At 68.9% G+C, this 113,561-nt stretch carries 105 protein-coding genes and 2 pseudogenes (1 of these 107 running past the window's edge); 60 read left to right on the forward strand and 47 right to left on the reverse strand.

Annotation, left to right across the window (positions count from 1 at the left end; translation table 11 throughout):
- Nucleotides 1–110 precede the first annotated feature (110 nt).
- The 5 genes from ABZV44_RS21970 to ABZV44_RS21990 all read right to left on the reverse strand — a co-directional run bounded on the left by ABZV44_RS21970 (nt 111) and on the right by ABZV44_RS21990 (nt 4,372).
- Nucleotides 111–1,022, reverse strand: coding sequence for a helix-turn-helix transcriptional regulator (locus tag ABZV44_RS21970; RefSeq protein WP_354839127.1), 912 nt, complete (start codon nt 1,020–1,022; stop codon nt 111–113).
- Nucleotides 1,023–1,142: 120 nt separating this feature from the next.
- A complete protein-coding gene (coaD, locus tag ABZV44_RS21975; protein ID WP_354839705.1) occupies nt 1,143–1,637 on the reverse strand; it encodes a pantetheine-phosphate adenylyltransferase in 495 nt (164 codons plus the stop codon).
- A 256-nt stretch (nt 1,638–1,893) separates the two neighbouring features.
- Nucleotides 1,894–2,508, reverse strand: a complete 615-nt coding sequence (locus ABZV44_RS21980) for an NAD(P)H-binding protein (protein WP_354839130.1) — start codon at nt 2,506–2,508, stop codon at nt 1,894–1,896.
- A gap of 26 nt (nt 2,509–2,534) precedes the next feature.
- Entirely contained in the window at nt 2,535–3,215 is a 681-nt protein-coding gene (locus tag ABZV44_RS21985) for an SDR family oxidoreductase (RefSeq protein WP_354839133.1), read from the reverse strand.
- A 425-nt stretch (nt 3,216–3,640) separates the two neighbouring features.
- The gene (locus ABZV44_RS21990) at nt 3,641–4,372 is read right to left on the reverse strand and encodes an MBL fold metallo-hydrolase (protein ID WP_354839136.1); all 732 of its coding nucleotides are present in this window, start codon (nt 4,370–4,372) and stop codon (nt 3,641–3,643) included.
- Nucleotides 4,373–4,471: 99 nt separating this feature from the next.
- On the opposite strand from ABZV44_RS21990, the gene ABZV44_RS21995 reads away from it, so the two are divergent.
- Together ABZV44_RS21995 and ABZV44_RS22000 are read left to right on the forward strand one after the other, a co-directional pair.
- Entirely contained in the window at nt 4,472–5,179 is a 708-nt protein-coding gene (locus tag ABZV44_RS21995; RefSeq protein ID WP_354839139.1) for an XRE family transcriptional regulator, read from the forward strand.
- A 341-nt stretch (nt 5,180–5,520) separates the two neighbouring features.
- A complete protein-coding gene (locus ABZV44_RS22000) occupies nt 5,521–6,591 on the forward strand; it encodes an amidohydrolase family protein (protein ID WP_354839142.1) in 1,071 nt (356 codons plus the stop codon).
- Between the two features lie 133 nt (nt 6,592–6,724).
- On the opposite strand, the gene ABZV44_RS22005 is transcribed toward ABZV44_RS22000, so the two are convergent.
- A complete protein-coding gene (locus ABZV44_RS22005; protein WP_354839145.1) occupies nt 6,725–7,237 on the reverse strand; it encodes a class I SAM-dependent methyltransferase in 513 nt (170 codons plus the stop codon).
- A 341-nt stretch (nt 7,238–7,578) separates the two neighbouring features.
- Complete coding sequence (locus ABZV44_RS22010; protein ID WP_354839148.1) at nt 7,579–9,081, reverse strand: MFS transporter; 1,503 nt, start codon at nt 9,079–9,081, stop codon at nt 7,579–7,581.
- 90 nt (nt 9,082–9,171) lie between these two features.
- Between ABZV44_RS22010 and ABZV44_RS22015 the strand changes: the two genes are divergently transcribed.
- Nucleotides 9,172–9,828 carry a TetR/AcrR family transcriptional regulator gene (locus ABZV44_RS22015; RefSeq protein WP_354839151.1) on the forward strand — a complete coding sequence of 219 codons (657 nt, stop codon included), beginning with the start codon at nt 9,172–9,174 and terminating at the stop codon, nt 9,826–9,828.
- A 128-nt stretch (nt 9,829–9,956) separates the two neighbouring features.
- Here ABZV44_RS22015 and ABZV44_RS22020 read toward each other — a convergent pair whose 3' ends face one another.
- The 4 genes from ABZV44_RS22020 to ABZV44_RS22035 all read right to left on the reverse strand — a co-directional run bounded on the left by ABZV44_RS22020 (nt 9,957) and on the right by ABZV44_RS22035 (nt 13,338).
- Nucleotides 9,957–11,387 carry a three-helix bundle dimerization domain-containing protein gene (locus ABZV44_RS22020; protein WP_354839154.1) on the reverse strand — a complete coding sequence of 477 codons (1,431 nt, stop codon included), beginning with the start codon at nt 11,385–11,387 and terminating at the stop codon, nt 9,957–9,959.
- A 427-nt stretch (nt 11,388–11,814) separates the two neighbouring features.
- Nucleotides 11,815–12,192, reverse strand: a complete 378-nt coding sequence (locus ABZV44_RS22025; protein ID WP_354839157.1) for a hypothetical protein — start codon at nt 12,190–12,192, stop codon at nt 11,815–11,817.
- Between the two features lie 130 nt (nt 12,193–12,322).
- Nucleotides 12,323–12,757 carry a ferritin-like domain-containing protein gene (locus ABZV44_RS22030; RefSeq protein WP_354839160.1) on the reverse strand — a complete coding sequence of 145 codons (435 nt, stop codon included), beginning with the start codon at nt 12,755–12,757 and terminating at the stop codon, nt 12,323–12,325.
- Nucleotides 12,754–13,338, reverse strand: coding sequence for a hypothetical protein (locus tag ABZV44_RS22035; RefSeq protein WP_354839163.1), 585 nt, complete (start codon nt 13,336–13,338; stop codon nt 12,754–12,756). The genes ABZV44_RS22030 and ABZV44_RS22035 overlap by 4 nt, the downstream gene beginning before the upstream one ends.
- Before the next feature lie 312 nt (nt 13,339–13,650).
- On the opposite strand from ABZV44_RS22035, the gene rimP reads away from it, so the two are divergent.
- The 7 genes from rimP to ABZV44_RS22070 all read left to right on the forward strand — a co-directional run bounded on the left by rimP (nt 13,651) and on the right by ABZV44_RS22070 (nt 20,874).
- Nucleotides 13,651–14,271 carry a ribosome maturation factor RimP gene (gene rimP / locus ABZV44_RS22040; protein ID WP_354839166.1) on the forward strand — a complete coding sequence of 207 codons (621 nt, stop codon included), beginning with the start codon at nt 13,651–13,653 and terminating at the stop codon, nt 14,269–14,271.
- On the forward strand, nt 14,268–15,317 hold the full coding sequence (gene nusA / locus ABZV44_RS22045; RefSeq protein ID WP_354839169.1) for a transcription termination factor NusA: 1,050 nt from the start codon (nt 14,268–14,270) through the stop codon (nt 15,315–15,317). Before rimP ends, nusA begins: the two co-directional genes overlap by 4 nt.
- A 152-nt stretch (nt 15,318–15,469) precedes the next feature.
- Nucleotides 15,470–15,775 carry a YlxR family protein gene (locus tag ABZV44_RS22050; RefSeq protein WP_354839708.1) on the forward strand — a complete coding sequence of 102 codons (306 nt, stop codon included), beginning with the start codon at nt 15,470–15,472 and terminating at the stop codon, nt 15,773–15,775.
- Between the two features lie 108 nt (nt 15,776–15,883).
- Entirely contained in the window at nt 15,884–19,006 is a 3,123-nt protein-coding gene (infB, locus tag ABZV44_RS22055; protein ID WP_354839172.1) for a translation initiation factor IF-2, read from the forward strand.
- Nucleotides 19,007–19,116: 110 nt separating this feature from the next.
- Nucleotides 19,117–19,407: a DUF503 domain-containing protein gene (locus ABZV44_RS22060; protein ID WP_040859602.1), complete on the forward strand. Its 291-nt coding sequence runs from the start codon at nt 19,117–19,119 to the stop codon at nt 19,405–19,407.
- Nucleotides 19,408–19,427: 20 nt separating this feature from the next.
- Nucleotides 19,428–19,880: a 30S ribosome-binding factor RbfA gene (gene rbfA / locus ABZV44_RS22065; protein ID WP_354839175.1), complete on the forward strand. Its 453-nt coding sequence runs from the start codon at nt 19,428–19,430 to the stop codon at nt 19,878–19,880.
- 7 nt (nt 19,881–19,887) lie between these two features.
- Complete coding sequence (locus ABZV44_RS22070) at nt 19,888–20,874, forward strand: bifunctional oligoribonuclease/PAP phosphatase NrnA (protein WP_354839178.1); 987 nt, start codon at nt 19,888–19,890, stop codon at nt 20,872–20,874.
- A gap of 89 nt (nt 20,875–20,963) precedes the next feature.
- On the opposite strand, the pseudogene ABZV44_RS22075 reads toward ABZV44_RS22070, so the two are convergent.
- Nucleotides 20,964–21,112, reverse strand: a pseudogene (locus ABZV44_RS22075) (MFS transporter); the annotation flags it as partial.
- Nucleotides 21,113–21,222: 110 nt separating this feature from the next.
- Here ABZV44_RS22075 and ABZV44_RS22080 point away from each other — a divergent pair.
- Nucleotides 21,223–21,381, forward strand: coding sequence for a hypothetical protein (locus tag ABZV44_RS22080; RefSeq protein WP_354839181.1), 159 nt, complete (start codon nt 21,223–21,225; stop codon nt 21,379–21,381).
- Nucleotides 21,382–21,390: 9 nt separating this feature from the next.
- Here ABZV44_RS22080 and ABZV44_RS22085 read toward each other — a convergent pair whose 3' ends face one another.
- Complete coding sequence (locus tag ABZV44_RS22085; protein WP_354839184.1) at nt 21,391–22,962, reverse strand: DUF4139 domain-containing protein; 1,572 nt, start codon at nt 22,960–22,962, stop codon at nt 21,391–21,393.
- A 405-nt stretch (nt 22,963–23,367) separates the two neighbouring features.
- Here ABZV44_RS22085 and ABZV44_RS22090 point away from each other — a divergent pair, with 405 nt between their 5' ends.
- Nucleotides 23,368–24,786 carry an MATE family efflux transporter gene (locus ABZV44_RS22090; RefSeq protein WP_354839187.1) on the forward strand — a complete coding sequence of 473 codons (1,419 nt, stop codon included), beginning with the start codon at nt 23,368–23,370 and terminating at the stop codon, nt 24,784–24,786.
- A gap of 66 nt (nt 24,787–24,852) precedes the next feature.
- Here ABZV44_RS22090 and ABZV44_RS22095 read toward each other — a convergent pair whose 3' ends face one another.
- The 3 genes from ABZV44_RS22095 to grpE all read right to left on the reverse strand — a co-directional run bounded on the left by ABZV44_RS22095 (nt 24,853) and on the right by grpE (nt 27,394).
- Nucleotides 24,853–25,998 (reverse strand): Rieske 2Fe-2S domain-containing protein, encoded by a 1,146-nt coding sequence (locus ABZV44_RS22095; protein WP_354839190.1) that lies wholly within the window; start codon nt 25,996–25,998, stop codon nt 24,853–24,855.
- Between the two features lie 19 nt (nt 25,999–26,017).
- Complete coding sequence (locus tag ABZV44_RS22100; protein ID WP_354839193.1) at nt 26,018–26,806, reverse strand: SDR family oxidoreductase; 789 nt, start codon at nt 26,804–26,806, stop codon at nt 26,018–26,020.
- Between the two features lie 63 nt (nt 26,807–26,869).
- Nucleotides 26,870–27,394, reverse strand: coding sequence for a nucleotide exchange factor GrpE (grpE, locus tag ABZV44_RS22105; RefSeq protein WP_354839196.1), 525 nt, complete (start codon nt 27,392–27,394; stop codon nt 26,870–26,872).
- Nucleotides 27,395–27,443: 49 nt separating this feature from the next.
- On the opposite strand from grpE, the gene ABZV44_RS22110 reads away from it, so the two are divergent.
- The 3 genes from ABZV44_RS22110 to ABZV44_RS22120 all read left to right on the forward strand — a co-directional run bounded on the left by ABZV44_RS22110 (nt 27,444) and on the right by ABZV44_RS22120 (nt 32,652).
- Complete coding sequence (locus ABZV44_RS22110; protein WP_354839199.1) at nt 27,444–29,126, forward strand: Hsp70 family protein; 1,683 nt, start codon at nt 27,444–27,446, stop codon at nt 29,124–29,126.
- Between the two features lie 27 nt (nt 29,127–29,153).
- Nucleotides 29,154–31,610 (forward strand): Ig-like domain repeat protein, encoded by a 2,457-nt coding sequence (locus ABZV44_RS22115; protein ID WP_354839202.1) that lies wholly within the window; start codon nt 29,154–29,156, stop codon nt 31,608–31,610.
- Nucleotides 31,611–31,695: 85 nt separating this feature from the next.
- Nucleotides 31,696–32,652, forward strand: a complete 957-nt coding sequence (locus ABZV44_RS22120; RefSeq protein ID WP_354839205.1) for a metallophosphoesterase — start codon at nt 31,696–31,698, stop codon at nt 32,650–32,652.
- A gap of 67 nt (nt 32,653–32,719) precedes the next feature.
- On the opposite strand, the gene ABZV44_RS22125 is transcribed toward ABZV44_RS22120, so the two are convergent.
- From ABZV44_RS22125 to ABZV44_RS22135, 3 genes are read right to left on the reverse strand one after another with little or no spacing between them, the layout of a single operon-like run.
- Nucleotides 32,720–34,966 carry a xanthine dehydrogenase family protein molybdopterin-binding subunit gene (locus ABZV44_RS22125; RefSeq protein ID WP_354839208.1) on the reverse strand — a complete coding sequence of 749 codons (2,247 nt, stop codon included), beginning with the start codon at nt 34,964–34,966 and terminating at the stop codon, nt 32,720–32,722.
- A complete protein-coding gene (locus ABZV44_RS22130) occupies nt 34,963–35,970 on the reverse strand; it encodes a xanthine dehydrogenase family protein subunit M (protein WP_354839211.1) in 1,008 nt (335 codons plus the stop codon). Before ABZV44_RS22130 ends, ABZV44_RS22125 begins: the two co-directional genes overlap by 4 nt.
- Nucleotides 35,967–36,446, reverse strand: coding sequence for a (2Fe-2S)-binding protein (locus tag ABZV44_RS22135; protein ID WP_354839710.1), 480 nt, complete (start codon nt 36,444–36,446; stop codon nt 35,967–35,969). Before ABZV44_RS22135 ends, ABZV44_RS22130 begins: the two co-directional genes overlap by 4 nt.
- 303 nt (nt 36,447–36,749) lie before the next feature.
- Here ABZV44_RS22135 and npt point away from each other — a divergent pair, with 303 nt between their 5' ends.
- The 9 genes from npt (at nt 36,750) to ABZV44_RS22180 (ending at nt 43,532) form a co-directional block, all read left to right on the forward strand.
- Complete coding sequence (gene npt, locus ABZV44_RS22140; RefSeq protein ID WP_354839713.1) at nt 36,750–37,424, forward strand: 4'-phosphopantetheinyl transferase Npt; 675 nt, start codon at nt 36,750–36,752, stop codon at nt 37,422–37,424.
- Complete coding sequence (gene truB / locus ABZV44_RS22145) at nt 37,424–38,377, forward strand: tRNA pseudouridine(55) synthase TruB (protein ID WP_354839214.1); 954 nt, start codon at nt 37,424–37,426, stop codon at nt 38,375–38,377. Before npt ends, truB begins: the two co-directional genes overlap by 1 nt.
- A 148-nt stretch (nt 38,378–38,525) precedes the next feature.
- The gene (locus ABZV44_RS22150) at nt 38,526–38,921 is read left to right on the forward strand and encodes a nuclear transport factor 2 family protein (protein WP_354839217.1); all 396 of its coding nucleotides are present in this window, start codon (nt 38,526–38,528) and stop codon (nt 38,919–38,921) included.
- Between the two features lie 75 nt (nt 38,922–38,996).
- Nucleotides 38,997–39,890 carry a LysR substrate-binding domain-containing protein gene (locus ABZV44_RS22155; RefSeq protein WP_354839220.1) on the forward strand — a complete coding sequence of 298 codons (894 nt, stop codon included), beginning with the start codon at nt 38,997–38,999 and terminating at the stop codon, nt 39,888–39,890.
- Between the two features lie 3 nt (nt 39,891–39,893).
- Entirely contained in the window at nt 39,894–40,139 is a 246-nt protein-coding gene (locus ABZV44_RS22160) for a hypothetical protein (protein WP_354839223.1), read from the forward strand.
- Between the two features lie 69 nt (nt 40,140–40,208).
- The gene (locus tag ABZV44_RS22165; RefSeq protein ID WP_354839226.1) at nt 40,209–40,943 is read left to right on the forward strand and encodes an SDR family oxidoreductase; all 735 of its coding nucleotides are present in this window, start codon (nt 40,209–40,211) and stop codon (nt 40,941–40,943) included.
- Nucleotides 40,944–41,192: 249 nt separating this feature from the next.
- Entirely contained in the window at nt 41,193–42,140 is a 948-nt protein-coding gene (locus ABZV44_RS22170; RefSeq protein ID WP_354839229.1) for a hypothetical protein, read from the forward strand.
- A 20-nt stretch (nt 42,141–42,160) separates the two neighbouring features.
- Nucleotides 42,161–43,207, forward strand: a complete 1,047-nt coding sequence (locus ABZV44_RS22175) for a M4 family metallopeptidase (protein WP_354839232.1) — start codon at nt 42,161–42,163, stop codon at nt 43,205–43,207.
- Between the two features lie 25 nt (nt 43,208–43,232).
- Nucleotides 43,233–43,532: a protealysin inhibitor emfourin gene (locus tag ABZV44_RS22180; RefSeq protein WP_354839235.1), complete on the forward strand. Its 300-nt coding sequence runs from the start codon at nt 43,233–43,235 to the stop codon at nt 43,530–43,532.
- A 26-nt stretch (nt 43,533–43,558) separates the two neighbouring features.
- Here the strand turns inward: ABZV44_RS22180 and ABZV44_RS22185 are convergent, their stop codons facing one another.
- From ABZV44_RS22185 to ABZV44_RS22200, 4 genes are all read right to left on the reverse strand, one after another.
- Nucleotides 43,559–44,350 carry a metal-dependent transcriptional regulator gene (locus ABZV44_RS22185; protein ID WP_354839238.1) on the reverse strand — a complete coding sequence of 264 codons (792 nt, stop codon included), beginning with the start codon at nt 44,348–44,350 and terminating at the stop codon, nt 43,559–43,561.
- A 44-nt stretch (nt 44,351–44,394) separates the two neighbouring features.
- Nucleotides 44,395–45,501, reverse strand: coding sequence for a sulfite oxidase (locus ABZV44_RS22190; RefSeq protein ID WP_354839241.1), 1,107 nt, complete (start codon nt 45,499–45,501; stop codon nt 44,395–44,397).
- A gap of 116 nt (nt 45,502–45,617) precedes the next feature.
- Nucleotides 45,618–46,355 carry a hypothetical protein gene (locus ABZV44_RS22195; RefSeq protein WP_354839244.1) on the reverse strand — a complete coding sequence of 246 codons (738 nt, stop codon included), beginning with the start codon at nt 46,353–46,355 and terminating at the stop codon, nt 45,618–45,620.
- A gap of 59 nt (nt 46,356–46,414) precedes the next feature.
- Nucleotides 46,415–47,962 (reverse strand): HD domain-containing phosphohydrolase, encoded by a 1,548-nt coding sequence (locus ABZV44_RS22200; protein WP_354839716.1) that lies wholly within the window; start codon nt 47,960–47,962, stop codon nt 46,415–46,417.
- Between the two features lie 207 nt (nt 47,963–48,169).
- Here ABZV44_RS22200 and ABZV44_RS22205 point away from each other — a divergent pair, with 207 nt between their 5' ends.
- The 7 genes from ABZV44_RS22205 (at nt 48,170) to ABZV44_RS22235 (ending at nt 57,038) form a co-directional block, all read left to right on the forward strand.
- Nucleotides 48,170–48,763 (forward strand): cysteine dioxygenase family protein, encoded by a 594-nt coding sequence (locus ABZV44_RS22205; protein ID WP_354839247.1) that lies wholly within the window; start codon nt 48,170–48,172, stop codon nt 48,761–48,763.
- An 84-nt stretch (nt 48,764–48,847) separates the two neighbouring features.
- Nucleotides 48,848–49,807, forward strand: a complete 960-nt coding sequence (locus ABZV44_RS22210; RefSeq protein WP_354839250.1) for a bifunctional riboflavin kinase/FAD synthetase — start codon at nt 48,848–48,850, stop codon at nt 49,805–49,807.
- Nucleotides 49,808–49,941: 134 nt separating this feature from the next.
- Complete coding sequence (rpsO, locus tag ABZV44_RS22215) at nt 49,942–50,211, forward strand: 30S ribosomal protein S15 (protein ID WP_040859570.1); 270 nt, start codon at nt 49,942–49,944, stop codon at nt 50,209–50,211.
- Nucleotides 50,212–50,630: 419 nt separating this feature from the next.
- On the forward strand, nt 50,631–52,892 hold the full coding sequence (locus ABZV44_RS22220; protein ID WP_354839254.1) for a polyribonucleotide nucleotidyltransferase: 2,262 nt from the start codon (nt 50,631–50,633) through the stop codon (nt 52,890–52,892).
- 106 nt (nt 52,893–52,998) lie between these two features.
- Nucleotides 52,999–54,318 (forward strand): pitrilysin family protein, encoded by a 1,320-nt coding sequence (locus ABZV44_RS22225; protein ID WP_354839719.1) that lies wholly within the window; start codon nt 52,999–53,001, stop codon nt 54,316–54,318.
- Nucleotides 54,319–54,402: 84 nt separating this feature from the next.
- Nucleotides 54,403–56,151 carry a serine/threonine-protein kinase gene (locus ABZV44_RS22230; protein ID WP_354839257.1) on the forward strand — a complete coding sequence of 583 codons (1,749 nt, stop codon included), beginning with the start codon at nt 54,403–54,405 and terminating at the stop codon, nt 56,149–56,151.
- Between the two features lie 89 nt (nt 56,152–56,240).
- A complete protein-coding gene (locus tag ABZV44_RS22235; RefSeq protein ID WP_354839260.1) occupies nt 56,241–57,038 on the forward strand; it encodes a pyridoxamine 5'-phosphate oxidase family protein in 798 nt (265 codons plus the stop codon).
- A gap of 23 nt (nt 57,039–57,061) precedes the next feature.
- Here the strand turns inward: ABZV44_RS22235 and ABZV44_RS22240 are convergent, their stop codons facing one another.
- Nucleotides 57,062–57,424: an ArsR family transcriptional regulator gene (locus ABZV44_RS22240; protein ID WP_354839263.1), complete on the reverse strand. Its 363-nt coding sequence runs from the start codon at nt 57,422–57,424 to the stop codon at nt 57,062–57,064.
- A 93-nt stretch (nt 57,425–57,517) separates the two neighbouring features.
- Between ABZV44_RS22240 and ABZV44_RS22245 the strand changes: the two genes are divergently transcribed.
- The 3 genes from ABZV44_RS22245 (at nt 57,518) to ABZV44_RS22255 (ending at nt 61,294) form a co-directional block, all read left to right on the forward strand.
- On the forward strand, nt 57,518–58,762 hold the full coding sequence (locus tag ABZV44_RS22245; RefSeq protein ID WP_354839265.1) for an MFS transporter: 1,245 nt from the start codon (nt 57,518–57,520) through the stop codon (nt 58,760–58,762).
- Nucleotides 58,763–59,019: 257 nt separating this feature from the next.
- A complete protein-coding gene (locus ABZV44_RS22250; RefSeq protein WP_354839267.1) occupies nt 59,020–60,456 on the forward strand; it encodes a pentapeptide repeat-containing protein in 1,437 nt (478 codons plus the stop codon).
- Between the two features lie 88 nt (nt 60,457–60,544).
- Nucleotides 60,545–61,294 carry a hypothetical protein gene (locus ABZV44_RS22255; RefSeq protein WP_354839269.1) on the forward strand — a complete coding sequence of 250 codons (750 nt, stop codon included), beginning with the start codon at nt 60,545–60,547 and terminating at the stop codon, nt 61,292–61,294.
- A gap of 6 nt (nt 61,295–61,300) precedes the next feature.
- Here the strand turns inward: ABZV44_RS22255 and ABZV44_RS22260 are convergent, their stop codons facing one another.
- On the reverse strand, nt 61,301–61,957 hold the full coding sequence (locus ABZV44_RS22260) for a methyltransferase domain-containing protein (protein ID WP_354839272.1): 657 nt from the start codon (nt 61,955–61,957) through the stop codon (nt 61,301–61,303).
- Between the two features lie 75 nt (nt 61,958–62,032).
- Here ABZV44_RS22260 and ABZV44_RS22265 point away from each other — a divergent pair, with 75 nt between their 5' ends.
- Entirely contained in the window at nt 62,033–63,148 is a 1,116-nt protein-coding gene (locus ABZV44_RS22265; RefSeq protein WP_354839275.1) for an alcohol dehydrogenase catalytic domain-containing protein, read from the forward strand.
- Between the two features lie 23 nt (nt 63,149–63,171).
- Here the strand turns inward: ABZV44_RS22265 and ABZV44_RS22270 are convergent, their stop codons facing one another.
- The gene (locus ABZV44_RS22270; protein WP_354839278.1) at nt 63,172–66,411 is read right to left on the reverse strand and encodes a protein kinase; all 3,240 of its coding nucleotides are present in this window, start codon (nt 66,409–66,411) and stop codon (nt 63,172–63,174) included.
- Nucleotides 66,412–66,556: 145 nt separating this feature from the next.
- On the opposite strand from ABZV44_RS22270, the pseudogene ABZV44_RS22275 reads away from it, so the two are divergent.
- The 5 genes and pseudogenes from ABZV44_RS22275 to ABZV44_RS22295 all read left to right on the forward strand — a co-directional run.
- Nucleotides 66,557–67,159: pseudogene (locus tag ABZV44_RS22275) on the forward strand (glycosyltransferase family 39 protein); the annotation flags it as partial.
- A gap of 8 nt (nt 67,160–67,167) precedes the next feature.
- Nucleotides 67,168–67,293: a hypothetical protein gene (locus ABZV44_RS22280; protein ID WP_354839280.1), complete on the forward strand. Its 126-nt coding sequence runs from the start codon at nt 67,168–67,170 to the stop codon at nt 67,291–67,293.
- Nucleotides 67,294–67,617: 324 nt separating this feature from the next.
- Entirely contained in the window at nt 67,618–68,358 is a 741-nt protein-coding gene (dapB, locus tag ABZV44_RS22285) for a 4-hydroxy-tetrahydrodipicolinate reductase (RefSeq protein WP_354839722.1), read from the forward strand.
- 62 nt (nt 68,359–68,420) lie between these two features.
- Nucleotides 68,421–68,861 carry a hypothetical protein gene (locus ABZV44_RS22290; protein WP_354839725.1) on the forward strand — a complete coding sequence of 147 codons (441 nt, stop codon included), beginning with the start codon at nt 68,421–68,423 and terminating at the stop codon, nt 68,859–68,861.
- Nucleotides 68,862–68,916: 55 nt separating this feature from the next.
- Nucleotides 68,917–69,564 (forward strand): hypothetical protein, encoded by a 648-nt coding sequence (locus tag ABZV44_RS22295; protein ID WP_354839283.1) that lies wholly within the window; start codon nt 68,917–68,919, stop codon nt 69,562–69,564.
- Between the two features lie 260 nt (nt 69,565–69,824).
- Here the strand turns inward: ABZV44_RS22295 and puuE are convergent, their stop codons facing one another.
- The 6 genes from puuE to ABZV44_RS22325 form a co-directional block, all read right to left on the reverse strand.
- A complete protein-coding gene (gene puuE, locus ABZV44_RS22300) occupies nt 69,825–70,742 on the reverse strand; it encodes an allantoinase PuuE (protein WP_354839286.1) in 918 nt (305 codons plus the stop codon).
- Nucleotides 70,743–70,815: 73 nt separating this feature from the next.
- Nucleotides 70,816–71,847: an allantoicase gene (alc, locus tag ABZV44_RS22305; protein WP_354839289.1), complete on the reverse strand. Its 1,032-nt coding sequence runs from the start codon at nt 71,845–71,847 to the stop codon at nt 70,816–70,818.
- Nucleotides 71,844–73,058, reverse strand: a complete 1,215-nt coding sequence (locus ABZV44_RS22310) for an aldolase (RefSeq protein WP_354839292.1) — start codon at nt 73,056–73,058, stop codon at nt 71,844–71,846. The genes alc and ABZV44_RS22310 overlap by 4 nt, the downstream gene beginning before the upstream one ends.
- A complete protein-coding gene (locus ABZV44_RS22315; protein ID WP_354839294.1) occupies nt 73,055–73,801 on the reverse strand; it encodes an aspartate/glutamate racemase family protein in 747 nt (248 codons plus the stop codon). The genes ABZV44_RS22310 and ABZV44_RS22315 overlap by 4 nt, the downstream gene beginning before the upstream one ends.
- A 75-nt stretch (nt 73,802–73,876) precedes the next feature.
- The gene (locus tag ABZV44_RS22320; RefSeq protein ID WP_354839728.1) at nt 73,877–74,584 is read right to left on the reverse strand and encodes a GntR family transcriptional regulator; all 708 of its coding nucleotides are present in this window, start codon (nt 74,582–74,584) and stop codon (nt 73,877–73,879) included.
- A 115-nt stretch (nt 74,585–74,699) separates the two neighbouring features.
- A complete protein-coding gene (locus tag ABZV44_RS22325; protein WP_354839296.1) occupies nt 74,700–75,146 on the reverse strand; it encodes a MarR family transcriptional regulator in 447 nt (148 codons plus the stop codon).
- An 86-nt stretch (nt 75,147–75,232) separates the two neighbouring features.
- On the opposite strand from ABZV44_RS22325, the gene ABZV44_RS22330 reads away from it, so the two are divergent.
- The 3 genes from ABZV44_RS22330 to ABZV44_RS22340 are packed head-to-tail and all read left to right on the forward strand — an operon-like array spanning nt 75,233 to nt 78,515.
- Nucleotides 75,233–76,717: a DHA2 family efflux MFS transporter permease subunit gene (locus ABZV44_RS22330; protein ID WP_354839299.1), complete on the forward strand. Its 1,485-nt coding sequence runs from the start codon at nt 75,233–75,235 to the stop codon at nt 76,715–76,717.
- A gap of 4 nt (nt 76,718–76,721) precedes the next feature.
- Entirely contained in the window at nt 76,722–77,306 is a 585-nt protein-coding gene (locus ABZV44_RS22335) for a DUF6817 domain-containing protein (protein WP_354839302.1), read from the forward strand.
- Between the two features lie 51 nt (nt 77,307–77,357).
- Nucleotides 77,358–78,515, forward strand: a complete 1,158-nt coding sequence (locus ABZV44_RS22340) for a lipase family protein (RefSeq protein WP_354839304.1) — start codon at nt 77,358–77,360, stop codon at nt 78,513–78,515.
- Nucleotides 78,516–78,551: 36 nt separating this feature from the next.
- Here ABZV44_RS22340 and ABZV44_RS22345 read toward each other — a convergent pair whose 3' ends face one another.
- Genes ABZV44_RS22345 through ABZV44_RS22355 form a run of 3 tightly spaced genes read right to left on the reverse strand, consistent with a single transcriptional unit; the run spans nt 78,552 to nt 80,583 of the window.
- Nucleotides 78,552–79,556 carry a PHP domain-containing protein gene (locus ABZV44_RS22345; RefSeq protein ID WP_354839307.1) on the reverse strand — a complete coding sequence of 335 codons (1,005 nt, stop codon included), beginning with the start codon at nt 79,554–79,556 and terminating at the stop codon, nt 78,552–78,554.
- Between the two features lie 40 nt (nt 79,557–79,596).
- Complete coding sequence (locus tag ABZV44_RS22350; protein WP_354839309.1) at nt 79,597–79,884, reverse strand: hypothetical protein; 288 nt, start codon at nt 79,882–79,884, stop codon at nt 79,597–79,599.
- 42 nt (nt 79,885–79,926) lie between these two features.
- The gene (locus ABZV44_RS22355) at nt 79,927–80,583 is read right to left on the reverse strand and encodes a helix-turn-helix domain-containing protein (RefSeq protein WP_354839311.1); all 657 of its coding nucleotides are present in this window, start codon (nt 80,581–80,583) and stop codon (nt 79,927–79,929) included.
- 70 nt (nt 80,584–80,653) lie between these two features.
- Here ABZV44_RS22355 and ABZV44_RS22360 point away from each other — a divergent pair, with 70 nt between their 5' ends.
- Entirely contained in the window at nt 80,654–81,124 is a 471-nt protein-coding gene (locus ABZV44_RS22360) for a VOC family protein (protein WP_354839314.1), read from the forward strand.
- A 10-nt stretch (nt 81,125–81,134) separates the two neighbouring features.
- Here the strand turns inward: ABZV44_RS22360 and ABZV44_RS22365 are convergent, their stop codons facing one another.
- Nucleotides 81,135–82,076: an alpha/beta fold hydrolase gene (locus ABZV44_RS22365; RefSeq protein ID WP_354839317.1), complete on the reverse strand. Its 942-nt coding sequence runs from the start codon at nt 82,074–82,076 to the stop codon at nt 81,135–81,137.
- A complete protein-coding gene (locus tag ABZV44_RS22370; RefSeq protein ID WP_354839320.1) occupies nt 82,076–83,488 on the reverse strand; it encodes an NAD(P)-binding domain-containing protein in 1,413 nt (470 codons plus the stop codon). Before ABZV44_RS22370 ends, ABZV44_RS22365 begins: the two co-directional genes overlap by 1 nt.
- A 99-nt stretch (nt 83,489–83,587) precedes the next feature.
- Between ABZV44_RS22370 and ABZV44_RS22375 the strand changes: the two genes are divergently transcribed.
- The 3 genes from ABZV44_RS22375 (at nt 83,588) to ABZV44_RS22385 (ending at nt 85,101) form a co-directional block, all read left to right on the forward strand.
- Nucleotides 83,588–84,235, forward strand: a complete 648-nt coding sequence (locus tag ABZV44_RS22375) for a TetR/AcrR family transcriptional regulator (protein WP_354839323.1) — start codon at nt 83,588–83,590, stop codon at nt 84,233–84,235.
- Between the two features lie 69 nt (nt 84,236–84,304).
- Nucleotides 84,305–84,784, forward strand: a complete 480-nt coding sequence (locus ABZV44_RS22380) for a DUF1992 domain-containing protein (RefSeq protein ID WP_354839325.1) — start codon at nt 84,305–84,307, stop codon at nt 84,782–84,784.
- Complete coding sequence (locus ABZV44_RS22385; RefSeq protein WP_354839328.1) at nt 84,757–85,101, forward strand: hypothetical protein; 345 nt, start codon at nt 84,757–84,759, stop codon at nt 85,099–85,101. The genes ABZV44_RS22380 and ABZV44_RS22385 overlap by 28 nt, the downstream gene beginning before the upstream one ends.
- Before the next feature lie 328 nt (nt 85,102–85,429).
- Here the strand turns inward: ABZV44_RS22385 and ABZV44_RS22390 are convergent, their stop codons facing one another.
- Nucleotides 85,430–85,909, reverse strand: a complete 480-nt coding sequence (locus tag ABZV44_RS22390; RefSeq protein WP_354839331.1) for a MarR family transcriptional regulator — start codon at nt 85,907–85,909, stop codon at nt 85,430–85,432.
- Between the two features lie 178 nt (nt 85,910–86,087).
- Between ABZV44_RS22390 and ABZV44_RS22395 the strand changes: the two genes are divergently transcribed.
- Both ABZV44_RS22395 and ABZV44_RS22400 read left to right on the forward strand, forming a co-directional pair.
- Entirely contained in the window at nt 86,088–86,930 is an 843-nt protein-coding gene (locus ABZV44_RS22395) for an NAD(P)H-binding protein (RefSeq protein ID WP_354839334.1), read from the forward strand.
- 12 nt (nt 86,931–86,942) lie between these two features.
- The gene (locus ABZV44_RS22400; protein WP_354839337.1) at nt 86,943–87,575 is read left to right on the forward strand and encodes a hemerythrin domain-containing protein; all 633 of its coding nucleotides are present in this window, start codon (nt 86,943–86,945) and stop codon (nt 87,573–87,575) included.
- Nucleotides 87,576–87,581: 6 nt separating this feature from the next.
- Here the strand turns inward: ABZV44_RS22400 and ABZV44_RS22405 are convergent, their stop codons facing one another.
- Nucleotides 87,582–88,769 (reverse strand): cytochrome P450, encoded by a 1,188-nt coding sequence (locus ABZV44_RS22405; protein WP_354839340.1) that lies wholly within the window; start codon nt 88,767–88,769, stop codon nt 87,582–87,584.
- Between the two features lie 568 nt (nt 88,770–89,337).
- Here ABZV44_RS22405 and ABZV44_RS22410 point away from each other — a divergent pair.
- The 4 genes from ABZV44_RS22410 to ABZV44_RS22425 all read left to right on the forward strand — a co-directional run bounded on the left by ABZV44_RS22410 (nt 89,338) and on the right by ABZV44_RS22425 (nt 92,884).
- Nucleotides 89,338–89,790: a flavodoxin family protein gene (locus tag ABZV44_RS22410; protein ID WP_354839343.1), complete on the forward strand. Its 453-nt coding sequence runs from the start codon at nt 89,338–89,340 to the stop codon at nt 89,788–89,790.
- 76 nt (nt 89,791–89,866) lie between these two features.
- Nucleotides 89,867–90,565 (forward strand): response regulator transcription factor, encoded by a 699-nt coding sequence (locus ABZV44_RS22415; protein WP_354839345.1) that lies wholly within the window; start codon nt 89,867–89,869, stop codon nt 90,563–90,565.
- Nucleotides 90,529–91,851 (forward strand): ATP-binding protein, encoded by a 1,323-nt coding sequence (locus tag ABZV44_RS22420; protein WP_354839348.1) that lies wholly within the window; start codon nt 90,529–90,531, stop codon nt 91,849–91,851. Before ABZV44_RS22415 ends, ABZV44_RS22420 begins: the two co-directional genes overlap by 37 nt.
- Complete coding sequence (locus ABZV44_RS22425) at nt 91,838–92,884, forward strand: hypothetical protein (protein WP_354839350.1); 1,047 nt, start codon at nt 91,838–91,840, stop codon at nt 92,882–92,884. Before ABZV44_RS22420 ends, ABZV44_RS22425 begins: the two co-directional genes overlap by 14 nt.
- A gap of 29 nt (nt 92,885–92,913) precedes the next feature.
- Here the strand turns inward: ABZV44_RS22425 and ABZV44_RS22430 are convergent, their stop codons facing one another.
- Nucleotides 92,914–93,363, reverse strand: a complete 450-nt coding sequence (locus ABZV44_RS22430) for a hypothetical protein (RefSeq protein ID WP_354839353.1) — start codon at nt 93,361–93,363, stop codon at nt 92,914–92,916.
- 146 nt (nt 93,364–93,509) lie between these two features.
- On the opposite strand from ABZV44_RS22430, the gene dapA reads away from it, so the two are divergent.
- Entirely contained in the window at nt 93,510–94,418 is a 909-nt protein-coding gene (dapA, locus tag ABZV44_RS22435; RefSeq protein ID WP_354839356.1) for a 4-hydroxy-tetrahydrodipicolinate synthase, read from the forward strand.
- Nucleotides 94,415–96,400 carry a ribonuclease J gene (locus ABZV44_RS22440; protein ID WP_354839358.1) on the forward strand — a complete coding sequence of 662 codons (1,986 nt, stop codon included), beginning with the start codon at nt 94,415–94,417 and terminating at the stop codon, nt 96,398–96,400. Before dapA ends, ABZV44_RS22440 begins: the two co-directional genes overlap by 4 nt.
- Nucleotides 96,401–96,589: 189 nt before the next feature.
- On the opposite strand, the gene ABZV44_RS22445 is transcribed toward ABZV44_RS22440, so the two are convergent.
- Together ABZV44_RS22445 and ABZV44_RS22450 are read right to left on the reverse strand one after the other, a co-directional pair.
- Entirely contained in the window at nt 96,590–97,150 is a 561-nt protein-coding gene (locus ABZV44_RS22445; RefSeq protein ID WP_354839361.1) for a hypothetical protein, read from the reverse strand.
- Between the two features lie 38 nt (nt 97,151–97,188).
- On the reverse strand, nt 97,189–97,578 hold the full coding sequence (locus tag ABZV44_RS22450; RefSeq protein ID WP_354839364.1) for a DUF4189 domain-containing protein: 390 nt from the start codon (nt 97,576–97,578) through the stop codon (nt 97,189–97,191).
- A 247-nt stretch (nt 97,579–97,825) separates the two neighbouring features.
- On the opposite strand from ABZV44_RS22450, the gene ABZV44_RS22455 reads away from it, so the two are divergent.
- From ABZV44_RS22455 to ABZV44_RS22475, 5 genes are all read left to right on the forward strand, one after another.
- A complete protein-coding gene (locus ABZV44_RS22455; RefSeq protein WP_354839366.1) occupies nt 97,826–98,443 on the forward strand; it encodes a TIGR03085 family metal-binding protein in 618 nt (205 codons plus the stop codon).
- Nucleotides 98,444–98,569: 126 nt separating this feature from the next.
- Complete coding sequence (locus tag ABZV44_RS22460; protein ID WP_354839369.1) at nt 98,570–101,494, forward strand: BTAD domain-containing putative transcriptional regulator; 2,925 nt, start codon at nt 98,570–98,572, stop codon at nt 101,492–101,494.
- 145 nt (nt 101,495–101,639) lie between these two features.
- Nucleotides 101,640–104,240 carry a DNA translocase FtsK gene (locus ABZV44_RS22465; RefSeq protein ID WP_354839372.1) on the forward strand — a complete coding sequence of 867 codons (2,601 nt, stop codon included), beginning with the start codon at nt 101,640–101,642 and terminating at the stop codon, nt 104,238–104,240.
- Between the two features lie 226 nt (nt 104,241–104,466).
- A complete protein-coding gene (locus ABZV44_RS22470) occupies nt 104,467–105,273 on the forward strand; it encodes a class I SAM-dependent methyltransferase (protein WP_354839375.1) in 807 nt (268 codons plus the stop codon).
- 95 nt (nt 105,274–105,368) lie between these two features.
- Nucleotides 105,369–106,598 (forward strand): acyl-CoA dehydrogenase family protein, encoded by a 1,230-nt coding sequence (locus ABZV44_RS22475; protein ID WP_354839378.1) that lies wholly within the window; start codon nt 105,369–105,371, stop codon nt 106,596–106,598.
- Nucleotides 106,599–106,606: 8 nt separating this feature from the next.
- Here the strand turns inward: ABZV44_RS22475 and hutH are convergent, their stop codons facing one another.
- The 5 genes from hutH to hutU all read right to left on the reverse strand — a co-directional run.
- The gene (gene hutH, locus ABZV44_RS22480) at nt 106,607–108,196 is read right to left on the reverse strand and encodes a histidine ammonia-lyase (RefSeq protein ID WP_354839381.1); all 1,590 of its coding nucleotides are present in this window, start codon (nt 108,194–108,196) and stop codon (nt 106,607–106,609) included.
- A 64-nt stretch (nt 108,197–108,260) separates the two neighbouring features.
- Nucleotides 108,261–109,670, reverse strand: coding sequence for an amino acid permease (locus ABZV44_RS22485; RefSeq protein ID WP_354839383.1), 1,410 nt, complete (start codon nt 109,668–109,670; stop codon nt 108,261–108,263).
- 117 nt (nt 109,671–109,787) lie between these two features.
- The gene (gene hutG, locus ABZV44_RS22490; protein ID WP_354839386.1) at nt 109,788–110,747 is read right to left on the reverse strand and encodes a formimidoylglutamase; all 960 of its coding nucleotides are present in this window, start codon (nt 110,745–110,747) and stop codon (nt 109,788–109,790) included.
- Nucleotides 110,744–111,931, reverse strand: a complete 1,188-nt coding sequence (gene hutI / locus ABZV44_RS22495) for an imidazolonepropionase (RefSeq protein ID WP_354839388.1) — start codon at nt 111,929–111,931, stop codon at nt 110,744–110,746. Before hutI ends, hutG begins: the two co-directional genes overlap by 4 nt.
- A gap of 6 nt (nt 111,932–111,937) precedes the next feature.
- Nucleotides 111,938–113,561, reverse strand: the 3' portion of a protein-coding gene (hutU, locus tag ABZV44_RS22500; RefSeq protein ID WP_354839391.1) for a urocanate hydratase. 47 nt of this gene lie beyond the right edge of the window; the window shows 1,624 of its 1,671 coding nt (coding positions 48–1,671); its start codon lies off the right edge, out of view; the stop codon is at nt 111,938–111,940.

Raw genomic sequence — 113,561 nt, forward strand, 5'->3', positions numbered from 1 at the left:
CCGTCCTTTTTTTCTTCGCTCTCCGTGCCACGGGAGGGCGCCCGCCCGCCCCCCCCCCCCCCCCACCACCCCCACGTGCGGCCGACCCCTCGACGGCCGCTGGAAACAGGTCAATTGGTTACGATTCCGTGGATTTCGTCCCGGAGTTCGGCGAGGAATACGCGGGCATCGGTGTCGAACAAAGCCATTCGAGTCAAAGCAGCCCAGCGGCGGCGATGGGCGTCGACAAGTTCGGGGCCGCGAGTGACCATGCTTCCCGGAATCGGTTCCGCGGAGGCGAGTGCGTGGTCCTCGTTCTCGTAGATGACGAAACCGTGCGGGATCGTGGTACTCGCCTCGATATCCTGCGGAATCACCCCGATGGTGACCGTATCGAGGGTCTCGATCGAGATGATCCGGTCCAGTTGGGCGAGGAGCACGCGATGCGGGCCGGGCCGAAAGCGCAGGGCCGCTTCGGTAATCAGGAATTCGAAGCGCTTCGCGGGGTCGTACAGCACACGCTGGCGATCCAGGCGCGCGGCGAGCGCGGCCGCCAGAGCGTCGGGCGCATACGGCGGATCGAAAGTGGCGAACACCCGGCGGGCGTAGTCGGCGGTCTGGAGCAGACCCGGCACCAGTGCGGGCTGGAAGTTCCGCACCACGTGCGCGTCCTCCTCGAATGCCCGTACGTCGTCCTGCAAATGCGGGCGCTCTGCGAGTGAGGCCGCCCAGTCCTGCACCTCGGGCGAGTGCGCCGCTGCGGTGAGAGTCCGCAAAGACTCCTGAGAATTCGCTTCTGCCCCAACCGCATTGGCCCAGTCCAGCACCTGCGGTAGTGGGGGAACCACGTGGCCGGCTTCGATCCGAGACAACGTCGACTGGCTGATTCCGACTCGTTTGGCCAACTCCCGCCCGGAGATTCCGGCCATGTCCCGCAACCGACGCAGCTCCGCGGCCAACTGCTGGCGCGGGTGCGACTGGCGCGCAACGGAATTCGCGGCGGTCACCGCCGCCGCCGTCGCGCCCTCTGTCGGTTGATTCACTGGAACCATGATGATTCAGATCGAATCATCTTGATTCATGCGAGTCAAGACTCGGCCGGTCGCAACGTGAATCAGGGCGTGTGGGATCGGACACATGACACCGATGCGGCCCGTAAGTGGTCAGTCGGATGCCGCGTTCCGCTCAGCCAGTCGCGTCGTGAGCTGGGCGAGCACATGATCGGGAACCAGCCCGGAGACGTCGCCGCCGAGCCCCGCGACCTCTTTGATCAGCGACGAGGACAGGTGGCTGTACTCCGGATCGGAGGCCACGAACAGCGTCTCCACGGTGGACAGCCGGCGGTTCATCTGCGACATCGTGAGTTCGTACTCGTAGTCGCTCACCGCGCGCAGGCCCTTCACCATGGCGCGCACGCCGTGCTGCACGCAGAAGTCGACGAGCAGCCCGTCGATGGCCTCGACGCGGACGTTCGGGTATTCGCCGGTGACGTTGCGGATCATGGCGATCCGCTCCTCGGCGGTGAACAGCGCGCGTTTGCCGGCGTTCTGGCCGACGCCGATGATCACCTCGTCGAACAGCGTCGCGGCGCGGCCGATGATGTCGAGGTGGCCGTTGGTCACCGGGTCGAAGGAGCCCGGGCAGACCGCGCGCCGGATGACCGATTCAGCCATGATCACTTCGCTGTCTTCGCCGTCGTCACTGTCCGGGTGAGGGCCCGGGAGGATCAGCCGTCCCACTGCCCGTGATCCCAAACGGCCGCGACCGGGTGCCTCCGGAGGCGCGGCTCTCAACGCACTATTTTGTCTGACCGTGCTGACCGAACCGGCCAGCACGGGGGACGGAAAATCAACTGGCCGTTACCATCCGGGGTTGGCCGAAGGCGCCGCAGTGCCGGATGGCGGCCAATTCGGGTCAATCGGCGGTCAGGGCGGTGAACGCCGTGGCCCAGTTCACAGGGGTAGGACCGTCATACAGTTCGAAAGTCTTGCCTTGGGATTCGGGATGGAGCAGGGCTGCGACGGCTGCCTGGGCGACGGTCGCGCGGCTGACGCGACCGTCGCCGCGATCGCCCTGTTCGAGATGCACACCGGTGGCGGGTGAATTCGTGAGCCAGCTGGGGCGGACGATCGCATAGGGTGCGCCGCTGTTCCGCAGTGCCTGTTCACCGGCTCCGCGCGCGCGGATGATGCCTGCCATGTCGGGATGTTCGGCGGCGCGGGTGATGTAGATCTGGGAGATCAGAACAATGGGGATCTTCTGTGCGGCGGCCAGTTCGGCGAGCTGTCCGACTCCGGTGTGCATCACCGCGTCGGCGGCTGCGTCATCCACGGGCGGCTCGACCGAGACGATGATGCCGTCGACGCCGGCCAGCATCCGGGGATCGGGCGGGTTCGCCAGGTCGACCGCGATGCTCTGCTCGTCCCGAGGACGCCGGGTGCCGACGACCACCTCGTGACCGAGGTTGCGGAGCAGGTCGACGGCTTGCCGGCCGGTGCGGCCCGTGCCTCCGATGACCAGGTATCTCATGAAACTCCTCAGTTGGGGAAAACCTGTCACCAGGGCAGGGGGTGGCCGTCGCGGAAGAAGCCCCCGGTGGGGCCGGAGCCGGGCAGGGTTGCGGCCCAGACGATTCCGGCCGCACCCTCGGCGACGGGACGGCCGCCGGGGCCGCCCATATCGGTGGCCACCCAGCCCGGGCAGACGGAGTTGACCAGGATGTGGTCGGAGCGCAGCTCGGCGGCCAGCATGCGGGTGAGAGCGTTGAGGGCCACCTTGGTTGTGTTGTAGGCGGGGGTGCCGCCGCCCATGCCGGTGAGGGAGGCGGCTTCGCTGGAGACGTTCACGATGCGGGGGTGGGAACTCTTGCGCAGCAACGGCAAGAAGGCATGGACCATACGCCAGGGCCCGTAGAGGTTGGTCTCCGCGGCCTCATGCACGACCGCCAGGTCCGCGGTCGCCGCGCGCTGCCAGGTGTCGTAGGTGATTGCGGCATTGTTGATCAGGACATCCAGTCGACCGTGCACGCCTTCCACTTCCCGGGCCGCCGCCACGACACTGGCGTTGTCGGTGACATCCAGCAGCAACGGGAGCGCCCCCACCTCTACGGCCGCGGTCTTCCCGGCTTCCTCCGACCGCGCACCCAGCAGCACAGTGAACCCGAGTTCGGCCAGCTGCCTGCAGACTTCCCGGCCGATCCCGCGGTTGCCGCCGGTAACCAGCGCGATATCGCTCATAATTGTCGATCTTGCCGCCGAATCGCCAAGCCGTCGAGTCGCTTTCGCTCAACGGGGCCAGCAAGGCCCTCGAAGCTGTATGGGTTCGGCGACAAGCGCTGGAGTTTCGTGCTCAGCGTCCGTTGAGTGATAGTGCCTCGTGCACGGCGATGCCGAGCGCGCGAGGTAGCGCCGTTATCGGCCACGAGCGCATCGGCTTCGGAGGCATTCAGTGTGCCGTAGCGTTCTATGACATCTCAACCATCCGCACATGCTGATGAGCGATCGGAGTGTAGGCCCGCCTTGGACCGCGGCGGCGGTAGTGACTGAGGCGGGCTTGGTGCTGGCGGCGTCGCCGGCGTCTTCAGCGTGGTCGCCGGATTTCCTTTGCGGCAAATGTTTTCGATGCCGCCATCGCGAGCGCTCCCCGGAGCTGGCAGGCTCGGTCAGCCGATCGCTGGTGCGAGGTATTCCAGCGCATAACCATTGCCGGAGGGGGTCACGCGGGCGATGCCGGGTGAGTCGAGGTGGGCGCCGGCTACGAAGTGGTGTGGCTGGGTCAGTTGTTCGAGGAGGGCGGCTCGTGCGGCGCGGGCCTGGGACTGGTTGCCATCGAGCTCCCAGGACACGTTCGGCTGATCGAATTGGAGTGTGGGAACGTGAACGGTGTCGCCCCACACGAGAAGGTGGCCGGTGCCGCTCCTGACGTCGTAGACGGTGTGACCGGGTGTGTGGCCCGGCGTCGGGATCGCGGTGATCCAGTCGTTGATCGCGACCTTCTCCGACACCGGTACGACCCGGTCGCGGATCGGCTCGAGCCGCCCCGTGAACACCGAGGTGTCGCCCGCGCCGATCCACACGCGCTCGAGTTCGGTGAACGCCTCTGCACCGTCCGGCGCGATCAGGCCGCTCACGTGGTCTTCGTGCCTGTGTGTGATGGCCACGTCGGTGACTTGCGCGCGGTCGATTCCCGCTTCGTCGAGCGCGTCGTAGATCAATCCCATGGTGGGGTCATGCCAGACGTTGGATGCGCCGGTGTCGATGAGAACCGACCGCGTGCCGTCGGTGACGAAGAAGGCGTTGACCGACAGCCGCAAGTTGTCGCCGGCCAGCGGCACGGCGGCCGGAAGCTCAATGAGCTCGCGCCCATCCTCGTCGCGGAGCCGGGTCGGCGGCATGTCGATGTATCCGTCTCGCAACGAGATCACCTGCAGATCGCCGAATTCGAACGTGGCATGGTGCCGGCCACTCGAGATCAAACGCATGGAACCTCCGTCGTGTTGGGCGCATATCGCGTGTCTTCGATAGAAGACTACATCTTCTTTAGGAGAAATCTAGACTGTGGACAGCAAGGTACCCATCGATCGAGGAGCATGGTGGTCGAGCAAGACGGAAACGCGGCCGAACCGCAGCGCGGTGACGACCTGGCCGGCGCGTTCGGCGCCAACGTGCGGCGACGTCGCGAGGAGGCGGGCCTGACGCTGGAGCAGCTGTCCATACAGTCGTCGGTCAGCAGGGCGATGCTGTCCAAGGTCGAACGCGGTGAGAAGAGCCCGACGATCGGCGTGGCGTCCAGGATCGCCCACGCGCTCGACGCATCGCTCTCGGACCTGATCGGTGGGGCGACTGCTGCCGCGTCCGGTGTGGCCGTAGTCCTGCGCAAGAACGATCGCCCCGTTTTCCGTGACCCTGAAACCGGCTTCGAACGGCACATGGTGTCAGCGGCCCCGGGCGCGGGAGGAGCCGAGATGGTCGCCCACTACCTCCCCGCACAGGTCTCTACCGGGCTGCTGCCCGCGTATCCGCCGGGTACGGAGAAACAACTCGTGGTGCTCGAAGGCACCCTCACCGTCGCGATCGGCGGGATCAGCGAGACCCTGAACACAGGCGACTCCCTGTTCTTCCAGGCCGACGCGGACCACGGCTTCGCCAACCGAACGAACGCTCCCTGCGAATACATCATGTTCATCTCACGCAGAACCTGAACGGTCCAGATCCGAATAGCCGACCACTGTGTCGAATTGGGGTGAGCACGGTGCCCGGCGAGGCATGGCCGCTGCCATCCGGGCTTCAGCAGGATCGACGAAAACGCCCTATGCCGCTACCCGCGCTGACCGAACCGGCCATCGCACCAACGTTGGAAATCAACTGGGACTACTGGTCTGAGCCACGCACCACATTGCCGATTGGCGTGCATCACCAGGCAGCGGCGCGACCAGGCGGTAGCGCGACGTGTGTGGCTGGTACGTGGTTGTGTACGAACTTGTTCTGTCCTGGAACGTGTTCTGGCCTGCGAGGTATGTGGGGGACTCTGGGTGGAAAGCTCGTGCTGAAGAACATTCGTGTCTTCAACGGTCGTGCGATCGGCGAGCCGACGTCAGTCGTAATCGACGGCTCGGTGATCGGTACCGATGCCGGAGACGCCCAGGCGGTCGACGGCGGGGGTGGCGTTCTCGTACCGGGGTTCATCGACGCGCATGTACACCTCGATGGCCCCGAGACGCTGGACCTCCTTGCCGCACATGGTGTTACCACGGCACTCGACATGGGGATGCTGCAGTCGGAATTGATCGCGTCTGTGCGAGAACGTTCGGGTACGACGAGCATCTATAGCGCGGGGGTGCCAATTATCGGCTCGGCTGGTGTCCACTCGCGGGTTCCGGGAATTGCGACCATCGCGGTCATCAGCAGCCCCGAAGAAGCTGAACCGTTGGTCGCGCAGCGTATCGCCGACGGCTCCGACTACATCAAACTGATCCTGGAGGCGCCGGGGGACGGCGGACCCGACGCACCGACAGCGAAAGCTGTTGTCGCCGCGGCACATGAGCGAAATGTACAGGTGGTCGCGCACGTTACTACGCCCGGCGCATACGCGATGGCCATCGATGCGGGGGTCGATATCCTCACCCACGTTCCGCTGGGTGCCCGATTGCCCGCCTCCGATGTCGAGCGGATGGCGATCGGTCGGCATGCCGTTGTTCCGACCTTGACCATGATGGAGGGATCTGCCGATACATACGGTGTCGGCGCCCTGTTCGACGACGCACTGGCCAACATGGCAGCGCTGCGGAAGGCAGGCGTCGCGGTGCTGGCAGGCACCGATGCCAATGCGACACCGGGTCTTCCCTTCCACCCGCCGTTCGGCGCCGGCTTGCATCATGAGCTGGAATTGCTTGTACGCGCAGGTTTGTCGACCGTAGAAGCTCTGAACGCGGCAACCGTACTGCCCGCACGTCACTTCGGGCTCGCGGATCGGGGCGTGATCGCACCGGGCATGCGCGCAGACCTCATTTTGCTCGACGGCGACCCGATCGCCGATATCCGTGCGGCCCGAACGATACGCAGAATCTGGTGCGGCGGCACCGAACACACGCCGGCCGAGCCCCTTGACTCCTGAAGAGCGGAACGCACGGTATTGCCGCGACCAGCGCGGTCGGTCCCAAGCGACCGACGCGGGCATAGGCAAGATGTGAGAGCGGCCTCGACGCTCATTGCATCCGTAGCTCAGAGCGGCGTGATCACCTGTCGGATCAGCAAACCTGGCGGCGCGCGAGAATGATCCCCCCGAGCTTGCTCTCGGCTGAGATGAGAGTTCTGGATGCCTCGACGACGAAACCGGCATCCTCTAGCCACGTACGCATTTGGCTGTGCTGGCGACGATGGACACGGAGGTTCATTTGGTGTCCGCCGTAGCCATGGGTCATCAACTGCGACTCGTCTCCGACGTGGAAACCGAGTAGCAGTGGTCCGCCGGGCCGAAGCACCCGCTGGAAATGCGCTAAGACCGAACCGATCTCATCGTCGGGGATGTGGATCAGCGAGTACCACGCGACCAGGCCGGCCATCGAGTCGTCTGCCAGAGCGAGGTTCGTCATTGAGCCAAGATCGAACCGGAGGTCGGGGTGATCACGCCGAGCCATCCCGATCATTCCGGGCGACAAGTCGATTCCGAACACGTCCGTGCCCAGTTGACGCAGGTGAGCCGTGATCCTCCCTGTCCCGCATCCCACATCCGCGACCGGTCCCCCGCCCTGGGCCTGCACCAGGTCGGCGAAGAACGCCAGGACAGCGCGCGCTCTTCGGGTGTTTCATCGAGAAGGTGACGTGTCAGGTCTGCATAACTGGCAGCGACGGTGTCGTACGACGCCCGCGTGTCCTCCAGCCAGCCATCAGTGTTCGGTCCCATTCCCACGACCGCAGGTTACCCACTAGCCCGAGCAGGACGACGCTTTAGTTCAGCGAAGTCGAGATCTACTGCACCACAGTCGATCCTGTCCAACTCGGGCGTCGGAAGAGAAACGGACTGAGGTCTTCTCGGGCTGCTGACTCCACCGAACGTCCTGCGGTGCCGAGTTGCGCCCGGATTGGACCTCAGGTCCGATCGTCAGAGGCTGGTCGACGCCGTGGCGAACTCACCGGCGCTCGCCAGGGCGATGTCCTCGTCGACCTCGTGCTGGGTCAGGCGCCGGCCGCTGGGGCCGAGGCCGAATCCGGCCAGTAGTGCTGCCACCGCGAAGAAGGCCGCGCCGGTGAGGAAGGCGATGCGGTAGGCGTCTTCGGCGGGCAGGGCCACGACGGCACCGTTGGGCAGGGCGTGGCGCAGGGTGTCGCTGGTGAGGATCGTGACGACCAGCGCGCTGCCGATGGCGCCGCCGACGGTGCGCATGATGGAGTTGATCGAGTTGGCGATTCCGGTCTCGTGCGGTGCGACATTGGCGACCAGCAGGGCGGGCATGGCGGCGTAGGCGATCGCGATCGCGGCATTCGCGACGACCAGTGCGACAACGACTTCCGCGCTCGTCGTATGGAGCAACGCCAGGGCGGTGAGAGCGCACAGGCCGATGACGCTGGCGAGCAGCAGAACAAAGCGCGGGCCGATCCGCCCGACCAGACGCCCGGCGAGCGGACCCATCACCACCGACACCACGGCGCCCGGCAGCATGAAGGCCACACTCGTGCGCAGCACCGAGGCGTCGAAACCGAATCCCGCCAGCGCCCGCGGCGTCGCCACGAAATAGGTCGCCCCCAGGAACACGCTGAACATCGCGAAACCGACGCAGAAACTGGCCAGGTTGGTCACCGCGACCGGCCGACGCGCCAGCAGCGAGGTCGCCACCAGCGGCTCACGCAGCTTGGACTGCAGCAGCAGGAACCCGGCCAGCACGATCGCCGCGGCCACGAACAGCCCGATCACTCGCGCGCTGCCCCAACCCCATTCGTGTCCTTGCGAGATCGGCAGCAGCAGGCAGACCAGACCGGTGCCGAGAACCGCGGCACCCACATAATCGACGCGGCCACCCTGCCCCGGGCGGCGCGGCAGCGTCACGAACGCCAGCACCAGCACCAGCGCCGTCAGCACGACGCACAGCCAGAAGATGCGGCGGTAGTCCGCACCGCCCTGTGTCAGCAGACCCGTCGCCACCAGCGCAACACCGCTACCCACGCCCAGGGTCGATGCGGTGACGGCCAACGCCCCGGTCAGGCGCTCGGCGGGAAGTTCGTGACGCAGCACGCTGATCGCCAGCGGGAACAGGCCGAAACTGGCTCCCTGCAGGGCCCGTCCGACGATCAGCAGATCGATGCTGTGCGCCGACGCGGCGAGCAGGCTGCCGGCCAGCGTGACCACGAGCGTCGACAGCACGACCGGTTTGTGCCCGTAGACATCGCCCAGTCGCCCGAGCAGCGGCGTCAGCGCCGAGGCGGCCAGCATCGTCGCCGTCGTCACCCATCCGACGGTCGTCGCCGAGACGCCGAGCTGCAGACCGATCTGCGGCAGCGCGGGCACGGGCAGCGTCTGAGCCATGGCCAGCAGAAACACGGTGCTGGCCATGGTCAGCACGATCGCGGTCGGCGACGAAGCGCGCCGGAGCTCGAGCGTTGAGGTCATTGCTGGCACGCTACGCTGGAATCGACACAGTGTCGATTATGATAGACGCCACGTCGATTACCGGAATGTAAATCGCTCTAGGGTGGGGTCATGGCGCAAAAGGGCGGACACGGAGTGAACCGGACCCCAGGCACGACCGAAGGTCTCCGCCGCCGCGGCACCATGTCCAAAGGTGATCAGCGCGAGGCCCAGATCCTGCACGCGACCCGCCACCTGCTGACGAAGAAGCCGATGGCCAACCTGACCGTCGACGACATCACCAACGCGACCGGCATCTCACGCACCAGCTTCTACTTCTACTTCCCCTCCAAGCAGGCGGTCTTCGCCCGCCTCATGGAGGACGTGAGCGACCGCTACGCGCAAACCCACGTCTGGCTGCCGTCCACCGGCCCGCAGCGAGAGCTCCTGCGCACCCAGCTCAGCGGAGCGGCCGAGATCTGGCACGACAACAGCGCGATCCTCGTCTGCTCGCTCGAGGGCTACGACAGCAGCTACCCCCCGCTGACCGAGTTCATCGCCGGCATCCAGGCACGATTCACCACTGGGCTCGCGGCCAAGATCGACCGCGACCGCGCGGCCGGGCTCGCTCCCGAGGGGATCGACTCGGCAACGCTCGCGGGCCTGGTCGCGCTCATGCGCGACGGGCGGCTCTCCCAGCTGGCCGCGGCACCCCCGGATGACATGCCCAGCAGCATCGACGACCTCGCCGAGGCGATTCTGCGCCTGATCTACGGCCGACTCGATTGACCTCGCCGTGCGGTGCCCGGGGCGCGGCCAGGATCGGCGGCCGATTCGCGAATCTGTCAGGCTATGAACGCAATCCGGGCCGGACGCCACAAGGTGTCCGGCCCGGATCGGTTATGTCGTGCTGGGGCTCAGTTGTAGGACTTGGCGACGCCGTCGAGGAGGTGTTCGAGGGTGTCGTAGTCGGGTGGGCTGACCTGGTTGACCAGGTTCACGTCGACCGGGACCTGGTGGGCGGCAGTGGTATTCGTGAACAGGGTCACGTCGGTGGGGCGGAAGCCGTGTTCGGCGGCCAGGCGCTGCAGGTCGGGGTCGGTGGTGAGGAGCTTGCCGATCTGGTCGCCCTTGTCGTCGAGGGGAACCACCGTGTGCTGCGACATGACCGTCGGTTTGGGGTACATCAGGACCATGTCGGGCTTGAGCTGGTTGTGCACGGCCGCGTCGACATACTGGGCCTCGTAGATCCAGGCCATGGGGACGGTGCCCATGCCGTTGGACAGGTAGTCCTTGAAGGGGCCGTCGCTGCTGGACTCGGTGAAGCCCTGCCGGGTGAACAGGCGCGAAACACGGGACACCGCAAAGTCTTCCGCCTTGGCACCGCGCACGATGGTGTTGTCATTGGCGACGTAGGCGGTCACCGCCAGGTACATGGCCGCCGAGTTGGAGGTGCGTGGATCGGTCGTGGAGACCAGCACGTTCTTCGGCACCGAATAGGTCGAATTGCCCTCCAGCTGGTTCCACTGGATGCCCTTCTCGGCCAGCGCCAGATACTTCTCGACGTCGAAAGTCGTTGTCGCGCCAGGCTGCACGATCCCGGCCTGGGTCAGCAGGTCGGCGATCGGCTTGAAGGTGGCGATCACCATGGGGGAGGAGAACGGCACGTACTTGCCGGTCACTCCGCTCTTGCGCTGAACCAGCTCCGCGGCGGCCGAGCTGGACGGGAAGGCGAAGTCGTACTTGCCCAGATCGACCGAGGTGGCGATCTGCCGGGACCCCGCGGGCTCCACGTCCACCTTGAACCCGTGCTTGGCCAATGCGCCGGCCACCTTGGGATCGTCGAAGAACGCCGACTTCTCCGAGCCGGCCACACCGTGCACGGTGGTCAGGGCCGGCGCGGCGGTGGTTCCCGACGGCGAATCCGGTTGCCGCACAGCCATGATCACCGCGAACGCCAGCACCACCACGACACCCGCCGCGACCACGCTCAGTGCCCGCTTGTTCTCGACCAGCCGAGCCGGAACGAATCGCCCTGCGACAGCGGCGAATACGCTCGTGGTCTCCGCCGGATGCCCATCCGGCGAACCCTGCTCGCCGACCGCCGCCTTGGTCAGATCCACCTCCGTGGCAGCATTCATGGACCGTTTCGGATCCAATTCCCGCCGCGCAATCCGCTCGACGAGAATCGGTACGAACTCGCGCACCGAATGCCCCTCGAACCGCTTGCGCACCGCCCCCACCACGGCCTCGACCCGCTCTGCCGGATGCGCCTCGCCATAGTCCTCGACCAGGCGATTCGTCACCTCCCGCAGTGCCTTCTCTTCCCGCGCAGCATCGACCGCCACAGCATCTCCTCGACCTCACACCGAATTCCGTTGCACGGCAAGAAAAATGCGAAGGAGCCGCGCCGACCGGACCCTATGCCGCCAGAGTGCCCACATGTGATCGCCAATGCAAACGCCAAGTGCGCCTTCGGCGAATTCCTGGTGACCGCTCGGTCAGAACTCGAGTTCAGCCCAAGGGATGCGGATGGGGAAAGGATGATCGGAGAGGATCTCGGTCGACGTGTCCGGTCCCCACTCGCCCGCCAGGATGTAGTTCGAGGGATGGAGCGGGGCCACCCCGGACGGAATTTTGCCGTGACTCAACGCGAGAACGCAGGCACGAACGCTCTCGGTGCCGCTCAGGTCCTGCTCCAGGGAAACCTCCCGGTACCAGGGGATACCCGCACCCGCGTAGCGGGCTTCTGCGCCTCGATAACGCGTGGGGTGTTCACGGTGACAGTACTTCGCCGGCGATCAGCACGTCTGCCGCGCGGATATCTCGATTGTGCTGCGCGAGACAGCGGTAGACGAGAAAGTCAGGTGTGACGAAATCGGACTTTCCGGTTTTGCCGAGGAAGACGTTGCATTCGACCGAAACACGCCAGCAGCGGTCGGGCTGCTTCGACATCTCCTCACGTGCGCACCGACGCAGCGCATTGCGAAACTCCACCGAGCAGTCCTGATGGTCAGCGGGGCCACGCCGCCTCCATGCGACCCGGCCGTCCCACAGCTCGATTTCTCCGGCGATCTCATCCGGTAACCGCTCGAGGTCCTCCCAGATCATGAAATCCGGGAGGTTCGGACGATCGACATCCGAGGTCGGCATACCCGACACGCTACCGAGACCGACCGCAGGATCGATCCGCCGCTCGCCACCTCTCATTGATCCCCCTGCCGGTCTTGTCCCGAGGAGGATTCGATGCCGTTTACCGCGGCGGATTGCTGTGGATGGCGGTTCAGGCCTGACCGGGAAACGCGACCGTTGTGGGATTAGTGCCCAAGATCGACTGCCAAGTGGCAAGGCGGACAGCGCATTCGGTGAGAGCCTCGATGCCGGTGCGGCGGACATCCGGGTTGTCGGCTCGTTCGACCACCGCGCGCCAGGCCGCCGCCGCGTCGGATTCGACGGTCACCGCCAGCTTGGCGGCCGGGATAGGGTCGTTCACCGGGATGGGGGAGGTGTAGGCGGCGGCGGGCTCGGGAACCGTTGCGCCGGAAGCCTTCAGCGTGTCGATGGTGGCGTCGCGGCGGGCGCGGTGGGATGCCGTGTACTCGGCGACGAGTTTGTCGCGGTCGTGGTTGGCGTAGGCCGCGATCACGCCGTAGGCGTAGACAGCGGCGTATTCGGCGCTCAACGCATCGATGAGTGCCTGCTGGTCGGTTGTGGTCATGCCAGGAGAACCCCCGCGTGGGTAGCGCACGACGCGCTGATCGAAGAGAGGAGACCGGCGCGGTAGCCGGAGAGCTGGGCCGACAGATCGGCCGCCGAGCGCTGGGACTGCTGGAGCTGGGTGCGCAGGACGGCGACGCCCGGGGGCGGGACGGGCGCGGTCGGGGTGACCGGTGGGGTGCGCCGGCTGGGGGTACTGCCGTCGCCGTAAACGCCTATGGCGCGGTCGATTTCGGTGCGCAGGGCGTCGGCGTGGGCGGTGCGCTGGGTGGCGATGGTCTGCAGCGCACCGGCCTTGTCGGGAGAGGTCGCGATGGCGGCGGTCGCGGCGGCCGCGTCGGTACGGGCCGAGGTCTCCTGCGCGATCAGCGGATCCGGAGCCGCGGGGGTGTCGTTCCCGGTGCAGGCGGCCAGCGCGCTCACCGCCGCCACCGCCAGCGCGCCGCCACCGGCCAGCCGCAGCGCGCTGCGGCGGTTCACGGCGCGGAGGGGAGGTTCGGGGGTGGGGGAGGACCCGGTTCGGTCCGGCGGGACCGTGAGACCGACGACATCGGCCGGAAGGCCGCTCTGACTGCTGGGCACGGCATACATGGTGCCAGCCGTCGCGGACAGCTTGCTGCGTGAGGGCCGTCGGATAGGCTGTGATCTGGAACGACGGGGAACCGTCATGGGCGCGTCGTGCTGGACACGCCGTCAGCACCACAGCGCCGACCATGCCGAAATCGAGCGAGTTGGCTGGTCCTTTACACTCTTTCCGCGCGTTACGCTAGACCTTCGGCACGGCATTTCGCCGAATCCTCCCTCCTGAGGGTGGAGACGGGTCTGCCGACCGTGCCCGACCAGTATCGATACCGACAACTCAACCCGTGACAACTGAACCAGGAGCCGCCCCACATGCCGATGCCGACCGAGGAAAGGGTGAGCCAGCTAGTTGCTGAGCTCGTCGAACGCCGAGGATTCGACCTCGAAGGCGTCGCGATTTCGGCTGCCGGTACAGCGCAGGCCAAGCTCAAGGTCACCGTCGACAGCGACGATTCTCCCGACCTGGACGCTGTCGCGGAACTCAGCTCGGAGATCTCGCAGGCCCTCGACGACGCCGATGACTTCGGCGAGACCGCCTACCTGCTCGAGATCACCACCCCCGGCATCGACCGGCCCCTCGCCTCCCCGCGCCACTGGCGGCGCGCCCAGGGTCGCAAGGTGAAGATCGTGCTGCGCCCCGGCGCCGAATCACCGGAGGAGAAGGGCAAGACCACGTTCGAGGCCCGCGTCGGCGTCCTCACCGAGACCGACGTCGCCCTGGTCCTCGGCGGCAAGCGGAAGCCACACCGGGTGACGGTGCCGCTCGCCGATATCCAATCCGCCGTCGTGCAGGTGGAATTCGCTCCACCCGGCGCGGCCGAACTGGAACTCGCAGGGGGAGTAGCGCCGGGCCGTCCCCAGCCCGGTGCGCAGGAGGGATCCGAAAACGAAGCAGCAGAGTCCGATTCACTGACCGAAGGGATCGTGGAATGAACATCGAAATCGAAGCCCTGCGCGCGATTGTCGCCGACAAGGGGATCTCGATGGAGACGGTGATCTCCGCGATCGAGTCCGCCTTGCTCACCGCCTACCGGCACACCGAGGGTCACCAGCCCAACGCCCGCATCGACATCAACCAGAAGACCGGTGTCGTGCGCGTGATGGCCCGCGAGCTCGACACCGACGGCAACGTCATCTCCGAATGGGACGACACCCCCGAAGGTTTCGGCCGCATCGCCGCCACCACCGCCCGCCAGGTCGTGCTGCAGCGGCTGCGCGACGCCGAGAACGAGAAGTCCTTCGGCGAGTTCTCCACCCACGAGGGCGACATCGTCGGCGGTGTGGTGCAGCGCGACGCCCGCATGAACGCCCGCGGCACCGTCGTGGTCCGCATCGGCTCGGAAGCCCATGGCGCGGAAGGCGTCGTCCCGCCCGCGGAGCAGGTGCCGGGCGAGACCTACGAGCACGGTGACCGCATCAAGTGCTACGTGGTCGGCGTCTCCCGCGGCCCGCGCGGCCCGCAGATCACCCTCTCGCGCACCCACCCCAACCTGGTGCGCCGCCTGTTCGCCCTGGAGGTCCCCGAGATCGCCGACGGCTCGGTGGAGATCGTGGCCGTGGCCCGCGAGGCCGGGCACCGCTCCAAGATCGCCGTGCGTTCGACGGTCCCCGGCGTCAACGCCAAGGGCGCCTGCATCGGCCCGATGGGCCAGCGCGTGCGCAACGTGATGAGCGAGCTGGCCGGCGAGAAGATCGACATCATCGACTACGCGGAGGACCCGGCCACCTTCGTCGGGAATGCGCTGTCGCCGTCGAAAGTTGTATCCGTCACCATCGTGGACCCCGAGGCCCGCGCCGCGCGGGTGGTGGTTCCGGACTTCCAGCTTTCCCTCGCCATCGGCAAGGAGGGCCAGAACGCCCGCCTGGCGGCCCGGCTCACCGGCTGGCGCATCGACATTCGTTCCGATGCGGCGCCCGAGGTCCAGGGTGGTGTGCGTCCCGCGGCGGCGGCCGGCGGTGGCGAGGCCCACCGGGGTTGATCTTGCCGGATCCATCCGGCCCGGTCCGTCCCGAGATTTGTGAAACAGACCCCTGGGATGACAGGTTGGTAACTTCCAAGGGGTACGGATGCGGAGATCGGGACGTGACAGCGGTAGAGTGGACGCAGGCTCAGCGCGAGTCTTCGGCTTCTCTGCGCGCCGAGCGGGTGTCAGCAAGATCGGCACCCGTCCGGACCTGCATCGGATGTCGCAGACGCGAGCTGGCCGCCGATCTGATGCGGGTCGTGGCGCAAGGGTCTGCCTCCGGGCAGGACGTTGTGGTCATTCCGGATCCGCGGCACAGACTTCCCGGAAGGGGTGCCTGGTTGCACCCCTCTTCGGCTTGTCTGAGCCAAGCAGTTCGGCGCCGAGCATTCGGCAGAGCACTACGAGTGTCCGGACATCTGGATATCTCAGCCCTGGAGCATTACGTAGAGAACAGGCACGAGCACTCATGAGCAAACCGTGAAGTCCCAGAAATGATCGGCCTTCGAAATTAGTCGAGGTCGTGCGCGCGTCCCGTCGTGAAACGGGCTGCTGCGCTCGACCTCTGAGTGAGGAGAGCAGTGGCAGGCAAGGCCCGCGTGCACGAGTTGGCTAAAGAACTCGGTGTCACGAGCAAAGAACTACTCGCGCGGCTCAAGGAGCAGGGCGAGTTCGTGAAGTCGGCGAGCTCGACGGTGGAAGCACCCGTCGCGCGCCGGCTGCGGGAGTCGCTCGCACCCAAGAGCGCCCCGTCCAATGGGACCGCCAAATCGGCGACCCCCAAGCCCAGTGGTGACGGCGCCCCGCGTCCGGCCGCCAAGCCGGCCGCCCCCGGTGCCGGTCCCCGTCCGGGCCCCCGCCCGACGCCGCAGGCTCCGGCCCCCGCGCCGCAGGCTCCGGCCCCCGCGCCGCAGGCTCCGGCCCCGGCTCCGCAGGTGGCTCCGGCTGCCCGCGCCGAGTCGGTCGAGGCTCCGGCTGCCCGTCCGGCGGCCCCGGGACCCAAGCCCGCCGCTCGCGAAAGCATTGCTCCCGCAGCGGCTTCCGCGTCGGCAACCCCGTCCGCTCCGGCCCCGCAGGCCCCGCGTCCGAACGCGCCGCGTCCGGGTGCTCCGGCCCCGCGTCCCGCGCAGCAAGGCAGCGCCCCGGCGGCTCAGCAGGGCGCCCCGCGTCCGGCCGGACCCAAGCCGGGTCCGAAGGCGCCGCGGGTCGGTAACAACCCGTTCTCCTCGGCTCCGGAGCGTCCGGCGCCGCGTCCGGCTCCCCGTCCGGGCCAGCAGCAGGGCGGTCCCCGTCCGGGTCAGCATCAGGGCGGTCCCCGTCCGGGTCCGGCCCAGGGTGGTCCGCGTCCCGGTCCGCAGGGCGGTCCTCGTCCGGGTCCGGGCCAGGGTGGCCCGCGTCCGGGTCCCGGTCAGGGCGGTCCGCGTCCCGGTCCGGGTCAGGGTGGTCAGCGTCCGGCCGCGGCCGGTCAGGGCGGTCCCCGTCCGGGTGGCCCGCGTCCCAGCCCCGGCTCGATGCCGCCTCGGCCCAACCCGGGTGCCATGCCCGCGCGCGCTCAGCGCCCGGCCGGTCCGGGTGGCGCAGGCCGTCCGGCGCGTCCGGGTGGTCCGGGCGGCGCCGGTGGCGGTCGTCCCGGTGGCGGCGGCGGTGGCTACCGCGGCGGCGGCGCTCCCGGTGGCGGTCAGGGTGCCGGCGCCGGTGCCGGTACCGGCGGTGCTCCCGGTGGTTTCCGCGGTCGTCCCGGTGGTGGTGGCGGCGGTGGCCGTCCCGGTTCCGGTGGTGGTCGCGGCGGTGCCGCGGGTGCCTTCGGACGTCCGGGTGGCGCTCCCCGCAAGGGCCGCAAGTCGAAGCGGGCGAAGCGCGCCGAGTACGAGAACCAGCAGGCGCCCATCGCCGGTGGCGTGCGGCTGCCGCGCGGCAACGGTGAGATCGTTCGCCTCGCTCGTGGCGCGTCGCTGTCCGACTTCGCCGAGAAGATCGGCGCCAACCCGGCCTCGCTGGTGCAGGCGTTGTTCAACCTCGGTGAGATGGTCACCGCTACCCAGTCGGTGAACGAGGAGACCCTCGAACTGCTGGGTTCGGAGATGAACTACGTCGTGCACGTGGTCTCTCCGGAGGACGAGGACCGTGAGCTGCTCGCCAACTTCGACCTCACCTACGGCGAGGACGACGGCGACGAGGAAGACCTGCAGGTCCGTCCGCCGGTCGTGACCGTCATGGGTCACGTCGATCACGGTAAGACCCGACTGCTGGACACCATCCGTAAGGCCAACGTCCGTGAGGGCGAGGCCGGCGGCATCACCCAGCACATCGGCGCCTACCAGGTGCTGGCCGAGGTCAACAACGACGACCGTCTCATCACCTTCATCGACACCCCCGGTCACGAGGCGTTCACCGCCATGCGTGCCCGTGGTGCGAAGGCCACCGACATCGCGATCCTCGTGGTCGCGGCCGACGACGGCGTCATGCCGCAGACGGTGGAGGCCATCAACCACGCGCAGGCCGCGGACGTGCCGATCGTGGTGGCGGTCAACAAGATCGACAAGGAAGGCGCGAACCCGCAGAAGATTCGCCAGCAGCTGACCGAATACGGTCTGGTCGCCGAGGAATACGGTGGCGAGACCATGTTCGTGGACATCTCGGCGAAGCAGGGCACCAACATCGAGTCGCTGCTCGAGGCCGTGGTCCTGACCGCGGACGCCGCCCTGGACCTGCGGGCCAACCCGAACATGGACGCGCAGGGTGTGGCCATCGAGGCCCACCTCGACCGCGGCCGTGGCCCGGTGGCGACCGTGCTCATCCAGCGCGGCACGCTGCGCGTCGGCGACTCGATCGTGGCGGGCGACGCCTACGGTCGCGTGCGCCGCATGGTCGACGAGCACGGCGACGACGTCGAGGCGGCGCTGCCGTCGCGGCCCGTCCAGGTCATCGGTTTCACCTCGGTGCCGGGCGCGGGTGACAACCTGCTCGTCGTCGAGGAAGACCGCATCGCGCGTCAGATCGCCGACCGCCGCAACGCTCGCAAGCGCAACGCCCTGGCCGCGCGCAGCCGCAAGCGGATCTCCCTGGAAGATCTGGATGCCGCTCTGAAGGAGACCTCGGAGCTGAACCTGATCCTCAAGGGCGACAACTCCGGTACCGTCGAGGCCCTCGAAGAGGCGCTGCTCGGTATCGATGTGGGCGACGAGGTGCGGCTGCGCGTCATCGACCGCGGTGTCGGTGGCGTCACCGAGACCAACGTCAACCTGGCGTCGGCGTCGAACGCGATCATCATCGGGTTCAACGTCCGGGCCGAGGGCAAGGCGACCGAGCTGGCGAACCGCGAAGGCGTGGACATTCGCTACTACTCGGTCATCTACCAGGCGATCGACGAGATCGAGAAGGCCCTCAAGGGTCTGCTCAAGCCGATCTACGAGGAGCACGAGCTGGGTCGGGCGGAGATCCGCCAGATCTTCCGGTCCTCCAAGTTCGGCAATATCGCGGGTTGCTGGGTGCTCTCGGGCTCGGTCAAGCGCAACGCCAAGGCGCGCCTGATCCGCGACAACGTGGTGGTCGCCGAGACCACCATCCAGTCGCTGCGTCGCGAGAAGGACGACGTCACCGAGGTCCGCGAAGGCTACGAGTGCGGTATGACCGTGGGCTTCAACGACATCAAGGACGGCGACATCATCGAGGCCTACGAGCTGCGGGAGAAGCCGCGCGACTAGGAAGCAGTACACGATCCCGCCGGGCCTCCGGGTCCGGCGGGGTTGTGCCCCCTTCCCTTTCCGGGTAACCGTGCGCGCATTCCCCGGGGCGCGTTCATATGACTGAAAAGATGTTCTTCGGAGCGCTCGAGTTCGATATCTTGCTCGGTGATGTGCATTCACTGAAAGAGAAGCGCTCTGTCATCCGCCCCATCCTCGCCGACCTGAAACGGTTCGAGGTGAGTGTCACCGAGGGCGGAGATCATGACCGGTATCGCCGGGCATTGCTCGGTGTGGCAATGGTCAGCTACGGCATGAATCACCTGACCGAGGTGCTGGACAAATGTGAACGGCACGTCGCCAATCGTCCGGAGTTACAGTTGCTGGCGGTACGCCGTCGCGTCTTCGGACCCGAAGACTGAAGAAGTGAGGAGGGCTCGGCATGGCTGATCAGGCTCGAGCACGCCGACTCGCGAAGCGCATCTCGTCCATCGTCGCCACGGCGATCGAATACGAGATCAAGGATCCGCGACTGCGGTTCGTCACCGTTACCGACGCCAAGGTGACCGGTGACCTGCGCGAGGCGACCATTTACTACACCGTCATGGGCGAAACCATCGACGCCGAACCCGATTACGCGGAAGCCGCCGCCGGCCTGTCGAAGGCCGCGGGGATTCTGCGGTCCAAGGTCGGCGCGGGCACCGGGGTGAAGTTCACCCCGACGCTGGCGTTCAAGCTCGACACCGTGCCCGACGCGGCCCGCGAGATGGAGGAGCTGCTGGCCAAGGCCCGCGCCTCCGACGCGCGCGTGGCGCAGGTGGCGGTCGGCGCGAACTACGCCGGTGAGGCGGATCCGTACAAGTCGGACGAGGACGAGGAAGACGACGAAGCCTGACCACGCCGTGACCCCCGTCGATGTCACCCCTGCCGTCGAGGTTCTCGAGGCCGCGAAATCGGTGACGATTCTCTGCCACATCCAGCCCGATGCCGATACCGTCGGCAGCGGGCTGGCCCTGGCGCAGGTGCTGCGCCGGCGCGGGGTCCCGGTCGTCGTCTCCTTCGCCGAACCGGCCGAACTGCCGGTCTCCATGCGGTCGCTGCCCGGTACGGAATTGCTGGTCCGCGCCGACCAGGTGCCGCGCGAGGTCGATGTCCTGGTGTCCGTGGACTGCGGCAGTGTCGGACGGCTCGGCTCGCTGCGTGACCGATTGGACAGCGCCGCAACGACTTTGGTCATCGATCACCACCGGTCCAACACCCGCTTCGGTCAGGTCAATGTCGTGGACGAGGCCGCCGAATCCACCGCGGGCGTCATCGCCCGCATCCTGGAGGCGTGGGGCGAACCCATCGATCGCGATATCGCGCACTGCCTCTACGCCGGATTGGTCACCGACACCGGCTCTTTCAAATGGGTGCGCCCCGGCTCACACACCCTGGCCGAACGCCTCCTGGCCACCGGCATCGACGGCGCGGCCATCACCCGCACCCTGATGGACACCCATCCTTTCGCCTGGCTCCCCATGCTGTCCCGGGTCCTGGCCTCCGCCCAGCTGATTCCGGATGCCGCCGCCGGCGCGGGCCTGGTCTACGCGGTCGTCCGCCGCGAGGACACCGAAGCCGTCCGCTCCGAAGAGGTCGAGAGCATCATCGATCTCGTCCGCACCACCGCCGAGGCCCAGGTCGCCGCGGTCTTCAAGGAATCCCGCACCGACCCGGACCGCTGGACGGTCTCCCTGCGCTCACACGACGCCGCCGACGGCTCACCCGGCCTGGACGTCGCCCGCGTCGCCACCGCCCTCGGCGGCGGCGGACATCGTTATGCCGCAGGGTATTCCACCACCGGCCAGGCCCCGGACCTGCTGGCGAACCTCCTCCGCGAACTCGGCTGACCCGGGTCCCGGTGTCCCTCAGTTCAATTCGTCACCGTGGTCCGTGGTCGACACGCCGATGCCGCGCAGGGTGATGCGGGCAGGAACATACCGAGGATGCCGCCGCCCCTGGCGACGCCGGCCCACACGCCGATCGCCTTGCCGCGCTGGGCTTCCGGGAAGGTTGCGGTGATGACGGCGAGGGTGATGGCATGATCATCGCGGCGCCGATGCCGGCGGCCGCCCGGGCGATCAGCATCATCTCGGCCGACTATGCCAGTCACCGATCCGCCGCCGGGCAATCCCGCCCGCATGCGCGTCCACCCGGGCCGGGAATGACTCGCCGTCCTGTCCGGCACCGCGATCCTCATGTCGGCAACCGCCGTTCGCGTCGAGACCGACCAGGCGGCCGAATTCCCCACGATGATGCGCACGCCATCGGCGCCGGGGGCAAACGAGATCCTCGGGATCTTCGACCGTGCCGTCCACCGCGGGCACCGCCCGGACGACAATGACGCTGCCGGGTGATCGGCCGGGTCAGTCCGGCAGGCCGAAAATGGTGACGCCCTTGGGGGCTTCGACTCGGTAGCCGAGGGTGATGACCGTGCGGTCCTGCGGCTCGAGGTCGCGTTTCCAGGTGAGGATGCCGAGGTCGTCGCGCTCGGCCGGGGGCGGCTTCAGGACCGTGTCGCGGACGGTGACGGCGGCGTCGCGGGCTACCGGCAGGCGGTCGAGGACAGTCACGGTGGTGGGGCGGGTGCCGTGGTTGGTGACGGTGATCGTGTACTCCATTTCGACGCGGCGGGCCGAGCCGAGGGCCGCCCTGGAGGCATTGCGGCGCACCAGTTCTCGTTCGACGCGGACGCGATCGTCCACACCGAGGGCGAGTTCGCGTTCCTCGCCGGGGGCCCAGAGGTCGAGATCGGTGGCGCCGACGTACTCGGTGTCGTTGAACAGGGACGCGCGGCCCTTGGGGAAGGTGTGCTCGGAGGTGTTGCGCGCGGTGGCGCGCAGGATCGCCTCGGGTGCGCGGATCGGCGCGGTCACGTGATCCAGATCGGCCTCGAGGTCCAGGGCGATGATCAGCGTGCGGTGTTCGGTGCCGTCGGCGGCGATGGCGACCGGGCGCTGCGGGGAGTAGGTGGCGGCGGTGGCCCCGTGCTCGACGGTCGTGACCGCTTCCCGGACCGGGGGCGGCGGCGGTGGCGGTGGCGGGAGCGCACCGGCGGGCGCGGGAGCGGCCGGGGCGAGCATGGGGTTCACGCCGGGGTCCCCGGACCGGGAAGCGCGCCGCCTGGCCATGAGTTTCGGCTCGGGTGGCGTGGTGCTGAGGTACCACGGGTCCAGTTCGGGCACGTCGAGGGCGACTGCCGGGCGGGCGGTCGACAATTCGAGGCGGCATTCGGGCCAATCCTCGCCGGTCTGCTGACGCACCAGTCCGAACCAGCGCAAGCTCAGGCCCCTGTCATCGAGGCGCAGATCGTAGGTGCTGGTCCAGCGTGCGCCGGGCACCACATAGGACAGTTCCAGTTCGGCGGTGGCCGGTTGGGCGGCGTCGACGGTGATGACCGCGGCCCGGATGTCGGGGCGGTTCTTGCGGCCCAGGTCCGCCAGCCGCCGCTCGATCGCCCGCTTGTCCAGAATGTGCTCCTGCCGCAGGCGTTCTCGGTCGCGGCGTCCGGCATGCACGGCCCCGTATTGCGCCTCGAGACTGTCGCCGAAGGCGATGACCCGCTCGTCGGTCGTCTTGGCCAGGTGCCCGGCGGACTTGCGGACCAGGCGCTGCAGGAATTCGATGCGGGCGTCGGCGGCGCGGTCGGCGTCGGCGAGTTCGGCCAGCGCGGCATCCAGTTCGTTTCTGCGGGAGGTGAGCTCGGCGATCTGTTCGTCGTCCGGCTCGGGCTGCCGTTCGGTGATGATGTCCACCCCGAGGACCGTCACGTCGCCCCGGCCCGCGACGCGGATCGAGTCGCGCAGCAGTTCCAGCGGCAGCGGTGACACGCGGATGCGATGTTCGCCCGGGTCCAGTGTTGCCTTGCCGGACCGGGTGACTCGGGCCCGATCCGGATAGACCGTCACCGCCGCGATTGTTGTCTCGAGATCCACCATGCCGCCCAGCCTGCCCGACGAGCCGTCGCGAGTCGACGGGAATTCGCGCGGCGGTACGGACCGTGCCGGGGGGAGGGGTACCGCGAATAGCTGTCTGCCGGAGCCGAATTCGCAGGTGCGAGTTGTCCGGGGTGGCCGAGCGAGCTGCCTGGGGTGGCCGAGGAATTGGTGGCGAACCTGGTCCGATGACCCAGCCGAAGGCGATCGGCGAGAACGCCGCCGCTGGCAATTCAGATGCGGACACGGACATATATTTGCTTGGCTATGAATCTCGATCGGTGACCCGCGGCAGGGTCTCGCTGCGTGCGGGATCAGGAAAAGCGGTGGTGACAGGCCGATCGGCGGGTTCGAGGGTGAGTGGTGGCGCGGTGCGGCTGGGCCGGGGTGGTGTGGGATGGTGGGCGGATGAGCAGTGCCGGCGTGGTGGATGGTGGCGGGGAGGACCCGGCATTCGTGGCCGCGTCGGCGGAGGACGTGGCGGCCGTGCGGGGCGCTGAGGCTGCGGCGGCCGGGCCGCGGCGGATTCTCGGGATCGCGGTGCCGACGCTGGGGGTGCTGGTCGCTGAGCCGATTTATCTGCTGTTCGATATGGCTGTGGTGGGGCGGCTGGGGGCCTTGGCGTTGGCCGGGCTGGCCGTCGGGGGATTGCTACTGGCGCAGGTCGGTTCGCAGTTGACGTTCTTGAGCTACGGGACGACGGCTCGGGCTGCGCGGCGGCATGGGGCGGGGGACGAGCGGGCGGCTGTTGTCGAGGGGGTGCAGGCCAGTTGGATCGCGGTGGGGGTGGGGTTCGCGATCGTGCTGGTGGTGCAGATCTTCGCGGGGCCGATCACGCGGGCCATCGCGGGTGGGGACGACATCGCGCGGGCGGCGGAGTCGTGGGTGCGGATCGCGTTGTTCGGAGTGCCGCTGATCCTGTTGTCGATGGCGGGGAACGGGTGGATGCGCGGGGTGCAGCAGACTCGGCGGCCGCTGATGTATGTGATTGCGGGGCTGGTGGTTTCGGGGGTACTGTGCCCGACGCTGGTGCACGGGCTGCTGGGGGCGCCGCGAATGGAGCTGGCGGGGTCGGCGGTCGCGAATCTGGTGGGGCAGTCGATTTCCGGTGCGTTGTTCGTGAGTGCGCTGTGGCGGGCGAAGGTGCCGCTCGCACCGCATCTCGAGATCATGAAGGCGCAGCTGGTGCTGGGGCGGGATCTGATCGTGCGGAGCCTGGCGTTCCAGGCGTCGTTCGTGTCGGCGGCGGCGGTGGCTTCGCGGTTCGGGGCGGCATCGGTGGCGGCGCATCAGCTGGTGCTGCAGATCTGGAATTTCCTCGCGCTGACCCTGGATTCGCTGGCGATCGCGGCGCAGACCCTGGTCGGTGCGGCGCTCGGGGCCGGAAACGCGCGCGGCGCACAGGGTCTGGCGCGGCGGATCACCGGCTGGTCCACGGTCTTCTCGGTGCTGCTGGCAGCGGTGTTCGCGGCCGGATACTCGGTGATCCCACGGTTGTTCACCGCTGATCCGTCGGTGCTGGATCGCACCCACGTGGTGTGGTGGTTCTTCGTCGCCATGATCCCGGTGGCGGGCGTGGTGTTCGCGCTCGACGGCGTGCTGCTCGGCGCGGGCGATGCCGCGTTCCTGCGCAATACCACGCTGGGGTCGGCGCTGCTGGGGTTCCTGCCGATGATCTGGCTGTCGCTGGCCTACGACTGGGGGATCGGTGGAATCTGGACCGGGCTGGTCGCTTTCATGCTGCTGCGCCTGGTCGCCGTCAGCCGGCGGGCGCTGTCCGGGCGGTGGGCGCGGGTCGGGGCCGAGGTGCCGCGCCGCACCGCCTAGGAGAAATGCGTTCGGCGGCAGCGGGATCGGCGGCCGAGGCGGAGTATGCCCCGGCCACCCCCGGAGCTAGTCGGGCGCGCCGTTCGCCTGGGCGGCGGCCTGCCTTGCGAGATTCTCGGCGACCTCCGCCTGCCAGTTCTCGTTGGCGTGGGTGGTGTCGACCTCGTATTCGAACCGGTCGGTCATCTCCGGCTTCACGTCGGCGACATCGACATAGAACTGCTCGTACCACCGCCGATGCTGGTAGACCGGCCCGTCCTCCTGCGTCAGCAGCGGATTGTCGATGCGGGTCTTGTGTTTCCAGATCTCCACGTCCTGCAGGAATCCGACGCCGAAGCTCTTGCCGAACGCCTTGGCCAGCTTCTCCGACTTCTCCGGTGGCAGGCCCTTGATGCGCTGCACGCTCACACCCCACTGCAGGACGAAGGAATTGTGCGTCACCGGGTAGTGGCAGTTGATGAGCACCACCTCGACCGTATTGTCGCCGAAGTCGTTGTGCAGCGTGTTGATCATGTAGGACGGCCCGTAATACGAAGCCTCCGAACGCAACAGCGACATCTCCTGCGAGTAGTTCGACTTCGCGTGCACGTCCGGCCGCCCCTTGGAGTGCAGGAACTGCGTCGCGACGTGCCCTTCGAACACATTCTTGAAATACACCGGGTACGCGTAGTGGATGTAGAAGAAGTGCGCCATATCGACGTTGTTGTCGATGATTTCGCGGCAGTGCGCGCCCTCGATGAGCAGGGTGTTCCAGTCCCAGTCGCTCCACTCGTCGGTGTCGATGCCCTCGATGTGCGGGATCGCGACCTCGGGCGGCGGCGGATTGCCCTCGGGATCGTTCCACACGAAGAACTGCCCGTTCTCCTCGCAGGTGATCCAGGATCTGGTGCGCGCCAATGGGGGAACGCGGCGGGCATAGGGGATGGCGGCGCATTTACCGTCGCCGCGCCAGCGCCAATCATGGAAAGGGCAGGCGATATTGTCGTCCTTGACGCTGCCGTAGGCGAGGTCCGCGCCCATGTGCCGGCAGTACCCGTCGAGGGCGTGCAGCTCGCCCTTGCTGTCGGACCAGATCACCAGTTTGGTGCCGAAGGCGTTGACCGAGTGGGGTTTTCCGTCCCGGAAGCTCTCGGCCAGCCCGAGACAGTGCCAGCCCCGGGCGAATCGGGTCATCGGCTCGCCGACATCGATGCTGCGATAGTGCTGTTTCATGGGCGTCCTCCGCGCTGATTCATATGCGTCCTCCGCGATTGATGATCGGCGCCATCACGTCGGGCAGGAGCCGGTTGAGCCCGATGATGAGGCGGTTGTAGGCCGGAAAACTGATGTACTGCTTGTTCTTCGCGACGCCGTCGAGAATCGCGTCGGCGGCGGCGAGCGGCTTCACCTTGGCGAAGGGCAGCTTGTCGATGGAGGCGCGATAGTCGTAGCCGGGCAGATTCACGGCACTGTCGAAGATGCCGGTGTCGACCACTCCCGGCAGCACCACGCTGACCTTGATGCCGTGTTCGGCGGCCTCGGCGCGCAGCGCGGTGCTCAGGCCGACCACGGCGTGCTTGGTGGCGGTGTAGGCGACCGATCGCGCCACCGGCAGGACGCCCGCGCTGCTGGCGGTATTGACGATGTGCCCGCCGCCCTGGTCGAGCATGCGCGCGTAGGCGAGCTGGGTGCCGTGCACGACGCCCCAGAAGTTGACGTCGACGATCTGGTTCCAGGCGATCTCGGTCATCTTGGCGAAATCGCCGCCGACCACGATGCCGGCATTGTTGAACATGAAGTCGAGCCGCCCGTGCTCGGCGACGGCGCGCTCGACCACGTCGGCGAGGGCCTCGCGGTCGGTGACGTCGGCGACCATGGTGGTGAGGTCGCCGGCGCTGCTCGCGGCCAGGGAGTTCAGGCCCGCCACCGCGCGGTCGACGGCATAGACGCACGCGCCGCGCTGCAGCAACCGGGTCACGAGCGCTCTCCCCATGCCGGAGGCGGCACCCGTGACGATCGCGGTGGCGGCGGAATAGGTCATGAGCCCGAGGTTAAGCACTTGTGCTTATTGGAACAAGTGTCAGTTTCGGGCGGCGGGGGCCGGTCAGGCCCTGCGATACCGGCGCACAACGACTTTCGCGGGCCGGATGGACCGATCTCCTATCGTCAGCCCCGGCTGGATGACCGACTCCACGGTCCGGTCGGCGGCCGGATCGTCGGTGTCGGTGAGCTCGGCGGCCTCCATGGTGTCCGGATCGAAGTCCGTGCCTCGGAACGGCGTCACCAGCTCACCGCCCCGCTCGGCCAGCATGCGCTCGACCCGGCGGCTCATGGTCTCGAAGCCCTGGCGGTCCGGCTCCGAATCGGTGGTGGAGGCGAAGGTCTGGGCCAGGCCGTGCAGGGCGAACAGGTCGCGGATCAGGGGAGCGTCGGCTTCGGCGCGCTCGTCGCGGATCTTCAGTTTCGCCTCGTCGGCCAGTCGCTCGATGGTGGCGGCCTGCCGGGCGATGACGCGGGCCAGGTCGTCGATGCGTTCGGTGATGCGGTCGAGCGTCGTGGCCGGTAGGTCGGTCGGGGCGGGCACTGCGGGCAGGGCCGGGAGGGTGGCCGCCGGGGCTGGATCGGTCATGCTCGAACGATAGACCCGGTAGTCGGTCCCGGCTGCTACCATCGCCGTCGTGGGGGTCTATGGAATCGATCTGGGCACAACGAATTCGGCAATCGCGACAATTGACGCGGACGGCCGGCCGGAGGTGCTGATCGGGCTCAATGGGGAACCGACCGTCCCGTCTGTCGTCTTGTTCGCCTCCGCCACCGACCATGTGGTGGGGGAGGGCGCGCGCCGGCAGGCGCGCCTCGATCCCGATCACGTGTGCACGCTGGTGAAACGCCGCATGGGAGATGCGGAGTGGCGGTTCGGCGCGCACGGGCAGCTGTGGTCGGCGCCCGCGGTCTCCTCTCTCATTCTGAAAAGCCTTGCCGCCGATGCCGAATTCGCGGGCGGCGAACCGGTGCGGCGGGTGGTGATCACGGTGCCCGCCTACTTCGGCGACGAGGAGCGCCGGGCCACCATCCAGGCCGGCACCTACGCCGGATTCGAGGTGGCGGGCGTGCTGTCCGAACCCATCGCGGCGGCGCTGTCCTACGGTTTCGGACGGCTGGACGGCGGCATCGAGATCGGCGCGTCGCCGGCGCGCGAGACGGTGCTGGTCTACGACCTCGGGGGCGGCACCTTCGACGCCACCGTCATCGAACTGGCCGACCGGCGCATCTCGGTGCTGGCCGTGGAGGGCGATCATCAGCTCGGCGGCGCGGACTGGGACGAGCGGCTGGCGCTGCACCTGTCCCAGCAGTTCTGCGCCGCCAATCCGGATGCCGAAGACCCCCTGGACGATTCGGTCGGCTCGCAGCTGCTGGTGCTGGCGGCCGAGCAGGCCAAACGTGAGCTCACCACCGCCGACAGCACCGAGGTGGTGATCGCGCACGACGGCGCGCGGGCGGTGATCCCGCTGACCCGTGGCGAACTCGAGGCCATGACCGCCTCGCTCATGCGGCGCACGGTGGATCTCACCAAGGCGGTGCTGGCCGCGGCCGGGCAGCGCGGGGTCCGGCAGGTGGATCGGCTGCTGCTGGTCGGCGGCTCGTCGCGGATGCCGATGGTCGCCGAGCAGCTGCACAAGGAATTCGGGCTGATCGGTGAGCTGCGCGATCCGGATCTGTCGGTGGCGCGCGGGGCCGCGCTCTACGGCGAGAAGCTGGAGATGGAGCGGCTGGTGGCCGCGGATCTGGTGACCCGTGGGCGACTACGCGACGGCGCCGGGCTGCGCGAGGCGGATCCCGTTGATCTGGAGGCCTCGCTGGCGCGGGTGGCCGATTCGTTCGGGCAGCCGGTGAGCCTGGTGCGCCGCATGATCGAGATCCAGGTGGACACGGTGGTGTCGCGTGGCTTCGGAGTGCTGGCGCTGGATCCGTTCAACGGGCTGGCGGCCAGCTGGCTGGTACATCGCAATCAGACCCTGCCCATTCGCGTGCGGCGGTCCTACGGGACGGTGCGGGCGGACCAGGATCAGATCGAGCTGACCATCGTGGAGCAGCAGGGGCAGGCGGCGTCGACGCGGCCCGAGGACACGAAGGTGTTGGTGGAGGGCAGGATTCGGGACATTCCACCCGGGTATCCAGAGGGTAGTGAAGTCCGGGTGACCTTCGAGATGGGATTCGACGGCGTGCTGCACGTGACCGCCTACCATGTGGATGCCGATCTGCCGCTGACGCTTTCGGTGCAGACCGGGGCCACTCTGTCGCAGGCGGATGTGGAGCGCGAACTGGATCAGTTGCAGCGCACCCGGCGTCGCAACTCCTGACCGGTATACGCTTTCCGACGACAAGCCATGCATGCCTTCGATTCCAATGACTACCGCAAGCGGGTCCTCGCTGCCGTCGAACGCCGGGGCGGGCTCGGTGAGTCGGATGCCTTCGAGCTGTACGACATTCCGCTCGCGGAGGCCGCGCGGCTGAGCGACGCCGAGGTGGCGGCGCGGATCGAGGCGGTCTGGGCGTTCTGGCAGAAGCTGCGCGACCATCCCAAGTACCGGGTGCTGGCCGGGCTGCTGGTGGACGCGCACGCCGAACTCTCGGAACCCTTGCTGCACACCGGTTCCCGGCTGGTCGAGGCCGATCGGGTGACGCAGTTGCGGGCCCGGCGCGAGGCCGAGCGCTACGAGATGCTCGACGCCGCCATCGAGCGGCTGGTGGCGCGGCACGGCGGCATTCCCGCCGCCAAGATCCCCGGCCTCGAGGACATCGGCCGGATGGGCGGGCTGACCGTGGCCGAGATCGCCGCCCGGGTACGCCGCCACCGCATCATCGACGAGGCGCCCCCGCCGGCATCGCCGTCCGCCGCGCCCGCCCTCAGCTCCGAACGCCGCCGGCAGATTCGCGCGCTCCTCGCCGAATACGAGCGCCTGCTTCCCGGTGATCCGGTTCCCACCCTGCTGGCCCTGCTCGGCATGGAATTCGCCGCCGCCCACCACACCAACGAGATCCGGCTGCGCGCCGGCGCCCTGCGCGCCCGCACCCGCGAACTGCCGCCCGGCCGGGTCCGCGTGGTCCTCGACGAACTGCTCATCCATATCGGCGACCTGCTCGAGCCCGGCGGCGCCATGGTCGACGCCTACCTCCTCGCCATCACCGAGACGGTCACCGACCAGCTCCGCCCCCAGGTCCGCGCCGCCGTACTGGTCGAAGACCTCCTGGTGGCAGCGGATTTCGACTACCTCCTCGGCGTCGCCATCGCCGCCGGCCTCGACCGCGCCGCCGCCGAACGCATCCTCATCACCCTCACCGACGAACTCGGCACCACCGTCGAAGGCCGCGAACACCTCGCCGCCCCGCTCCGCCCCGGTGGGCCCGCGCAGACCAGCTCCGCCACAACGACTTCGACCCGCTCGACGGGGAATGGTGCTCCATCAGGGACCGGCGCGGCCGCCGGCAGCGAATTCGGCCTCGACCTCGCGAGCAACCCTCAAGGTGAGGTTCCGGCCGCCTCCGGCACCGGCGACTCGGCGGATGGCTTCGGCCCGGACCGGGATGCGGCGACCGCTGCCGGAAGCGCGGGTTGCTCGTCGGGAACCGTTGGCGGGCAACGGAATTCTGGCGATGGCGCATCTGCTCGGGGTCGTGGAGAGGCGCCGGAGGCGGCGCAGTGGCAGCGGACGCCCTATACGGGCGAGGCGGGCGGGGCGGGTGCGGGGCGGCCGTGGGAGGCGGCGTTGCGGGCGGCGCGGGCCGCGTTGCGGGCGGGACGGCCCAGGGAGGCGGCCGGATTCGTCACGGATGCACGGCGCGCGGTCGGGGACGACGGTCCGGGGGCGCGGTCGGTGCGGGCGGTGGGGGAAGAGGTCGAGCGGGTGCTGGCGGAGGCGGCCGTGCGCTGGCGGGCGGCCGTGTCCTGTTGTGCGGGGCGGCGGTTCGTGGAGGCGCTGGGCGAGCATCTGGATTTCCTGGATCGGCGGGCGGCGGATGTGCCCAATCCCGATCCGCGGGGAGCCGGCCGGGAGTTGCTGATCGGGCGGGCGCGGGCGGCGGTGATGGAGGCCGGGCGGCTGTTCGAGGCGCTGCCGTCGGATCCGGGACCGCGCATGCAGGCCGTGCGGGCCGTGCTCGAGGTGTGCGCCGACCATGCCGAGGCGCTGGCGGCGCTGGCCGAATTGCAGGTGGGCGCGCCGGGAACGGTGACGGTGCGCCGCAAGCCGGACGGGACGGTGGTGATCACCTGGCTCCCGTCGCGGACCACGCAGGTGGAGTACCGGGTCACGCGGCTGCTGGCCGACGGGTCGTGGCGGGTGGTGGGCCGCACCCGCGGCACCGCGCTGGAGGACGGCGGGGCGCCGACCGGGCTGGTGCCGGTGTACGGGGTGGTGGCGTCCGTCTCCGGCCGGGCCTCCGAAATGGCCCGGTCCGATGGGGATTCGGACCGCGATCCGGCCCAGGGCGGCGAGCCGGATGCCGCGGGTGGCGGCCCCGATGGCGATCGGCCCAGCGGTATGCCCACCGTGCGCAGCCTGACCGAACAGCGCGGGCTGCTGGTCTTCGAATGGCCGATCGGCGTCACCGAGGTGATGGTGGTGGCCCGCCCCGACGGCCCGCCGGTGGATCCCGGGGATCCCCGGGCGCGCCGGTGGAAGGTCACCAATATGCGCTACGAGATCGACGGCGGGGTCCGGATCCCGTCCGAGATCCCGCGGCCCTGTCACGTGGCCGTGGCTTCCTGCCGGCGCGATGCCGCCGGAACTCTCACTGTCGCCGCCGGATTCGGCCCGGACGCCCGGATTCGCTGGGTGCGCTGAGAGCCGCTGTGGCCCCGCATGGGAATCTGGTGGGGGCCGGGTCTGTTGCTGCGAGGACCGGTCGCGAACAGAGAGGCGGAGCTGGGTGATTCCGAAGTTGATGGCGGTGAGCGACATCCATGTCGGTCATCAGGGCAACAAACCGGTGGTCGAGGCGATCCGCGCGGATTCCCCCGAGGACTGGCTCATTCTGGCCGGTGACGTCGGCGAGAAGACCGATGACATCCGCTGGGCCCTGGAGACTCTGCGAGGCCGGTTCGCCAAGGTCATCTGGGTGCCCGGAAATCACGAATTGTGGACCACCGCAAAGGATCCCGTGCAGATGCACGGCGCGGCCCGCTACGACTACCTGGTCTCGCTGTGCCGCGATGTGGACGTCGTCACACCGGAGGACCCGTTCCCGGTGTGGGAGGGCGCGGGCGCGGAGGAGTTCGGCGGCGCGGTCACCCTGGCCCCGCTGTTCATGCTCTACGACTACTCCTGGCTGCCGGAGGGCGCGAAGACCAAGGCCGAGGGCCTGGCCATCGCCAAGGACCGCAATGTGGTGGCCACCGACGAGTTCCTGCTCTCGGCCGAGCCGTACCTGACCCGCGACGCCTGGTGCCACGCCCGCGTCCAGTACACCCAGCGCCGCCTCGACGCCCTGCCCGCCGACACCCCGCTGGTGCTGATCAACCACTTCCCGCTGCTGCGCAAGCCGGTCGACATGATGTGGTACCCGGAGTTCTCCCTGTGGTGCGGCACCGACCTCACCTCCGACTGGCACACCAGCTACAACGTGGTCTGCGCCGTCTACGGCCACCTCCACATCCCCCGCACCACCTGGTACGACGGCGTCCGCTTCGAAGAGGTCTCCCTCGGCTATCCCCGCGAATGGCAGCGCCGCGGCCTCCCGGACAAACTGCTGCGCCAGATCCTCCCCGTCCCCGACTACGGCGACACCCTCAACGAGTGGGGCGGCCACTTCAAGATCACCCCCGAAATGCAGGCCGCCGCCCTGAAGATGAAGGAAGCCGCCGAACGCCGCCGCGGCCTGGCCTGACACCCGGTGAATCGAGCCGGCCGCTTGCCGTGGCGGCCGGCCCGATTCACCCGTGAGACACCGGTTCTCAGAGCAGGTGTTCGATGCGCACCGGGAACTCGCGGATGCGTTTACCGGTGGCGTGCGCGATCGCGTTCACGATGGCGGCGGCCGCGCCGATCATGCCGAGCTCGCCGAGCCCCTTCACACCCAGCGGGTTGACGATCGCGTCGTTGACCTCCACGAAGGAGATGTCGACCTCCGGTGCGTCGGCATTGACGGGCAGCAGATATTCCAGCAGTGACGGATTGGCCCACGCGCCGGTGCGCGCATCCGGCAGCGTCGCCTCCAGCAGCGCCTGCGACAGCCCCCAGTTCATGCCGCCCAGTACCTGGCTGCGCGCCAGCTTGGCATTGAGCACCCGCCCGGGCGCGAAGGCCCCCACCATGCGCCGCACCCGGACCAGCCCGAGTTCCGGATCCACCGCCACCTCGGCGAACTGCGCGCCGAAACTGATGCGCCCGAACGGCAGATCGCCGGTGGGCGGGTGCCAGGTGCCGATGGTCTCCAGGTCGGTGAGATGGTGCCGGGCCAGCAGCGCCGAATACGTCTCGCCGACAGCGGGATTGAAGCGCACCCGCAGCCGCCCGCCGCGCGCCTCGATCTCCGGGGGAATCCGCCCGTGCAGCGGCGACTGCGGATCGCCGACCGCGAGCGCGATCAACTGCCCGCGCAGGTCGGTGCACGCGGTGTGCACGGCCGCGCTGATCATGCCCGCACCCATCGATCCGACGGCCGCCGCGATGTTCGGGTAGTCGGTATCGCCGATATCGATTCGGATGCGGTCGAATTCGACGCCCAGGGCGTCCCCGGCGACCTGCGCCATGGCGGTGGCCACGCCGGTGCCGAAGTCCTGGGTGCCCGCCTGCACGATCAGCGCCCCGTCGGCGAGCAGCCGCGCATGGGCGCGCTGCGGCTGTCCCGGCTCGTACACCGGGTATCCGGCGGTGGCCATGCCCCAGCCGAGCAACCAGTGGCCGTCGGCGCGCAGGGCACCGCGCCCGGTCTCGCTGGACCAGCCGAAGCGTTCGGCGGCGGTGCGCACGCATTCGGCGTACCCGTCGGAACTCCACGGATGCCCGCTCGCCGGGTCGATGGTGGCGTGATTGTGCAACCGCAATGCCATCGGGTCCATGCCGATGTCGGCGGCCAGCTCGTCGACGGCGCACTCCATGGCGAGCATGCCGGAGGCCTCGCCGGGCCCGCGCGTGAACGTCGGCGACATGAGGCTGCCGCGAATGAGGCGATACTGCCCGTCCCAGCTCGGAATCGCGTACGCCTGCCCGGCCACGCCCAGTGACACCTCGGCCCAGTCGTCGAACGGTGAGGTGACGGACAGCTTGTGGTGCCGCAACCCGGTGAAGGTCCCCTCGCCGTCGCAGGTCAGCGTGACCCGCTGCTCCTGTTCCTCCCGCAATCCGGTGCCGTAGAACATCTGCTCGCGGGTGAGCACCACCTTGACCGGGCGGCCCAGTTCCCGGGCGACCATGGGCGCGAGCGTGACATGCGGCCAGATCAGGGCCTTGGCGCCGAAGCCGCCGCCCACGTAGTGCGCGACCACTCGCACATTGGCGGGCGAGATGCCCAGGTACGCGGCCACCGTGGCCTGGGTGGCACTCACGCCCTGGGTGGCGTCGTACACGGTGACGGTGTCGCCGTCCCAGCTCGCCGCGGTGGCCGAGCACTCGATGGGATTGTGGTGGTTGGCGGCGAAATGGTAGGTGGCGTCGACGGTGTGGACCGCGGTGCGGGCCGCCGCCTCGAAGTCCCCGCGCGACTGCACGGCCGGGACGAGACCGCAGAACACCGTCTTCGGCTGATACTGCGCGTCGCGTCCGTCCTCGAGCCGGATGAGCGGCTGCTGCGCGTCGTAGTCGGCCGTCACGAGCTCGGCCGCGTGCTGGGCGCACTCGAAGGTATCCGCGACCACCACGGCGATCGGCTGGCCGTAGTAGTGAATCGTGGTGTCCTGCAAGGGGAAGAAGGTCTGCCCGGGCGCGGGACCGCCGAAGCCGGACGGCCACTGCGACGGGATGGCCGCCACCTTCGGCAGATTCTCGTGCGTGTACACCGCGACCGCACCCGCCGCGAGCGCGGGCCCGCTGTCGATGGAAAGCACTGTGCCGCTGCCGATCCGCGCGCCCACGATCACCGCGTGCGCCAGCCCGGGCAGCGGCACCTCGGCGGTGTACTGCGCCGCCCCGGTGACCTTGGCGCGCCCGTCGACCCGATCGAATCCCTGCCCGATCAGCGGCCGGGCCGTGGTGGCGGTCATCGTGTCGCTCCCGAAAGTGGTTGCGGTGACACCGTTTCCAGCGCCCGCACCAGCGTCCGCCGCGCCAGCTCCGCCTTGAACGCGTTCATGGGATGCGAGGTGTCCGCGCCCTGCAGTTCGGTCGACGCGGCCTTGTCGAAGTTCTCCCGGGTCGCGGACACCCCGATCAGCAACTGCTCGGCGATCCGGGCCCGCCACGGTTTGGTCGCGATACCGCCCAGCCCGATCCGCACATCCAGCACCGTGCCGTCGGCGACACTCAGCGCGACCGCCGCCGAGGCGAGCGCGAACTCGTAGGACTCCCGGTCGCGCACCTTCAGATAATGCGAGTTGCGGGCGAAGGGCAGGGCGGGCACATCGATGCGGGTGATCAGTTCGTCGGGGGCGATCGGATGCTCGAGCTGCGGGGTGCGGCCGGGCAGCAGGAAGAAGTCGTCGAAGGCGATCGCGCGTTCCCCGCGCGGGCCCCACACGGTGACCGTCGCCTCCAGGGCCGTCAACGGGACCGCCACATCCGAGGGATGGGTGGCGAAGCACCGCTGCCCGGTCCCGAGCACCGCGTGCCCCCGGTGCAACCCGTCGATCGCATCGCAGCCCGACCCGGGATCGCGCTTGTCACAGGCGCCGGCGGGATCCCGGAAATACGAGCACCGCACCTTCTGCATGAGGTTGCCGCCCATGGTCGCCATGTTCCGCAACTGCGCCGACGCCCCCTGGCGCAGCGCCTGCGACAGGAACGGATAGCGTTCGGCCACACCGGATTCCGCCGCCACCTCGCCCATGGTGGCGAGCGCGCCGATGCGCAGCCCGCCGTCGGCGGTGTGCTGGATTCCGCCCAGCGGCAGCCAGGTGATGTCCACGACATTGTCCGGTTCCAGCGCGCCGGTGCGCAGCAGGTCCACCAGTGTGGTGCCGCCCGCCAGGAAAACCGTTGCGGGCCTGGAGGTCACGGTGCTCACCGCCTGTTCGACGGTGGTCGGGCGGGCGTAGGAGATGGATTTCACGGCAGCTCACCGTCCTCGCGCCGCAGGGCATCCCGGCCCCGGCCGACGGCCTCCCGGATGTTCTGGTAGGCCGCGCACCGGCAGATATTGCCGCTCATCCACTCCGCGATCTCGGCCTCGGATTCGGCGTGGCCCTCCTCGATGCATTTGATGGCCGACATGATCTGGCCGGGAGTGCAGTAGCCGCACTGGAATCCGTCGGCCGCCAGGAACGCCCGCTGCACCGGATGCAGCCGGTCCCCGTCGGCCACGCCCTCGATGGTGGTGATCTCGCGACCCTCGGCGGTCAGCGCCAGGGTCAGGCAGGCCAGCACCCGCCGATTGTCGATCCACACCGTGCAGGCGCCGCAGGCGCCCTGGTCGCAGCCCTTCTTGGTGCCGGTCAGGTGCAGGTGCTCGCGCAGTGCGTCCAGCAGGCTGGTGCGGGGTTCGAGCACCATGTAGTGGTCGTGGCCGTTGACGCGCAGGGTGGTCATCGTGCGGGCGGGTCCGATGAATCCGGCCGGCGCGGGGCCGGTCCGCTTCGATGGTTCGACGGTCATATCGCGCCTCCTGCCTCGCGGACTCGCCGGGAGCGCCGCGATGGTTGCGGACTGCGGATTGGATATGAGCTGGCAAAAGCCTAGCAACGGACCCGCGGCGGTGTCCGGCGAAGACTGCTCCCGGACGACCGGCGGAGCGGCCCGCGCCCGCCCGGTAGGCTCGATTCGGCAGTGCCGGAAGCGAGCAGGAGGCGGGTCATCGAGGAGCGGGCAGTCGCGGCGACGGAGTCGGCGCGCATACTCGGCAGGATTCTGCCCAACGGGGTCGCCGCGGCCGAACTGACGGCGTACCCGGAGGACCTGAAACCGCACCCCGGCGAGGAGCACCTGATTGCCCGCGCGGTCGAGAAGCGGCGCCGGGACTTCATCGGCGCGCGCTACTGCGCCCGGCAGGCGCTGGCCCAGCTGGGGGAGCCCGCCGTCGCCATCGGCAAGGGCGGCACCGGTGAACCGGTGTTCCCGCGCGGCATCGTCGGCAGCCTCACCCACTGCGACGGCTACCGGGCCGCCGCGCTCGGCCACAAACTGCGCTTCCGGTCCATCGGCATCGATGCCGAACCGCACGGTCAGCTGCCGGACGGTGTGCTGGACTCGGTGAGCCTGGCGCCCGAGCGACAATGGCTGCGGACCGTGCTGCCCGGCACCGATCTGCACCTGGACCGGCTGCTGTTCTGCGCCAAGGAGGCCACCTACAAGGCGTGGTTCCCGCTCACCGGCCGGTGGCTGGGCTTCGAGGACGCGCACATCACCTTCACCGTGGACGAGGAGTCCGCGGGCGGCGGCGCGGGCACCTTCCACACCGAGCTGCTCGTCCCCGGCTCGGTCACCGACGGCGGCAGTCCGCTGACCTCGTTCGACGGCCGCTGGCTGATCAGCGACGGCCTCATCCTGACCGCGATCGTGGAGGCCTGATGGGCGCGGTGCAGGCCAAGCGTGAGAAGCTGCCGCCGCTGGTCGACGCCTTCGGCGGCCTGCTGATCGTCGACAAGGACGGCGGCTGGACCAGCCACGACGTGGTCGCCAAGAGCCGAAGGCTGTTGCGCACCAAGAAGGTCGGGCACGCCGGCACCCTCGACCCGATGGCCACCGGCGTGCTGGTGCTGGGCGTGGAACGGGCCACCAAACTGCTGGGGCAGCTGATCCTGACCACCAAGGCGTACACCGCCACCATCCGGCTCGGGCAGTCCACCGTGACCGACGACGCCGAGGGCGAGGTCACCGCGACCACCGCGGCCGGGCATCTCACCGACGCCGAGATCGCCTCGCACATCGCCACATTGACCGGCGACATTCAGCAGGTGCCCGCCACCGTCAGCGCCATCAAGGTCAACGGCGAACGCGCCTACGCGCGCGCCCGCGCCGGTGAGGACGTCGAGCTGGCCGCGCGCCCCGTCACCGTCAGCCGCTTCGACGTCCTCGCCCGCCGCGATATCGACACCGGCACAACCCGATTCGTGGATCTCGACGTCGAGGTGGAGTGCTCCTCCGGCACCTACATCCGTGCGCTGGCCCGCGACCTCGGTGAAAAGCTCGGTGTCGGAGGCCATCTCACCGCGCTGCGCCGCACCCGAGTCGGCCCCTTCACCCTCGAACACGCCCGCACCCTGGACCAGCTGGCCGCGGCCGCCGAGGCGGGCGAACCGCTGCTGAGCCTGGACATCGACACGGCCGTGCGCACCGCCTTCCCGGTCCGCGACATCACCGCCGCCCAGGCCGAAGATCTGCGCAACGGCCGCTGGCTGGACCCGATCGGCCTGCCCGGCGTCTACGCCGCCGTCGATCCCGAGGGGCACGCCATCGCGCTGCTCCAGGAATCGGGCAAACGCGCCTCCTCGGTCATGGTGGTCCGCCCCGCGAAACTCTGAGGTGGCAGGTCTTCTGGCATGGCACCGACCGGTCTCTTCTGACGTGGCACTGCCCAATCGCCGACACCGCGCTGCCCAATCCCTCACGCCGCGTGGGCGACCGGGCGCACCATGGACAGGGTCGCTCGGCCGCGCAGAGGAGGCGAAGATGCCCACCGACCTCTCCCTCGAATCCATGAAGCAGTTCGTCGCCGACCATTTCGAGGAGTTCGTGAACCGGCGCAATGCCGCTGTGATCCACCGCAATATGACCCCCGACTTCGTCGACCATGACGGTCCGGGCGGGCGCCCCACCGATCTGATCGGCGACGAGAAGATGATGCTCGGCATGTACGAGGCCATGCCCGGCCTGCACGTCACGGTGGTGGAGATGCTCGCCGAGGGCGACCGGGTGATGTGCCGCAACGTCTGGCGCTGGACCGACCGCGCCACCGGGCAGCCGCTCAGCTTCCAGGGCTTCGTACTGTGGCGCTTCCAGGGCCGCCGCATCGCCGAACGCTGGGCCACCGTCACCTCTCCCGCCCCGAGCCCGGGCTGGGCGTAGAGCCCTCGAATTCCGAGGCGATTCCGATGCCCGTCGGGTTGTTCGCGCACCCGCGTGGCCGCCTACTCTTCAAGGGTGGAATTGCGGCAGTTGCGGTACTTCGTGGCGGTGGCGGAGGAGTTGCATTTCCGGCGCGCGGCAGAGCGGTTGTTCATCTCCACTCCGACGTTGAGCCAGCAGATCCGGGCCATCGAACGCGAGGTCGGCGGACCGTTGCTGATTCGCGGCAGTCATGGCGTGGAGCTGACTGCCGCGGGTGAGGTGCTGTTGAAGACGGCCCGGAATGTGCTGGAGGCGGCCGAGACCGCGCTGCGCGAGACCCGCGCGATCGCCCAGCCGGGCAATGCGGTGTTCCGCCTCGGCATCGTGAACGGCGCCCCCGCCTGGTTGCCGGGGCGGCTCGAGGCGCTGCTCAAGGCCCGCCAGCCGGGGGTGCGCATCGCGCTGTCCACCGGTACCAGCGGCGACCAGGCGCGGTTGCTGGATCGGGAGGAGGTCGACCTGGCCGTGCTGCGCATGCCGGTCCGGCTGGCCGATCACCTCACCTGCACGCCCATCGCCGACGAGGAGCTCGGCATCGTCATGTCCCGCGAACACCCGCTCGCGGCAGCGGTTTCGGTGGAGCCGGCGCACCTCGGCGACCACGAACTCATCATGTTCGCCCGCGACGCCGCCCCCGAGGTCCACGATTCGGTGCTGTCGCAATTGCGTGAGCGGGGTGCGACCGTCGTCCTCAGCGACAGCGCCATGAGCCACGCCCAGATGCTGCAGCTGCTGCCGCTCCGCCCCGGGGCCATCGGTGTCGGCTCCGCCCGCACCGCGACGGTCCCCGGCCTGGTCTGGCGGCCGCTGCAACCCCGCCCCCTGGTCATCACCTACGCCGCCGCCTGGCGCACCACCACCCGAAACCCCCTGCTGCACACCATGGCCGACGCCCTCGCCGGCGGCCTCCGCCTCGGTTCCAGCTGACCGGTGCCCGCCCGGGCCTCGACTTCGGGAAACGACCCGGGCGGCGACAGCCGCAGCCGCCTGCTCGATCGCGCGGTGACCATGTGGGCCGACGGCATGGGCCTGCCCCCGGCGCGGGGTCTGAACGAGCGGCTGTTCGATCTGGCGGCCACCGCGCCGGAGGTGCCCGCGTTCGCCGGACCAGCGGGCGCCGGCAGCCATGCTCGCGGCGTTCCAGCCCTGACACACGCGGCCGGTCTGCGGTGTTAGCCCCGGCCTCACGGCTGTTCGGCCGCGCGTCGTGGACGCGGGGTGCGCGCCGCCGGTTTGCTGAATGGCATGACAGACAACGGATTCGGAACACAGGTCGGACGGGCGGTCGTGGTGGGCGGCGGCTCCGGTATGGGCCAGGCGATCGCCGACGCCCTGCTGGCGGCGGGCAACGAGGTGATCATCGTCGGCCGGTCGGAGCAGCGGCTGGCCGACGCGGTGCGGGAGCTCGGGGATGGGAAGGTGAGTGCCGTGGTCGCGGATGTCGCTGACGAGGAACAGGTTTCGCGGTTGTTCGAGACCGTCGGGACCGTCGATCACGTGATCACCACCGCCGCCGATCTGGCCGGGGCGTACGGACCCGTCGCCACCTTCGACTTCGAGCACGGGCGCGGCTTTCTCGAGACCAAGCTGATCGGGTCGATGCTGCTGGCCAAGCACGCGCGGTTGACGGAGAACGGCTCGCTCACCTTCATTTCCGGGATCGCCGCCTACCGCCCGGCGGTCGGCGGGGCCATGGTGGCGGCGGTGAATGCCGCGCTGGAGGGGTTGACGCGGGCGCTGGCGGTGGAGCTGAGCCCGATTCGGGTGAACGCGGTGTCGCCCGGCTGGGTGCTGACCGATATCTGGGAGTCCATGCCCTGGGAGGACAAGCAGGAGCGGCTGGCGGCCATGGCCGAGAAGCTGCCGGCGAGGCGGTTGGGGCGACCGGACGACATTGCGGCCGCCGTCCTTTCGGTCATCGGCAACGGTTTCGTCACCGGCACCGTCCTGCACGTGGACGGCGGGCACCGCCTCGTCTGATCTCGGCGCCGGTGGTTCTCCGGATGCTGCCTGATTGCCGACGCGCCGATTCGAGTAGCCGAGTACTCATGCCCTTCGGGTCGGGCCGGCTCACCCTGGAGAGGGGCGAAACGGGCCCATCCATTACCGGCCTCGGGGGTGAGGAGGCTGTGGCTACTCGCGGTCTCCGAACTCATTCTCCGGCTGGGTCATTCGATGATCCCGCAGATTCGACCCTGCTGGAAACCGCCCGAAGAGGAGACCACCGCAATGAGCACATCACGCGACAACGAGAACTATGTGGTCGGATCCGGCCCGGCCGAAATGGCCGGCGTCGAGGCCGGCGAAGAATACTGGACGCCCGAACGCCGAGCCGCGGCCATCCCGGTTCCGCTGCCGCGGGAGCGTAAGGGCGCACAGCCCCGGCAGGCGATCGCACCGCAGCCATCCGGAAAGGCCGGACATACTCCGGCGGGTCACAATGGAACCGCACGCGCGCACCGAGATTCGGGCCATGGCGGCACCAGTGACGCCGACCCGGTACTGAACCCGCTCGCCTACCCGTACACCACCTGCGGCAAGCTGTTCTTCACCCAGAACAACGGCAACTTCGCCGGGTCGGCGGCGTTCGTCGCGCCGAACGTCCTGCTCACCGCCGGCCACTGCGTCTTCGGCGACGGCAACTGGTCCACCAATCTGGCGTTCTTCCCGTCCTATCCCAGTCGCGCCACCTCGGACCCGGCCTACCGCTTCAACTACAACTCCGCCGCGGCCTGGACGGCGTGGACTGAGCGCGGGGACCGCGCCTTCGACTACGGAATGGTCTGGTTCGACAGCGCCCCGGGCAATCAGGTGGGCTGGCTGGGGCTGCTGTGGAACGCCGCCACCGCGGGCCGGGTCTGGGATGCTGTCGGCTACCCCGCGACGCCCAGCCCGCCGTTCGACGGCAACAAGATGGACGAGGCCCTGGGCACGGTGCAATCCAGTTCGACCACCGGCACCATCGGGCTGAGCAACGACAATATGGAGCACGGCAGCAGCGGCGGACCGTGGATCACCGATTTCAACGGTTCGGCGCGCCAATATGCGAACGGGCTGCAGAGTTTTCACATCACCGACGGCGACACCGTGGAATACGGGCCGTACTTCACCCAGGACGTCAAGGGCCTGCTCGACTGGATCTCCGATCCGGCGAACCGCGGCCTCGTGCGCGCCTGAGAACCGAGGGGGAGAACATCATGAGAAGGCATTCGCTCGCCTGCATTCTGCCGCCCGACCTGCTGGTCTCGCTGGCGCGGGAGGCGACGCACGAGCAGCGGTTGGCGGTCTTGACGGCCTTGGACCGGGACAGTTCGTTCCGGCAGGCTCGTGCCGAGGTCGCCGCCCGGCTGGTCGCGCCCGTCCGGCTCGCGCTGGCCGCCGCCGGCGGCACCCCGCACCGCTGGATCTACGACCAGCGGCACTCGGAGAGCCCGGGTCCGGGCACACTGGTCCGGCACGAGGGCGATCCGCCGTCCGGGGACGCCTCCGTCGACGCGGCGTATGACGGCTTCGGCGCCACCTACTCGCTGTATTGGGATGTGTTTCAACGAGATTCGATCGACGGCCAGGGTATGCCGATCGCCGGGCTGGTGCACTACGGCACCGCCTTCGACAACGCGTTCTGGGACGGTCAGGGGCGCATGTTCTTCGGCGACGGTGACGGCCAGATCCTGACCGACACCACCCGGGGAATCGACGTGATCGGTCACGAGCTGACCCACGGCGTCACCCAGCACGAAGCGAACCTGATCTACTCGGGCGAGTCGGGTGCGCTGAACGAATCGATCTCCGACGTGTTCGGGTCGCTGGTCAAGCAGTACCACCTGGGCCAGAACGCCGCGCAGGCGGACTGGCTCATCGGCGCCGACATCGTGGGGCCGTTGCTGGCACCGGCGCTGCGGTCGATGAAGGCGCCGGGCACCGCCAACAAGCATGACAATCAGCCGGCGGACATGGCCCATTTCGTGCAGACCACATCGGACAACGGGGGTGTCCACATCAACTCCGGAATCCCCAACCGCGCGTTCGCCGTCACCGCCCTCACGATCGGCGGACCGGCATGGCGGGCGCCGGGCACGATCTGGTACGAAACCCTCAACGACCCGAGGCTCAAGCCCAACAGCAGCTTCACCGGCTTCGCGACTCTCACGCTGAAGAACGCGCGCACCCGCTTCGGTGCCACGAGTACCGAAGCGGACGCGGTGCGGGCCGGCTGGGACGCGGTGAAGGTTCCGGTGCAGTGATCGCATCGGGACTACGCTCGTTCGTATGTCGCCGATACGCATCGCATATCGACGGTCGGGTGGGCTGGCCGGTCTGGACTTGACCGCCGAGGTCGATGCCGCCGACCTGCCGCCCGGGGATGCCACGATCGCGGCGGGGTTGCTCACCGGCGACCCCGCCGGATCGGCCGGGACCGCTGTTCCCGATGGGTTCAGCTACGAGGTCACCGTCAGCGACGCAACCCGGACTCGGACGTATCGATGGAGTCAGCCGTACGTGCCCGCCGAGGTCTCCTCGCTGCTCGCGGCCCTCACCTCGCGGGCGACTCCGGCCGCGCCCGCCTGACCGCGACGGAGTTCCCGGCCGCCCGTTCAGTGCGCTTCGCTGAGCCAGATCGCTTCGGCCGCAATGCTTCCGAGGTCGATCGTGCGTTCGTCGACCTGCACGGCGATGGTGCCCGCGAAATCGCGCCGCTCCACCACGGCGATGGGTGTGTCCAGCGCGATGCCGAGCGAATCGAAGTAGCGCAGCATGGCCGGATCGGAGTCGGAAATCCGTGCCACCCGGCCGGATTCGCCGGCGTCGAAATCACTGAGCTGGCGGGCCGGGGGAGTGGGCACCGCGCCGTCCACCGAGGGAATCGGATCACCGTGCGGATCCCGGTCGGGGTGGCCGAGTTTGGCGTCGATGCGATCCATGAGCGTCTCCGAGACAGCGTGCTCGAGCACCTCGGCCTCGTCGTGCACCTCGTCCCAGCCGTAACCGAGTTCATTGACCAGGAAGGTCTCGATGAGCCGGTGCCGGCGCACCATGGCGATCGCGGCGCGGCGGCCGTCCTCGGTGAGCGTGATGGCCCCGTAGCGGGCGTGTTCGACCAGCCCCTGGTCGGCGAGCTTGCGGACGGCCTCGGACACCGTGGAGGCGGAGACGCCGATCTTCTCGGCGAGCAGCTTGGTCGACACCTTCTCCTGCGACCACTCCTGCGCCGTCCAGATCACTTTCAGGTAGTCCTGGGCGACCGAGGACAGCACCGGGGCGACGGTCGCGGTCTTGCTGTGGGGTTCGGAAGGTGCGGACGGATCGGCCAGCTCGCGGCGGGTGGCGATGTCTCGTTTTCCGGGCACGTACCCGAGCTTAGGCACACCTCGCGCGGTTTCACACATCGGCGCGCTCGCTGGTAGGGAGCACGGTTCGGCGGGTGGGTCCGCTATCGCGTGACGTGGATCGGCACACAGTGGACCGCGTTTGCCCCGTACCCCAACCGATTCCATGCGGGCTCGTCGGGCTGGGTGTGGCCGGCCGCATCCGTCGCCCGCACCCGCACGGTGGTCGGTCCGGGGGCATCGACAGAGGTGACCAGATCCCATTCGCGCCAGCTGTCCGGCAGTTGCTTCCCCGGCAATCGAGCCTGCTGCCAGCTCCCTCCGCCGATCGAGACCTCGACGCCGGTGATCGGGGCGAGGCCGGACCAGGCGACGCCCTGGATGGTGAGCGGTCCGGGGCGCACAACGGCGTTCGACGCAGGAGCCGTGATCACGGACCGCACTTCTTGCAGGCGCACCGGCTCGGTGACGACCTGCCCGCCGCGCTCCCACTCGTAGCAGTACTTTTCGGTCTGGAAGAACCCGGCGAACCGATGGTCGAGGACCTCGATGTCGGTGAGCCACTTCACCGACGCCACCCCGTACCAGCCCGGAACGACCAGCCGGAGCGGACGGCCGTGGAGGGCGGACAGCGGCTCACCGTTCATGGCGTAGGCGAGCAACGCCCCGCTGTGCCGGGCATCGGTCAGGTCGAGGCTGCGCTCGAAACGGATCGTTCCCGAATGCCCGTCGACAGGCCCGCTGTCCGCACCGCGGAACACCACTTCGCACGCTCCGGGCGCGGGACCCGCCTGCGCGAGCACCTCGAGCAGGGGCACTCCGGTCCATTCCGCCGTGCCGACCGCGCCGAGTCCCCACTGCTCTCCCGGCGTCGGTGGGTCCAGGGCCGCTCGGCCGTTGCCGGCGCACTCGAGGGTGACAGTCCGTGTCCGCGACGGCATTCGGCGCAGGTCCGGCAGAGTCCACGTCGACGGATGTGCGAGCTGGCCGGTGACCCGAAGCCGCCAGTCGGCCGGGTCGAGATCCGGAATCCGGAAATGATTCCGCTTGTAGAACCGGGCGTTCGGAGTGACGCCGCCGCCCAGCTCGGAAACCGGCGTCTCGGCATTGAGCGGGTCGCGGCGCATCACGACCAGGCCCGCCGCGACAGCTTGCCGATGGGCCGACCGAGGGTTGATCCAGGGTATGACCGGGCCGGTAGTCCAGGTCATCGAGGCGCACTCCTGACCTTTGGTTTCACTTCCCGCAGATCCCTAACCTACCGGCGCCGGAACGATCCGGATGGCGAATTTGCGGCCTTCGAACATCGATGACCGACGGCCCGCGATCACGCCGCGGCGGCAGGGGCCAGGTGTCTGGCCGGGTCGAACGAGTCGAACGCGGCTTTCGCGACGACGAACACGCCGCGTTGCGGCAGCCAGAAATCGCCGAGCCGCTGCTGCTGTGGCAGCGGAGCGGGTGCGCCGAGATCGGCTCCGCGCAACCGTGCCCGGCTGGCGGAGACGAGCCACATCAGCATCGGTCCGGCCGCGAAGTGCTGCCCGTTCGGGGCAGTTCCGCTCATGCGGATACGCCCGACCTGCAGCATCGGGCCCACGCCCTTGGCCATGATCCGGTGACAACGGTCGCTGCGCCACACCGCGGCCGGGGTGTGGCGTCCCACGGCACTCAGCAGGCGGGTACGGCCGGTGGCCTCCAGGTCGATCCGCCACTCGAGAATGCCGGGAATCCGGGCCTCCAAGGAGTACGGGCCGACCCACTCGATATCGATCGGGGTGCGGACCGTGGTGGCCGTGCCGCCGTCGGAGAAGTACCGGGCACAGCTGAGTTCCGGCGCCACATCGGAGTAGAAGGTCCATTCGCCTGCCGGGTTCCGGTGCCACACAGCGCGATAGCCCGAACCGATCGACGTGGCGGCGAAATGCCGCAGTGCGAGATAGTCCCCGGTTTCGAACGGCATACCCATCACGCCGTAACCGGCGAGCCGTTCGTCCGTACCCGGCCAGAGCGCCGGTCGGTCGAGCGTCGTCTGCGCCGCGGTTCTGGGGTTATCGATGGTCGTCATGGAACGATCGTCGTCGGGACGACCCGGGTGGTCATGAGGCATTCGCCCCCTTTTCCGGTTCACGGGGACACCGGGCTGACCATGCCGTGCTGTGTCGCGAACAGGCTCGCCCCGACCCGGTTCGTGACCCCGATCTTGCTGTAGATGTGTTCGACGTGATTGCGGACCGTCTTCTCCGAAACGCCGAGGGCATTCGCGATCTCCCGATTCGATCGACCCCAGGCCACGTTGATCAGTACCTCGGTCTCCCTGGGGGTCAGACCCGACGGGCGTGCGGGTCGCCGGGACCGCCGGTGTCCCGCGGCTTCCAGCACCGTCTCGACCGCGGTCGGCTCGAGTCGCCCGGCCGCTGCGTCGCGGCGCAGCCGGCGAGCAGCCTGGTCGGGGTCGAGGGCCACCCGATACGGTCGCGGTTCCCGCGAGCTGTGGTACTTCACCGCGGCTGCGAGCAGCCGGTCGTTCACGGAGAGAGCGCCGCCGGTGAGACCGTTCGGGTACCCCGAGCCGTCCAGGTGTTCATGATGCCGTTCCGCGACGGCTCGGACCGCCTCGAGACCGCCCACGCGGCTGAGGATCCGGCCGGTCAGGTAGGGGTGCATCTGCGCGCGTTCCCATTCGGAGGCGGTCAGCGGTCCCGGTTTCTCCCAGATGTGGTTGGACACGCCGATGCGGCCGAGGTCGTGGACATACCCTGCCCGGCGCATCAGGTCCGCGTCCGCCGGGCCCAGTCCGGCGCAGCTCGCCGCGGCATGCGCCAGCTCTGCCACCCCACGCGAATGACCAAGGGTGAAAGGACATTTCAGGTCGACGAAGTCGCCGAGCGCCAGCAGCAGCGTATCGAGTTCGGCGCCGGTGACGATCCGATCCGGATCGGGCAGTGCCGCCGCGGCCGCCGACCACGCGTCGTCCGGCAGGCCGAGCAGGTCCCGTGCCGAGCCGGCGAGGACGGACACCAGTTGCGGGTCGAGCTGTCCACCGCTTCGGCCGCGGGCCACCGTGATCGCCGCTTCGACGCCGTCGGCGCGATGGGGCACCTCGACGACATCGGCGAGCTGGACGACCCGCATCACGATCGGGATGCCGGTGCCGGCGACTCCGTTCGGCAGTCCACGCCCGTCCCACCGTTCGAAGGCGAAACGCAGCGCGGAGGCGACCTCTTCGCCCAGGCCGAACTGCTCGGCCAGCAGCGATGCGGAAGCGCAGTGCGAGCGCACCAGTTTGCCGAGGTTGCCCCTGGCGTCCTTGATCAACGTCGCGCCGATCTGCGCCCGCTTGCCCACCGGCAACCCGCGTCCGACGTTGCGGAGCAAGAAGCGGAGATACGGCAACCCCGACCAGTCCACCGCGAAGCTGTCGTGGCGAACGGTGATGTCGTCGCCGAACCAGTGCGCGTACTCGTGCGAATCGGCATGGCATCCGATCCACATCAGCAGCGACGTATGGAAGACGGCCGACCGCTCCTCCTCGGTCAGGCGCAGCAGATCGGCAAGCCGGGTCCCGATGACCGCGGACCGCAGCATGTGCTCCATCGGCTGGCCCAAGCCCAGATCGATCGCAATCGAAAGTGCCGCCAGGACCTCTCGTCGGGAAACAAACGGCGCCACGATCGTCTCCTGTCGTCGCGCTTACTCACGCTACGCCGACGCTGTTTCGGACACGACGCTCCGCCCCCGCCGGTACCACTCCCGAAAATGGGACAAATTCCTCATGTTCGACCGTTGCGGCGCGACTCTACTTGGTGCTGAAGGGCTTATCACGTGGTACTGAAGGGCTTATCGGAGCGGCCTCCACCGAGGAGACGGAGAGGAGTCTCGATGACCTGCATCCATACCGGCCGCGGTGCCGCCGACCTGACCCGGTTCGCCGGGGACGTGGACGCCCTGGTCCACGACAGCAGCGGCGAACACCGGCTCACGGTTCTGGTAGCCGACCGGCTCCGGGCGCTGCTGGCTTCGGATGTCACTCTTCCGCCCGAATTTACGCAGCCGCATGCGGACCACTACGTGGTGTACCCGCTCCATATCGCGACCGATGGATCGTTCAGCATCGTGTCGGCGGTGTGGGATGTCGGTCAGACCACGCCTGTCCACGGACACGAGACCTGGGGAGTGGTCGGGATCTACTCCGGTGTCGAACACGAGACCCGCTACGTCAAACCCGCGGCCCCGGACATCCCGCTCGTGGCGACCGTGGAACACGACTGGCATCGCGGTCAGGTGACGATCTGCTGCACCACCGACGACGACGTCCATAGGGTCAACTGCGGGAGCGAGACCCCTTGCGTCGGTATCCATGTCTATGGAGCTGACGTCGGGAGACTTCCACGCCGATGGTACGAACCCGATACCGGCCGCCAGCACTGGTTCATCTCCGGGTGGGCCACGCCGGCGGGTGGGCCGGAGTGGTGAACGCAGGGTGACGGACATGCTTCCGGCCGTGAAGATCCGCACCGCCGAATATTGTCTGTGACGCGCTTTGCGTAGGCTTCCCGTGTGCAGAGATGGCGAAGTCTCGAGGAGATGCCCGCGGACTGGGGCCGGTGTGTCCTCACCATCGGGGTGTTCGACGGCGTGCATCGCGGTCACGCCCAGCTCATCAGCCGTGCGGTGAAATCCGCTGCGGTGCGGGGCGTTCCGTCGGTGCTCATGACGTTCGACCCGCACCCCGTCGACGTGGTGCGGCCCGGTGCGCATCCGGCGCAGCTGTCCACCCTGGACCGGCGCGCGGAACTGGTCGAGGAACTCGGCATCGACGTGTTCGTGGTGATGCCCTTCACCCGTGACTTCATGAAGCTCACCCCCGAGGAGTACGTCGAGGAGCTGCTCGTCGACCGGCTGCACGTGGCCGAGGTCGTGGTGGGCGACAACTTCACCTTCGGCAAGCAGGCCGCCGGCACCGTCGACACCATGCGCGAGCTCGGCAGCCGCTACGGCTTCGACGTCGACGGCGTGCAGCTGCTCGGTGAGCACGCCGTCACCTTCTCCTCCACCTACATTCGCGGCTGCCTGGCCGAGGGCAATGTGGGCGCGGCCGCCGAGGCGCTGGGCCGCCCGCATCGCGTCGAGGGCGTGGTCGTGCACGGCGACGGCCGCGGCAAGGGCCTGGGTTTCCCGACCGCCAATGTGGCCCCGACCATGCACGCCGCCATCCCCGCCGACGGGGTGTACGCGGGCTGGTTCACCGTCCTCGAACCCGGCGACCCGCTGGCCGGCGAGCGCCACATGGCCGCCATCTCGGTCGGCACCAATCCGACCTTCGACGGCCGCAACCGCACCGTCGAGCCCCATGTCCTCGACTTCGACGCCGACCTCTACGGCAAGCACGTGGCCGTGGACTTCGTCGAGCAGCTGCGCGGCATGCGGAAGTTCGGGTCCATCGAGGAGCTGGTCGAGGCCATCGGCAAGGACGTCGACCAGGCCCGCAAGGTGCTCGACGACGAGACCGGCGAATAGGGCTCCCCGGGGCCGATTTCCGCTACCACGAGCGCTCCGGTAAGCTGTCCCGTCGGGTTTGCTGCGGTCCGCGGCGGCGCCCAGCCGGATTCGTCCGGTCCCTCGAGCGCGGACTGAAACAAGGAGGAGTATCTGTGGCTCTCACCACTGAGCAGAAGTCGGCGATCCTCGCCGAGTACGGCGTGCACGAGAAGGACACCGGTTCCCCGGAGGCGCAGATCGCGCTGCTGTCCAAGCGGATCGCCGACATCACCGAGCACCTCAAGAAGCACAAGCACGACCACCACACCCGCCACGGCCTGATGGCGCTGATCGGTCGTCGCAAGCGGCTCTCGAAGTACCTGCAGGACAAGGACATCGAGCGTTACCGTTCGCTGATCGAGCGTCTCGGCCTGCGTCGCTGACCCAAGCCGCGGACCCTCGGCGCGGCGAGGTGACACACCTCGCCGGCAGAGGTAGTTGACGAACCGGCCAACGAGGAGGCATAGAATCTCCTCGTTGGCTTTTCGTATATGTGGCCGTGTATCCCCACGAGGGGGAGGATCGGCCGGGTATACGCCAACACGAGCCGTATGCACCCGTCGCGTGGCGTCGGTCTTCGGTAGTGGCTTTTCGGGGCGCGAAGTGAGATGAACCATGCGCGCCCGGAGGGCTTCGATCGATGACCGCCTCCGCGTCGCCGTATCCAAGGGGATAGGGCCGGGTGTGCGCGCTGTGGCCAGGAGGGCTGCCGCGCGCCCATGCCGGGTACGGCTCATGAGCCGGGTCGCACGTGATCGATGCGTGCTGGACCCGGCGAAGACGAGAGGTTGAGATAACAAAGATGTCCGACACCCAGACCAGTTCCGCCGCCGAGGTCGAGCCCGGCGTTTTCGAGTCCGTCGCCCTGATCGACAACGGCAGCTACGGCACTCGCACCATTCGTTTCGAGACCGGCCGCCTGGCCAAGCAGGCCGCCGGTTCCGTCGTCGCCTACCTCGACGACGAGACCATGCTGCTGTCGGCCACCACGGCCTCCAAGCAGCCCAAGGATCAGTTCGACTTCTTCCCGCTGACGGTGGACGTCGAGGAGCGCATGTACGCCGCGGGCCGTATCCCCGGCTCGTTCTTCCGTCGTGAGGGACGCCCCTCGACCGACGCCATCCTGACCTGCCGCCTGATCGACCGGCCGCTGCGTCCGTCCTTCGTCGACGGCCTGCGCAACGAGATCCAGGTCGTCGTCACCGTCATGTCGCTGGATCCGAAGGATCTGTACGACGTGGTCGCGATCAACGCCGCCTCGGCGTCCACCCAGATCGCGGGCCTGCCGTTCTCCGGCCCGGTCGGCGGCGTGCGCGTCGCGCTGATCGAGGGCCAGTGGGTCGCCTTCCCGACCGTGGAGCAGCTCGAGGGCGCCGTGTTCGACATGGTCGTCGCGGGCCGCGTGGTCGACGGTGACGTCGCCATCATGATGGTCGAGGCCGAGGCCACCGACAATGTGCTCGCCCTGATCGCCGACGGCGCTTCCGCGCCGACGGAAACCGTTGTGGCCGAGGGCCTCGAGGCCGCGAAGCCGTTCATCGCCCGCCTGTGCAAGGCGCAGTCGGACCTGGCCGCCCTGGCGGCCAAGCCGACCGAAGAGTTCCCGATCTTCCTGCCGTACCAGCCCGACGCCTACGAGGCCGTCGAGGGCACCGCCAAGCGCGAACTGAACGAGGCGCTGTCCATCGCGGGCAAGCAGGAGCGCGAGGAGAAGATCGACGAGATCAAGCTCTCCGTGCTCTCCGAGCTGGCCGAGTCCTTCGAGGGCCGTGAGAAGGAACTGGGCGCCGCTTTCCGCTCGGTCACCAAGAAGCTTGTGCGCCAGCGCATCCTGACCGACAGCTTCCGCATCGACGGCCGCGGCCTGGCCGACATCCGCGCGCTGTCCGCCGAGGTCGCCGTGGTGCCGCGCGCCCACGGTTCGGCGCTGTTCGAGCGTGGCGAGACCCAGATCCTGGGTGTCACCACCCTGGACATGGTGAAGATGGCGCAGCAGGTCGACTCGCTCGGCCCGGAGACCTCCAAGCGCTACATGCACCACTACAACTTCCCGCCGTTCTCCACCGGTGAGACCGGTCGCGTGGGCTCGCCCAAGCGCCGCGAGATCGGCCACGGCGCGCTCGCCGAGCGCGCGCTGGTGCCGGTGCTGCCGTCGCAGGAGGAGTTCCCCTACGCCATCCGTCAGGTGTCGGAGGCGCTGGGCTCCAACGGTTCCACCTCGATGGGTTCGGTCTGCGCCTCGACCCTGTCGCTGCTGAACGCCGGTGTGCCGCTGAAGGCCCCGGTCGCCGGCATCGCCATGGGCCTGGTGTCGGACACCGTGAAGAACGACAAGGGTGAGGACGAGGTCCGCTACGTGGCCCTCACCGACATCCTGGGCGCCGAGGATGCCTTCGGCGACATGGACTTCAAGGTGGCCGGTACCCGCGAGTTCGTCACCGCCCTGCAGCTGGACACCAAGCTCGACGGCATCCCGTCGAAGGTGCTGGCCGGTGCGCTGAACCAGGCCAAGGACGCGCGCCACACCATCCTGGACGTGATGGCCGAGGCCATCGCCACCCCGGACGAGATGAGCCCCTACGCTCCGCGCGTCACCGCCATCAAGATCCCGGTGGACAAGATCGGCGAGGTGATCGGACCCAAGGGCAAGGTCATCAACCAGATCACCGAGGACACCGGCGCCAACATCTCCATCGAGGACGACGGCACCGTGTTCGTCGGCGCGACCGACGGCCCGTCGGCGCAGGCCGCGATCGACGCGATCAACGCCATCGCCAACCCGCAGCTGCCGAAGGTCGGCGAGCGCTTCCTGGGCACGGTCGTCAAGACCACTGCCTTCGGCGCGTTCGTCTCGCTGCTGCCGGGCCGCGACGGTCTGGTCCACATCTCGAAGCTGGGCAACGGCAAGCGCGTCGCCAAGGTCGAGGACGTGGTCAATGTGGGCGACAAGATCCGCGTGGAGATCGCCGACATCGACAACCGCGGCAAGATCTCGCTGGTGCCGATCGACGAGGATTCGGACAACTCCGAAGCCTCTGCTGCGGCCGACGCGAACGCAGAGTAATTATTTCTCTGTGACGAAGAAGCAGTCCGCGGTGCGCGCGGGTTCCGCGCGCGCCGCGACAGACACGGCCCCCTTGCTCCGGAATCTGGAGCAGGGGGGCTCTTCACTGGTGGTTGCCCAGAATCAAGCGCCCGCAACGGATGTCGGCGTGCGCCGCACCGTGCTGCCCGGCGGTCTACGGGTGGTCACCGAGCATGTGCCCGGCGTGCGCTCGGCCTCGATCGGCGTGTGGGTCGGGGTCGGCTCGCGCGACGAGGGCCCGACCGTGGCCGGTGCCGCGCACTTCCTTGAGCATCTGCTGTTCAAGGCCACACCCTCGCGCTCGGCGCTGGATATCGCGCAGGCCATGGACGCGGTCGGCGGTGAGCTGAACGCCTTCACCGCCAAGGAGCAGACCTGCTACTACGCGCACGTGCTGGACGAGGATCTGCCGCTGGCGGTGGACCTGGTCACCGACGTGGTGATGAACGGGCTGTGCCGCGCCGAGGACGTATCGGTGGAACGACAGGTCGTGCTGGAGGAGATCTCCATGCGCGACGACGATCCCGAGGACATCGTCGGCGACACCTTCCTCAGCGCGCTGTTCGGTGATCATCCGATCGGCCGCCCGGTGATCGGCAGTGTCGAGACCATCGAGGCCATGCAGGCCCAGCAGTTGCGCTCGTTCCACCAGCGCCGCTACCGGCCCGACCGCATGGTGGTGGCGGTGGCCGGCAATATCGAGCACGAGCACACCGTCGAACTGGTGTACCGCGCCTTCGGGAATCGGCTCGAATCCGGGCTGGAACCGGCTCCACGGCGCGAGGGCCGGTTCCGGCCGCGCGGCAATCCGGAGCTGCTGCGCGTCCAGCGCGACAGCGAGCAGGCGCATCTGGTGTTCGGCACCCGCGCTTTCGGCCGGCACGAGGGCGAGAAGCGCTGGCCGCTGTCGGTGCTCAACACGGTGCTGGGCGGCGGGCTGAGTTCCCGTCTGTTCCAGCGCATTCGGGAGGAGCGCGGCCTGGCGTACTCGGTGTACTCCAGTGTCGACACCTTCGCCGACACCGGCGCGTTCTCGGTCTACCTCGGCTGCCAGCCCGAAAACCTGGGCCGCGTAGCGAGTTTGGCGCGCGGGGTGCTCGAGGAGGTGGCCGCCGACGGCATCACCGACGCCGAATGCGCCCGCGCCAAGGGTTCGCTGCGGGGCGGTCTGGTGCTGGGGCTGGAGGATTCCGGTTCGCGCATGAACCGGATCGGCCGCTCGGAACTCAGCTACGGCAACCACCGCAGCGTGTCCGAAACCCTCGCTCGCATAGACGAAGTCACCACCGACGAGGTCTCCCGGATCGCGGCCGCCCTGCTCGCCCGCCCCTTCGGCGTCGCGGTGGCCGGACCCTACCGCCGCACCCGCGACCTGCCCGCCGCCGTACGTCATCTTGTGGACTGAGATCGCTACTCGGCAGTAGTCCCGCCTGGCCGGTGAGGTATGTCCGTTTGTGGCTATGATCACCTCGCCGGAATGGGAGGGGTTGTGCTTTCTCCAGGTGAGAACTTCGCCGGGTACGTGATCGAGCGAGAGCTGGGGCGCGGCGGCATGGGGGCCGTGTACCTGGCCCGGCATCCGCGGCTGCCCCGGTGGATCGCGCTGAAGGTACTGAACTCGGAGTACCACGGCGACACCGCGACTCACACCCGCTTCGAACGCGAGGCCGACCTCGCCGCGCGGCTCAATCACCCCGGCGTGGTCACGGTGTACGACCGGGGTGTGGAGCACGGGCGGCTGTGGATCGCCATGCAGTACGTCGACGGCACCGAGGCCGAGGCGGTGACCGATATGTCGCCCGAGCGGGCGGTGGAGATCGTCACCGCCACCGCCGACGCCCTCGACTACGCGCACCGGGTGGGCGTGCTGCACCGAGATGTGAAGCCCGCCAATATCCTGCTGGCCCGTGAGACCCGGGAACAGCAGGCGGGGGTGCTGCTCACCGACTTCGGGATCGCGCGGCTGCAGGAGGACACCGGGCGTCTCACCGGTTCCGGCTCGGTGATGGCGACGCTGGCCTACGCCGCACCGGAACAGCTGCAGAATCACCCGGTCGACCACCGGTCGGACCAATACTCGTTGGCCTGCACGCTGTTTCGGCTGCTGACCGGGGTGCCGTTGTTCCCGGCCGCCGATCTCGGGGCCATCGTCAAATCGCACCTGTACGACAGGCCGCCGTCGGCCGCGAGCCTGCGGCCGGGGCTGCCCGCGACACTGGATCCGGTGCTGGCCCGGGCGCTGGCGAAGAATCCGGAAGAGCGATACCCGTCGTGCTCGGAGTTCGCGGCGGCGGCGCAGCGGGCACTGGCTGCCGGGGCCGCGTCGGGCGCGCGGCCGGAACACGCCCCGGCAACGCCTGTACGGCCGGCGAATTCACCTGCCGCCCGCCGGGGCACCAGAGGCACGGGTCCGCGCTCGGCGCCGGTGGCCACGTCGGCCCAGCGACGTCTGGCGCAGTCGGATACCGGAGCGCGGCGGGTGCCGCAGTCGGATACCGGGGCACAGCGGCGGGCGTCACAGACCCCGGTGGCCCTGCGCTCTGGACGGCTGACCGATATCCCGGATCTGTTCGAGCCGCCCACCGGCCGGCATCTGAAAGCGCCACCGGCGGAGGCGACTTCGCGGCGGTCGGTGCGCCGCTGGCCGGTCGGGGTGCGGACGGTGGTGCTGCTCGGCACCTGCCTGACGGCCGCGCTGGGACTGGCGGTCTTCCTGTTCACACCGTTGGGCAAGTCGGAGAAGCCGAAGGAGCCCGTCGCCGAGATCGGCGAGATCAGTGCGCAATTCCCGGGACTGGTTCCCCGGACGCCCGAGCTCGGCGCGGGTTATCGCGCCGCGAGTTGCCGGGTGGTGGATCACGACACCAAGGATTTCCTGCCGCCGTGGGCCTTCGAAGGGTGGTCGGCGGCCTGGGACTGCCAGTATTCGGCCGACCACGATGTCCGTGAGTACGTCCTGTTCGCCTACGGTTCGGGCGCGGCGGCCCGCGCGGTGGCGAATCGAATCCGCCCGGCGGGCAGTACTTTCGAGAACCTCTCCTTCAAGGAGTACTGCGGCGCAAAGCAATACACCAATCTGCGCTTCGATTCCGTTCCGGACGTGCCCTCCACCGCCTTCGCCACCACCTTCTTCGACGATCCCGCGCGGGAGAAGTTCCTGCTGTACACCCGGGGCAATCCGGCCACGCCGAGTGGTGTGGTCGACTGGTGGAAGTCCCTGCCGCTCACTCGATCCTGATCGATGGCGACGAGCGCCACACCGCGCGAGCCTCGGACCAGCTGGAACGTACTGATAGGTTCGATAACGGGACAGCGGAAGGACGCGTCATGTCGAATCGGTACGCGCGGATCGCCTTCTCGGCAGCGGCGCGGGAACGTCAGAAGATCGCGGGGAGCTACCGGGACTACGGCGCCCAGCTCGAGAGCGGGCGCGACGAGCCGCAACCGCTCGAACTGCGTGAGATGGGATTCATCCGCGCGGCCGACTCCTTCTTCCTCGGCACCGCCACCCCGGACGGCTGGCCGTACATCCAGCATCGCGGCGGCCCCAAGGGTTTCGTCCAGGTCCTCGACGAGCGCACCCTCGCCTTCGCCGACCTGTCGGGCAACCGCCAGTACGTCACCGTGGGCAACCTCACCGAGAACGACCGCGTCGCCCTGTTCTTCATCGACTACCCGGTGCGCGAGCGGCTGAAGGTCTACGGTCGCGCTCGCATGGTCGAGCGCACCGAGGATCCCGAGCTGGTCGACCGGGTGTCGGGGGCATACACCGGCGCGATCCAGAAGATCGCCGAGCGGGCGATCGTCATCACCGTCGAGGCCTGCAACTGGAACTGCGTCAAATACATCCGCCCCCGCTTCACCAAGGAACGCCTCGACGAGGCCATCGCCCTGGAACGCCGCTACGCGGCCGCCGAGCAACAGCGGCTGACCACGGAGCTCGAGGACCTGCGCCGCGAAAACGAGTCGCTGCGAGCCAATTGGCCGCCGCCCGGGTCACCGCGGGATGATGGGGCGCGGGCGAGATCGTTGTGCCGGTCAGCGGTGACCCGGCCCGGCGTGGTCCGAGGCGGCGTGCTGATCGGCCCGGAAGGTCGCGAGATCAACTGTCGGCGCGTCGCCTGACGCGGCGACGGACTGTTCTCGGGTCACGAATCGCTCTCCCGCGCGGCCGGGGTGCCCGCGTCGGCCGGAGTGTCATCGCGTTCACGATTCACGGCCGCCAGTACCGCGGCGAGCAGGCCGGGGAGGGCGGTGTCCAGGTCGGCGGAGCGCAGGCGCAGGTGGGTGTTGCCGTCGATGGTGACGCGGGCGGTGACGCCGGCCTCGCGCAGGATCTTGAAGTGGTGGGCGGCCGTCGATTTGCTGATGCCGTCGTAGGTCAGGCTGCAGCGCAGCGGGGTGCCGGCATTGGCCAGGCGCCGGACGATCTCCAGGCGGATCGGGTCCTGTAGTGCGCCGAGCACCGCGGGCAGCGGGGCCACCGCGGGCAGCGCTTCGGTGTCGGGCATGAGCTACCTCACTCGGATATCTAGTTTGATAATCGTCGAACCCCGCGTAGGGTTTGGTTCGATCACAATCAAACTTACCTGATGGAGGGTTCGATGGCATCGGCAACGGTGGTTGCGACTCGAGCCGAACAGGGCAGCCAGACCTGGGCCTACGCGTTGGTCCTCGCGGCCAGCGGTGTGGCGCTGGGCGTCTCGGGCGCACCGGCCCCGCTGTACGGGATCTATCAGCAGAGCTGGCATTTCTCCCCGCTCACCACGACCTTCGTCTTCGCCGCCTACGCGGTGGCGGCGCTGGGCGCGGTGCTGGTGTCAGGGCGGATCTCGGACGTGGTGGGCCGCAAGCCGGTCCTGCTGGGTGCGTTCGCGCTCATGATCGTGGGTCTGGTCGTGTTCCTGCTCGCCGACAATGTGGCCATGCTGCTGCTGGCCCGGGCGGTGCACGGGGCCGCGGTCGGCGCGACCGTGGTGGCGGGCGCGGCGGCGCTGCTGGATCTGCGGCCGCAGCAGGGCGCGCGGTCCGGGCAGCTGTCCGGGGTGGCCTTCAATGTCGGTATGGCCGTGGCGATTCTGGGTTCGGCGGTGCTGGCCCAGTACGCGCCGCATCCGCTGCGCACGCCGTATGTGGTGATCACGCTGGTGTGCGTGCTCATCGCGGCGGGTGTGCTGGCGCTGCGGGAGCCGCACGGGGCGCGGCAGAAGCAGCGCATCACCATTGCCAAACCGGCTGTGCCGCAGGAGATCCGCGGTGATTTCTGGTTCTCGGCGCTGGGCGTGATGGCGGCCTGGTCGGTGCTGGGCGTGCTGCTGTCGCTGTATCCGTCACTGGCGTCGGCCAAGACGGGCATCCACAATCTGGTCTTCGGCGGCGCGGTGGTGGCTTCGACGGCGACCGCGGGTGCGATCGCGCAGGCCATCGCGGGCGGGATTCCGGCCCGGCGCGCGGCCATCGCCGGCGATATCGGCATGGCGATCGCGCTGGTGATCACGATTCCGGCGCTGAACACCCACAACTGGGTGTTGGTGCTGCTGGCCGGGTTCGCCCTCGGCGGCACGTTCGGGCTCGGCTTCGGCGGATCGCTGCGGCACCTGTCCAACGTTGTCCCGCAGCACAAGCGGGGCGAGACCATGTCCGCCTACTACCTGCTGGCCTACTCGGCCATGGCGGTGCCGACCGTGGTGGCGGGCTGGGCGGCCACCACCTGGGGGCTGAGCACGGTGTTCCCGTGGTTCGTGGTCGTGGTGGCGCTGGCGTGCCTGGGTGCCGCCGGTATCGGGCTGCGCCGCAATGCGGAGGCCGCGGAGGTGGAGGAGCCCGTGGAGGCAGCGACAGCCGCCTGATTGCCCGAATGGCCTTGTCTGCGTCCGCCCGGTGACCCTGTATCGCCGGGCGGACGCCGTATTCGGCGCCAGGCGGATACGGCGCTGCTGCCGGTCGGAGGCGGTGCCGCAGCCGCGTCGACTCGGTGCCGCTGCCGCGCAGGCACACCGCATTCTCGGTGAAACGGTTTGGCGCGTCGCGATTTTCGGGTGCGCGAAGTCGCGGTGGAATTGTCGCATCCGATGCGTGACCGGCCCGGGGTCGCTATTCTTCGGCTATGCGGCGGTGGAGGTTCGGTGGGGTGGTGAGCCGGACGGTACACCGGTCGGGTCTGATGGTGTCGGCGGTGGTGGCCGTGCTCGGCGGGCTCGCCGTCGCGGGCGTCACCTGGTGGGTGCTGTGGCACTTCCTGGGCGCGCGGGCCGAGACGCCGAATCAGCTGGATCTGAGCAAGATTTCGCTCGCCGTGACGGCGGGTGTCTTCGGAGCGGTCGCCCTGGTGGTCGCCTACCGGCGGCAGCGTGATGCCGAGCGCGGGCGCTTCGCCGAAGTCTTCGGCGTCGCGGCCCGCCAGCTCGGGGATCCCGATGTGGCGGTGCGCATCGCCGGGGTCTACGCCATGGCCGGGGTGGCCGACGAATTCTCCGCCCGCTGGCGGCGGCAGCAGTGCGTGGATGTGCTGTGCGGGTACCTGCGGCTGCCGTATCAACCGGAGGAGGGGGCCAGCCACCTGGTCTCCAAGTCGCAGCGCATCGAGGATCACGGCACGGCCGTGGAACGCGTGTACACCTATCGCCAGAACGATCGGCAGGTCCGCGACACCATCGTGCGGGTGATCGCCGAGCATCTGCGGCCCGCTGCCGAAACACCATGGTGTGGCTGTGATTTCGACTTCTCCGACGCCGTGTTCGAGGACGCCGACTTCCGGCACGCCGTCTTCGCGGGCCGCAACACCCGCTTCACCAACGCCATGTTCCTCAGCGGCCGCACCGTGTCCTTCGAACAGACGCGGTTCCTGGGAGAGCGGGTCACCTTCCGCGGGGCCGTCTTCCGCAGCATGGCCGTCTTCGACCGGGCGGTCTTCGCGCCCACCGAGGTCGACCGGACCGACCGCGAGAATGCCGGAGCCACCTTCACCGAGGCCACTTTCGGTGGTGGCGTGAGTTTCGTGGGCGCGCAATTCCGCGGCGCGCGAACGGCATTCGACCGAGTCACCTTCGCCGGTGAGCCCGCCGTCTTCGCCGAGGCCGGCTTCGGCGCGGCCCTGACCACCTTCGAACGCGCCGTGTTCGACGGCGACCGGGTCAGCTTCACCGGTGCCGAATTCACCGGCGCGCGGGTTACTTTCGCCGGTTCCCGCTTCTGCTCCGAGTCCTGTTCCTTCGACGGCACGCGGCTGGGCGCGCAGGTGCGGTGGCGCACCGGCCGCACCCAGGAGGTGTCCTTCGCCCGGGCCGAGTACCACGGGAAGGTCTCCTTCACCGACGCCGTGTTCGCGGGGCGGTCGGTGGTCTTCGCGGGTGGCGACTTCTTCGGCGACATCTCCTTCCGCCGCGTCTCCTTCGACGCCCGCGCCATCACCTTCGAACAGCCCCGGGCGTGGGTCGGCGTCCACTTCGACTGGGACGCCAGCCCTGCCACCAAACCGGCCAATATCACCCCGACGCCCTGGCCGCCCGCGCTCGCCGAGTCCACCCCCGAACTCGCCTCCTGAGCCCGTCGCGGGCTGTTCGCCGGTTTTGCCCGAAGCTCACCGGTGGGATAGCTTGCAGACGAGTTGAGTTGAGACAGGGGATTGTGTGGTGGGGAGCCACGGCGTCGGTTGGGTTGCCGGTGTGGCGGTGCTGCTGCTCTGCCTCGCGGCGATGGTCGCGAGCCGGGCGCGGCGGACACCGCATCGGGCGAGCCGCGGGACGCGAGCGGTGGCGGCGGGCTCGGCCCTGGCCGGCTGGGTGCTGGTGTTCGGCGCGATGACCGCCATGATCTCACCGCTGCCCCGGGACACCGTCGCGGGCAGGGCGATTGCCGCGCCACCGGAGCTCGTGCAGGCCGGGCTGCCGACCACCTCCGCCAAACCCGACGCCCCCGATCCGATGGCCGCGCTGAAGGCGGGGGACTGCGTCGAGGTGCCCATCCAGCAGGCCAAGGACGCCACCGGCGCACCGAGTTGGAAGGCCGGCTCACCGGAGCCGTCGGACTGCAATTCGGTGGACGCGAACTACCGGGTGTTGCAGAACGGACCGGACCCCTGCTCGGGCCCGCTGTACACGCTGGAATCCGCACCCAAGGACAAGACCGGCAAGGCCCGCTACCACCTGTGCCTGACCTTCGACTGGCGGACCGGAGTCTGCTACGACACCGCCGATATGGATGTCCCGTCCAAGGTCGTCTGCGGGACTCCGGGTGACCACATCGTCCAGGCGACCGCGGTGCTCGAGGGCACCACCTCGGGTGCGGGCTGTCCGCGCGACGGCCGTGGCGCGGTCTGGGTGGTCTGGAACAAACTCGAGCTCACCGTGTGCTTCCGCGGCGGCGACGACCCGGGCAAGTGACCGCGACTACCGCCCGCGCCGTCCGACGGTGATGAGGTCGGGGATCAGCCACGACGGCAGCGGCCGGGCGATCTTGCGCTGACCGACGACCTCGAATCCGGCGTCCTGCAGCAGTTTCCGGGTTTCGCGCGGTGAGGGCGCGTGGGCCGGGAAGCGTGGGCTGCGGGTGAGCCGCTGAATGGGCCGGGAGGTCGGGCCGGAGGGATGCATGGTCGCGATGGCGACGAGCCCGCCGGGGGCCAGCACCCGATGGAATTCGCGCAGCGCGACCGGGTGATCGAAGAAGTGGAAGGCGCTGGTGCTCACGACCGCGTCCAGTTCGCCCGCGGCGAAGGGCAGATGTTCGGCGGCGGCTTGCCGCCACTGCACGGCGGTGGAGCGGGCGCGGGCCTGGGCCAGCATGCCCGGCGAGGCATCCACGCCGTGGACGGCCTCTGGGCGCAGTTCGCGCTGGATGCGGGCGGTGAGAATGCCGGTGCCGCAGCCGATGTCGGCGATGCGGCGCGATCCGGCGGTGCGGAGTTCGGCGAGGACCTGATTCTGCGGCGGGCGGTAGACGACCTGCTGCAGGGCGGCGGTGTCGTAGGCGCGGGCGACGTTGCCGAAGAACTGCGTCACCACATGATTGCAGGCTCGATTGCCGGTGGTCAGCGATGTGCTCATGGATGCTCCTGTCCGGCCTCCATGGAAGCAGATTTCGCACTGTCTGGGAAGGTGCGATGGAGTAGCGTCGGGCGCATGAGGATTCGTGGTGCCGTCCTGGAACGCATCGGGGCCCAGACGCCCTTCGCCGACTCGAAGCCGATCACCATCAGCGAGCTGGAACTGGGCGAACCCGGACCCGGCGAACTGCTCGTCAAGATCGAGGCGGCAGGGCTGTGCCACTCGGATCTGTCCGTGGTCGACGGCAACCGGGTGCGGCCGGTGCCGATGCTGCTGGGCCACGAGGCATCCGGCCGCATCGAGGCGGTCGGACCCGGCGAGAGCGACCTGCGCGTCGGCCAGCGGGTCGTCATGACCTTCCTGCCCCGCTGCGGCGAGTGCGCCGGCTGCGCCACCGACGGCCGCACCCCCTGCGAACCCGGCAGCCTCGCCAACAACGCGGGCGAATTGCTCTCCGGCGGAAGGCGATTGCTGCGTGACGGCGCGGAAGTCCATCACCACCTGGGTGTTTCGGCCTTCGCCACGCATGCCGTCGTGGACCGCCGCTCGGTGGTCCCGGTCGACGACGATGTCCCACCCGAGGTGGCCGCCGTCCTCGGCTGCGCCGTCCTCACCGGCGGTGGCGCCCTGCTGAATTCGGCCAAACCCGGTCCCACGGACCGCATCATGGTCGTCGGCCTCGGCGGCGTCGGCATGGCCGCGGTGCTCGTGGCCGCGGCGCTACGGGCCGGTGCCGACCGCGAGGTCATCGCCGTCGACACCGTCCCCGACAAACTGAAGATCGCCCTGGAACTCGGCGCCACCGCCGCCTACACCCCCCAGGAAATCGCCGCCGACAACATCCAGGCCGAGGCGGTCATCGAAGCCGCGGGCAATATCCGAGCCTTCGAAACCGCCGTAGCCGCAACAGCTCCCGGCGGCGTCACCGTCACCGTGGGCCTCCCCGCCCCCGACGCCCGCGCCTCCATCTCCCCCCTCGCCCTGGTAGCCCAGGGCCGCGCCATCATCGGCAGCTACCTCGGCTCCGCCGTCCCCGCCCGCGACATCCCCGAATTCGTCCGCATGTGGCGCGCGGGCAACCTCCCCGTAGAACGCCTCGTCTCCTCCCACATCCGCCTCGAAGAAATCAACCAAGCCATGGACGAACTGGCCGCCGGCCACGCCCTCCGCCAGGTGATCCTCTTCGACTGACCCGCCCGATCCCGCGGCGCAGTTCAGAGTTCGGCCTGTTCGGCGGCCCATGCCGCAATCTGTGCGCGCGAGGTGAACCCCAGTTTGGTCAGGATATGTTCCACGTGTGCGTTGGCGGTGCGTGGTGAAATCACCAGCCGGGCCGCGATCGCCCGGTTGGTCAGCCCTTCCGCAACGAGATCGGCGACCTGGCGCTCACGCTTGGTCAGCGTTCCTCCGGAACGGAGGGGCGGTGCGGCCGCTTCGGCTTGCTCGCCGAGCGCGAAACCCGCTGCGGCGTCGAAACCCATCGCGGCGCCTTCCTGATGGGCCGCCTCGAAGGCGCGCGCGCCGAGCATCTCGCGACTGCGGCTGGCGAATTCCTCGTGGTAGACGAGCATATTGGGCAACATCGAGATGGAGCTGCCACCGATGCGGCTCAGCGTATCGGCGGCGCCCAGCAGGGTAGCGGCGCGGCGGGCATCGCGCTGCTCGGTCGCGATCCAAGCCAGCGCCTCGAGACAGATGGTGGCGACGACCGGATCGGACACCAGCCGGGCCGCTCGAATTCCCTCCTGCAACAGCGAGGTGGCGCGATCGGGCTCACCCGTTCGCCACACGGCGAATCCCATTGCCCACAGCACCCACGACCGATACACCGTCTCACCGGCGGATTCGGTGATCGCGAGCGCCTTCTCGAGGCCCGCGAGAGCCCGCGGGATGTCGCCCTGTTGCGCGTAAACCCAGCCGAGCGAAATCTGGGCGTCCAGCTGCGATTTGAGGTCACCGGATGCCTCGTAGATGTCGATGGCATCGGCCAGCAGGGCGGTACCCGCATCAGCCGGATTGTCAGCTCCGCCCGTGAGGAAATAGTTTCCCTTGGCGTGGGCGAGCAGGGCCGCGACCAGTGGGTCCGCCGTCTGCTCGGCCAGGGCCTCGAGCCGCGCCACGTGCTCGGCGGCGGCCGGTAGGTCACCCTGCAGGACGGCCATCGTGGCGGCACCGCAGCGCGCCTTGGCCCGACCCAGCGGCTGTGCATCGGTCGATTGGGCCAGCGCGCGCTCGTACCAGCGACGTCCCTCGCCGAGCCGCCCACGCAAGGTCCAGAACGTGTACAGGGCGGTGACGATCCGCAACGCGGTGTCGCCCGGCTCGGACAGGCTGAATTCCAGTGCTTTCCGCAGATTCGGCAGCTCCCGCTCCAACCGGGCAATCCACTGCAGCTGGTGCGGACCGATCCATTCCGCTTCCACCTGGAGTGCCAATCGTTCGCACCAATCCCGATGCCGCCGAACGTATTCCGGGTACTTCCCGCTGTCCTCGGCCTGGTCCCGGCCGTATTCCTGAACGGTCTCGAGCATCCGGAAGCGGACCGTGCCCTCGGTTTCCTCGCGGATCAGGATCGACTTGTCCACCAGCGCGGACAAGGTGTCGAGCAACTGTGTCTCGGTCAGGTCGGCGCCGCACACCTGCTCGACCGCATCGAGCTCGAAAGTGCCTGCGAACACCGACAGCTGGTCCCACAACCGCTGCTCGGCCGGAGTGCACAGGTCATAGCTCCAGCCGATGCACCACCGCAGGGTCTGCTGCCGCATCGGGGCACCACGACTCCCGCGAGTCAACAGCGCATAGCGATCGTCGAGCCGGGACAGGATCTGCTCGGGCGACATCGTGCGCAGCCGGGCCGCGGCCAGCTCGATCGCCAGCGGCAGCCCGTCCAGTCGAGTGCAGATCCCGGCCACGCTGAGCACGGAGTCATCGGTGACCTCGAAGCCCGGCACGGCCGCGGCGGCCCGCTCGGCGAACAATGTCACCGCGTCGTGGCGGGTCACCGTGCGCAGCCCGGGTTTGCTCGCAACATCGGGAATCCCCAAGGGCGGCACCACGAACACCGATTCCCCGCCGACGCCGAGTGCCTCGCGGCTGGTCGCCAGAACCCGCACGTCCGGGCAGCTCCGGAGCAGCGACTCGGTCAGCGCCGCGGCCGCTTCGATCACGTGCTCGCAGTTGTCCAGTACCAGCAGCAGATTGTGCTCGGACAAGAACTCCAGAAGCACCTCGAGCGTCGGCCGGGCACTCTGGTTCCGCAGACCGAGGGCGGTGGCCACGACATCGACCAACAGTGTTTCATCGTGCAGATCACCCAACTCGACCAATTGCGCACCGGCGGTGAAATTTCGCTGCACCTTGTCGGCGACGTGCAGCGCGAGCCGTGACTTGCCGACCCCGCCCATACCGGTCAGCGTCACCAGACGTGACCCCGCCAGCAGGTTCTTGATTTCGGTCAGCTGGATCCGCCGGTCGACAAAGCTGCTGAGCTCGATCGGCAGATTCCCGGTACGACTCCCCGCCGCGGGCACCGACGTGACAACCGAGGCGGGCTCGGCTGCTGGTTCGGGCGGCAGCGTCATCGCATCGACCCGGAAACCGTGATCGCGTTCCACCTGGCGCAGTTGCTCGCCCAACTCCGCGGCGGTGGGGCGGCCGCGTGGTTCGCGGGACATGGCCGCCGCGATCACCGCGGAGACGTCGTCGGGAATTCCCTGCTCACGCAGATCCGGTACCGGCTGCTGGGTGATCCGCAGAAACTGCGCCACGACCTCCTCGCCGCTGCGGCGTTCGAAGGCCGCATGCCCGGTCAGCGCACAGAACAGCGTGGCGCCCAGCCCGTACACATCCGAGGCCCGGCTCGGGGCGTCACCACCGAGGACCTCCGGCGCGGTGAACGCCGGCGAACCGGTGATCGTGCCGGTCGCGGTCTCGAATCCACCGGCGATGTGGGCGATCCCGAAATCGGTCAACGCGGGCTCACCGTAGTCGGTGAGCAGGATGTTTCCCGGCTTGATATCGCGGTGCAACACCCCGGCCCGATGCGCGGTTTCCAGCGCCCCGGCGAGCTTCACCCCCAGGTGCAGCACCTGCTCCAGCGACAACGGACCATCGCGGCGCAGGCGCGCATCCAGCGACCCGCGAGCGTGATAGGGCATGACCAGGTACGGATGACCACCGGCGGTCTCCCCGACCTCGAGCATGTCGACGATATTCGGGTGCCCGGTCAGCCGTCCCATCGCGCGTTGCTCGCGAAAGAAACGCTCCCGATTCTCCTCCAGCTCCCCGGTCAGCACCTTCACCGCCACCGTGCGACCCGCAGCCGGCTGGCTACAGCGGAACACCTCCCCGAAACCGCCCCGCCCGATCTCCTCGGCCTGCTCGAAACCCGCAGCACCCAACTCCGTGACGACATCGACATCACGCTGCGTCATGAACAGATCTCTCTCGACCATCGGCCACTCGTGATCTCCCCACCGGGCACCAGCCACAATATCCCGACTGGTCCGTTCGCCGCACGCCGTTCGCGCTGGTCTGCGGCCGATGCTCACCGGAAGCTCCCGGCGGGCTCACAGGGTTCGTTGGAGTCCGGGGCGCTGAATGGTCAGCGTGACCACATCACTCCAGGACAACCCGCCAGTGGTTCCGCCGCCGCCCGCGGCGGCTGCACAGGAGGCCGGACGGTTCCGCGGCAAGACCGCCGAACGTGCCGGTCTGGCCGCGCTCCTCGTCGCGACGGCGGTGATGTATCTGTGGAACATCACCGTCAATGGGATGGGCAATCAGTTCTACGCCGGGGCCGCGTGGGCCGGGTCGAAGAACTGGGAAGCGCTCCTGTTCGGTTCACTGGATCCCGCGAACTTCATCACCGTCGACAAGCCGCCGGTGTCGCAGTGGGTGATGGGGCTGTCGGGGCAGATCTTCGGATTCTCCAGTGCCGGCATGCTGATTCCGCAAGCCCTGATGGCGGTGGCCGCGGTGGGGCTGCTGCACGGCGCGGTGCGGCGGCTGACGGGTAGCCATTACACCGGCCTGCTCGCCGGTGCCGCGCTGGCGTTGACGCCGGTCGCGGCGTTGATGTTCCGGTTCAACAACCCGGACGCGGTCATGGTGCTGCTCATGATGGCCGGCGCGTACGCCACGGTTCGCGCTCTCGAACGCGCCTCGACCAAGTGGATTCTGCTGGCCGGCGTGGCGCTGGGGTAACGACCGTGGCGGCAACGGAAACGGCAACGGCGACAACGGGAACGGCAACCGTGAGCCCGGCGTCCGCGACCTTCACGCCCCAGCAGATCGGCAACACCACGATCTACAAGCTGACCGGCTACACCGGCTAGTCCACCGACCCGAAAGGCCGGTGCGCAATGGAATCCATTGCGCACCCGGTCTTTCCAGTGAATCTGGCACCGCTCGCCGTCGGCCCGCGCCGGTCACTGAACTTGCCCGAGCACGGTCTCGATGAAGTTCCTGGTCACTCATGAGTCACGCCGTCGCCGACCGTCCCGCGGCCACCGCCTTGCTCGCCCTGCGCGCCGGAGCCTGTCGCGCTCCGGCCGACTCGTGACGACCGCCGGCCCTGCGTTCCGGCGTGTCGCCGACCCGATAGGCTCGACCCGTTGCTGATTGGGCGGAGTGAAGGAGACCAGGTGACCACGAACCGGATCCGGGTGGGTGTGCTCGGGGCGCGCGGCAAGGTCGGGCAGGCCATCTGTGCCGGGGTCGAGGCGGCCGCGGATCTGGAGCTGGTGGCGCAGGTCGACAAGGGCGACTCGCTGGCGGCGTTCACGGCCGCCGGAACCGAGGTCGTGGTCGACTTCACGCACCCGGATGTGGTGATGCCCAATCTGAAGTGGCTGGTGGAGAACGGGATTCACGCCGTGGTCGGCACCACCGGCTTCGATGCCGAGCGGCTGGAGCAGGTGAAGGGCTGGCTGGCGGCCAAGCCGGAGGTCGGGGTGCTGATCGCGCCGAACTTCGCCATCGGCGCCGTGCTGAGCATGCGGTTCGCCGAGCAGGCCGCGCGCTTCTTCGACTCGGTCGAGGTCATCGAGCTGCACCACCCGAACAAGGCGGACGCGCCGTCGGGCACCGCCTTCCGGACCGCCGCGCTCATCGCCGCGGCCCGGGAGGAGGCGGGTGTGGGCCGCAGCCCCGATGCCACCAGTCAGGAGCTGGAGGGTGCGCGCGGCGCAGATGTGGACGGCGTGCGGGTGCACTCGGTGCGGCTGGCCGGACTGGTCGCGCACCAGGAGGTGCTGTTCGGCACGCAGGGGGAGACGCTGACCATCCGCCACGACTCGCTCGACCGCACCTCCTTCGTGCCCGGTGTGTTGCTGGGCGTGCGCAAGACGCCGCTGCGCCCCGGTCTCACCGTGGGCATCGACCCGCTGCTCGACCTGTGAGCACGCCCGCCGCGAGTCCCGCCGACGGCAACGGCCGCGAAGTCTTCAAGCGGGTCGGTTTCATCGCGGCGCTGGTGGTGGTGCTCGGGTTCTACTTCGTGCTGCTGGGCCGGATCGGGATCGACCTGATCGCCACCGGTAAGCCGGCCGCGGTGGGCCTGGGCATCGGCGTGTTCATCCTGCCGGTGCTGGGCGTGTGGATCGTGGCGACCAGTGTCCGCGCCGCCTTCGCCCACCAGCGCCTGGCCCGCCGCATGCACGAGGAGGGCGGCGAGCTGGATGTCTCCGATCTGCCGCGCCGCCCGTCCGGGCGCATCGAGAAGGCTGCTGCCGACGCGCTTTTCGAGCAGGTGAAGCAGGAATTCGAGGCGGACCCGCAGAATTGGCGCACCAACTACCGCGCCGCCCGCGCCTACGACTATGCCGGCGACCGCACCCGCGCACGCGAAATGATGAAGCGCGCAGTGGAATTGGAGCGCGGGGACCGGCCCGGGGCACGGTAGCCGCGATTTCGCAGGAAACCTGCCGGTAGGTTGCGACCGGGGTAAAGTCCGCCCGGTGAGGTTCAAGGTGGGTTATGCGCTGGCGATAGCCTGCGCGACGATGGGGTCGCCTGCGGTGGGGTCGGCGATGGCACGCGCGGACGACGCGGCGTCCTGCATCGAGTCGGAGAACGACTACAAACTGGAATGGCAGGTCAGCTGGTCGATCTACGAGGCCGAGCAGCAGAATCCGGCCGACAGCCGATCGGTGACCGAGGTGGATCTGCCGGTCACCATCGCCGCGCCGCTGGACAAGGTGTGGGACGTGTACACCGATGTTCGCAACGGAATCGGCCGCCACTCGTTCCTCAAGGACATCATCGTCCACCGCACCTGCGATGACGGTGACACGCAGATCGCGGATTTCACCGCGCTCGAGGACATTCCGATGGGCCCGGTCACCTTCCCCGGGCACACGCAGGCCGAGCAGCGCCTGCACCCGGACGAGCACTACTACACCGCCGACAGCTGGGACGTCCCGAACGTGACCACCCACCAGCTGATCACCTTCACCGACAACGGCGACGGCACGACCACCGTCAACGAGCATCTGACCTTCGTCGCGGATGCGGCCCTGATCGACTTCACGGCCGGCAACGGGGTGGCCGCGCACCAGGCGACGCAGGAGGGCATCAAGCGCGATATCGAAAGCGGTGCGCTCTGAGGCGGTTTCGCCCGACAGCAGCGAACGGTGATATCACCCCGGCCCGCGAATACGGCCCGGAACCTGTTGGTTCCGGGCCGTATTCGCGGTGCCGCCGATGCGTCCGGCGGTGCCCCACACCGAAGGGAGATCCGGGCACCCGTGACGGGCAGGTTCCCGGTGGAGAGTCGGTGTGCGGCTCCGGCCGCACCGGCGTTCCCGGTACCGGGGTGATCGCGCAATCACCCCGGGCCACAGTGGTTTCCGGGTTCTCCCGGGCGTCAGGACGCGGGATGCACCGTGCGCCAGTGCTCGGCGATGTCGATGCGCCGTGCCAGCCACACCTTCTCGTGTGACTGCACGTAATCCAGGAATCGTTCCAGCGCCTTGGCCCGCGCCGGCTTGCCGATGATGCGGCAGTGCAGGCCGACCGACAGCATCTTCGGCGCACCCGCCGCGCCCTCGGCGTAGAGCACGTCGAAGGCGTCCTTCAGATAGGTGAAGAACTCTTCGCCGTTGGCGAATCCGGCGGGGGAGGAGAAGCGCATGTCATTGGATTCGAGCGTGTACGGCAGCACGAGGTGATCCTGGCCGGAGACCTTCACCCAGTAGGGGAGATCGTCGGCGTAGGAATCGGAGTCGTAGACGAAGCCGCCGTGCTCCACCACCAGCTCGCGGGTCTGCGGCGAATCGCGGCCGGTGTACCAGCCCTTGGGCGCCTCACCGAAGAGCTTGGTGATGATGCGCACCGCCTCTTCCATGTGCGCGCGCTCGGTCTCGGCATCCACCAGCTGGTAGGAGATCCAGCGCAGCCCGTGCGAGCAGATGTCGTAGCCATTGCGCTTGAACGCCGCGACGGCCTCCGGATTGCGTTCCAGCGCCCGCGCCACCCCGAAGATGGTCAGCGGAATATCGCGGGATTCGAACAGCCGCAGCACCCGCCAGAGTCCGGCGCGGGAGCCGTACTCGTAGATGGTCTCCATCGACATGTGCCGGTTCGGGAACGCCGCTGCCGGAACGATATCCGATAGGAACGTCTCCGAGGCCGCGTCGCCGTCGAGGACATTGTTCTCGCCGCCCTCCTCGTAGTTGAGGACGAAGTTGACCGCGACGTTCGCCTCCCCCGGCCACTGCGGGTGCGGCGGATTGGGGCCGTAGCCCACCATGTCCCGCGGGTAGTTCAGATCGAAATCGCTCATGGCTGCATATCCTTTCGGCGCGCTCGGGGGCCCTCCGTGGTTACGCGAGCTGCCGCCTCCGGGCCCTGACCGATCACGCCAGGTCATTTTCCAGCTCGGCACGCAGTCGCGCCCGGGCTTCGTCGGTCAGGGTGCCGAAGAGCCGCAGCCGGGCCAGGCCGCCGTCGGGGAAGGCGTCCAGGCGCACCTGCACGACCGCCGCGTCCGCGTCGATCAGGAAGCGGTGGCGGGTGTCGGGCTGCAGCCGGGTGCGGCCCAGCAGTTCGATCTCGGTGCCGTCGGCACGAATGCCGGTGAGGGCGCCCGCGCCCGGGCTGTTGAACAGGAAGTACGAGGTGTCGATCTCGGCGGCGGTGATCACGCCCTCGGCGGCCAGCTGCACCAGCACCCAGTCGTTGGTGTTCTTGTCGCGGCGGCGCGCGGTCTCCCAGCCGTCGCCCATGCTGCGGGCGCGGCCGGGCATGAGCACGTTCTGCGGGTGCGAGAAGAAGCGGTTGGAGCAGTCGGCGACCAGGCCGCCGTTCTCCACCGCGGCCAGGTCGAACGGGCCGGACTCCAGCCAGGCCAGGTCGGGCTTGGCGACGCCGTGCACGCGCAGGCGGGCGATGCCGCCGTCGGGGAACATGCGCAGCCGCACGTGGGTCCAGCGCTTGGGGGAGTCCACCGCGAACGGGTTCTGCGAATCGCCGGACACCTTGGCGCGCTCGACGATCGTGGTCCAGCCCTCGGCGGCGACCAGCTCGTCGACCGACGGATTGCCTTCCACCGCAATGGCTTCCACCGACACCTCGGGCGGGTAGTTGCCCTTGAACCAGGCGGTGTCCACCACGACGCCCTTGATCACGCCGGGCACGCCCAGCCGGACGATCGCGGTGTCGCAGTCGTCGCCGGCCGGGTGGTCGCCCTCGGCGCTGCGACGGCGGCGGGTCTCCCAGCCGTCGTACACCTGGCCCTTGTGGCCGAAGGTAGCGGGGGAGTAGGTGGCCTGCTCGGGCCGGATCAGGTTCTCCTTCTCGGCGAAGGACTCGTCGTTCGCCCACAGCACGGCGCCACCCAGGGTGCGCACGGCCAGATCGGGAAGCAGCGTGAAATCAACGTCGCTCATAGCGCCGGAATCTTCCTCTCTCGCAATTGATGCAATACCTCGACAGTGGCTTTGGGGGCGATCGCGGTGACCTCGGCGGGTTCGAAGGCGCCGCACTCCAGTCCGCGCAGCACCACGGTTGCCAGCGCCTGCGCGGTGGCCGGTTCGTCCATCACCGCGCCGCCCTGGCGATCCAGGTAGCGGCCGATGCGCGGGGCGGCGACGCCCAGGCCCTCGCGGAAGAACGCGAAGGTGGCCAGCCAGCGGGTGACCAGGTGGCCCGCGCCCATGTCCCAGCCCTGGTAGTAGCCGCGCTCGAGCGAGCGGGTGACCAGACCGAAGTGCCGCGACACCGCCGCGCGCACCTCCGCGTCGGTGCCGATCGGCAGCACCTGGGTGGAGCCGTCGCACACCCATACCCCGGTGGCGGCGGCCGCGGCCTGCATGACCGCCTTGGCGTGGTCGGCGACCGGGTGCTCCAGCGACTGGAACTTCGGGGCGATACCGCAGGCGGCGCTGTAATCGTAAGTGCCGTAGTGCAATCCGGTGCAGCGTCCGGCCGAGCGCTGGATCAGCCGGGCGACCGGGGCGGTGCCGTCGGCGGCGATGATGGCCTGCGGGCTCTCGATCTGCAGCTCGAACCGCAGCGATCCGGCGGCCAGCCCGTGGGCCGATTCGATGGCGTCGCACAGCTGCACGGTGAGATCGGCCTGGTCGATATGGCGGATCTTCGGCACGGTGAACACGAAGCCCTCGGGCACGCCGCCCGCGCCCTCGAGGACCTTCTCCAGGGTGCGCACGGCGCGCGCCCACTCCAGCGTGGTGAGGCCCTTCATGCGGATGCCGCGCGAGGACACTTCGGCCGGAAGGGCTTTCAGCACCGCGCCGGCGTGCAGGGCGTCGCGGTCCTCGACCTCGTCGCCGCGGGTGCCGTAGCCGTCCTCGAAGTCCAGCCGCAGGTCCTGGATGGGGCGCTCGCTCAGGGTCCGGAAGACCCGTTCGACGACATCCTCACCGGCCAGCCCGACCAGCAGCTCCCGCTGGCTCTCGGCGAGTTCCAGTGCGGCCGTGCCCCATTGGGCGGGCAGGTCGATCGAGGCGTCCGCGCCGGAGGCGTACGCGGTGTGCACCGGCTGGCCCGGGCGGTCGCCCGGATAGAGCCGCAGCAGCTCCGAATCCACAGCCTGCAAACGGGATTCGATCCCGTTCCATGTCTCCGGTGGCAGCGTCACGCCTGAGCCTCCTGTTCTTCGATGCCGAAATCGGCGAGCAATCCCACATACGTCTTCGGTAGTGGGGCCGCGAATTCCCCGCGGCCGGACTTACGCAACTTCATGGTGACCAGCGACTGCACGGTCAGCGTGGCGGCGGCGACGCCGTCCACCACGGGCACCCCGACCTCCTCGGTCAGGTACTCGCACAGATCCGCCATCCCCGCGCAGCCGAGCACGATGGCGTCCGAGTTGTCGGCCAGCGCGGCCTCCCGGCAGGCGTCGGCGATGATCTTGCGCGCCTCGGGATCCTCGAGTTCGAGCACCGGGATCTCGCAGGCGTGCACGTTCGCGCAGAACCGTTCCATCCCATAGCGTTCCGCCAGCTCCCAGGCCCGGCCGGCGGTGCGGCCGAGGGTGGTGACGACGCTGAATTTCCGGCCCAGATGGCTGGCCGCCTGCATGGCCGCCTCGGCGATGCCGATCACCGGGCCGCGCGCCAGCTCGCGTGCGGCGTCCAGGCCGGGATCGCCGAAACAGGCGATGACGTAGCCGTCCACGCCCTGGGCCTCGCCGCGCGCGATCTCGGCCAGCAGGCCGGGCACGGCCAGCGCCTCGTCGTAGTGGCTCTCGATGGAGGCCGGGCCCATGTCGGGGCTGACGGCGTCGACCACCGTGCCGGGCGCGGCGACCAGGCGCGCGCTGTCCCCGATGAGCGCCGTCATCGCGGCGGTGGTGTTGGGATTGATGACCCGGATCCGCATGGATCCACGCTATCGAACAGAAATGGCTCCGGCGTTGCTTGAACCGTATATGTTCGAAAGCCCCAGGCTCAGGGGTTATATATCTTCTTCACCTGCGGGTTCGGCGAACAAGCCGGTGTCGGTGGGCAGGTGCGAGAGGACGCCGTTCAAGCGTGCGTGATGCCCCTCGGTGGCCGTCAGCAATGCTTCAGCATCCCTCGCGAGGAAGGCCTGCAGCTGCTTGCTGTGGTCGGCGTGCAGCACCACGCGATCCATGGTCGACACATGCACCATGGGCTGCACGGGTTCGGTGATGTTCCAGGCGTATTCGAGCATGTGCACCACGCGCGGCATGCCCGACGGGCGCACCAGGGCCAGGTGGAAGTTGCGGGTCTCGCGGTGATAGGCGACCGCGTTCTCGGTGAGCACCGCCTGCTCGAGGCGGGCGTGGATCTCGCGGGCCAGCTGATGATCGGCCTCGGTGGCATTGTGCACGGCCGCGGCCAGCGCGGCGGACTCCAGGCGCTCGCGCACGATGTACAGCTCGCGCAGCTCGGCGGCGGTCAGCATGGTGACCTGGTAGCCGAAGTTGGGCCGGTGCTCGACCAGGCCCTCACCGATCAGGGTCTGCAGCGACTCGCGCACCGGGATGGCGCTCACGGTGAATTCGCGTGCGATCTCGCCCAGGGGCAAACCGGTGCCGGGCGGCAGGTTTCCCTCCAGGATCAGCCGGCGCAGTTCGCCGAGGATCTCCTGCTGGGAGTAGCCGCGGCGGGCGTCCAGCGGCGGGTTGAGCTGGGGCAAACGGGGTAGGCGGGGGCGAGAAGGCACGGGCCCAACCCTAGCCCTACGCGTAACCGGGTTCACAGCCGTCACCGGTTGTGAGCCATTTCGCGGCCGTTGCCCGGCCGCGTGTGGGTCAGCTCTCGTCGGTGTCGTAGCCCAGGGCCTTGAGCGAAAGCCGGTGCAGGGTATCCCTTTCCGCCGGGGTCAGGCGGGCGAGCAGCACATCGGTGGCGGCGGCGATCTTCGCATCGGTCTCCGCGCGGACCCGATTGCCGGCGGCGGTGATAGCCAGCCGGTATTTCCGGCGGTCGTGCGGATCGCGGGTACGGGTGACCAGACCGGCCTTCTCGAGGCTGTCGATCAGCCGCACCACTTCGCTGCGGTCGATCTCCAGGACGTTGGCCATCTCCTGCTGGGAGATCTCGCTGCTCTCGGCGAGGTAGGTGAGCACCCAGTGCTCGCGCAGGGGTGTCCCGAGGCGGGAGTGCATCGCCTTGTGCAGCTTGCCCAGTGCGTAGGTCGGGTGGCGCAGCAGGCTCGGGGGGTGGGCCTCGGCCGGGACGGAAGGTTCTTCGGGCACCCGCTGATTATATCTATTGTTGAGCTACTCAATCATTGATACTCTCTGCAATTGAGTTGCTCATCAACTATTGAAGGAGAGGTCCGATGACGCAAATGCGTTCGGACACCAGGACATCCGGTGCCGAGGGAGCGCCCGCCCGGGCTCCCGCACCCGCCGATTCCGGCAAAATCCCCGCGCATGTCTGGCGCACCGCCGGCGTGGTGGTGTTCGGCGCGGTCATGGGCATGCTGGACACCTCGCTGGTCAATATCGGGCTGCACACCATCGGCGCGGATCTCGGCGCGTCGCTGGCCACGATCCAGTGGGTGGCGAGCGGATACCTGCTGGCCCTCGGTGTTTCGCTCACCGTGTGCGGCTGGCTGGCGCGGCGGGTCGGCGTGACCCGGCTGTGGATGGGGGCGCTGGTCGCCTTCACCCTGACCTCGGCGGCGTGCGCCTTCGCGCCGACCGCGGGGTGGCTGATCGGAATGCGCGTCCTGCAAGGACTTGCGGCGGGACTCATGATCCCGGCCGGGCAGACCATCCTGGGTCAGGCGGCCGGGCCGCAGCGCATGGGCCGGGTCATGGGTGTGGTCGGCATCGCGGTGGTGGGCGCGCCCGCCATCGGGCCGACCATCGGCGGGCTCATGCTGGCCCACTGGAGCTGGGAGTGGTTGTTCCTCATCAACATTCCGTTCGGACTGGCCGGATTGGCGCTGGGGCTGCGGTATCTGCCACGGACCAGCGGGGTGGCGGCACAGCCGCTCGACGTGATCGGACTGGTGCTCGCGGGCGGCGGCGTATCCGCTGTGGTGTACGGGTTGTCCGAGGTCGGGACCACGGGGTCGGTGACCTTGCCGTCGGTGTGGCTGCCCGTCGTGCTCGGGCTCGCGGGGTTGGCCGGATTCATCAGCCGTGCGCTGCGCGGTGAACGGCCGCTACTGGCCATCCGGATGTTCGGCAACCACGCCTTCCGGGCCGCCACCAGCGCCAGCTTCTTCGCGGGCGGCGCCATGTTCGGCGTGATGGTGTTGCTGCCCTTGTACTTCCAGGTGCTGCACGGCACCGGGCTCATTCGCACCGGCGTCGATCTGCTCGGCTACGGCCTGGGCGGCATCATCATGCTGCCGCTGGGCGGACGGCTGACCGACCGGTTCGGCGGCGGCCGGGTCGCGGTGCTCGGCAACCTCGCCATCGCCTGCGTCGTACTGCCGCTCGCGTTCCTGCCGGTCGGCGCGAATGGAATCCTCATCCAATTCCTGCTGTTCGCGGCGGGCATGGCCACCGGTGTCGGCGCCATGCCGCTGGTCTCGGCGGCGTATGCGGCCGTCCGGCACGAGCAGCTGCCCGACGCCACGGCCTTGGTGAACATCCTGCAGCGGGTGGGCGGCGCCGTCGCGGTGGCACTGGTGGCCGTAATCCTCTCCCGGGCAACGTCATCCGGCTGGGCGCCGGTGTCCGGCTACCACCTCGCCTTCGGGGTCCTCGCCGCCCTCTCGGTGGCGGCCTCCGTGGCGTCCCTCGTCCTGTACCGGCTGCAGCGGCGGGTGAAAGCGGCTGCCGCCGAACCGGTTCCCGCGCGACAATGAACAGGTGAACGAGCCGGAATCCCTCGCATCCCGCAGGAACCGCGTCGAGCGGTTCCTGCGGGATCGCGGCACGGAGACCATCGACCATCCCGGCGGGACGCTGCTCGCCCACCTGGGCCGGGTCGCCGACACGCTCGCGGCGTGGGGACATGACGGCGACCTCCAGCTCGCCGGCCTGGCCCACGCCGTGTACGGCACCGACGGATTCGGTGTCTCGCTCGTCGAATTATCCGATCGCGCAACGGTTGTCGAGTTGGTCGGCGCCCGCGCCGAGGGGTGGATCTATCAGTACGCCGCCTGTGATCGCGGAACGGTCTATCCCGGTATCGACGCGGATCCGGTGCGGTTCCGGGACCGCTTCACCGGCGGCGAATTCGAGCCCTCCGAGCCCGATTTCCGGGCCTTTCTGGAGCTGACGGTCGCCAACGAGCTGGACGTGCTGGCGCAAAATGCCGAACTGGCAGCGAAATACAGCGCGGGGCTCTACGAGCTCTTCGCGCGCGTCCGCTCCCACCTCTCGCCGTCCGCCTGGTCCGCCTGCGAAGGTCAGCTGGCGCCCTTCTCCGGCCCGGGCGGTCACACCAGCTAGATTCGAGTTGATCGAGGCGGCCGTCATCGAATCCCGATCCGAAGGAGCGGCATGCGAGCAGCGATTGTCTTCCCGGTACTGGCTGCCCTGCTTCTGACCGCCTGCGGCGCCACCTCCGACACGACCGCACCGAAGGCGGGCACTCCTGGAAAGCTGGTCTCGCAGCGACCTCTGGGCAATCTCGATTCCGCCCTGACGGCCGCGATGTCCTCGGCCACCTACATCCGCTATCGATCCACCTCTCCGACAGGGAAACCGATCGAGGTATCGGGCGCGGTCTTCCTCCCCACCGGCGACGCCCCCGCCGGCGGTTGGCCCGTCATCGCCTTCGCCCACGGCACCTCCGGAGTCGTCAGCGCCTGCGCACCCACCAATTCGCCCACCCTCTTCGGCTCCGCCGCCACGGTGGCCGGACTCCTGGCCGGGCACCGCGCCGTGGTGATGACCAACTATCAGGGCCTCGACGGCCCCGGCAACGCCCCGTACCTGGACTCCCGATCCTCCGGCTACGACGTCCTCGACTCGATCCGCGCCGCCCACTCCACCGGCCTGCCGCTGTCCTCCGAGACCGTGCTCCTCGGCGTCTCCCAGGGCGGCCGCGCCGCCGAATCGGCCGCCGAAACCGCGAAATCCTATGCGCCGGACCTGAACCTGCACGGTGTCGTCCTCCTGTCACCCGCCCTGGAACTCCAGCTCGTCGACACCGTCCGCACCGGCGCCCTCAACGCCCCGGACCAATACCTGATCATCCCGTATCTCGTTGCCGCAGTACGCGACACCGCCCCCGGCTATCGCTACGACCAGATTCTCCACGGCGATCTGCTCACCGCCGCACCGCATCTCGAATCCGCCTGCAGCGGCACCCTCACCCTCGCCGACATCGCCCTCGGCCAGGCAGCCACCCCCGCCGAGGCAACCTTCACCGACGACGCCGCAGCCCGCCCGTTCACCGACTTCCAATCCCGGACGAACCTCCCCCACGCGGCCACCCCACTCCCCACCTACATAGCCCGCGGCGACGCCGACAAACTGGTCGACACCACCTGGTCCACCGCCGCGATCTCCACAATGTGCACCCTGGGCACCCCGGTCCACGACCTCATCGTCCCCGGCGGCCACGACGCCCCCGCCACCGTCATACCCCAGTGGTCGTCCTGGATCGACGACCTGTTCGCCAACAAGCCTTTTCAGCCCACTTGCCCCCACTGACCCGGCGAGTTCGCGCCGGAACGATGGTCCTCGCACTCACGAACCGGCCCAGCTCAGCAGTTTGTCGAGGGGCCAGGTGTTGATGATGCGGTCGGCGGGGACGCCGTTGTCGAGGGCGCGCTGGGCGCCGTAGCCGAGGAAGTCGAGTTGGCCGGGGGCGTGGGCGTCGGTGTCGATGGAGAAGTGGCAGCCCAGGTCGAGGGCCAGGTTCAGGAGGCGGGTGGGTGGGTCGCGACGTTCGGGGCGGGAGTTGATCTCGACGGCCACGCCGTGGTCGCGGCAGGCGGAAAAGACCTGTTCGGCATCGAATTTCGATTCCGGGCGGGTGCCGCGGTTGCCTTCGACGAGGCGGCCGGTGCAGTGGCCGAGGACCGTGGCCCGGCCCCCGGATACGGCCCGCACCATGCGGCGGGTCATGGCGGCGGCGTCCATCTTCAGCTTGGAATGGACGCTGGCGACCACGATGTCGAGGCGGTCGAGCAGTTCGGGTTCCTGGTCGAGCGCGCCGTCGTCGAGGATGTCGACCTCGATGCCGGTGAGAATGCGCATGGGCGCGAACCGGTCGCGGAGCTCGTCGATCGCATCCAGTTGCTGGCGCAGCCGATCCGGTGAGAGCCCGTTGGCGACGGTCAGTCGCGGTGAATGGTCGGTGAGTGCGCAGTATTCGTGCCCCAGCGCCTGCGCGGTGGCCATCATCTCCGTGATGGACGCCGATCCGTCCGACCAGTTCGAATGCACGTGCAGGTCGCCCTTCAGCGCGGCTCGCAACTCGCCGCCCCCGAGATCCTTTGCGGCGGTCCGCAATTGGATCAGCGTATCCGGCTCCCGTCCGGCCCACGCCTGCGCGATCACCGCCGCCGTCTTCGGCCCGATCCCCGGCAGCGACTGCCAGTCGCCGGCCCGCCCCAGCCGTTCCCGCTCGGTATCGTCGAGCCCCTCCACGATGTCGGCGGCATTGCGATAGGCCATCACCCGCCGGGAATCCTCCCGGGCCCGGTCCTTGAAGAACGCGATCATGCGCAACGCGACGACAGGATCCATGCCTTCAGTGTGCCCGCGGAACCCGGCGAAGTGGTCGCGGTTACGCGCGTGTGGTGCGGCGCAGCAGTACGTATGAACCCGCCGCGACCACCAGACCGCCGACGATGAGGAAGCCGTCCGTCGAATCACGCAGGGACCGTTGCTCGTCGAAGGTCCGGACCACCGGCCGGCCTTTGGCGGTGTCGTGGCACTCCTGCCCGGGTTCGAGGGTGTGGCCGGAGCATTCCAGGGGCAGGAACAGCCGGACGATTCCGGCGATCAGCAGCACCAGGCCGACGGCGATTCCGATGGTGTGGGCGATTCTGAGTGAGCGCCGGGTGGGCCGCATGGCATTCCTCGAGCATGGGCACTGCGTTCCGCAGCGCGTGGATCAGGCTTTCGGAAGCGTAGAGGGCGTGGTCGCCAGGCGCAGCCAGGTGCCGGACAGCCACCGCTCGTAACCGTCCGGATCCATACCGAGGGTGCGGACCATGAGGTTGTAGGTGTCGGCCTGGCCGAGCGGGCCGGCGGTGGCGATGATCCAGTCCAGATCGGCGTCGGGATGCAGCAGGCCGTCGGCGTGCATATGACGCCAGATGTCGGCGATGTGCTGCTGCGTGGCGGTCCGCCCGGCCTGGGCCGCCTCGGCGATCAGCGGTTCGCTGGCCTCGGCGGCGACCGCGGCGGCGATGACCGGGGCGGCGCGTTCCATGAGTTCGCGAGCGCCGCGCGCGTAGGCGGTGATTCGTTCGTCCAGGGTGGGCGCGGTGGCGGCCCGGACGTGCCAGTCGCGGTGTGCCACATCGATGTCCTGCATGTCGCCGACGATCGCCACGTCGATCGTCCGTTTGAGCAGTTCCGCCTTGGACCCGAAGCGCAGGTAGACGGTCCGGGAGCCCACCTCGGCGGCCTCGGCGACCGCGGCCAGGGAGGTCACCGCGTACCCGTCGGCTATGAACAGTCGCCGCGCGGCGTCGAGGATCTTCCGTTCCGTCTCGGCCTTGCGGGCGTCCCACAGCGGAGATGTCTTCTTGACACCAGGGCTCATTCGCTGCATCCTTACTGCATCACTACAGCGATGCTGCATCATTACACTGATACTGCAAAGGATAGCAGCGATGATCCCCACGCTCGCCGGGGTGCATCACCTCAAACTCCCCGTGTCCGATCTGGCGCGGTCCATCGGCTGGTACCGCACCCGCCTCGGTTACACGGTCGGCGTCGAATTCCGTGAGCAGGGCGACCTGAGGGGTGTCGCCCTGCATCACCCGGCCGGTGGTCCCATGCTCGGTCTGCGGCTCGATCCCGAAAAGGCCGCCGCCGCAGCCGGATTCGACTACTTCTCGATCGGCGTACCCGACCGGGCCGCCATGCAGGCGCTGGCCGCGCATCTCACCGCCCTCGGCGAATCCCATGCCGGCGTTCATTTCGCCACCATCGGCTGGATTCTCCCCGAGCTGCGCGACCCCGACGGCCACGAAGTGCGCTTCTACACCGTCGAATCCCACACCGAGCTCGGCGACGACCCGCTCACCATCGACAATGCCCGCGAAACCGCGGAAACCCTGGAGCGCAACGAGACTCGCTGACCACGGTCGATCATGCCCGCGGCTCTCCGTCGACGGAGACGGGGACGTGACGGTGCAGGAAGCCGAGCTGATCGGCGACCACGCGATCGAAGGCCGCGCCGCGGTAGATGTCGAAATGCCCGTCGGCGTAGGTGCGGACCTCACCGCGTGGCGCCCGCGCCGCGAAGCGCAGCGTGGTCTTGGCCGGTGCGACGGAATCGGTTTCGCACACCGCGAACAGGATCGGCACCTCGATGCGATCGGTGAACCGGCCGGGCCGATCGGTCAGGATGTCGAAGACGACGCGGGCCGCGGCCTCATTGCGGAAGTCCGTGCCCGGCGGAACCAGTGCGAGATAACCGGATTCGGCGTCGGGCGCGGTCATCAGGGCGGTGCCGTCCACGGGCCCGGCGGTCGTGATCATGTGCGGTGCGCGGCCGAACAGCGCACCGGCGACGTCACGGACACCGGCGAGGGTGGCCTTGACCGAGTTGACCGGCGGAATGGCCAGGGTGGAGGCGATCCCGTCGGTGAACGGGCACTGGGCGATGGCCGCGACCAGTCCGGCCGGGCGCCGGGCCGCGGTGTGGATGGCGTGCCCGCCGCCGAAAGAGGTGCCCCAGGCCACGATTCGCGTGCCGTCGACCTGCGGCAGCTGCCAGGCGAAGGCGATCGCGGCCGCCCAGTCGGCGCGCTGCCGGCGGGTCGACAGCAGATACCGCGGCATGCCCTCGCTGTCGCCGAAGTGGCGGTAGTCGAAGACCAGGCAGGCGTATCCGGCGGCGGTGAAACGTTCGGCGTAGGCGGCCAGGCCCATGGCACGGATCGCGCCGAGCCCGTGTGCCATGACGATCACCGGCGGACGGCTCCCGCGTCGCTGCTCGGGCAGATAGAGGGTCGCCGCGCAGTGGTTCCCGTCCCCGGATGGGAACCACACCTCGTGTTCGCTTGCGCCCGTGGTGTTCTCGCGCATCACGCCACCGCCTCGCCGTCGCGGGCGCGACGGGCGGCGACGCTCGCGGTCGGTCGATCGACACGGGAGAGGCCGCCCCGGCGTTGTGCGCCACGGCGGCGTTCCAGCCGCAGATCGCGCATGTAGTCGTCGAAGTCGACCTGGATGGTGTGGCGCTTGGAGGTCACGTAGCGACGCTGGATGCCGCGCCGGTGTGCGGTGATCTCCCGCTCCATCTCGGCCGGGCCGGGCAGGTGATAGCGGCCCTGCAGGTGATCGGCGATGAGGTGGGCCTGGCGTTCGGCGATCGGCATGATCGCACCCAGCGGCTGCACCAGTCCCACGAAGTACAGGCCCGGCACCTCCGGATGGAAGACCCGGCGGTACAGGCGGATCCGATTGTCGCCGGACGGGTCCAGGAAGCCGGGGTCGAAGAACGGGAAGCTGATCTTGTACCCGGTGCAGAACACCACCAGATCAGCGGTCACCCGGCGGCCGTCGGCGAACACCACCTCGTCGCCGTCGAAGCGATCGATGGTCGGCATCGGCATGATCGCCCCGTGCGCGAGCCGATCCAGGATCCGGCTGGACATGGTCGGATGCGCCTGGGCGAACTTGTGATTCGGCGCGGGCAGCCCGTAGCGGGTCATCGGCCCGGTCGCCGCGGCCATCAGCTTGCGGGCCAGCGGCCAGCGCAGGAACGACGGGAACCATTCGGCCGCTCCGATCCGGTCATAGGGGCGGCCCCACACGTACTTCGGGATCACGTGCACCCCGCTGCGCGCCGAAAGGTAGGTCTCCGCAGCGTGATACGAGGCGTCGACGGCGATGTCCATCGCGGAGTTGCCCATGCCCAGCACCACGACCCGCTTGCCGGTCAGCTGCGCTTCCTCGGTGTAGGCGTGCGAATGCATGATCGTGCCGCGGAATTCGCTCGCGCCGGGGAACATCGGCTCGGGCAGGCGGGGATCCCAGTGGTGGCCGTTGGCGACCAGCATCGCGTCATAGCCGACGGTCTCGCCGTTCGACAGCGTCACGCGGAAGGTGCCGTCGGGCAGCGGCTGCACGTGGTCGACCCCGGTGCGGAACCGGATGCGGTCGCCGAACCCGAAATGCCGCACGTAACCATCGAAGTAGTCGGCGATCTGATCGTGGCGGGCGAAGTCGGGCAGGTGCGCGGGCATGGGGAAGTCGCTGAACTCCATGCGCTGACGCGAGGTGTTGATGTGCAGCGACCGGTACGCCGCCGACACCCCGTTGCTGTTGCCCCACACCCAGTTGCCGCCGACCCGGTCGGACAGCTCGTAGCAGTGCACGTCGACGCCGCGTTCGGCCAGCACCTTCACCGCCGCGATACCCGCGGAGCCCGCGCCGATGACGCAGACCCTCGGCTCGTCGGCGCGGGTTCCCGGCTCGTTGGACTTGGTGGACATGATTCGGACTCCTTTATGACCATCGGTCATATGACCGCCGGTCACTGTAGGATCGAAACCGTCGCACAGTCAATAGCCCGCGGGCAGAGGAGATCGGTGATGCCGACAGGAACTTGGGACCGGCTTGCCCCGCCGCGCCGGGCCGCCGTGGTGGCCGCCGCCGAGGCCGAATTCGCCGCCCGCGGGTTCAGCGGCGGCAGCCTCAACACCATCTGCCGCGAGGCCGGCGTCTCCAAGGGCAGCCTGTTCCAGTACTTCGCCGACAAGGCCGACATGTACGTCTACCTGGCGGAACTGTCCAGCGAGCGGATCCGCTCGGCCATGGAGGCGACCGCGGGCAAACTCGACTGGGAGAGTGACTTCTTCGGCTCCCTCGACGTCCTCCTCGAAGCCTGGATCCGGTACTTCTACGACCATCCGCTCGAGCGCGCGATGACCGCCGCCGCCAACCTCGAACCCGACCCCGTGGCCCGCACCGCCGTCCGGGAAGCCGTCAACCGCCATTACGTGGAAGTGCTGCAACCCCTGTTCGATGTGGCGACCGCGCAGGGCGCCCTCCGCCCCGGCGCCGACACCCGGGCCCTGCTCTCCCTACTGCTCCTCATGCTGCCCCACCTGGCCCTCGCCCCCCACGTCCCCGGCCTGGACCCGCTGCTCGGCCTCGCGGAGGGCGACGCCGACCACGCCGTCGCCACCGCCCACCGCCTGGTCACCACCGTGTTCGACCCCTACCGCGCCGGCAACTGACCCGGCGCCGGAAGCGATCTCGCCATCGCGCGCACCCGGCTGTTCCACGGTGATCGGTAGGATCGGGTCATGACCGAGCGCAAATCGCCCGGGCTCTCCTTCGAATCGTGGATCGACAAACAGGTCCGCGAGGCAACGGAGCGGGGCGAATTCGACAACCTGAAGGGCGCGGGCCGGCCCATCCCGCCCGGCGCCGCCGACGAAGACTGGTGGCTCCGCAACTATCTGAAGCGCGAAGGCCTGGGCGGAGACGCCTTCCTCCCCGAATCGATCATCCTCCGCCGGGAACGCGAACGAATCCAGGAAACCGTCCGGGACATGTTCTCCGAGAGGGATGTTCGCGAAACAGTAGCCTCCCTCAACGACCGCATAGTCCACTACCTCCGCATGCCAACCGGCCCCCACGTCCCGATCGGCCCCCTGAAGGTCGACGACGTCGTCGAAACCTGGCGCGCCGAACGCAAATCCGCCCGCCCACCCCGCACCCCGGCCCCGCCTCCACCCGCCGCGACCGAACGGCCATGGTGGCGACGACTTTTCAGAACCTGAGGCTTGACCACCTGGGCGCAGCCCTCGCCCGATCCCTCGACGCCTGGTTCCTGTCCAAGGACGCCATCAAGGAAGACTTGGCCTCATCCCTCGGAAACCATTCCGCCCCATCGGAACTCGGCGGCATCGCCATGGACACCATCTGGTCCCTGGCCAAGGCATCCCCGACCGCCGTCGTCATCGACTCCTGGTGGTTCAAACCTCGCGACCTGAACTTTGCCCGTTCCGGCATCGAGCACACCGGCGCCCGCCACACCGTCGAGATCTGGTGCGACGTCCCCGCACCTATGGCCAAGGCGCGCTACACATCCCGCTAACGCTCACCCATCTACCAGGACCACCACCACCTGACCCGGGATTGGGACGACTGGGCCGCCCGAGCCACCCCACTCGGCCTGACTCCCATCCTCAGAGTCGACACCACCCAGCCGGTCGACCTCGCCGACCTCGCCCGGCAGATCAGGACCGTCACCGGTGCCGGCTGAAGCCGAACTCGACTCGAGGCGCCGGGAACGCCGTCCGCGATGTGCTTGGGACCTGTCGGCCGACGGGTGCAACATCGCTGCCGACCGGACTCGGGCCGGCGGCCACTGCCGGCGATGCCGGGTGCCGTTGCCGCCGTTGGGATTCCGATATGGATGGTGGCTATTGGAGTTCGCGGCCGGAGTCGTGGCCTGCGATGGCGCTGCGGCGGAGGAATTCCGCGATGAGCTGGAGTTGTTCGGTCGTGTAGTCGGCGCAGATGTCGTCCAGTGAGCTGTTCATGCCCGACAGTAGGTGGTAGAGCTCGCCGAGGCGGTCGGGGAGGGTGCGGACCACGACCGAGCGCCGGTCGGTGGCGGCGCGTTCGCGGACGATCCAGCCGCCGCGCTCCAGCCGGTCGAGGATGCCGGTGAGGGTGGCGGGGTGCAGTCCTGCGGCCCGGGCCAGGGCGGTGGGGCTGATGGGGCCCTGGCTGTTGATCACGTCGAGGCAGTCGACGTCGACGTCACGCAGTTCCAGGCGCACCCCGACCTGACGGTTGAGCATGGCCAGATTGCTGCGCAGCCCGCGCATCGCGCCCTTGATATCGACTGCGGCGCGCCGCCGCAGTCGGGCTTCTTCGCGATCTGCCGCCGCACTCACCACGCCTCCCATCGGTTCGTATGAGCTTCGTACTTTACGTCACCCGTAGTTGGTGCTGGATGGGCCTCGACCTGCGATCATGCCGACAAGTGGGTGATCCAGCTCACCTTGTAGTACGAAACTCGTAGCATCTACGCTATGAATTATATGAATTTCGTACAAAAGGTTGGAGTTCACGATGATCGTCATCATCGGTGCGACGGGAGTCGTCGGCCGCGAAACCGTCCAGCTCCTACTGGATTCCGGGCAGCAGGTGACCGCTGTCAGCCGGGACCCGCAGCGGGCGGCGTTGCCCGCGGATGTGCGCGTGGCCGGCGGGGATCCCTCGGACCCGCGCTCGCTGGGGCCGGTGTGGGACGGCGCGGAAGCGGTGCTGATCAGCCCGCGTGCGGCCGGAGCGGCGGCCGGTGACCTGCTGGCCGCGGCCGCCGGCGCGGGCGTGGGCCGCGCGGTGGTCATCTCCGCGCTGACGGTGCAGTACCCGGCGGGAGAACCGCGCTTCGCCGACGGATTCCGGGCCGCGGAACAGGCCGCGCGGGACTCCGGCCTGGAGTGGACGGCCTTGCGCTGCGCGGACTTCGACGCCAATGCGCTGGCCTGGGCCCCGCAGATTCGTGCCACCGGAACCGTCCGCGGTGCGTACGCCGCCGCGGCCACCTCGCCGATCCACCAGCGCGATATCGCCGCCGTGGCGGTTCGCGCGCTCACCGAATCCGGCCATGGCGGACGCGCTTACGTCCTCACGGGCCCGGAGTCACTCGACCAACGCGACAAGGTGCGCATCCTGGGCAAGGCCCTCGGCACCGACCTGTCGTTCGCCGAAGTCGCGCCGGACCAGGTGCGGGCCGCGCTGCTGGCCCAGGGCCTGCCGGAGGAGGTTCCGGCGCGGCTGCTCGGCTCGCTCGCCGACTATGCCCGCACCCCCGGCCCCACCACCGGCACCGTCGCGGAATTGCTGGGCCGGCCCGCGCTCACCTTCGCCCAGTGGGCCGACGAGAACACCTCCGCATTCCAGAACTGAAGGGATCCACCGATGTCCGTCGACTCCCCGTCGAATTCCGAACTCATCGACTTCACGCCGATGTATGCCACCCACAATGCTTTCCGCCGCGATCTGGAGCGCTTGCGCGAGGCCGCCGACGGCGGTCGGATGGACGCTCCCGGCGTGCGGGCCGGCTGGGCGAACTTCAAACGCCAACTCGACGTGCACCATTCGGTCGAGGACGCGGTGCTGTGGCCCGCGCTGCTCCGTGCGGTGGCCGGCCGCCCCATTGAACTCGCGCTCATCGCCGATATGGAGGCCGAGCACGCGCAGTTGGATCCGCTGCTCGCGAGCGTGGACGAGTCCATTGCGCGCCGAGACCCGAATCTCGGTGCGCGCGTTGTGGAGCTGACCGAAGTCCTCGGTAATCACATGCGGCACGAGGAGATTGCCGCCCTGCCGCTCATCCAGCGGGAACTGACGGCCGCGGACTGGGCAGCCTTCCGCTCCGCGATGGCCCGGCGTCAGGGCCCCTCCGGCGCGGCTGTCTACATCCCGTGGATCCTCGATGACGTCACCCCCGAGGAGCGCCGCGCGTTCCTGGCCGCCATGCCCGCCCCGGTCGGGATCCTGAATCGCATGGCGTTCCAGCCCCTTTACCGTCGCAGCCGCCTGTGGCGGTAGGGGTGCTCACGGGGTCGGGACGGCCAGCGGCAGGGCGGGCGGGAACGTCACCGGGACAGCGGCGGGTGCGCGGTGGAATGCGCTCGGCCGCCATTCGAGTTGGTCTGCGGGCATGGCCAATTCGATCTCGGGTAGCGCGTCCAGCAGTTGGTCCAGTGCCTCCTGCACGATGACCAGGGTCGCGGATTGGGCTGGGCACGACCGTGATCCAGCGCCCCACGCCAGATGCGAGCGGTTGCCGATGCGGTCGCCCGCCACCGCCGGATCGGAATTGCATCCGGTTGAGCTGATGATGACCGGGTGGTCGGCCGGCAGCCACACATTCTCGACCAGCTGCGGTTGCCGGGGATAGCGGGCGCAGGAGTTGGCCAGCGGCGGATTGACGAACAGCACCTCGTCGATCGCGTCCCGTACGGTCAGGGCACCGGCGAGCAGATCATCGTGGAACTGCTTGTCCGTCAACATCAACAGCACCGTGTTGACGATCAGATTCCAGGTGGGTTCGCTGCCGCGGGCATACAGGACCGCGAGCTGTGCCACGATCTCGGCGTCGTCGAGCCCGGCCGGGTGCGAGATGAGCCGCGAGATCACGTCCGTACCGGGTTCGCGCCGCTTGGCCGACACCGCCTCCAGCAGGTCTCCGGTCAGGCGCTGGTTGTAGCGGTCCGAGGTTTCCTCGTCGGGGGCGTCGCGCAGGACGGCCATCGCGTCGAACACCCGCTCGCCGACCTCCGTGGACAGGCCGAGCAGATTGTTGACCACCCGGACGGTCAGCGGCACCGCGAACTGGTCGAGCAGGTCGGCCTTTCCCGCACTGCAGAATTCGTTGATCAACGGCACCGCGGCGGCCTCGACCTCGCGCCGCAAGGTGAAGAGATCGACGGCGCGCAGTGTCTCGAGGTAGGCGGGCCGATAGCGTGTGCGGTGCTCCTCCTCCGCGCCGGAACCGATCGTCCCCCACTCCATGATCGGCAGGACGGGACAGTTCTCGGGGAGGCTCGACTCCCAGGCTCTCGGATCGGAGGGAAAGCGATCGGGGTCACTCAAAATACGCAGTGCCGCACGGTATCCGATCACCAGCGTCGCCGAAACTCCGGTTGCCACTTCGACCGGGACGAGGTGGCCGTGCTCGCGCCGCATCCGGTCGTACGCGGTGCGGGGGTCGGCGGTGAACTCGGGCGAATACAGCCTCATGCGGCCTCGAACATGTCAGTTACCAAGGTGTAGCTCCCATGGACGGATGAAATGCGACCAGTTCCACGACCCTCGGTGCAACGATCACACAGGATCGAGAACGGTCGGTATTGCTGCTGGAATGCTGGTGGCGCGTATCCACTTGCCGGGCAATCGGATACATCGATGCCGTCTTCAGTTCGCCAGCAGCACTCCAGTTTCGAGTCAATGATCAGCGTTCACTTCCCGGACACGTCCATCCGCGAGATATGTTTCGCTGGAACGTGTTTCGGTGATGCGGGAATCCTACCGCAATCCTCGATGAAGTCGCAGCGAACTCTGAGGTGGAGGGTTGCGTCCGTCATCGCCCCCGGTCACGGCCGCTGCCGCGGCCAATTGCCGAGGCGCGGGAACATGGAGTCCGATACCGGCTCGGCCACAACGGCTCAGACGTTCAGACCGATGTTGCAGCGCGTTCACCACTGTGTGAACTACGAACTCTCGCGGCCTCGACCGGTGCGCGGATCGGGGCCGCCGCCAGACGGCCGAGGGGCCGGGCTGGGCGGCAAAGGAGGGTTAGGCTCGGGATGTGCCGACTCTGTTGATCATTCATCACACGCCGTCGCCGTTCATGCAGGAGATGTTCGAGGCGGTGGTGGCGGGCGCCACGGATCCCGAGATCGAAGGGGTCGACGTCGTACGGCGGGCCGCCCTGGGCGTGACGGCGAGTGATGTGCTCGCGGCGGACGGGTACCTGCTGGGGACGCCCGCGAATCTCGGCTACATGAGCGGAGCGCTCAAGCACGCATTCGACACCTTCTATTACCCGTGCCTGGATTCGACCCGGGGCCGGCCCTATGGGCTGTATATCCACGGGAATCAAGGGACCGAGGGGGCCGAGCGGAGTGTCGAGAGCGCGACGACCGGACTCGGCTGGGAGAAAGCGGCCGCGCCGGTGATCGTGTTGGGGAAGCCGGAGAAGGCGGAGATCGAGCGCTGCTGGGAATTGGGGGCCACCATCGCCGCACAGTTGATGGGTTGAGCCCCCGATTTCTGGTGGCTGACACATTCGGCGGCTCGCCCGTCATACTCGAGGGGGCGTTCTCGGGGAACGTCACTTGGGAGTGTGGGAAGAGGTGACGGCCGCCGTGGAGGCGCAAGAGTCGGGGATACGCCGCATCGGGCTGGTCGAGGACCATGAGTCGGTGGCAATCGGGTTGTCGGCCATGCTGGCCCCGGAAGCCGATCTGGAGTTGGTGATCACGGCGGGGACGGTGGCGGAATTGCTGTCGGCGGGGCCGCGATTGGATCTGGTGGTGCTGGATCTGCGGCTCGCGGACGGGTCCTCGCCCGATGACAATGTGCGGGCGCTGCGCGCGCGGGGGATCGAGGTGCTGGTGTTCACCGGGGCGGACAATCCGTTCCTGGTGCGATCGGCCGCCCGGGCGGGCGTGCTGGGTGTGGTGCGCAAGTCCGAGGACATGCCGACGGTGGTCGCGGCGGTACGCCGGGCCGCGCACGGCGAACAGGTGGTGACCACCGACTGGGCCGCCGCCATCGACGGCGACCCGCAGCTGTCCGATGTCGGGCTGAGCCCGCGTCAGCAGCAGGTGCTGCAGCTGTATGCGTCGGGGGAGAAGGCCTCGCGGGTCGCCCGCATGACCGGCCTGTCCGAGCAGACCGTCAACGACTATCTGGGCCGCATCCGGCAGAAGTACGCCGACGCCGGCCGCCCGGCCCCCACCAAGACCGATCTGTACAAGCGGGCCGTCGAGGACGGGTGGCTGCCCGTTCCCGAGCGGAATCCGCGGACATGACGGCCTCGGGCACCCTCGAATCCCGGGCCGCACCCCGGCCGATGCCGTCCCTCGCGGCATTCACCCAGCGCCTGCGCGCCCGCCTCAGCATGCGGGAGGACCCGGCCACCGCAGCCTACGACCGCATCATGCGGCGGCTGGGCATCTCCATCGGCATCGCCGGCATCATCGTCGGCGGCGTCGAACTGCCGGAGGTGGCCGAACAGGGCCGCTACGCACCGGGCTGGTGGACGGTGACCGCGGTGGTGCTGGCCTTCGGCTGGTATCCGATCATCGCCGTGGTGTCGGCGGTGTCGGGTCCGCGGGCCATCCGCTTCGTCTGCGGCTGTGCGGCACTGAGTTTCCTGGGCGCCCTGGCCTCCATCCCGTTCGGGCTGGAGATTCACACTGTGGACGCCACCACGGTGTGGCCGTACCGGGTGACCGCGCTGGCGGTCACCGCGGCGGTGCTGGCCTGGTCCAGCCGGGTGACCGTGATCTATCTGCTCGCCGCCGCGACCTCGGCGGCGCTGGCCACCGTGTACACGCTCAGCTCGGTCACCCCGCAGCATGTGACCGAGAACTTCCTGCGCTCAGCGGGTTTGGCGGCCCTGTTCGTCTGGTGCGGCACCGCCGCCACCGGCGCCGCGGCCCGGGTCGACCGCGAATCCGCCATCACCAGCCGCCGCGCCGCCGCCCAGGCCGCCGCCCAATCCCGCGACCGGGAGCGTGCCCGCTTCGCCGCCCTCATCCACGACGCCGTGCTCTCCACCCTGCTCGAGGCGTCCCGGGCCGGCACCAAATCCGATGTGCTGCAACGCCAGGCCGAACGCACCCTGGAGCAGCTCGACGAATGCCGCGGCGCCCAGCGCGATCCCGACCTGCTCGACGCCCGCTCGGCGGTGCTGTTCCTGCGGGCCGCGGTGCAGGAGATCAATCCGAGCATCCGCTTCGCCACCCGCACCTGGCCCGGCTACGACGACCTGCGCATGCCCGTGCACTCGGCCAGCACCATTGCCGCCGCGCTCACCGAGGCGGTGCGAAACAGCCTGCGCCATGCCGCCGTTCCGGGCCGGGAGGTGCGCCGCACCGTCACCGCCACGGTCAGCGCGGGCAGCATTCGCATCGTCTTCAGCGATGACGGCGCGGGTTTCGACCTGGCCGCCGTCTCCGCCGACCGCCTCGGCATCTCCATGAGCATCCTGGGCCGCATGCGCCAGCTGGCCGGCGGCTCGGCGTTCGTGGAATCCCAGCCGGGCGAGGGCACCACCGTGACACTGGTATGGGGTGGCGATGGCTCACGCTGACAGCTCCGGCATCGACCTGGAACCCCGGTTCGGGCTGCGCGATCTGCTCGGGTTGCGCGGTAGCACCGCCTGGCTGTTCCTGCTCATCCTCGAGGCCGTCATCGCGCTGTACATGATGCGCAATTTCGGCCAGTCACCGCCGTGGGCGGCCTTCGCGAGTCTGGTGCTCATGCTCAGCGCGGGCGCGCTGGTCACCGCGATTCCGGTGGACCCGCTGCCGATTCCGGTGGCGTTGTACGCGGCCGCCGCACCGCCGGTCGCCACCGCCCTGACGGTCATGACCCCCACCCACGATCTGCCGAACGAGTCGGTGTGGTCGGCCTTCGCCTCGTCCTATGTCCTCGCGGTCCTGGTGCTGCGCGGGCGGATTCGCACCGCGTGGCTCGGCGTCATCGCCGTCGCGACGGTGCTGGTGGCCCTCGGCCTGGGCTCGCATCTGCAACCCGGCACCCTGGTCGGCTCGCTGGTCCCGGTCGGCACCGTCACCGCCATCTCGGTGTTCACCGCGGTCATGCGCCCCATGCAGCGGTCACTGCGGATCCTGCGCGAGGACGCCATGATGCGGGCCGCGGCCGAGGCCACCATGGCCGCCGCGGACAGTGAGCGCACGCGTCAGCTCGCCCGCCTGGACCGGGTGGCCCGGCCGATCCTGGAACGCATCGCGGACGGCGCGGAGCTGACCGCAGCCGAACGTGAGGAATGCCGGCTGCTGGAGGCCGAACTCCGCGACGGCCTGCGCGCACCGCAGCTGGTCACCGACGAGCTCAGCGGCGCGGCCCGGGGTGCGCGGGCGCGTGGCGTAGAGGTGGTGCTCCTCGACGACGGCGGTTTCGCGGGCGTCCCCGAATGGGTGCGCAAGCGCGTGATCGATGCCGCCACAAGGGAACTCGACGCCATCAACGCCGGCCGCATCACGGTCCGGGTGCTGCCGCTGGGCCGTCACGTACTGGCCACCGTGCTGGCGACGGCCCCCGACGAGGATCGCCGCACCGAGATCGACACCGACGGCAAGGTCACGACCATCACCGATTGATCGGTCAGGGGGCATCACCGATCTATCGGTCAGGGGGCATCGCAGCGGCCGGGGCCACCCCGCTTCATCTGGTCACGCAGCGCGGACTGAACGGTGGTCGACAGCCATGAGTTCAGCGACTGCCCGCTCTGCGCGGCCGCCTCCTCGGCACGAGCTTTGATCTGCTCGACCAGCCGCAACGTCACCCGGCTGATGTCACCGGTGACCTCGTCGAAGGTGGGGTGCTCCTCCTCGCCCGCGGTCTTGCGCACGTCGACGTGGGCGTCGGTCCCGTCGACCGACACGTGCACCGTGCGGTCGGGGAGGGTCGTGCTCACCTCGGCGGCCAGTTCCGAGAGCGCGGCCAGCAGGACCAGCCGGGCGGAGTTCTCGGTGGCGGCGGCCAGGGCGGCGGCCGTAGTCTGGGTTTTCTCATCGCCGAGTGCCGCGGCGGCAATCAGGTTCTCGCGCAGCTGGGCGGTGTATTTGTTGAGATCCATGACACCAGTGTGACGTCGTAATTGACGTCATTCAAGGAAACTTCTGACGCCAGAAGTGGTCGCTTGACGCGAATCACCATCGCGCCGGGCACGGTTCGGGTATAACGATGCAAATCCCGTTCCGGCGAGGCTGTAGCCTTCTGACTATGACGAACGGTGAATCGACGCGAACCGAGCTGCACGCGTCCGGCACAGTAGGTGTCGCGATGGTGACCCCCTTTACCGCCGAAGGCAAGCTCGACGTCGATGCCGGTGTCGCGCTGGCCGCCCGCCTGATCGACGGTGGCGTCGATCTGCTCGCCATCTCCGGCACCACCGGGGAATCGCCGACCACTACCGAGTCCGAGAAGTTCGATCTGCTGCACGCCGTCGTGGACGCTGTGGGCGACCGTGCCACCGTCATCGCGGGCGCCGGCACCTACGACACCGCGCACAGCATCGAACTGGCCCGCAACGCGCAGCGCGCGGGCGCGCACGGCCTGCTGGTCGTCACTCCGTACTACTCGCGTCCCAGCCAGGACGGCCTGTTCGCCCACTTCACCGCCGTCGCGGACGCGACCGACCTGCCGGTCACCCTCTACGACATTCCGCCGCGCTCAGTGGTTCCCATCGCCACCGACACCATTCGCCGGCTCGCCGAGCACCCGCGCATCGTCGCGGTCAAGGACGCCAAGGGCGACCTGGGCGCCGGCGCCGAGCTGATCGCGGAGACCGGTCTCTCCTTCTACTCCGGCGACGACGTGCTCAACCTGCCGTGGCTGTCGGTCGGCGCGACCGGATTCATCAGCGTCATCGGCCATCTCGTGCCGGACCGCCTGCGCGCGTTGATCGACGCCTACCGCGCCGGCGACGTGGCGCGGGCCCGGGAGATCAATGTGAGCATGGCCCCGCTGAACCGGGCGATGGCCCGCCTCGGCGGCGTCGCCATGACCAAGGGGTCGTTGCGCCTGCTCGGTGTCGAGACCGGGGAACCACGGTTGCCGCAACTCATGCCGACCCAGGATCAACTCGACGAACTCGCGATGGATCTGCGCGCGGCCGGGGTGATTGCATGACCGGCCCCGCTCGTCGCCCCCGCCGTACCGCCAGCCGCGCCGCCGGTGCGCCCGCCCCGGCTCCGGAGACTCCCGTGCAGCCCGCGCCGGCTCCGGCTCAGGCGGAACCCGCCGCGCAGGCGAGCACCGCTGCCGCGCCGCAGGAATCGGTGAAAGCCGCCGCCCCGCGCACGGAATCGGCTGCGGCCGAACCGGTTCGGGAGCGTGGCAGCCGTGGCGGCCGCGGCGGCGACCGCACCCGACGCGGCGGCAGCCGGTCCCGGCAGGGTGGCCGCGATCGCGAGCCGGCCCCGGCCCCGCGCGACCCGCACGCGATGGGCACCCCGCCCAAGGCGCCCAAGGGTGGCCTGCGGGTGTTCGCGCTCGGCGGCATCGGTGAAATCGGCCGCAACATGACCGTTTTCGAGTACGACGGCAAGCTGCTGATCGTCGACTGCGGTGTGCTGTTCCCGGAGGATCAGCAGCCCGGCGTCGACCTGATCCTGCCCGACTTCGGTCCGATCGAGAACCGCATGGACGATATCGCCGCGGTCATCCTCACCCACGGTCACGAGGATCACATCGGCGCGGTGCCGTTCCTGCTGCGCCTGCGGCGCGATATTCCGGTGATCGGCGCGAAGTTCACCCTCGCGCTGGTGGCGGCCAAGTGCCGCGAACATCGGTTGCAGCCCAACCTGATCGAGGTCACCGAGGGCGAGCGCACCCAGCACGGCGCGTTCGATTGCGAGTACTTCGCGGTCAACCACTCGATCCCGGACGCCATCGCGGTGGCCATCCGCACGCCCGCGGGCATCGCGCTGCACACCGGCGACATCAAGCTGGATCAGTTGCCGCTCGACGGCCGCCTCACCGACCTGGCCGGTTTCTCCCGCCTCGGCGACGAGGGCGTGGACCTGTTCCTGGTCGACTCCACCAATGCCGAGGTGCCGGGCTTCGTGACGCCCGAGCGCGAGATCGGCCCGGTGCTCGACAATGTGATCGGCAAGGCCAAGGGCCGGGTCATCGTGGCTTCCTTCGCTTCTCACGTGCACCGCATCCAGCAGGTGGTGGATGTCGCGCAGCGCTACGACCGCCGCGTGTGCTTCGTGGGCCGGTCCATGGTCCGCAATATGCAGATCGCGCAGGACCTCGGCTACCTGGACATTCCGGACGGCCTGGTGGTCGACCTGGATCAGGCCGCCAACCTGCCGGTGCACAAGCTGGTGCTGATCTCCACCGGCTCGCAGGGTGAACCGCTGTCGGCGCTGTCGCGCATGGCGCGCGGCGACCACCGCCAGATCAATATCCGCCCGGACGATCTGGTGGTGCTGGCCTCCTCGCTGATCCCCGGCAATGAGAACGCGGTCTTCGCGGTCGTGAACGGCCTGGCCCGTCTGGGCGCCACGGTCGTCACCCAGCAGAACGCGAAAGTCCATGTCTCCGGCCATGCTTCGGCGGGGGAGCTGCTCTACCTCTACAACGCGGTCCGCCCGACCAACGCCATGCCCGTGCACGGCGAGTGGCGGCACCTGCGCGCCAACGGCGCGCTCGCGGTGGCCACCGGCGTGCCCGAGGAGCGGGTCATCCTGGCCGAGAACGGCGTGGTGGTGGACCTGGTGGACGGCATCGCCTCCATCTCCGGCCGCGTCCCGGTCGGCCAGGTCTACGTGGACGGCCTCTCGGTCGGCGACGTCGGCGAGTCCACCCTCTCCGACCGTCTGGTCCTGGGCGAGGGCGGCTTCATCTCCATCAATGTCGCCGTCGACTCGGCCACCGGAAAGGCCGTCAGCACACCGGAGGTCAGTGGCCGCGGCTTCTCCGACGACCCGGAGGCGCTCTCCGGCGCTCAGGAACTCGTCGAGAACGAACTGCATCGCCTGGCGGTCGAAGGTGTCACCGACACCCACCGCATCGCCCAGTCCGTCCGCCGCGTGGTGGGCCGCTGGGTGGCCGAGACCTACCGCCGCCGCCCCATGATCGTCCCCACGGTCATCGGCGTCTGACCCGGCGAGCAACCGAAAACCCAACCGCCCGAGCAGCATTCCGCTGCTCGGGCGGTTTCGCTTGTCGCACGGCCGAATCCGCTGCGAATACAGCTCCGCCCCCGACGGTGCTGCTGTCGGGGGCGGCAAAACTGGGCGGGTCCCCGCCGGGGTTCCTCCACCTGGGGCGGGGGACTACAAGAGTTTCTACTACTTGTCCTGGCAGGCGGCCGAATCGAGCTTCGCGGCCTTGACGATGCTGCAGGCGTAGTTGTGGTCGATCTTCCAGTCGCTGCCGTCGGCGACGAAGGAGACCGTGGCGTTCTGGACCGGCTTGCCGTCGATGGTGACGTCGGCGTCGGCCTTGAGCTTGCCGTTCGCCGGGTCGCCGACGTTGGTGATCTTGATGGTGACCTTGTTGGCCTTGGCGGCGTCGACCAGCTTCTGGGCCAGCTGCGGGTCGAGGGCGGCGTCCTCGATCCAGTCGGTCTTGGTCTTGGAGTCGATGGACGGGTCGAACGCCTTGGTGACCTTGTCGTTCAGTTCCTGCACGCTCGGCTTGGGCAGATCCGCGACCGTGGTGGGGGCGGGGGCCGCGCCGGTGATCTTGCCGTCGCCCTCGGTGCTGCCGTCGAACTTGCCGGCCGGGGCGGCCGCGGAGGTGGTGGAGGCGGCCTTGGTGCTGTCATCGGACTTGCTGCAGGCGACAAGGCCGAAGGCCGAGGTGGCCAGCATCAGCGCAGCGGTCGCGCGAAAGATGGTGTGCTTCAACGAAATTCTCCCCGTTGTTGTGGAATGACGCCGTCGGATCAGAGCTCGTAGCCGGTGGTGCAGTTCCAGTGAATGATGGTGGCGTCGCCGGAGTTCCGGCCCAGCGCCTGGCTCTTGGCCGCGCTGCGCGAGGAGGCCGCGCCGAAGGTGTAGTAGCCGTCGCGCGACGAGTAGGCGATCGCGCCGCAGCCGTTCGCGAAGCGCGCCACGATGTGGCAGTCGGCCTGGGGGCACGAGCTCATGGCGGCATTCTGCGCCGAGGGGCTGTCGGAATAGTCGTAGGAGTAGCCGATATGACCCGTGGACGGAGACAGCGCGATGGCGCCGTAGTAGTAGTCCTGGTAGGCATTGGCGGGAGCCGCGGTCGCGGCCAGCAGGGAGCCGGCGGCCGCGACCATCACGGCTGCGCCGCTGACAATCTTCTTCAAAGTGTTGCCCTTCTTGTGCTTTCGGATCCACGACCCTATGGACCGAGGGATCAAGCTACCGATACGGAAAGGTTGACGCCAACCCGGATCTGTGTTTTGTGCGGTGTCCTCGAGTGGGGCGTCGCGGCCGGCCGCACTGGCACAACCGGAAGCCGCGATCACGATCGACTCTTGTCCTTATGAAGGACCGGGTGGTTCCCTTGACGCGGCCGTGCGCATTCGGACCTTCCCGACTAAGGTTCCCCTTATGACTTTGGCTCAACGGGAGCGCCAGGCCCTGGTTCAAGCGATGGCCGAAGCCGGCCCGGACGCGCCCACCCTGTGCGGCGACTGGACGGCCCGAGACCTGGCCGCGCACTTGGTCGTCCGGGAACGCCGCCCCGACGCCGCCCCCGGCATCCTGCTGAAGCCCTTCGCCTCCTATCTGGACAGCGTGCAGCGCAAGGTCACCCAGCGCCCGTTCGCCGACCTGCTCGACGAGGTGCGCAGCGGCCCGCCGTTGCTCCTGCGCCCGGTCGACTCGCTGATGAACACCACCGAGATGTTCGTCCACCACGAGGACGTCCGCCGTGCCGCGCCCGGCTGGGTGCCGCGCACGCTGTCCGCCGCCGATGAGAACCAGCTCTGGAAGGTGCTGACGGGCTTGGCGCGCATGGCATATCGCAAATCGCCGGTTACTGTCGCGCTCTCCACGCCCGACGGCCGCCGCACCGTCGCCCGCCAGGCCGGTGACCGCACCGTGGTGCTGGCCGGGCCGCCCTCGGAGCTGCTGCTGCATGCCTTCGGCCGCAATGCCGTTCGGCTCGAAGCCACCGGCGCCCCGGACGACGTGGCACTGGTGCACGCCCTCGACCGCAGCGTCTGACCCGTCCGCCGTCACGACCGCCCGCCCGGCGGGAGTGGCAGCGCGCCCACCGGTCATGAAACGATCACGCGTCGAGCGGTAGCTTGCGTCCTCGGCAGCGGCCCGTGTGTGATGAGGTGGTAGGCAATGTCTTGGCAACTGGCGGTTCTCGGACCGGTCGAGTTGACGGCCGATGGCGTGCCGATTCCGCCCATGCCGCCCAAACAGCAGGCGGCGCTTGCCATGCTGGCGTGCGCGCGCGGGCGCACGGTGTCGGTCGAGGAACTGGTGGACGGCATCTGGGGTGCTGAACGGCCGAGCTCGGCGGTGGGTGCGCTCCGGAATTACGCGTGGGCGCTGCGCAAGCATCTGGCCGTGCAGCAGTCCGTGTTGCTGTCGTCGGAAGCGCGCGGCTATCGCCTGGACGGACCGCTGCATCTGGATGTCGACCGCATCGACCGGTTGCGTGGCGAGGCGGCCGAGGCGCGCGCCGCCGGCTGCCTGGAGACCGCCGACGTCGCGCTGCGTGACGCGCTGGGCGCGTGGCGCGGTGATCCGCTGACCGGCGTGCCCGGGCCGTGGGCCGCGGCCGAACGCGCGCGGCTGCGGCGGCTGCACCGCGTCCTCACCGAGGATCTCCTCGAGCTCACCGTGCAGCGCGGCGACTTCTCGCACGCCATGGCCGAATTGGCCGCGCTCATCACCGGTGATCCGCACAGCGAGCGGCTGCGCGGGCTCATGATGACGGCCCTCTACAGGGCGGGCCGACGCACCGAGGCGCTCGAGGAATACCAGCGCATTCGCAGGCTGCTGGTGGCCGAGCAGGGCATCGAGCCGGGTCCGGCGTTGGCGGAGCTGCACCGCCAGATCCTGGCCGACGAGCTGCCCACCGTGGCAGCGGAGACCGCGCCGATCGCCGTCGTCGCGCCCAGGCCGGCCCAATTGCCACCCGACACAGCCGATTTCACGGGCCGTCATGATCTGGTGCGGGAGTTGTGCGCCGTGCTCGGCGCGACCCGGCCGATCGTGGCCGTCTCCGGGATGGGCGGGGTCGGCAAGACGGCGCTGGCTCTGCATGTGGCACACCGGATCCGGGACCTGTACCCGGACGGCCAGCTGTACGTGGATCTGTTCGGCGCGGGCGCGACGCCGGCCGAACCGGAGCACGTGCTCGGCGCGTTCCTGCGCGCACTGGGCGTGGCGCAGAAGGAGATTCCGGTCGGCGTTGCCGAGCGGGCCGCGCTGTTCCGGTCCGCCAGTAGCGGCCGCCGCCTGCTGATCGTGCTCGACAATGCCTGCGACGCAGCGCAAGTCGCGCCGCTGCTGCCGGGTGACTCCGGCTGCGCGGTGCTGGTGACGGCGCGCCGCCCGCTCACTGCCCTCCCCGGTGTGCGGTCCGCGGCGCTGACGGTGCTCGAACCCGAGGAGGCCGTCACCCTGTTCACCCGCATCGTCGGCGCCGTGCGAGTGGCGGCCGAACCCGAGGCGGTGCGCCGCATCGTGGAACTGTGCGGCCTGCTGCCCATGGCGGTGCGCATCGTGGCCGCGCGGGTGGCGGCCCGGCCGCAGTGGACAGTGGTCTCGGAGGCGGACAGGCTCGCGGCCGAACGCCATGACCTGGACCGCTTCCGGGCCGGGGACCTGGCGCTGACGGCCGCCTTCCACGCGGGCTACGAGCAACTGCCGCCGGACACGGCGCGCGCCTTCCGGCTGCTCGCCGTCGCCGATCTGCCCGAGCTCTCGCTGGCCGCCACCGCCGCCGTCCTCGACACCGTCGAATCGGTGGCCGAGGACCTGTGCGAGGAGCTGGTGGACCGCGGCATGCTGGAATCGGTCGGCCGGGGCCGCTATCACTATCACGATCTGATGCGCCTGTTCGCGCTCGGCCGTCCCGACCGCGAGCGCGAACTCGATGTCACCGCCCGCCTGCTCGACTACTACCTGGCCACCATGAAAACGGTTCTGCGCGTGCGGCATCCCGGTCTGCGGCTGCGTCTCGCGCCCACCGGGCACCCCGGCACCCGCCTCGGCGATCTGGACTCGACCCGCGACTTCCTCACCATCGAGCGCCGCAATCTGGCCGCCGTCTACCGGCTGGCGGTCGCGGGGACGCCCCGGCATCGGGTGCTGGCGGCGGACCTGGCGCTGACCGTCGCGGAGACGGGACTGGCCTGTGACGCCACCGTCGACCTGGTCAAGGTCCTCGAAGAGCTGGTGCAGGCCATCACCTCCGACGGTGACATCGTCGCCGCCCGCCGGGCCCGGCTGGCGCTGGTCTTCGCGCTGGCCGCGGAACTGGAAGAGCCGCACGGTGCGGCCGTGCACGTGCGCGGACTGCTCGCCGACGACGATCCGGATATCGATCCCTGGACCTCCGGCGCGATTCAGGGCTTCGCGGGCGTGCTCGCCCTGCACGACGGCGACCCGGCCCGCGCCACAACGCATTTCGCGACCGCCCTCACCTACTACCGACGCGCCGACAGCTCCGAGTGCGTCCGCGTCGCGTATTCGCTGCTCGCCCGGGCCTATTCGGCGGCCGGCCGCAACCGCGACTCCCTGGCCGCCGCGGCGCGGGCGGTGGTCGGCGACAACGAGTCCGGGGTGCGCCGCAATGTGGTGTGGGGCCTGACCGAGGCCGCCTGGATCCTCAGCAGCGAGGGCGACGCCGACCGCGGCGCCCGCCTTTTCGATGCCGCCCTGGTCACCGCCCGCCGCTTCGGCAACACCCGCTTCGAATCGGTGATCCACGCCCGCGCCGCGCGCGCCGACCTGGCCGCCGGCCGCTACGCCCAGGCCGCCGACCACGCCGAACGCGCCGAGGCCACCCGGATCTCGGCCGGCGGTGCCGCCCACACCCACAACCTGCTGGTCCGCTACACGGCCCTGCGCCGCCTGGGCCGCACCCTCGACGCCGCCGAGTGCTACCGCACCGCGAGCACCCAGATCCCTGACTTCGACACCGCTCTCACCACCTGGACCGCCTCCCCGCGACTCGCTGATCCGGCCACGCTGCAGGCCGTGGCCGTTTTCCGGCGCGCGAATGGGCCGCGGTACAGCCCGGGCGCGCCGTAGTGTGACCGGTGGTGTCGGGCCGCTTCGAGGCGGGTGATCCCGCCGTCGGCGCGGGTTTTTGGTTGTGAGCGCCACAGTTTCTGATTCGGGTGGGCCGGGTGTTGCGGATGGTCCGGGTGGTGCTGTTGCGGCTAGCCTGGGACGCATGGCAGGTAAGGCCCGCACCGGAACGTCACGTTCGCGAGCGGCGGCTACGCGGGGGCAGGCTCCTGCACAGGCCCGCGCGCGCAGCCCACGCACCCCCGCGAAGGGGCGCGGGGGAGCGGGACGGAAGGCGCCGGCGCGGCGGCCCGCTCCGCGGCGCGGGTCGAATACCGCACCGCTGGCGGTGGTTCGGCGGGGCGTCACCAGCGGCTGGACCATGATGGCGCGGGGGCTGGGCGCGACGACGCGGGCGGTCAGCCGGGCCGGGGAGATCGAGCACGGGCATCGGCGCGATGGGATCGCGCTGGGGCTGGTGGCTTTCGCCTTCGTGATCGCGGCGGCCGTGTGGATGTCGGCGGGCGGTCCGGTCGGGCACTGGGTGGATGCCGTGGTGCGCGCGGTGGCCGGATCCGCCTCGGCGGCACTGCCGTTCGTGGCGGTGGCCATCGCGGTGATTCTGATGCGGACCGAGCCGCAGCCGGAGATCCGGCCCCGGCTGGTGCTGGGCGGTCTGCTGGCCGGGCTGCCGGTGCTGGGTCTGTGGCATCTGGCGGCGGGTTCGCCGTCCGACGCGCACGGTCGCGCGCATGCCGCCGGATTCGTCGGCTATGTCGTGGGTGGTCCGCTGGGTGAGGGGCTGAGCGCCTTTCTGGCGGTGCCATTGCTCATGCTGGCCATCGGTTTCGGGCTGCTGCTGATCACCGGCACCCAGGTGCGGGATGTGCCCGCCCGGCTGCGGGAGATCTTCGGCACCGGCGCGGGCGGCGATGAATACGAGAGCTACTCCGAGGAACGCGGCCTCTACGACTCCGACAGTTATGACGCCGATGGCTTCCCGATGCACCGTCCCGAGGTGCGCAAGCGCCGCGGCCGCACCCCGTCGGAGAACTATCCGACCGACGAGTTCGCGGGTTCCGACGCGGTCACCGAGATCATCGGTGAGCCGCCACTGCAGGACGCCAAGGACATCGCCGCGCCGGAGGAGAAGCCGAAGCCCAAGCCGCGCAAGGCCGTCGCGAAGGTCGTCGACCAGACCCCGCCGCCGCCGGAGCCGCAGCAGCTGGAGTTCGTCACCGACCGCGAGGTGGACGGCGATTACACGCTGCCGTCGCTGTCGCTGCTCACCGACGGCGATCCGCCGAAGAAGCGCAGTGCGGCAAACGAATCCATGATCGAGGCCATCACCGAGGTGCTGGTGCAGTTCAAGATCGACGCCGCGGTCACCGGTTTCGTGCGCGGCCCGACGGTCACCCGCTACGAGGTGGAGCTGGGACCCGGCGTGAAGGTCGAGAAGATCACCGCCCTGGCCCGCAATATCGCCTACGCGGTGGCGACCGAGAATGTCCGTCTGCTGGCGCCGATTCCGGGCAAGTCGGCCGTCGGCATCGAGGTGCCGAACGCGGACCGCGAACTGGTGCGCCTGGCCGACGTGCTGAAGGCCTCGACCACCCGCAACGACCATCATCCGCTGGTGATCGGTCTGGGCAAGAACATCGAGGGCGAGTTCGTGGCGGCCAACCTGGCCAAGATGCCGCATCTGCTGGTGGCCGGCTCGACCGGTTCGGGTAAGTCCAGCTTCGTCAACTCCATGCTGGTCTCGCTGCTGTGCCGGGCCACCCCCGATGAGGTCCGCATGATCCTCATCGACCCCAAGATGGTGGAACTGACGCCCTACGAGGGCATTCCGCATCTGATCACCCCCATCATCACCCAGCCCAAGAAGGCCGCGGCGGCGCTGGCCTGGCTGGTGGAGGAGATGGAGCAGCGGTATCAGGACATGCAGGCCAACAAGGTCCGCCATATCGACGACTTCAACCGGAAGGTGAAGTCCGGCCAGATCACCGCGCCGCTGGGCAGCGAAAGGGTCTACCGCCCTTACCCGTACATCCTGGCCATCGTGGACGAGCTGGCAGACCTCATGATGACCGCGCCGCGTGATGTCGAGGACGCCATCGTCCGCATCACCCAGAAGGCCCGTGCCGCAGGCATTCACCTGGTGCTGGCCACCCAGCGGCCCTCGGTGGACGTGGTCACCGGTCTGATCAAGACGAATGTCCCGTCCCGCCTGGCCTTCGCGACCTCGTCGCTGACCGACTCGCGCGTCATCCTGGACCAGCCGGGCGCGGAGAAGCTCATCGGCATGGGTGACGGGCTGTTCCTGCCCATGGGGGCAAGCAAACCGACCCGTCTGCAGGGCGCGTTCATTTCCGACGAGGAGATCGCGGCCGTCGTCGACTTCGCCAAAACCCAGGCCGAACCCGACTACCAGGAGGGCGTCACCGCCGCCAAGGCCGGCGAGAAGAAGGACGTCGATCCCGACATCGGCGACGACCTCGACCTCCTCCTGCAGGCCATCGAACTGGTCGTCACCTCCCAATTCGGTTCCACCTCCATGCTGCAACGCAAACTCCGCGTCGGCTTCGCCAAGGCCGGCCGCCTCATGGACCTGATGGAAACCCGTGGCGTCGTAGGCCCGTCGGAAGGCTCCAAGGCCCGAGACGTCCTCATCAAACCCGACGAACTCGATGGCCTCCTCTGGACCATCCGAGGCGGCGACGGCGCGCCGCCCGCCTCGGATGACGCTGAGCCCGAGGGCCTTTAGCCGCTCACTCCCCGAGCACGAGGGCCTGGCGGATGGTGAGGCGGCCCTGCGTCCTCCGGGAACATTTGTCCAATCCACCGACACACCTCGGCCGGGATAGTGCACGTATGACTGTTTCCGGCAACAACTTACGCGCCGCCGCCGAGCTGATTCGGCCACTGCCGCGAATCACGGCACCCCCTGTCGGCCTTCATTGCGAAACGCGCACTGTGGGAAGGGAAGGCAAATGACCCAAGCCGAACTGACGGGTGTGCCCGAGACGGCGTTGTGGACGCTGCGCAACCGGGCCGAGGAGGCGCTGCGTCCGGATTCCGGTTACGCCGACGACGAGGCGGTCCGGCTCTACCGTGCACTGGCCGGGGAGGACTTCGAGCGATTCGGGCCACCCAGCCAGGTCCACCCGTTGCGCGCGATGGTGATCGACGAGATCATCGCCGGCTTCCTCGCCACCCGCCCCGGTGGGCCGGTGGTCGCACTCGGCGAGGGCCTGCAAACAACGTACTGGCGTCTGGGCGAACCCGCGGCCGCCTGGTTCTCCCTCGACCTGCCGGAAATGGTTGCCGCCCAGCAGCGACTGCTACCTCCGGCCCCGGCGATCACCCGCCTGGCCCGCTCGGTGCTCGACCGGTCCTGGCTCGACGAGGTGCCATCCGGCCCCGCGGTGGTCACCGCCGAAGGCCTGTTCATGTACCTCCCGCCCGCCGAGGTCCACCTGCTGATCGCGGACCTGGCCGGACACTTCCCCGGCGGCATCCTCCTCTACGACTCCATCCCGCGCGTATTCAGTGCGCTGACGATGAAGGGCAGGGTGCGCCTCAGCGACCGCTACATCGCCCCACCGATGCCGTCCAGCCAGTCCCTCCGTCAGGCGCGCCGGCTGCCCACTCGAATTCCGGGAGTCGTTGCGTCCGAGGACCTCATCCCGCCGCTCGGGCGGCGCCGATGGGCCTCGCCGCTGCTGCGCCGGGTCGCGAGTGCCCCGGTCGTGCGCGCGCTGCGGCCCTCACTCACCTTGCTCCGATTTTCGGAGTGAGCTTCTTGCGGGGGCTCGCGGGCGACGGTCGGGCGGATCTAGAACGTGTTCTATATTCGGAGGAACTGTTCCGCGAGCCCTCGGGAGTTCACTTCATGTACCAGTGGTCCGACGAAGACCTGATGTTCCGCGACGCGCTGCGCGGATTCATCGACAAGGAGATCAAGCCCAACGTCGAGCAGCTGGAAAGTGGTGCGCTGCCGCCCTTCGACACCATCCGCAAGCTGTACGCGACCTTCGGCCTGGACGAGCTCGCCCGGGAAGGGCTGGACAAGGCCTTCGCGCGGGAAGAGGGTGGCGCCGAGAACAAGCCGGGCAAGTCCGGCGGCGGGTTCAGCGGATCGGGCAGCATGGGCGTGATCCTGAACAGTGAGCTGGCCGGCATCAGCCTGGGCCTGGTGGCCTCGATGGGCGTGAGCCTCGGCCTCACCGTCGGCACCATTCGCAGCCGCGGCACCCTGGCACAGAAGAAGCGCTGGCTGCCCGAGCTGGTCACCTTCGAGAAGGTCGGCGCCTGGGCCATCACCGAACCCGATTCGGGCTCGGACGCGTTCGGCGGCATGAAGTCCTACGTCCGCCGCGACGGCGAGGACTACATCCTCAACGGCCGGAAGACCTTCATCACCAACGGCCCGTACGCGGACGTCACCGTCGTCTACGCCAAGCTGGACGAGGAGGACGGCACCGACCGCCGCGACCGCAAGGTGCTCACCTTCGTGCTCGACAAAGGCATGCCCGGCTTCACCCAGAGCGCCGCCTTCAAGAAGATGGGCATGAACTCCTCGCCCACCGGCGAACTGTTCTTCGACAATGTCCGCATCACCCCCGACCGGCTGCTCGGCGAAACCGAGAATCCGGCCAAGGGCGACGGAAAGGACAGTGCCAAGGAGTCTTTCGCCGCCGAGCGCATCGGCATCGCCTCGCTGGCGTTGGGCATCATCAACGAATGCCACCGGCTCAGCGTCGATTACGCGAAGTCGCGCAAGCTGTGGGGCAAGGAGATCGCCCAGTTCCAGCTCATCCAGCTCAAGCTGGCCGAGATGGAGATCGCGCGAATCAATGTGCAGAACATGGTGTTCAACGCCATCGAGCGCACCGCCGCGGGCGAGAAGGTCTCCCTCGCCGAGGCCTCGGCCATGAAGCTGTACTCCTCGCGCGCGGCCACCGAGGTCGCCATGGAGGCCGTGCAGCTCTTCGGCGGCAACGGCTACATGGCCGAGTACAAGGTGGAGCAGCTCGCCCGCGACGCCAAGTCGCTCATGATCTACGCGGGCAGCAACGAAATTCAGGTCACCCACATCGCCAAGGGCCTGCTCGGCGGGTAACCCCGCACTCAGGACAGCGGGCCCACCACGGATTCGGCGCCGGCCAGCAACTCGCCCGAGGCCGCCAGCTGCACGACCGCTTCGATCTCCGGTGCCAGGTAGCGGTCGGCGCCCGGTCCCTCGACCACCTCGCGAATCCGATCGCGGACCGCGGCGGTCGCGGGGGACGGTTCCAGCGGAGCCCGCAGATCCAGGGCGCGGGCCGCGGTGAGGGCCTCGATGGCCAGCACCCGGGTCAGGCCGTCGATGGCGCGGCGCAGTTTGCGAGCCGCGGACCAGCCCATCGACACATGGTCCTCCTGCATCGCCGAGGAGGGGATCGAGTCCACGCTCGCGGGCGCGGCCAGGCGCTTGAGCTCGGAGACGATCGCGGCCTGGGTGTACTGGGCGATCATGTGGCCGCTGTCGACGCCGGGATCGTCGGCCAGGAACGGCGGCAGGCCGTGGTTGCGGGCCCGGTCCAGGAAGCGGTCGGTGCGGCGCTCGCTGATGCTGGCCACATCGGCGACGACGATGGCCAGGAAGTCCAGCACGTAGGCCACGGGCGCGCCGTGGAAGTTGCCGTTGGACTCCACCCGGCCGTCGAGGGTGACCACCGGATTGTCCACGGCACTGGACAATTCGTAGGACGCGATCCGTTCGGCGTGCGCGAGGGTGTCGCGCGCGCCGCCCGCGACCTGCGGGGCACAGCGCAGCGAGTAGGCGTCCTGCACCACCGTGCAGTCGGGGGTCGCGTGGCTGGCCACGATGCCCGAACCCTGCAGCAGCCGAACCATGTTCGAGGCCGCGAGCGCCTGACCCGGCTGCGGGCGCAGGGCCTGCAGGTCGGCGGCGAACACCTTGTCGGTGCCCATCAGGCCCTCGACGCTCATCGACGCGGTCACGTCGGCCAGGCGGAAGAGCCGGTGCAGGTCGTGGCAGGCCAGCACGAGCATGCCGAGCATGCCGTCGGTGCCGTTGATCAGCGCCAGGCCCTCCTTCTCCGCGAACACCACCGGCTCGAGGCCGGCCGCGGCCAGCGCCTGCGCGGCGGGCATGAGCGTGCCCTCAGCGTCGCGGACCATGCCCTCACCCATCACCGCGAGGGCGACGTGCGACAGGGGAGCCAGGTCGCCGGAACAACCGAGGCTGCCGTACTCGTGCACGACCGGCGTGATCCCCGCCGACAGCAGCGCGGCGTACGCCTGGGCGACCTCCACGCGCACGCCGGTCCGGCCGGTCGCCAGCGTGGACAGCCGCAGCAGCATGAGGGCACGGATCACCTCACGCTCGACCTCGGGTCCCGAACCGGCCGCGTGCGAGCGAACCAGGCTGCGCTGCAACTGAGTTCGCAGTTCCAGCGGAATGTGCCGGGTGGCCAGGGCGCCGAAACCGGTCGATACGCCATAGACCGGCTTCGGGTCGGCCGCCAGCGCCTCGATCCGGGCGCGGCTCGCCGTGATCACGGTGAGCGCGTCCTCCGACAGCCGCACGGTGGCATTGCCACGGGCGACCCGGACCACGTCCTCGGGGGTGAGGGCGCCGACGCCGACGACGACTTCGGTGTCGGATGCCGCCGCGGCGTGCTGCTCGGAAAGCCGGAGGGTGTTCGCGTTCATCGTGTTGTCGTCCAATCCAATCTGCGGTCAGGGAAGAGTTCTGCGCTCAGGAAGAGCTGTGCGGTCAGGGAAGAGCGATTTCGGGCGCCGGGTCCGTGAGGGCCACCGGTGCGGGTTGCGTTGCGGGCCGGACCCACAGCCGGTAGGCCGCGGCGAGCAGAACCAGCCACACGGCTCCGACGATGAGCGCCACCCGGGTGTCGGCGTCGAAGGCGAGCAGGACGATCACGAACGCCAGGCCCGCGATGGCGAAGATCGGCAGGTAGGGCCACAGCGGCACCGGGAACTTCACCGCGGCAGCCTCTTCCGCGCTCATCTGCCGGCGCGAGCGGAAGTGGGACACCAGGATCATCAGCCAGACGAAGACCGTGGCGAAGGTGGCGATGGAGGCGATGACCACGAAGACCCGGTCCGGGATCAGGTAGTTGAGCACCACGCCGACCAGCAGGGCCGACACCATGATCACGACGGTCATCCACGGCACACCGTTGCGGGAGACCCGCCGCATCACGGCCGGGGCCTGCCCGCGCAGGGCCATGCCGTACATCATCCGGCCCGCGCCGAAGATATTGCTGTTGATGGCCGACAGCGCGGCCGTGATCACCACGACGTTCAGCACGGTCGCCGCCGACCCCAGCCCCAGGCTCTTGAAGATCTGCACGAACGGGCTGCCCTCGTCGCCGATCTGGTTCCACGGCGTGACGGCCATGATCACGGTCAGGGTCAGGACGTAGAACAACATGATCCGTGCGGGGACAGTATTGATAGCCCGCGGAATCGTCCGCTCGGGATTCTCCGCCTCGCCCGCGGTGACGCCGATGATCTCCGAACCGCCGAACGCGAACATGACGATCGCGAAGCACCCGAGGAAGCCGCCCACGCCATTGGCGAAGAATCCGCCTTCGGCGTGCAGGTTGGACAGGCCGGTGCTGGTGTCATGGATGCCGAATCCCCAGATCAGCACGGCGGTTCCGCCCGCGATCATGGCGATGATCGCGACCACCTTGATCAGGCTGAACCAGAACTCGAGCTCGCCGAACACCTTGACGTTGAGCAGGTTGATCGCGCCGATGAAGAAGACGATCGCCAGCACCCAGATCCACCGGGGGACATCCGGGAACCAGAACCCCATGTAGACACCGAAGGCGGTGGTGTCGGCCAGCAGCACGATGACCATCTCGAAGATGTAGGTCCAGCCGGTCATGAACCCGGCCAATGGACCGATGTGCTGGCTGGCGTACTCACCGAACGATCCGGACACCGGGTTGCGGACCGCCATTTCGCCCAGCGCCCGCAGCACGATGAAGATCACGGCGCCGCCGATCAGGTAGGCCAGCAGCACCGAAGGGCCGGCCTGTTTGATCGCCTCGGCCGACCCGTAGAACAGGCCGGTGCCGATCGCCGAACCCAGTGCGATGAATCGGATGTGGCGAGCGGTGAGACCCCGGGTCAGGGTCGAGGAGATGTCTTTCACGGATCGGACTCCCTGGTGTTGTTCATAACGCAGCCCGACAGGGATTGTGAGTGCGTTCACATATGTATAGGGCTGTCTATACAACTGTGTCAAGAGTGGGTAGTTACACAACGGCAACTAATGTAGTTGGCCGTCGCACCGAGTCACGATCCGGTGGATCAGCCGAGCGGCGGTGCGCGCGGTCCGGTGGTCGATATCGAGCTCCGGATTCAGCTCCGCCACATCCAGCAGCGCCAGCTTGCCGCTGCCCGCGACCAGGTCACACACCCGCTCGATCACCTCGAGCGGCACGCCGTACGCGGCCGGAGCACTGACCCCGGGCGCGACCGGTGCGGGGAGGACATCCAGGTCAATGGTCAGATACACGACATCGACGGTGGCCAGGAACTCTTCGACGAAACCCCGCACCCCGGGCATATCCGCCACGGTGCAGTCCTCGTCGAGCCGATAGCGCACTCCCAGCGTCGCGGCGGTGTCGAACAGTGCCACGGTGTTGCTCGGCTGCGAGATGCCGAGCACCGCATAGTTGAGCACCCGCCCGGCTGCCGCCTCATCCTCGGCCATCTGCCGGAACGGGGTCCCGGAACTGGGCGTCGGGTCGGCACGCAGATCGAAATGGGCATCGAGGTTGAGCACGCCCAGTCGCGCCCCGGCCGCGACCGCGGCCCCGGCGGCGATGCCGAGATAGCTGGCGTAGGCCACCTCGTGCCCACCGCCGAGCACCGTCACGAAATGCCCGCCGTCGAGCAATTCGGTCACCACCGCGCCCAATCGCCGCTGACCGGATTCGAGATCCCCGTCCTCGACCGCGACGTCACCGGCGTCCATGACGCGTGCCGGGCCGGGTAGCGCCATGGACGACAGTGCCTGCCGCAGGGCGGCCGGGCCGGCGGCAGCTCCGGTCCGCCCCTTGTTGCGGCGGACCCCCTCATCGCTGCGGAATCCGACCAGAACGCTTGCCCCGGGCGGGGTTTCGGGGGTGAACGGGGATATCGCGCTGTGCCAGCGCAGATGTGCCGGGCCCGGGCCGTCGTCGCGACCGGACCAGGGGGCGGGCGGATGATCGACAGCGGTCACAGCCGGTGCCCGTCCTTCCAGATCTCGCGCACCAGCGCGACTCCCGGCCGGTATGCCAGATACAGGTGCGAGGGTGCGTCCAGTGCGATCAGATCGGCCCGTGCGCCGACCCGGATGTGCCCGATATCGTTGCGCCGCAATGCCGCTGCGCCGCCGGCGGTCGCCGCCCACACGGCTTCGTCGGGGCTCATGTGCATTTCGCGCACGGCCAGTGCGATGCAGAACGGGATGCTCGTGGTGTAGCAGGTGCCCGGATTGCAGTCGGCGGCCAGCGCGACGGTCACGCCCGCGTCGAGCAGGGCTCGTGCGTCGGGATATTTGTTGCGCGTGGAGAAGTCGGCTCCCGGCAGCAGGGTGGCGACCGTGCTGCTCGCCGCCAGCGCCTCGATGTCCTCGCCGGTGGTGTAGGTGACGTGATCGACCGAGGCCGCGCCCAGCTCCGCCGCCAGCTGGACACCGGCGCCGTAGCTGAGCTGGTTGCCGTGCACTCGCGGCGTGAGCCCGGCCGCGATACCGGCCTCGAGCACGGCACGCGACTGGTCGGCGTCGAAGGCGCCCTCCTCGCAGAAGACGTCGATCCAGCCGGCGTGCGAAGCGCACGCGGGAATCATCTCGTCGATGACCAGCCGCACGTAATCGTCGGTGCGACCGGCGAATTCCGGCGGCGTGACATGCGCTGCCAGCAGGGTCGTCTCCGACGTGTGCCGGGCGGCGATCTCGAGGCTCCGCAACTCGTCGGCAACGGTCTGCCCGTAGCCCGACTTCGTTTCGATCGTGGTGGTTCCGGTCCGCAGGGCCTCGGCGACCAGCCGCGCGACATTGGCGCTCAGCGTCGAGTCGGTGGCCGCCCGGGTCGCGGCGATGGTCGTCCGGATGCCGCCCGCGCTGTACGGTGCGCCCGTCATGCGGGCCGCGAATTCCTCCGACCGCTCACCGCCGAACACCAGATGCGCATGGCTGTCGACGAATCCGGGCAGGGCGGCGCGGCCTTCCAGGTCCACCCGGGTGCCGGCGCTGCCCTCGGGCAGATGCGTCCGCGGGCCGACCCACTGGATCAGGCCGTTGCCGAGCACTACCGCCGCATCCCGGATCACGCCGAGCGGGCCCGCGCCGATCTCGGGATCATTGGTCATCAGGGCGCCGATATTGTCGATGACCGTCCACTGCCCGGATTCGTTGTGCATGTGAGTTCAGTTCTCCTGCATCGGGATTCGGACGCCGCGCGTGGCGGCGACATCGGCCGCGTGCTGGTAGCCGGCGTCGACGTGGCGGATCACGCCCATGGCGGGATCGTTGGACAGCACCCGCTCGAGCTTGCGGGCGGCCAGTTCGGTGCCGTCGGCGATGCACACCTGCCCGGCGTGGATGGAACGGCCCATGCCCACTCCGCCGCCGTGGTGGATCGACACCCATGATGCCCCGGACGCGGTGTTGACCAGGGCATTGAGCAGCGGCCAGTCGGCGATGGCGTCGGAGCCGTCGGCCATGGCCTCGGTCTCGCGATAGGGGGAGGCGACGGAACCGGAGTCCAGGTGGTCGCGGCCGATGGCGACCGGCGCCGACAGCTCCCCGGAGGCGACCATCTCGTTGAACTTGAGTCCCGCCCGGTGGCGTTCGCCGTAGCCGAGCCAGCAGATGCGGGCGGGCAGGCCCTCGAAGTGGACCTTCTCCCCGGCCATGGTGATCCACCGCTCGAGGTGCTCGTTCTCCGGGAACAGCTCGAGGATGGCCTGGTCGGTGGCGGCGATGTCCTTCGGGTCGCCGGACAGGGCAGCCCAGCGGAACGGGCCCAGGCCCTCTTCGAACAGCGGCCGGATGTAGGCGGGCACGAATCCCGGGAATTCGAAGGCCCGCTCGTAGCCGCCCTTGCGCGCCTCGTCGCGGATGGAGTTGCCGTAGTCGAACACCTCGGCGCCGGCGTCCTGGAAGCCGACCATGGCCTCGACGTGGGCGGCCATGGACTTGCGGGCCTCGGTGGTGAACCAGGCGGGATCCTCGGCGGCGCGGCGGTGCCAGTCGGCCACGTCGACGCCGATCGGCAGGTAGGAGAGCGGGTCGTGGGCCGAGGTCTGGTCGGTGACGATGTCGATCGGCGCGCCCATGGCGAGCAGGCGCGGGAAGATCTCCGCGGCATTGCCGACCACGCCGATGGACAGCGGTTCCCGCGCGTCGCGCTTCTGGATGGCCAGTTCCAGTGCGGCTTCGAGGTTTTCGGCCTTGGTGTCGAGGTAGCCGTGCGCGATGCGGCGATCGATGCGGGTGACGTCGACGTCGACGCACAGCGCCACGCCGTCGTTCATGGTCACCGCGAGCGGCTGCGCGCCGCCCATGCCGCCGACGCCGGCGGTCAGGGTGATGGTGCCGGCGAGAGTGCCGCCGAATCGCTTGCGCGCCACCGCGCCGAAGGTCTCGTAGGTGCCCTGGAGGATGCCCTGGCTGCCGATGTAGATCCACGAGCCCGCGGTCATCTGGCCGTACATCATGAGGCCCTCGGCCTCGAGCTTGCGGAACTGCTCCCAGTTGGCCCAGTCGCCGACGAGGTTGGAGTTGGCCAGCAGGACGCGCGGCGCCCATTCGCTGGTGCGCATCACGCCGACCGGCTTGCCGGACTGAACCAGCAGCGTCTCATCGTCTTTCAGGGTGGTCAGCGTGCGCACGATGGCGTCGTAGGCATCCCAGCTGCGGGCGGCGCGGCCGGTTCCGCCGTAGACGACCAGATCGTCGGGACGCTCGGCGACCTCGGGGTCGAGGTTGTTCATCAGCATGCGCAGGGCGCCCTCCTGCTGCCAGCCGAGGCAGTTCAGTTCGGTGCCG

Source organism: Nocardia sp. NPDC004860, from assembly GCF_040609015.1.
In the GTDB taxonomy this organism is placed as follows: Bacteria; Actinomycetota; Actinomycetes; order Mycobacteriales; family Mycobacteriaceae; genus Nocardia.

What these genes read in the sequence shown, in the direction of transcription:
- ABZV44_RS22385 (WP_354839328.1), top strand. Translation starts at nt 84,757, where the DNA reads ATGGTGGCGACGACTTTTCAGAACCTGAGGCTTGACCACCTGGGCGCA.
- ABZV44_RS22265 (WP_354839275.1), top strand. Translation starts at nt 62,033, where the DNA reads ATGAGGATTCGTGGTGCCGTCCTGGAACGCATCGGGGCCCAGACGCCC.
- nusA (WP_354839169.1), top strand. Translation starts at nt 14,268, where the DNA reads ATGAACATCGAAATCGAAGCCCTGCGCGCGATTGTCGCCGACAAGGGG.
- ABZV44_RS22030 (WP_354839160.1), bottom strand. Translation starts at nt 12,757, where the DNA reads ATGACCACAACCGACCAGCAGGCACTCATCGATGCGTTGAGCGCCGAA.
- ABZV44_RS22260 (WP_354839272.1), bottom strand. Translation starts at nt 61,957, where the DNA reads ATGAGCACATCGCTGACCACCGGCAATCGAGCCTGCAATCATGTGGTG.
- ABZV44_RS22185 (WP_354839238.1), bottom strand. Translation starts at nt 44,350, where the DNA reads ATGTGTGAAACCGCGCGAGGTGTGCCTAAGCTCGGGTACGTGCCCGGA.
- ABZV44_RS22465 (WP_354839372.1), top strand. Translation starts at nt 101,640, where the DNA reads ATGGCAGGTAAGGCCCGCACCGGAACGTCACGTTCGCGAGCGGCGGCT.
- alc (WP_354839289.1), bottom strand. Translation starts at nt 71,847, where the DNA reads ATGAGCGACGTTGATTTCACGCTGCTTCCCGATCTGGCCGTGCGCACC.
- ABZV44_RS22085 (WP_354839184.1), bottom strand. Translation starts at nt 22,962, where the DNA reads ATGGTGGATCTCGAGACAACAATCGCGGCGGTGACGGTCTATCCGGAT.
- ABZV44_RS22115 (WP_354839202.1), top strand. Translation starts at nt 29,154, where the DNA reads ATGCATGCCTTCGATTCCAATGACTACCGCAAGCGGGTCCTCGCTGCC.
- ABZV44_RS22165 (WP_354839226.1), top strand. Translation starts at nt 40,209, where the DNA reads ATGACAGACAACGGATTCGGAACACAGGTCGGACGGGCGGTCGTGGTG.
- ABZV44_RS22380 (WP_354839325.1), top strand. Translation starts at nt 84,305, where the DNA reads ATGACCGAGCGCAAATCGCCCGGGCTCTCCTTCGAATCGTGGATCGAC.
- hutH (WP_354839381.1), bottom strand. Translation starts at nt 108,196, where the DNA reads ATGAACGCGAACACCCTCCGGCTTTCCGAGCAGCACGCCGCGGCGGCA.
- ABZV44_RS22240 (WP_354839263.1), bottom strand. Translation starts at nt 57,424, where the DNA reads ATGCCCGACACCGAAGCGCTGCCCGCGGTGGCCCCGCTGCCCGCGGTG.
- ABZV44_RS22315 (WP_354839294.1), bottom strand. Translation starts at nt 73,801, where the DNA reads ATGCGGATCCGGGTCATCAATCCCAACACCACCGCCGCGATGACGGCG.
- ABZV44_RS22270 (WP_354839278.1), bottom strand. Translation starts at nt 66,411, where the DNA reads ATGGTCGAGAGAGATCTGTTCATGACGCAGCGTGATGTCGATGTCGTC.
- ABZV44_RS22460 (WP_354839369.1), top strand. Translation starts at nt 98,570, where the DNA reads ATGTCTTGGCAACTGGCGGTTCTCGGACCGGTCGAGTTGACGGCCGAT.
- ABZV44_RS22010 (WP_354839148.1), bottom strand. Translation starts at nt 9,081, where the DNA reads ATGACCTCAACGCTCGAGCTCCGGCGCGCTTCGTCGCCGACCGCGATC.
- ABZV44_RS21985 (WP_354839133.1), bottom strand. Translation starts at nt 3,215, where the DNA reads ATGAGCGATATCGCGCTGGTTACCGGCGGCAACCGCGGGATCGGCCGG.
- ABZV44_RS22375 (WP_354839323.1), top strand. Translation starts at nt 83,588, where the DNA reads ATGCCGACAGGAACTTGGGACCGGCTTGCCCCGCCGCGCCGGGCCGCC.
- ABZV44_RS22220 (WP_354839254.1), top strand. Translation starts at nt 50,631, where the DNA reads ATGTCCGACACCCAGACCAGTTCCGCCGCCGAGGTCGAGCCCGGCGTT.
- ABZV44_RS22250 (WP_354839267.1), top strand. Translation starts at nt 59,020, where the DNA reads ATGCGGCGGTGGAGGTTCGGTGGGGTGGTGAGCCGGACGGTACACCGG.
- ABZV44_RS22430 (WP_354839353.1), bottom strand. Translation starts at nt 93,363, where the DNA reads ATGGATCTCAACAAATACACCGCCCAGCTGCGCGAGAACCTGATTGCC.
- ABZV44_RS22135 (WP_354839710.1), bottom strand. Translation starts at nt 36,446, where the DNA reads ATGACCACCCTGCGCGTCAACGGCCACGACCACTACATGGTGCTCGAA.
- ABZV44_RS22475 (WP_354839378.1), top strand. Translation starts at nt 105,369, where the DNA reads ATGTACCAGTGGTCCGACGAAGACCTGATGTTCCGCGACGCGCTGCGC.
- puuE (WP_354839286.1), bottom strand. Translation starts at nt 70,742, where the DNA reads ATGAGCGATTTCGATCTGAACTACCCGCGGGACATGGTGGGCTACGGC.
- ABZV44_RS22080 (WP_354839181.1), top strand. Translation starts at nt 21,223, where the DNA reads ATGTCGGCAACCGCCGTTCGCGTCGAGACCGACCAGGCGGCCGAATTC.
- ABZV44_RS22190 (WP_354839241.1), bottom strand. Translation starts at nt 45,501, where the DNA reads ATGACCTGGACTACCGGCCCGGTCATACCCTGGATCAACCCTCGGTCG.
- ABZV44_RS22405 (WP_354839340.1), bottom strand. Translation starts at nt 88,769, where the DNA reads ATGAGGCTGTATTCGCCCGAGTTCACCGCCGACCCCCGCACCGCGTAC.
- ABZV44_RS22400 (WP_354839337.1), top strand. Translation starts at nt 86,943, where the DNA reads ATGTCCGTCGACTCCCCGTCGAATTCCGAACTCATCGACTTCACGCCG.
- ABZV44_RS21990 (WP_354839136.1), bottom strand. Translation starts at nt 4,372, where the DNA reads ATGCCGCCGACCCGGCTCCGCGACGAGGATGGGCGCGAGCTCATTGAG.
- ABZV44_RS22340 (WP_354839304.1), top strand. Translation starts at nt 77,358, where the DNA reads ATGCGAGCAGCGATTGTCTTCCCGGTACTGGCTGCCCTGCTTCTGACC.
- ABZV44_RS22395 (WP_354839334.1), top strand. Translation starts at nt 86,088, where the DNA reads ATGATCGTCATCATCGGTGCGACGGGAGTCGTCGGCCGCGAAACCGTC.
- ABZV44_RS22355 (WP_354839311.1), bottom strand. Translation starts at nt 80,583, where the DNA reads ATGAGCCCTGGTGTCAAGAAGACATCTCCGCTGTGGGACGCCCGCAAG.
- truB (WP_354839214.1), top strand. Translation starts at nt 37,424, where the DNA reads ATGGGCGCGGTGCAGGCCAAGCGTGAGAAGCTGCCGCCGCTGGTCGAC.
- ABZV44_RS22025 (WP_354839157.1), bottom strand. Translation starts at nt 12,192, where the DNA reads ATGCCGACCTCGGATGTCGATCGTCCGAACCTCCCGGATTTCATGATC.
- ABZV44_RS22175 (WP_354839232.1), top strand. Translation starts at nt 42,161, where the DNA reads ATGAGAAGGCATTCGCTCGCCTGCATTCTGCCGCCCGACCTGCTGGTC.
- ABZV44_RS22440 (WP_354839358.1), top strand. Translation starts at nt 94,415, where the DNA reads ATGACCGGCCCCGCTCGTCGCCCCCGCCGTACCGCCAGCCGCGCCGCC.
- ABZV44_RS22015 (WP_354839151.1), top strand. Translation starts at nt 9,172, where the DNA reads ATGGCGCAAAAGGGCGGACACGGAGTGAACCGGACCCCAGGCACGACC.
- ABZV44_RS22090 (WP_354839187.1), top strand. Translation starts at nt 23,368, where the DNA reads ATGAGCAGTGCCGGCGTGGTGGATGGTGGCGGGGAGGACCCGGCATTC.
- ABZV44_RS22100 (WP_354839193.1), bottom strand. Translation starts at nt 26,806, where the DNA reads ATGACCTATTCCGCCGCCACCGCGATCGTCACGGGTGCCGCCTCCGGC.
- hutI (WP_354839388.1), bottom strand. Translation starts at nt 111,931, where the DNA reads ATGCACAACGAATCCGGGCAGTGGACGGTCATCGACAATATCGGCGCC.
- grpE (WP_354839196.1), bottom strand. Translation starts at nt 27,394, where the DNA reads ATGACCGATCCAGCCCCGGCGGCCACCCTCCCGGCCCTGCCCGCAGTG.
- ABZV44_RS22425 (WP_354839350.1), top strand. Translation starts at nt 91,838, where the DNA reads ATGGCTCACGCTGACAGCTCCGGCATCGACCTGGAACCCCGGTTCGGG.
- ABZV44_RS22470 (WP_354839375.1), top strand. Translation starts at nt 104,467, where the DNA reads ATGACCCAAGCCGAACTGACGGGTGTGCCCGAGACGGCGTTGTGGACG.
- ABZV44_RS22060 (WP_040859602.1), top strand. Translation starts at nt 19,117, where the DNA reads ATGTTCTTCGGAGCGCTCGAGTTCGATATCTTGCTCGGTGATGTGCAT.
- rimP (WP_354839166.1), top strand. Translation starts at nt 13,651, where the DNA reads ATGCCGATGCCGACCGAGGAAAGGGTGAGCCAGCTAGTTGCTGAGCTC.
- ABZV44_RS22150 (WP_354839217.1), top strand. Translation starts at nt 38,526, where the DNA reads ATGCCCACCGACCTCTCCCTCGAATCCATGAAGCAGTTCGTCGCCGAC.
- ABZV44_RS21980 (WP_354839130.1), bottom strand. Translation starts at nt 2,508, where the DNA reads ATGAGATACCTGGTCATCGGAGGCACGGGCCGCACCGGCCGGCAAGCC.
- ABZV44_RS22455 (WP_354839366.1), top strand. Translation starts at nt 97,826, where the DNA reads ATGACTTTGGCTCAACGGGAGCGCCAGGCCCTGGTTCAAGCGATGGCC.
- ABZV44_RS22330 (WP_354839299.1), top strand. Translation starts at nt 75,233, where the DNA reads ATGACGCAAATGCGTTCGGACACCAGGACATCCGGTGCCGAGGGAGCG.
- ABZV44_RS22180 (WP_354839235.1), top strand. Translation starts at nt 43,233, where the DNA reads ATGTCGCCGATACGCATCGCATATCGACGGTCGGGTGGGCTGGCCGGT.
- ABZV44_RS22350 (WP_354839309.1), bottom strand. Translation starts at nt 79,884, where the DNA reads ATGCGGCCCACCCGGCGCTCACTCAGAATCGCCCACACCATCGGAATC.
- ABZV44_RS22125 (WP_354839208.1), bottom strand. Translation starts at nt 34,966, where the DNA reads ATGACCGCCACCACGGCCCGGCCGCTGATCGGGCAGGGATTCGATCGG.
- ABZV44_RS22345 (WP_354839307.1), bottom strand. Translation starts at nt 79,556, where the DNA reads ATGGATCCTGTCGTCGCGTTGCGCATGATCGCGTTCTTCAAGGACCGG.
- rbfA (WP_354839175.1), top strand. Translation starts at nt 19,428, where the DNA reads ATGGCTGATCAGGCTCGAGCACGCCGACTCGCGAAGCGCATCTCGTCC.
- ABZV44_RS22195 (WP_354839244.1), bottom strand. Translation starts at nt 46,355, where the DNA reads ATGACGACCATCGATAACCCCAGAACCGCGGCGCAGACGACGCTCGAC.
- ABZV44_RS22170 (WP_354839229.1), top strand. Translation starts at nt 41,193, where the DNA reads ATGAGCACATCACGCGACAACGAGAACTATGTGGTCGGATCCGGCCCG.
- ABZV44_RS22365 (WP_354839317.1), bottom strand. Translation starts at nt 82,076, where the DNA reads ATGCGCGAGAACACCACGGGCGCAAGCGAACACGAGGTGTGGTTCCCA.
- ABZV44_RS22205 (WP_354839247.1), top strand. Translation starts at nt 48,170, where the DNA reads ATGACCTGCATCCATACCGGCCGCGGTGCCGCCGACCTGACCCGGTTC.
- ABZV44_RS22245 (WP_354839265.1), top strand. Translation starts at nt 57,518, where the DNA reads ATGGCATCGGCAACGGTGGTTGCGACTCGAGCCGAACAGGGCAGCCAG.
- ABZV44_RS22095 (WP_354839190.1), bottom strand. Translation starts at nt 25,998, where the DNA reads ATGAAACAGCACTATCGCAGCATCGATGTCGGCGAGCCGATGACCCGA.
- dapA (WP_354839356.1), top strand. Translation starts at nt 93,510, where the DNA reads ATGACGAACGGTGAATCGACGCGAACCGAGCTGCACGCGTCCGGCACA.
- ABZV44_RS22360 (WP_354839314.1), top strand. Translation starts at nt 80,654, where the DNA reads ATGATCCCCACGCTCGCCGGGGTGCATCACCTCAAACTCCCCGTGTCC.
- ABZV44_RS22235 (WP_354839260.1), top strand. Translation starts at nt 56,241, where the DNA reads ATGTCGAATCGGTACGCGCGGATCGCCTTCTCGGCAGCGGCGCGGGAA.
- ABZV44_RS22370 (WP_354839320.1), bottom strand. Translation starts at nt 83,488, where the DNA reads ATGTCCACCAAGTCCAACGAGCCGGGAACCCGCGCCGACGAGCCGAGG.